The sequence below is a fragment of the Streptomyces sp. NPDC006798 genome (assembly GCF_040635975.1).
In the GTDB taxonomy this organism is placed as follows: domain Bacteria; phylum Actinomycetota; class Actinomycetes; order Streptomycetales; family Streptomycetaceae; genus Streptomyces.
The window spans coordinates 1-114549 of record NZ_JBEYIS010000020.1; the positions used below are offsets into that span (position 1 = coordinate 1).

The following is a 114549-nucleotide window of genomic DNA, read 5'->3' on the forward strand; positions in this document are numbered from 1 at the left end:
CTGCCGGGCGCGTCGGGACGGCACCAACCCCTCTTCCTCACCCTGGAGGCGGTGGCCCGGATCCGGGCCACCCCCGGGGCGACCTTCCGGCGGGACGTCTGGCCGCTGCTGGAGGCCGAGGTCGCCACCGTCTACCACCGGGCCCTGGTCGCCCAGTGGGCGGACGAGCCGACGGCGGCCCGGTTCCTCGCCGAGTATCTGGCCGCCCCCGCCGGCGGCCGGACGGCGGTACTGCGCCGGTTCGGCGTCAGGGCCCAGGACGAGTGGAAGTGGTCCCGGGTCGAACGCCCCTGGGGCCGACGCGAGTTCGACGAACCCGGCCGGTTCGCCCGCTGGCTGGTCGAACATCTCCACGAGGACGTCCGGCACGCCCGCGGCGGCAATGTCGGCGACCCCCTCAAGGCCGCCCTCGACGTACTGCGCGATCTGCGCAACGAGGTCCGGCTCGCGGTCGACCACTCCGGGGTCACCGGCTCGTCCTACCGCGACGAGATCGTCCGGTGGTTCACCCCGCTCAACGCCTTCCTCTCGATCGGCCCGCCACCGTCCCGGGTGGAGGAGATGGCGGCCCTGGTCGACTGCGGACTGCTGACCGTGGTCGGCCCCCGGGCCCGGGTCCGGGAGGCCCCGGGCGGTACCGGCTTCCTCTTCGGCTCCGACGCGGTCCCCGGATCGGAGGTCCGGGTCGACACCCTGATCGAGGCCCGGATACCCGAGCCCGATCTGCGCCGCAGTACCAATCCGCTGATCGCCCGGCTGCTCGCGGACGGGCAGTGCCGCCCCTACCGGATCGCCGACCCCGGCCCCGAAGGGGCGTACGAGAGCGGCGGAATGGAGGTCACCCCCCGGCCCTACCGGCTGGTGGACGCGGCGGGGGTGCCGCATCCGCGCCGGTTCGCCTTCGGGGTGCCGACGGAGAACGTCCACTGGGCGACGGCCGCCGGGATCCGGCCCGGGGTCGGCTCGGTGATCCTGGAGGACGCCGACGCGGTGGCCCGGGCGGTGCTCGGCCTGTGACCGGGCGGACGAGCGGGGCCGAGCGCGCGCGGGCCCGGAGCCGGGCACCTGGCCCGGGCGCAGGTGGCGGCCCCGGACGGCGCGTGCCACCGGAGCGGCCGGGTCGGCCGGGAACCGGAGTTTTATCGGTCAGCCGGATGCCGGGCCGGGCGGATCCGCAGGGCCCGGCTCACCGCCGGGCCTCCGAAGCCGTACCACCGGCCGGACCGGACGAAGCAGCCGGGAACCGGAGTTCCTCTCGGCCCGCCGGCCTCGCCGGACCGACCGGATCCGCAGGGCCCGGCGGGGCCCGCAGCACCGGCCGGGCGTCCGGCGGATCCCGCGGGCTCTCCCGAGCCGCACCACCGGCCGGACCGGCCGGGTCCGCAGGACCGCCGGGCCCCGGGGCCGCGGAACCATCGGGCCCGTTCGACCCGCCGGGCCGAACGGAACGGACGGGAACCCGAGTTCCACCAGGCCACCAGGCCGGTCCGACCAAACGGATCCACCGGATCCGCAGGGTCCGCCGGGCCCCCGGGGCCGTAGCACCGGCCGGTCCGGCGGGCCGGTTGATCGCAGTACCGCATCCGCGTCCCGGGGCGTAACGGCCCCGTCTCGTCCTTCTTCCGTCATCGAACCGGCCCGCCCGGCCCCTGTCGTACGGAGTTCCGCAGTGGAGACCATCACCAGCTTCGACCCCGAATTCCTCCAGCTCCCCTTCTTCGACGACGGACACCGGCGGTTCGCCGGGGAGATCGGCGTCTGGTGCGACAGCTACCGGGCGCTCTGGGAGACCGTCCGCCGGACGGACCCCGACGAGGCGGGGCGGCGGCTGGTCGGTGTGCTCGGCGAGGACGGCTGGCTCGCCGGGCTCGACCCGGACTCGGGGCCGCCGGATCTCCCGGCCGACTTCCGGACCCTCTGCCTGGCCCGGGAGGCCCTCGCCTACGCGGAGGACCTGGCGGACTTCGCGTACTCCATCCAGTCCCTGGCGGCCACCCCGATCATCCGGTACGGCACCCCCGAGCAGCGGAAGCGGTTTCTGCCCGCGATGGCCGACGGGTCGCTGATCGGCGCGTTCGCGGTCTCCGAGCGGGAGGCCGGTTCCGAGGTGGCGGCCGTCGGGCTGACCGCCCGGCGCACCGGCGGCGGCGACTGGGTGCTCGACGGGCACAAGGCGTGGATCGCGCACGCCACCATCGCCGGGCTCTACGTGGTGATAGCCAGGACCGGCGAGGGGCCGGGGCCGCTCGGCCTCAGCGCTTTCCTGGTACCCGCCGACACCCCCGGGGTCCGGGTCGCCGAACGGCTGGACCCCCTCGCCCCCCGCTCCTTCGGCCATCTGGTCTTCGAACACTGCCGCCTTCCGGCCGACGCGGTACTCGGCCGCCCCGGCCGGGGGTTCGTGATCGCCGTCGACCTGCTGGAGCGGTTCCGGATCACCGTCGGCGCCGCCGCCAACGGCTTCGCCCGGCGGGCCGCCGACGCCGCCCTGGCCCATACCCGGAGCCGGTCGGCCTACGGCGGCGTCCTCCACGACCTCCAGCTCGTCAAGGCGAAGCTGGCCGATATGGAGATCGGGCTCAACGCCTCGGCGCTGCTGGTCGCCAGGGCGGCCTGGGAGTGCGACCGGGGCGCCCGGGGCTTCGGCAAGCACGCCAACATCGCCAAGGTCCATGCCACCGAGACCGCCCAGCGGACCGTGGACGACGCGGTCCAGCTCTTCGGCGCGGCCGGAGTCGTCCGGGACGGCGTACCCGAGCGCCTCTACCGGCAGATCCGCTCGTTGCGCATCTACGAGGGCGCCACCGACGTGCTGCGGCTGGCCGTCGCCGACGCCCTCGGCACCCGCCGGGCCGCCCTCGCCGGATGACCCGGGCCCGTACCGGCGGGCGTACCGGTCACCGGCCCCCGGCGGCCGGGCCGCCACCGGATCCCAACCACCTTGAAGGAGTCCAGTTGTCCACCGCGATCGAGGCGCCGCAGCCCGGCGATGAACACCTCTGATGTCGGCGCTGCCCCGGCTGTGGCTGCGCCACGAGACCCGTACCACCGAATGCCGGACGCCGCTGGTGCCCGCCGACGCGGCCCGGCTGGTGGGCCGGGGCGTCCGGGTCACCGTCGAGGAGTCGGACCGGCGGACCGTGCCGCTGGAGGAGTACGTCCGGGCGGGCTGTGCCACGGCCCCCGCGGGGAGCTGGCCCGACGCCCCCGACGACACCTACGTCCTGGGGCTGAAGGAACTCCCCGAGGAGCCGGGGGCCCTGCGGCACCGGCATATCTACTTCGGCCACGCCTACAAGGGGCAGCCGGGCGCCCGGGCGCTGCTCGGCCGGTTCGAGGCGGGCGGCGGGGCCCTGCTCGACCTGGAGTATCTGACCGACGACGAAGGCCGCCGGGTGGCCGCCTTCGGCTACTGGGCGGGGTATGTGGGCGCGGCGCTGGCGGTGCTGCATCTGCGCGGGGCGCTGAAGGCGCCGCTGCGGACCATGGATCTGGTGGAGCTGGACGGGCTGCTGCGCGGCGGCGGCCCGGCGGCCGGTGACGGGCCGTCCGGCGGCGCCGGGCCGGGCGGCTCCGGTGGTTCCGGCGGTACGGGCCCCGGGGCGCTGGTGATCGGGGCCCTGGGGCGGAGCGGCCGGGGCGCGTGCGACGCGCTGGAGACGGCCGGGTTCTGGCCGGTGCGCTGGGACGTGGCGGAGACCCGGCGGCTGGACCGGGCGGCGCTGCTGAACCACGGGATCGTGGTGAACACGGTGCTGGTGAACCGGCCGGTGGAGCCGTTCCTGACCCCGGATTCGCTGGACTCGCCCGCCCGGCGGACGACCGTCCTGTCGGATGTGACCTGTGACGTCGGTTCGGCCTGCAACGTGCTGCCGGTATACGACGAGGTGACCTCGTGGGAGCGGCCGGTGCGGCGGCTCGTGGCCGGGGATCCGCCGCTCGATCTGATCGCCATCGACAATCTGCCGTCGCTGCTGCCGGCCGAGGCCAGCCGGGCCTTCTCGGCCGAGCTGTGGCCCCAGTTGCTGAATCTGCCGGGACCCGGCGGCCGGAGCGGGGGGCCCGACTGCCCGGCCTGGTCGCGGACCCGGCGCCGGTTCGCCGACGCCGTGCGTACGGCCCGTTCGGAGGAGAACTCGTGAGCCCTGACAGCCTGCCGCCCGCGGCCCCCGCCAGTGGGACCGTCCACTGGGTGGGTACCGGGCTCTCCACCGGCCGGAGCGGCCTCGCCCTGCTGGCCGGGCGGGTCCGGCGGCCGGTGCTGTGGGACCGTACCGCCGAGCGGGCCGCCGACCGGCTCGCGGCGCTCGGCCTCACCGGCCTCGCGGAGGTACGAGGGCTCGCGCCGGGCGCCCTGGCGGCCGAGGTGGGCCCCGGTGACGTGGTGGTGTCGATGCTGCCCGCCGCGGAGCATCCGGCGCTGCTGGCGCTGGCCGCCGAACGCGGCGCGCACTTCGCCTGTACCAGCTATACGTCGCCGGAGCTGGCGTCGGCCGCCGAGGCCGGGGCCGGCCGGGGCCTGGTGGTCCTCACCGAGGCCGGGCTCGATCCGGGGATCGACCATCTGCTGGCCCATGTGCTGGTGGAGCGGGCCCGGGAGGCGGTCGGCGACCGGGCGGACTCGGTCGCCTTCACCTCGTACTGCGGCGGTCTCCCGGCCGTGCCCAACGACTTCCGGTACCGGTTCAGCTGGGCGCCCTACGGGGTGCTGTCGGCGCTGCGCTCCCCCGCCACTTTCATCGAGGAGGGGGAGGCGCGGACCGCGCCCGAGCCGTGGCTGGCGACCCGGGCGCTGACCCTGGCCGGGGAGGAGTTCGAGGTCTATCCGAACCGGGACAGCCTGCCGTTCGTGCCGCAGTACGGCTTCCCCGGCGGCTGGCGGGTCGCCGGCTTCGTCCGGGGCACCCTGCGCAACGCGGGCTGGCGTACGGCCTGGTCGGAGGTTTTCGCCACGGTCCGGACCGGGGACGAGGCCCGGCTGCGGTCGCTGGCGAAGGAGCTGGCCGACCGCTATCCGACGACGGACGCCGACCGGGACCGGGTGGTGCTGTCGGTGGCGCTGACCGTCGCCGACGCCGACGGGACGGTCCGCTGGTCCGGCTCCGAACTGCTCGATCTGACGGGGGACGAGACCGAGAGCGCGATGGCCCGCTGTGTGTCGCTGCCGCTGGCGCACGGGGTGTCGCGGATCGTGGACGGCGCCCTGCCCGGCGGGCTGAACCGGGCCGCCGAGTCCCCCGCCGAGGCGGCCCGCTGGCTGACGGCGCTGGCCGCGCACGGGGTGCGGGCCGTCACCGGTCCGGGCGGCGGGCCCGGTGACGTACCCGGCGGGGCTCCCACCGATGGTTCGCCCAGCGCCGGTTCATCCCTCGGCGGTCCGTCCGCCGCCGGTCCTTCCACCGCCGACGAGTCCCGTCCGCCCCGCACCGAGCGCGGCGCCCCGCCCGAAGGAGAGGTCTCCCATGGCGAGTGAATCCATCCGCTCCGGCCCGGCCCACTACCGCTGCCTCGGTGTGGGCGTGGGACCGGCGAATCTGAGCCTGGCCTCCATGCTGCACAGCCGGAAGGAGGTGAGCCACCTCTTCCTCGACCGCAAGGGGAACTTCAGCTGGCACGACGGACAGCAGATGCCCGGCAACACACTCCAGGTCTCCTTGTTCAAGGACCTGGTGACGCTCGCCGACCCGCAGAACCCGTACTCGTTCCTGGCCTATCTGCACGAGCAGGGCAGGCTCTACCACTTCCTCAACGCCCAGTTCGACGCGGTGCCCCGGGTCGAGTTCCGCAACTATCTGGCCTGGGCGAGCCGGACCAATCCGCATATCGCCTTCGGCGAGGCCGTCGAGGAGGTCTCCTTCGACGGCGTGTTCACGGTCCGCACCGACCGGCGGACCGTCACCGCGGACAATGTCGTCGTCGGGGTCGGCAGCCGGGCGTGGGTGCCGCCGAAGGCCCGTGAACTGCTGGGCCCCACCCAGTTCCACGTCAGCGACTACGCCGGACTCGCCCGGGACCTGGGCGGCAAACGGGTCGTGGTGATCGGCGGCGGCCAGTCGGGCGCCGAGGCCTTCCTCGACCTGGTGTCGCAGCCCGCGCGGGAGCTGCCGCGCCGGGTGTCGTGGATATCGCGCCGGGACAACTACTTCCCGATCGACGACTCGCCCTTCACCAACGACTACTACATGCCGTCCTACGCCGAGTACTTCTACGGCCTGGACCGGGAGACCCGGCACGCCTTCAACGAGCGGCACGTCCTCACCAGCGACGGGATATCCGAGAGCACGCTGCGGGACATCTACCAGAAGATCTATCTCCACCGGTTCGTGGAGGGCAATGTCGATCTGGTGGCGCTGCATCCCAACCGGGAGGTCCGGGACGTCCAGCCGGGGGTCTACGGCGGCTGGCAGGTCTCCGCCCGGCACAACGACCACCGGGAGTCGGTGGAGCTGTTCGAGGCCGATGTGGTGATCTGGGCGACCGGTTTCCGGCCGACGCCGATGGACTTCCTGGGGCCGGTCGCCGACCGGCTGGAGCGGGACGGCGAGGAGCTGCGGATCGACGAGGACTACGCCGTGTACTGGGACGGCCCCGACGACCGGCGGATCTTCGTCCAGAACGCCTCCCGCGGCCAGCGGGGCCTGGCCGACCCCAATCTCAGCCTCAACGCCTGGCGCAGCCGCCGGATCGCCGACCGGCTGACCGTGGTCGCGGGGAACGAGCAGCTGCCGTCGTTCATCGAGTGGGCGTCGAAGCCGGGGCCCCAGGCCGGGAGCGGGGCGTGAGCGGCGGCGCCCCCGGAGCCGTACCGGACGCAGCCGGAGCCGTACCGGACTCCCCCGGGTTCGCACCGGGCGCAGCCGGGGCCTCGGCGGCGGACGGGGAGATATCGGACAGTACGGGTGTCGCGGTGGTCGGCGCCGGGGTGATCGGCACCCTGATCGCCCGGGAGCTGGTCGCCGCCGACCCGGGGGCGGCGGTGACCGTACTCGACCGCGAACTGGTCGCCGGGGGCGCCACCCGGCGCTCCGCCGGACTGCACTTCCCGCGCGGCGCGTCGGCCGCGGTCCGGGCGATGGCGGCCGAGAGCCAGCGCTACTGGGCGGGGCTCGCCGCCGCCCGGCCCGGACTGCCGCTGCGGTCGCTGCCGATGACGGTGATCGCCGACCGGGCGTCCGAACCCGGACTCCGGGAGGCGTATCTGCCGGAGGCCGGGCTGCGGGAGACACCGCTGCCGGACGGCGGGCTCCCGCCGGGTCCGGTGACCGTGCCGACGGGCGCGGCGGCCTGGACCGGGGACGGCTGCCAGTACGCGGACGTGGCCGCCGTCACCCAGACGCTCGCGGCCGAACTGCGGCCCCGGGTCCGGTTCCTGGAGGGCGTGGCGGTGACCGGGGTGACGACGGGCCCGGACGGGGTGCGGCTGGCCCTGGGTACCGGCGGCACCCTGCGCGCGGCCCGCGCGGTCCTGGCCCCCGGTCCGTGGATCGCCCAGCCGGCCTGGCGGGAGCTGCTGGCGCCGCTGGGGATCCGGGTGAAGAAGATCGTCGCCCTGCATATCGAGTCGCCGCCGGAGGAGGACGACGGCGCGGTCGTCTTCCACGACGAGGACGCCTTTCTGCTGCCGTACCGGGACCGGGGCCACTGGCTCTTCTCGTACACCTGCCAGGAGTGGGACGTCGACCCGGACACCGTGGAGCCCGGTCCGACCGCCGCCCATCTGGCCCAGGCCGCCGCCGTTCTGCGGCGGTACGCCCCCGGCCTGGCCGACCGCACCGGGTCGGGCCGGGTCTTCTGCGACGCGTACAACCCGGCGGGCGGGCCACTGGTCCGGCCGCTCACCGACGACGGACGGCTGGTCTTCGCGGGCGCCGCCGGGGGGTCCGGCTACCGGCTGGCCCCGGCGATCGCCGGAGAGACCGTACGGCTGCTCGCCAAAGACGACCCCGGTCTCCGCGACCCGTCCTTACGGAGGGACCCCACATGATCATCAATCACTACGACGACAAGGAACTCCACGCCGCGTTCGGCATCGGGATGAGCGATGTCGAGGGCCTGGGCGTCGGGGCGGGCTGGGGCCGGGTGGAGCCGGGCGGCGCGTCCACCGCCCACCAGCACGACGAGACCGAGTTCTTCGTGATCGTCGCGGGCCGGGGCGAGTTCGTGGTCGACGGCCGCCGCTATCCGGCGGAGCCGGGCGTACTCGCCCTCTTCGAACCGTTCGAGACGCATGTCCTGGAGAACACCGGCGACACCGATCTGGTCTTCCTCACCCAGTACTGGCGCGACCCCGGCCGGGCCCTGACGTCCGCCGGGAACCAGGACCGGCTGGCCTTCGGCGACCGGCCGGTCTTCGTCTTCTCCACCCCGCCGACGCCCAACGGCGATCTCCATCTGGGTCATCTGTCGGGCCCCTATCTGGGCGCCGACGCCTATGTCCGGTTCCAGCGCCTCAACGGCGCCCGGGCCTGGCATCTGACCGGCAGCGACGACTATCAGAGCTATGTGGTGGGCGCCGCCAGGGCCGAGGGCCGTACGCCCGCCGAGACCGCCGCCCACTACAGCGACGAGATCCGCCGCACGCTGGCCCTGATGGACATCGTGCCCGACCAGTACACGGTCACCGACACCGAGCCGGAGTACCGGGACGGGCTGCGGGACTTCTTCTCCCGGCTGGTGGCCTCCGGCCGGATCTCCGTCGCCGAACGGGACGCCCTCTTCGACGCCGAGACCGGCGACTATCTGTACGAGGTCGACGTCAGCGGCGGCTGCCCCGGCTGCGGCTCCGGCGCAGGCGGCAATATCTGCGAGGAGTGCGGCGAGCCCAATACGGTCGCCGATCTCACCGACCCGGTCTCCCGGCTCTCCGACGGCGCCCCGGTCGTCGCCCCGCAGGCCCGCTGGACCCTGCCGCTGGGCGACTTCGGGACCGAGGTCGCCGAACACCACCGGGCGGGCCGGGTCCCGGCCCGGCTGCGGGAGCTGGCGGCCCGGCTGTTCGCCCGGCCGTCGCTGGACATCCCCGTCTCCCACCCGGCGGCCTGGGGCGTGCCCCCGGCGGAGTCCGGTGCGGGCGGCACCGACGGGCAGGTGATCTGGGTCTGGCCGGAGATGAGCTACGGCTTCCTCCACGGCGTCCAGGCGCTCGGCGGGCGGCTGGGCGAGAAGTGGCGGGCCGACGACCCCGGACCGGAGTGGAAGATCGTCCACTTCTTCGGCTACGACAACAGCTTCTACCACTCGGTGCTCTACCCGGTGCTGTACCGGCTGGCGCACCCCGGCTGGCGGCCCGATATCGACTACCACGTCAACGAGTTCTATCTGCTGGAGGGCGCCAAGTTCTCCACCAGCAGGCGGCACGCCGTCTGGGGGAAGGAGATCCTCGGCCCCGACTCCGTCGACGCCGTCCGGTACTTCCTGTGCCGTACCCGGCCCGAGGAGGAGCGGACCGACTTCCGCCGCGCCGCCTACGCCCGGACCGTCCAGGACACCCTGATCGGCACCTGGCAGCGGTGGCTGACCGGGCTGGGCGAGCGGATCAACGGGCGGTACGACGGCACCGCGCCCGACGCGGGCACCTGGACGCCCGAGCACTCCGCGTTCCTGGCCCGGCTCGGCGACCGGCTCGCGGCCGTCACCGGCGCCCTGCGCGCCGACGGCTTCTCCCTCAACCGGGCCGCCGCCGAACTCGACGGGCTGGTCGAGGACGTGCTGCGGTTCTCCCGGCTGGAGTCGCGGACCGCCCAGGACCCGGGCTGGGGCTCCGAGACCCGTACGGCGATCGCGCTGGAACTGGCCGCCGCCCGGCTGCTGGCACAGACGGCAGCGCCGCTGATGCCGAGGTTCGCCGCCCGGCTCGCGGCGGCGCTCGGGCTGCCCGAGCCCGCCGAGTGGCCCACGATCGTGGAACTCGTACCGCCTGGCTCGGCGATCGGCCTCGCGGACGCGGTCTTCTTCCACCCGGACGACTCCGGCGCGGCGGACACGGGCTCCCGCGCGGCAGCCCGTACGGCCGCTACCGGCTCCGGGGAGGAACGGTGACCGAACGGACCCTGGGCCGGATCGTCGCGGGCCCGCCGTCCGGCGGCGGCCGGATCGCCTTCGCCAGCCTGCTCGGTACGGAGACGATCCCGCTGACCGAGTTGTACCGGCGCTCCGGCCTGGTCGCCCGGTGGCTCCGGGACGAGCACGGCATCCGGCCCGGGGACCGGATCGGCGTACTGGCCGCCAACGGCCCGGCCTGGATCCTGCTCGATCTCGCGGCGCTCCGGCTCGGGGCGCAGACCGCCGGATTCGAGCCGGGGAAGTTCCCGCCCGGCGCCGGACTGGTCGGCAAGTACGACCTCACCCTGCTCGCCACCGACCGGCCGGAGGCCGCCGGGCTCCCCGGCGTCCTGACCACCGCCGAGGTCATCGCCGCCGCCGACGGCCCCGGCGAGGAACCCGGCTCCGGTTCCGGCGGGGCGGGGCTGCCGCCGGTGGTCTGGGACCCGAAGGACATCACCACGGTCAAGTTCACCTCCGGCAGCACCGGTGAACCCAAGGGCCTCGGGGCCACCGCGGGCAGCGTCGACGGCTCGCTGCGGGCCGTCCAGCAGATCTTCGCCCACGGCCCGGGCGACGACCTCTTCGTCTTCCTGCCGCTCTCGCTGCTCCAGCAGCGCTACTGGGTCTACTCGGCGCTGCTCCACGGCCACGACGTCACCATCAGCACCTACGAGGCGGCCTTCGCGGCCCTGCGCCGGGTCCGGCCGACGGTGGTGATGGGCGTACCGGCGTTCTTCGAGACCGCGAAGCGGCAGATCGAGTCCCGGCTGCGGCGGGACCGGGACACCCCCGACCCGGGGGCGGCGGCCCGGGCCGTCTTCGGCGACCGGATCCGCTATCTGTGGACCGGTTCGGCGCCCGCCTCCCCCGACATGGTCGGCTTCCTCACCGAGGCGGGGCTGCCGGTGTACGAGGGCTACGGGCTCAACGAGACCTGCATCGTCACCAAGAACCACCCCGGGGCGAACCGGCCGGGCAGCGTCGGCCGGGCCCTGCCCGGCAAGGAGATCCTGATCGGCGACGACGGGGTGGTCAGTGTCCGCAGCGACCATCCCGTCAACGACCACTACGCCTACGCGGCGCCCGGCGACTCGGAGAAGATGTTCCGCCCCGGCGGCATCGTCCGCACCGGCGACCTGGGGCGGCTCGACGAGGACGGCTATCTGTACATCCTGGGCCGGGCCGACGACGTGATCGTGCTCGACAACGGGAAGAAGATCGTCGTCCGGCCGGTGGAGGAGGCCCTGCGGGCCGATCCCTCGATCGCCGAGTGCGTGGTGTTCTGCCCCGGGCAGACCGATCTGGTGGCCGTGGTCTCACCCGCGGCCGTACCCGCCGACTCCGAGGCGATCGCCGCCCATGTGAAGCGGACCAACGAGCGGCTGGCCGCCGACGAGCGGATCAGCCGGGTCGTCGTCGCCGACGAGCCGTTCTCCATCGAGAACGGCCTGCTGACCTCCCAGTTCAAACCGAAACGGGCGCGGATCCTGGAACTCCACCACGCCGCGGTCCACGACCCCACGGAGGGAATCCATGCCAGCTGACCTCGTCTCCATCGAAACGGCGGCGCGGGAGCAGTTCTCCGCCGTACTGCCGCACGAGATCGCGCCGACGGCGCTCGACCTGGACGCCGACATGGCCGGCTCGTACGCCCTGACGTCCCTCAACAAGGTCCTCTTCCTGACCGAGTTGTGCGAGGCTACCGGCGTCGACCTCGGGCACTTCACCGAGGACGACCTGGAGCGGATGCACACCCTGCGGCACGTCACGGAAGCACTGGCCCGACACTCCACCGAGGGGACCTGATCCATGAGCTGGGCAGAACAGGCGCCGGCCGTTCTGGAGAACGAGCACGTACGGCTCCACCCCGTCACCGAGGCCGACCGCGAGGGCGTCCGGGCGGTGGCGATGGACCCCGACATCTGGAAGTACTTCGTGGCCGCCGTCTCGGACGAGCGGGACTTCAAGCTCTTCTTCGACGCGGCCCTGGACGACACCGCCGCCGGGCGCCGGATCGTCTTCGTCGTCACCGACAAGGCGTCCGGCCGGATCGCGGGCAGCATGTGCTACGGCAATCTGGCGGAGGCCGACGCCCGTCTTGAGATCGGCTGGTCGTGGCTGGGCCGCGACTTCCGCGGCAAGGGCGTCAACCGGTGGGTGAAGTATCTGCTGCTGGAGCACGCCTTCGAGCGGCTGGGCGCGGAGCGCGTCGAGTTCAAGACCGATGTCCTCAACGAGCAGGCCCGGCGCGGACTGCGGAACATCGGGGCGACCGAGGAGGGCGTACTGCGCTCCTTCAACTACATGCCGGGCGGGCGGCGCCGTGACGCCGTGTACTACAGCGTGCTGCGGGCCGAGTGGCCCGGGGTGAAGGAGAGACTCGGCGCCGTCGACTGACCGACTCACGAGGGGGTACCACGATCGTGCTCGACTCCCTGTTCCTGAAGAAGTTCAACGAGATCCGGGTCCGCCATCTGGGCTACCGCTCCCCGTACGAGGGCTGGGAGGCGTTCGTCGACTCCTCGTTCCACGAGGACCGGAGGTTCACCGACGACCGGGAACTGGCCAGGACCGTACGGGCGTCGTACGTCGACTTCATGGGCGGCCCCCGGACGGTCCGGCTGCTGGGGCGGTTCGCCCGCCGGTTCCCCCGGACGGCGACCCGGCTCCTGACCCTGCTGACCCCCGGGCTCTTCCGCTGGCTGGTGGGTCCGATGGAGCGGACCGGGAAGCACGAACTGCGGATCACCGGCTGCACGTTCCTCGGCAGTACGACACCGGCGATCTGCCACCGGATCTGCAAGGTGCCGACGGAGGAGTACTTCACCGACACGCTCTCGGTCCCGCTGACGCTCACCCCGGACCCGCGGACCACGGAGTGCCGGGTGGAGTTCACCCCGTACGCGCCGCCGAAGCCGGGGCCGGGCGCCTGACCGACCGGACTGCCGGGCCGCCGTCGTCTGACGACGCCGGCCCGGCCGGTCCCGGTCCCGTCCCCGACCGGCGCCGAAAACGGCTTGCGCCCTCGGCACCGGTCTTTGTTAGGGTCGTGCGCATGTCCTCCGTCATTCACTCGTGGCACTTCGTCCGCCTCCGGCCGGCGCACTGACCCCGGTTCCGGCCACCGCCGTCACCGGGGAACGCGACGACCGTTCACCTCTGGATGACGAGGATCCTCACCATGCGCGCAGACTCGCGCCCCGTTTTCGTTTTCGTACCCGGCGGTTCCAGCAATGCGCGGGCCTGGGGCCCGCTGCAGAACGAACTCGCCCTGATGGGATACCGCTCGCACGCCGTTGACCTGCCCGGTCACGGCGATCTGGCCGCCGTCCCGGCCGCCTACTACCGGCAGCCCCAGGACCTGGCGGCACTGGCCGCCGCCCCCTCCCCGATGCGCGGCGTGACCCTCGCCGACCATGTGCGCCATGTCGTGGCCACACTGCGGCGGCTCGCCGGGGACGGCCCGGTCGTCCTGGTCGGCAACAGTCTCGGCGGGCTGACCATCAGCGCCGTCGCCAACGCGGCCCCCGAACTGCTCGACCGGGTCGTCCACCTCTCCGCGTTCTGCCTGAGTGATCCCGCCATGCTCACCGAGGCGTGGGACGTGGCGGACGAGAACCTGCTGGACGCGGCGGTGGAGCGGATCGCCGTACCCGGGGTGGCCGACCCGGGCGTGGTCCGGCTGAACTGGCGGGCCGCGCACGCCGACCCGGCGGTGTTCGCCGCCCTGAAGGCCGCGATCATGGCGGACTCCACCGATCACCAGTTCCGGGTGCTGCTGGACTCCCTGGATCCGGACGAGAACCACTCGGTACTGGAGCCGGGCGCGCTGGTCCGGGCCGACGGCTGGGGGCGGGTACCGCATACCTTCGTCCGGCTCTCCGAGGACTTCAGCATCACCCCGGCCGTCCAGGACTACATGATCCGCAAGGCGGACGAGCTGACCCCGGAGAACCCCTTCACAGTGCGTACCCTGGCCGCGTCGCACGTCGGTTACTTCAGCCGCCCCCGGCTCTTCGCCGAGCTGCTGGCCGACCTCGGCTGAGTCCGTTTCCCGTCCCACCGGTCGCCCCCGCCGCCGTGCGCGGCGGGGGCGACCGTGGCGGTCACTCCCCCCACACCACAGAAACGAGCGTGTCAGCATGCCCCGCCGTGCCCATATCGCGATGGTCGGCATCCCCGCCGTCAGCCATGTCCTGCCGAGCCTGGAGATCATCCGCGAGCTGGTGGCCCGGGGCCATCGGGTGACGTACGCCAACGACCCGGCGGTGGCCCGTCTGATCGAGCCCACCGGCGCGGAGCTGGTCCCCTTCTCCTCCGGACTGCCGGTCGGCGACAACGAATGGCCCGAGGACCCGATCGCGGCGATGACCCTCTTCCTGGAGGACGCGATCCGCGCCCTCCCGGAGCTGCGCGCCGTCTACGACCGCGATCCGGCGGACCTCTATCTGTACGACATCGGGTCCTACGCGGCCCGGGTCATCGCCGAGTCGCAGGGACGGCCCCTGGTCCAGCTCTCCCCGACCTTCGTCGGCTGGGACGGCTACGCGGAGGAGGTCGGGGCCCATATCTGGGCGCTGCCGGGCGCCGACGCGTACCGGGCGAAGTTCCTGGAGTGGCTGGCCGGTTCGGGTGCGACCACCTCGGACATGGACGCCTTCTGCGGCCATCCGTCCCGTGCCCTCGCCCTGATCAGCCGGGCGATGCAGCCGAACGCCGACCGGGTCGACGAGAAGGCGGTGACCTTCGTCGGCCCCTGCTTCGCCCTCACCGGCCAGGCGACGGACCAGGCGGCCGTCTGGTCCCGCCCGGCGGACGCCGAGAACGTCCTGCTGATCTCCCTGGGCTCGGCCGACACCCGGCACCCCGGCTTCTACCGCGCCTGTCTGACCGCCTACGGCGACCTCCCCGGCTGGCAAGTGATCCTCCAGATCGGCAAGTACACGGACCCGGCGGAGCTGGGCGAGATCCCGTCGAACGTCGAGGTCCACGACTGGGTTCCGCAGCGGGCGATCCTCGGTCAGGCGGACGCGTTCGTCACCCACGCCGGTATGGGCGGCTGCGGCGAGGGCCTGCTCGCGGGCGTCCCGATGATCGCGGTCCCCCGCACCACGGAACAGGAGATGAACGCGGACCGCCTGGTCGCCCTGGGCGTGGCCCGCCGCCTGGACCCCCCGTCGGCCACCCCCGAAGCCCTCCGCACGGCCCTGCTCGACCTGACCTCGTCCCCGGCCACCGCCGCCCGCTCGGCGGAGCTCCGCACCTCGGCGAAGTCGGAGGGCGGCACCCCCCGCGCGGCGGACCTGATCGAGTCGGCCCTCGGCGAGCCGGTCCGTTAGCCCGCTTTCGGCACCGGGGAGCGGGCGATCAGGACGTCGGCCTCGTGGTGCCAGCCGAGGGAGGCGTAGAGGCGCTGTCCCTCCTCGCTCGCGATGAGGAGGCCGGTACGGGCGCCCTGGGAGACGGCTGTCTCCGCGAGGGTGCTCATCACCACGCGGCCCAGGCCTCGGCGGCGGTGGGCGGGTTCCGTTTCGATCCGGTCGGCGACGGCGTCGGGGCCGACGACGGCGATCGTGCCGCGGGCGGCGACCGTGCCGTCGGCGGCGCGGAGGGAGACCACCGTGACCGGGCCTTCCGTCCGCACCTCGGGGGCGTACGGGGCCGTTGGCCGATGGCTCGGGTGGCCGGTGAGGTCCGTCGCCATCAGCCACTCGGAGCGGTGGAGTACGTCGAGTCCGGCGGCCCGTACGGCGGATTCGACGGTGTCGGGGCGGCGGGTGGGGACCGTGAGCCAGGTCGGCCGCGACGCCCCGGCGACGGCCGCCGCCAGGCGGGTCAGGGAGTCGGGGGCGCCGTCCGCGCGGAGGGCGAACACCTCGACCTCGCGGCCGGGCTGGTGGCATTCGGAGCGCAGGCCGTCACCGTCCGGCCCGGCGGGTTCGGCCGCGGGAAGGGCTCGGGCCGTGGTCCAGCCGTGCAGCCATCGTCGTATCAGCTCTGGGGAGATCTCGGGCATCGGGCGATTAGAGCACGCGCGGCCGGATCCGGAGCGGCTTTTTCCGGGCCGGGCGAGCAAGCCGAAGCCGAGTGGCCGTCGGGGCGCACCCCGGACAACCTGCGGACCTCCGCAAGTGGCGTGCCCCGGACCGCCTCGCCTTGCCCTGGCGCCGGAAAGGCGAACCGAGCCACAAAAAATTCAGGGCGCCGCGAGTTCGGCCCAGACGGTTTTGCCGGGGGCTCCGGGGGTGCGGGTGACTCCCCAGTCGAGGCAGAGGCGTTGGACGATGAACATGCCGTGGCCGCCGGGGCGGCCCGCGCGGTGGGGGGTGCGGGGGGCGGGTTGGCCCGTGCCGCCGTCGGTGACTTCGAGGCGGAGGACTTTGCCTTCGCGGGTGACGCGGAGTTCGTCGGGGCCGTCGGCGTGCAGGCAGGCGTTGGTGACCAGTTCGGAGACGACGAGGAGGACGTCTTCGGCGGCGGCCCGGCGGTCGGCTCCGGCCGCGGGGAGCCAGCCCCAGTCGTAGAGGGCTTGTCGGGTGAAATCGCGGGCGAGGGGGACGATGCCGCTGGCGTCGGCCAGGGCGAGTCGGCGCACCTGACGTGTGGTGCGGCCGGCCGCACGCGGCACGATCGTGTCGTACCGCCTGCTGGGGGCCTCGCCCCCGGCGTCGCTCGGTTCGGGACCGAGATCGCCCGCCTGTGGCCGGGTGGTGCTCATCAGCGCTTCACCTCACCGATTCACCGGATCGCCTGCTTACTGGAGTTCAGGGTGCCCGGCGGCGGATGTTCCGCCGGGCCCTGTGGAGTCTCTCCTGCCCCGCTGATCGGTGACGACACTCACCCTCGCCAGGAGCGGAAAAGTCCGCGTTCTCACGCGGAAGGTGCTGCTCAGCCGTCCAAGGCGGCCTCAACCGTCTCGTGGACGGTGAAGACCGCGCCCGCTCCGGTGATCTCCAGCACCCGGGCCACGACGGGCTGCATCGCGGCGAGGTGGACGCCGCCGCCGGCGGCTTCGGCTTTGAGCCGGGCCGTGAGCAGGACGTTCAGTCCGGTGGAGTCGCAGAAGTCGAGCCGGGAGCAGTCGACGACGAGTCGTGACCTGCCGTCGGCGAGGGCTTGGTCGAGGGGGAGGCTGAGCAGTTCGGCCGTGTGGTGATCCAGCTCACCCGCCGGGGCGAGGACGGCGCTGCGGCCCTCGGTCCTCACGTCGACCCGGAGGCGGTCCTGACTGACGCCGCCCATGGCGGTAGCGCGGTCCATGTACGCCCCTTCACGCATGTGATGAGGTTCGAACTTTACGCCTTCTGAGCACCCGGAAGCCATGCGGCACCCCCCGAACAACCCAATAAAGCGGACATTAGGCGCAATTAACATTTGCATCGAGTGGGCAGAACCGGGTAGGGCTTGTAAACACACCGCAACGGGACCGTCCCATGACCGGCATTGGAGGCGCCGCTCACCGCAGCTCGTAATGGGCTTCGGCAGCCTTATGCCGAGAACGATGGAGGAGACTCATGTCACCCCGGCTCGACGCACCGGTAACCCCCGCCACCGCGCCGACGGCACAGGAAGCATCAGCCACCGCAGTAGCAGTACCCGAAGCACCGCACACCACGGCCGCGCCCGGGGCGCCGGACCCGCTCGCGGACCTCGGTCTCCCCGATGTCCCCTTCGACGAGATCGGTCCGGTCGACGCCCGCGCTCTGTCGAAGACGCTCTTCGCCCGCCTCCACGAGCTGGAGGAGGGGACGCACGAGCACGCGTACGTCCGTAACACCCTCGTCGAACTGAACCTCGCGCTGGTCAAGTTCGCCGCCTCTCGGTTCCGCTCCCGCAGCGAGCCGATGGAGGACATCATCCAGGTCGGCACGATCGGCCTGATCAAGGCGATCGACCGGTTCGAGCTGGCCCGCGGGGTGGAGTTCCCCACCTTCGCGATGCCGACGATCATCGGCGAGATCAAGCGCTTCTTCCGGGACACCAGCTGGTCCGTCCGGGTGCCGCGCAGATTGCAGGAGCTCCGGCTCGATCTGGCGAAGGCCGGGGACGAGCTGGCCCAGCGGCTGGACCGCTCCCCCACGGTCGCCGAACTCTCCGAGCATCTGGGCCTCTCCCGCGAAGAGGTCGTCGAGGGCATGGCCGCCAGCAACGCCTATACGGCCAGTTCCCTCGACGCCCAGCACGAGGAGGACGACACCGAGGGCGCGCTGACGGACCGGATCGGTTACGAGGACCACGGACTGGAGGGGATCGAGTACATCGAGTCCCTGAAGCCCCTGATCGCGGGGCTCCAGCCCAGGGACCGTAAAATCCTGTCCCTGCGCTTCGTCGCGAATATGACGCAGTCGGAGATCGGTGAGGAGCTGGGCATCTCCCAGATGCATGTCTCCCGGCTGCTCTCCCGGACTCTGGTCAGGCTGCGCAGGGGGCTCACCCTCGAGGAGTGATCCCCCGGTCGACCATGGTGTGACGACGGCGCGGAGCCGAAGCCTCCGCCGATGACGGAAGCAGGGCCCCTCCCCCGGGAGCGGGCCCTGCTTCCGTCATTGACGCGGCCGACCGGCGTGGTCCACATTGGCGACGGGTTCTTGGGGGGACGAAATGGCTCAAGGGGAGGGTCGGCCGCCGTCCGTATCGTCCTCGTCGCCTTTCGCGGCGATCGAGGAGATGATGCGGGCCCGGCTGGGCCGCGACTGTCTGTACGTACCGTCGTGCCGGCTCGGCATGTATCTGGCGCTCCGGCACTGGGTGAAACCGGGCGGCCGGGTACTGATGGCGCCCGTCAACGACGACGTCATCTTCTTCGTGGTGCTCGCGGCCGGGCTGAAGCCCGTGATGGCACCGGTCCACCACCAGGACGGCTCCATCGACGTGGCCGCCATCCCGGACGCCACCTGGGAGGGCCTCTCCGCCGTCCTCACGGTCAATATCTACGGCAACCCGGACCCGATGGAAGCCCTCCGTTCCCGCTGCCATCTGATGGGCATCCCGCTGATCGAGGACTGCGCCCATGCCATCGGCACCACCGTCGGCGGGCGGCTCGTCGGCACCTTCGGCGAGGCGTCCACCTTCAGCCTCGGCAAGCATCTGGGCGCCCGGACGGGTGGCATCCTCGCGGTCGCCGACCCCCGTACCCGCCCGGCGCTCGAAGCGGCCAGGGACGAACTGCTCGCCCCGTCGAGCACGGTCTCCGAGCTGGCGTACGGCATCCGCCCCTATCTGGAGTCCGCCGTCCGCGGGCTCCGGCTGACATCGCTGGCCTGGGCCGTGGTCCGGATGCTGGGGATGGAGGAGCGGGGGCCGGAGATCCGGATGCCGCTGCGGGCCGCCCAGCTGGTGGAGGCCCTGAACCACGCCCCGTCGCTGCTTCCCTTCAACGACTGGGTCAAGGTCGATATGCACGACTACCGGATGCGGCCGGGTCCGCTGCGGCTGCGCCGGACGGAACGGATGCTCGCCGGTCTCGACACCCTGCTGGAGGAGTACCGCTCGGGTACCGCGAAGCTGCTGGCGTCCCGGTGGGCGATCCGGCGGCCCGGCCCCGTACAGCCCCTGTTCCAGGTGCCGCTGCTGGTCGAGGACCGGGAGGGGACCCGGAATCTGCTGCACCGCAACCGGATCCACACCGGCTATCTCTACGATCCGCCGCTGGACGTCTACGCCGCCGCCTTCACCGAGCACTCGCGGACGCCGGAGGCCGCCGAGTGGTTCGGCAAGCACGCCATGCCCGCCGATCCGCTGAAGGCCGACAAGATCCTCAAGGTTCTCGACAAGGCCGGGGTGGCGCCCGCGCCGCCGTTCACACCGCGTCAGCGCGGCGGGCATCCGCTCTCCACCGGCCGGAAGGTGCGGCGGCCCTCGTCGCGGACCCTGACGACCGAGGCGTTCAGCCCGTATCCGGAGCCCCGGGACGCGGCCGAGCCCGTACCGGCGCAGACCTCGATATCCAGCCCATCCGGTTCATCGAATTCATCCGTTTCACCTGTTTCACCTGGTTCGCCTGGTTCATCCGGATTTGACGAGCAGTCGACGATGCAACTCCGTGCCGCGGATCTGGTCCTGGAGGACCACACCGTCCAGATCCGGACCCCGGCCACCCCGGGTCCCTTCCCGGGCGAGCCGCGTGTCTGACACCGATACAACCCGGCTGCGTACGCTGCCGGACCCGTCCGACACCATGATGCTCCGCAGGGTCCCCTGGTCGGCCGCGGTCGCCGCCCCGCACCGCCCGCCCGCCACCGGCGGCGACCAGGACGGCGGGGACGGCGCCGACGGCGGGAAGACCGACGAGGGCGGCGACTCGCTCTTCCGCAACGCCTACGCCCTGATGCTCTCCACGGCCGTATCGGCCGCGCTCGGTCTCGGCTTCTGGCTGGTGGCCGCCCGCTACTACTCCCAGGAGGCCGTCGGCGAGGGCTCGGCCGCCATCGCCGCGATGCGGCTGCTGGCCTCGGTCACCGCGACCACGATGATCGGCGCCGTGGTGCGCTACGTCCCCCGGGCCGGGCGCCGCACCGGCCCCCTGGTGTGGCGGATGTACCTGGTCAGCTCGATCGTGGTGACCGTCGTCTCCACCGTCTTCCTGCTGACCCTGCCGCTCTGGGGCGAGTCGTACGAGCCACTCGGCGGGCTCTGGCCCGGGGTGGCCTTCGTCCTGTCCTGTGTCGGCTGGGCGCTGCTCACCCTCCAGGACGGCGTACTCACCGGGCTCCGCCAGGCGTTCTGGGTGCCCATCGGCAACGCCGTCTTCTCCATCGGCAAGCTGCTGCTGCTCGCCGCGTTCGCCACCGCCCTGCCGGTCCTGGGGATCTTCGTCTCCTGGGGCGCGGCGATCGCCTTCTCCACCGCTCCGCTGGCCTGGCTGATCTTCCGCAGGCTGATCCCCCGGCAGGCCGCCGCCGACCGGGACCGCGAACCGCCCCGGCTCAGGGAGATCGCCCGGTTCCTCGCGGGCGACTCCGTCGGCGCCATGTTCTCCCTGGCGATGATCAATCTGCTGCCGGTGATGGTGGCGGTCCGCTTCGACGCCACCCACAACGGCTACTTCTACATCGCGTACACCGTCGGCGGGACGATGGAGTTCATGGCCATCAACATGGCCTCGTCCCTCACCGCCCACGCCTCGCACAGCCCCGAGACCCTCGCCGCCGGGGTGCGCGGGGCGCTCCGCCGGATGGCGCTGCTGCTGGTCCCGGTGGTCGGGGTGCTGGTGCTCTTCGCCCCGCTGATCCTGGCCCCGTTCGGCGCGTCGTACGCCGAGAACGGGACGACCGTGCTGCGGCTGCTGGCCGCCGCCGCGCTGCCCCGGGTCGCCGTCGAGCTGTATATCGGCGTCCTGCGGGTCCAGGGCAGGACCGGCATGCTCGCCGTCGTCCAGGGCCTGATGTGCGCCCTGGTGCTGGGCAGCGCCGCGGTGATGCTGGGCCCGGCGGGGATCGCCGGGGCGGGCTGGGCGATGCTGCTCTCCATGCTGGTGATGGCCGTGGTGGTCGCGCCGGGGCTGCGCGGCGCGCTGGCGGGCCGGGAGCCCGCGCCGTCGAAGCTGTGGGCGTGGCTGATGGCCCGGGGGCCCGCGAAGAAGGCCGAGTACGGCACGGACTGGGCGCGGAAGGCCGCCGAGCGGCGGGACCGGGTGGCCCGGGACGAGGAGGAGTACGGCGCCGCCTATGTGTGGAGCGGCCACGACACCGCGACGCCCGCGTTCGGTATCCCCGTCTTCGTGCCGCCGGAGCCGAAGGAGACCGTCCCGGTCGAGCAGCCGTCGGGTCCGGCGGAGTCCCGGGTCGCGCTGGCGCTCTGGCTGCTGCTGGGCCTGTCGGCGGCCCTGTTCTGGGGTCCGCTGCTCGCCGCGCCCGATCTGCCGCCGTCGGCCGTGCTCTCCGGCAAGGAGCTGTTGAAGGCGCTGCCGCCGGTGACGGTCACGGCGGTGGTGCTGCTGATCGTGGTGCAGAGCGCGGCGCTGTCGCTGCTGCGGCCCAGGACCGGGCTGCTGTCGGCGGCCGCGGTGGTGACCTTCGCCGCCCTGCACACCGCGCCCGCCGTGCTGGGCTGGGAACCGGAACCCGCCGACGGCGCGTGGTACGAGACCCTCGCCCGGTTCCTGGGGGCGGCGGCGGGCTGGTCCGACCCGGAGGGCGCGCTGCGCTGGCTGCCGACGGTGAGCCAGTTCTTCCTGCTGGTGGCCCTGATGGCGCTGGCCAGGACGCTGCGGGTGCCCGAGGAGGTGCAGTGGGGCGCGCTGTGGGTGCTGGTGGTCTGCGGCTGGGCGCTGCAACGCGTGCTGGCCCCGGTGGCGCTGCCGCTGCAACTGCTGCTGACCGTCGCGGTCCTGGCCCTGATCGTGACCCGGGCGGTCCGGCCGTCCCGTACATCCTCCGAAGGGCCCCGGCGGTCGAACGACGGGGACGGGCGGCGGGCCGGATGACCGGACGGACCGGATGAGCGGCCGGAGCCCGGCCCGTACGTACGACCCCCTCGGGACCGCCGCCCGAGCCCCCAGAACTCCATGAGCAGTCGAGCCGAACGTGCGAGACCGAGAACCATCCGAGGTGAAGCGTGCAACGACCAACCGCCGATTCCGGCAGACCGGGGCCGGGGCCGGACTCCGGGCGCACCGCCCCCTCCGGGCGGCGCCGCCGGGGCGACGGCACGCCGGGGCCCGTGGTGGACCAGCCCACCATGGGGCTCTCCGTGGCCCGGCTGCGCGCCTCGGTGAGCGGTGGCGGTACGGGTACGGACGGCTCGGGCCCGGCCCCGGGCGGGTCCGGCGGATCCCCGGCCGGGTCCCGGCGCGGTGGTCGGAGTGAGCGGCGGGCCGCCGCCCCGCCCGACCGCAGGACCCTGATCACGCCGGCCGCCCCGCTCGCCGCCGCCCTGCTGCTGTGGGCGATCGCGGTGGCCGTCGTCGATGTCTCGGACCTCTCCGACTTCGGTCTCTTCCGGGAGCTGCCGATCGTCTTCTGGCTCGGGCTCGCCGTGCTGACCGGCGGCTTCTGGTACGTCGTCCGCGATCCCCGGCGGAGCCAGTGGTGGCCGCTGGCGTACACCGCTGGTCTGCTGGTCTTCGAACGCGCCACCCAGGCCGTGGTCTATCCGACGCCGCTGTACGCCTGGTCGTGGAAGCACGACGCGATCATCGAGCATCTGCTGGACGCCGGAAAGCTCCAGCGGGGCGCCGAGCTGCGCGAGATGGCGGTCTACGACCAGTGGCCCGGCTTCTTCACCGCTCAGGCGGCGCTGGTCGATCTGACCGGCGCCGAGAACGCGCTGGCCTTCATGTCCTGGTGGCCGCTGCTCTCCAGTCTGATGCTGCTGCTGCCGCTGCTGCTGGTCTACCGCACCTTCACCCAGGACCGGCGGCTGATCTGGACCGCCGTCTGGATCTTCTACGCGGCCAACTGGGTCGGCCAGGACTACTTCTCGCCGCAGTCGCTGGCCTTCGCGCTCTATCTGGGAGTGATCGCGGTCGCGCTGCGCCGGGCGGAGGCCCCGGCACCGGGCCGCCGGGCCCGGCAGATGGTGTGGACGGCGCTGCTGATCCCGCTGATCGCGGCGATCGTGGTGGCCCATCAGCTGACCCCGGTGATGCTGGTGGTCAGTCTGGCGGCGCTCTGTGTGATGGGGCGCTACCGGGACTGGACGCTGGTGATCGTGCTGGTCCTGGTCTTCGCGGCGTGGAATCTGACCGCGTCGCTGCCGTTCCTCAGGGAAGCCGTCCCGGACATGATCAAGTCGTTCGGGGACGTCGGGAGCAATCTGGAGCGGGGGTACGGCTCCGTGCCCACCGGTTCCGGGGCGCTGTTCGCCTCCTGGTCGGCCCGGCTGCTGTCGGCCGCCGTCGTGCTGTTGGCGGCGGTCGGGGTGTTCCGGGGCGGGAAGCCGCTGCGTACCCGGGCCAGGCCGCTGCTGCTGCTGGCCGCCGTACCGCCGCTGCTGGCGGTCGCCAACGGCTACGGCAGCGAGATGATCTTCCGGGTCCTGATGTTCATGCTGCCCTATCTGGCCTTCTTCGCCGCCGTGGCGCTGCTGCCGGTGACCAGGGAGGCCAGGGCGTCGGCGGAGCGGCCCCGGCTGGAGACCGGGATCCGCTATGGACTCGTCCCGGCGGTGGCGCTGGTGGTCCTCACGGCCCTCTACGTGCCCAGCTATATGGGCAAGGACCGGCTGAGCTACTTCCCGCCCGCCGAGGTGAAGCTGGTGAAGGATCTGCTGCGGACCGCCCCCAAGGGGTCCCTGGTGGTGGCGGCGCACCGGAACTATCCGGCCGCGTACGACCGCTACTGGGACGTGGACCACTACTGGTTCCTGGACGACGCCAAGTTCCATGTCGACGACATCGTGAAGGCCCCGGCCAAAACGCTGGCGAGCGATATGTCGGGTGTCCGGCCGCCGGGTGAGGCGTACTTCCTGTACACCCGCGCCCAGGTGGCGAACTCGGAGATGAACGGGCTGCTCACCGCCGAGCAGATGGCCGCCATCGAGAAGGACGTGGCGGCGTCGCCGCTGTTCGAGAAGGTCGCGGGCAATGACGCCGGGGTCGTGTACCGGCTGAAGCGCGCGTCGGGGAGGGCGTCATGAGACCCGGAGACGGTACGGGACACGGTCCCGGGCAGGGCGGCCAGGGCCGCCAGGGGCCCGGCGAGGGGTCGTACGGCGGCGGGTACGAGCCGCAGAAGCCGTACGGGACGCCCGGGCGGAGCCCGGAGCCGTACGGCGGCGCGAACCCGCCGGGCGGCCGTCGGCGTCGCCGGGAGCCGGGCCCCGTACCGGCGTTCCCGCCCCCGGCGCCCTCGGAGCAGCAGGCGGGGCCGCCGCCCGCGCCCGGGTCTCCGCCGGGACCGCCGCCGCAGGCCCGGCCCGGGCCCGGCACCGGCCCGGCCGCGGGGCAGGCGCCCGGACGGGGCCGGGCCGGGTCGGCGGCAGCACGCGGCCTCGGCGGCATCGCGGACATCGATCTCGCCGACCGGGAGGCGCTGGCCGTCCGGTTCGGCCCGGTCGCCGCCGGACTCGTCGCCCTGCTCGCCACCGTCCTCCCCGACGGCAATCCGCTGCGCTGGCTGCCGATCTCCGTCTTCCTGCTGGCCGGGCCCGGGGTCGCGGTCCTGCGGGTCTGCGCGCCCCGGCTCCGCCGCGACCGGGCCGTCGGCCCGGAGGACGACTGGGAGACCGGCTTCGACCACGGTTCGGACCGGCTGGAGCTGGCGATGCTCGCCCTCTTCCTCAGCATGGGACTGACCGTGCTGACCGCCACGGGCCTGATCGCGGTGGAGTCCTTCAGCGGAACGGGCGTGCTGCTGCTGCTCCTCGGCCTGACGGCGATCGCCGCCGCATGCCCGCAGCTCCCGGAGGGCAGACATCGTTACGAGGACCCGGCGCCCCCCACCAGGGGGAAGTGACCGGCGAGCACCGGAAAGGCACGACCGCACGTGAAGAACCACAGGCTGTGGATCACGCTGTCCACGGCCCTCGTGGGGGCGCTGCTCCTGGGCGCCGTCGCCCTGGCGGGCACCACCTCGCGCGAGGACGCCCGCCCCTCGCCAGGCTCCCCCGAGTGCCGGGCGACCGAGCTGCTGGTGCCGCCGTGCGGCGCGTGGTTCGGCGCGTACGTCCGGCACGAGAAGCCGGAGCTGGTGGCGAAGGTCCGGGAGTACGAGGAGCGGATCGGGCGGAAGCTCGACATCGTCTACGCGTACCACGACATGTCCACGGACGACCTCGAAGGGCAGCTCGTCACCGAGCAGGAGCGCGAGGTCGGGCGGGAGCGGATGCTGCTGCTGTCGTGGGAGAGCAAGTGGTGGGGCGGTACGGACGCCCAGCAGCCGCGCTGGACACAGATCTCGTCGGGGGCGCTCGACGAGAGCGTGATCGACGTCCAGGCGCGGCGGGTCAAGGCGTACGGGAAGCCCCTCTTCCTCTCCTTCGACCTGGAGATGGACACCCGGATCCCGGCGGCGGGCACCCCGGCCGAGTTCGTCGCCGCCTGGCGGCACATCCACGACCGGTTCGCCGAACTGGGCGTCACCAATGTGGTGTGGACCTGGACGATCACCGGCTATCCGGGGAACAACGAACTCTTCCCCCGGCTCTATCCGGGGGACGAGTACGTCGACTGGATCGCGTACAACCGCTACAACTACTACCGCTGCCACGACACCGACTGGGTCTCCTTCGGGGAGACCCAGCGCGATGTGCACCGCTGGATCCGGCAGCACATCTCGGCCGACAAGCCGCTGATGCTCTCCGAGTTCGGCTCGGCCGACGATCCGGAGCGGCCCGGCCGGCAGGCCGAGTGGTACGAGGAGGTGCCGTCGGTGGTGAAGGAGCTGGACGGGGTGCACGCCGCCCTCCAGTGGAACTGGCGCGACCCCGGCCCGCACTGCGATCTGTCGCTGGCCCGGGGTTCCTCCTGGAAGAGCCTGGCCGCCGCGGCGGCGGATCCGTACTTCCGGCAGAACCGCCCCTGGTGACCGGGGTCCGCTGACCGGTCGGCAGGTCAGCCGGTCGGCAGGTCAGCCCGCGAAGACCGGTCCCCGGACCGCCGCCCTGGCCCGCCGGTACCAGCGCCACCCCAGGGTCTTGACGCTCTCGGGGAACGGCGCCACCGGCACCCCGCCGCCCGCGAGCCAGCCCTCGACATCGGCGGTGGTGTGGGTCCGGCGCACGATCAGCCGGGCGATCCGGTAGGCGTCGTCGGTCTCCGAGCTGAGCGCGTGCCGGACCGCGACGGCCGAGGTGTAGCCCGCGCGCAGCGCCGCCCGCCGGACGCCCCGGCTGCTGTAGCCGTGCGGATAGGCGAGATGGGTCACCTCGTGGCCGAGCAGGTCCTCCAGCACCTCGCGGGGCTCTCGCAACTCCCGTTCCAGGGCGCCCCGGCGGAGGGTGTCGAGCTGGGGGTGGGTGACGGTGTGCGTACCGATCTCCATCCCGTACTGCTCCAGCAGCGGCACCTGGGAGAGCGTCATCATCGGCGCGGGCGGCAGCAGGCTCCGGCCGCCGGGGGTGATCGCCCCGGTGGTCAGATAGACCGTCGACGGCAGGGACCGCTCGGCCAGCGCCTCCGCCGTCGGCCCGGGCAGATCGGCGAAGCCGTCGTCGATGGTGATGATCACCGGCCGGTCCGGCAGCGGGGCGCCGCCCGCGAGCCGCTCGACCAGCGCGCCGACGGTCACCGGCGTCCGCCCACTGGCGACCACCGCGTCGAGCTGGTCGGTGAACTGGCGCGGGGTGACGGTGAACTCGGCGATCCACTCCGGCGGGTCCTCCATGACCGCGTGGTACAGGAGAACGGGGATGTACGGACCGTTCGCGCGGTCGTTCATGGCTGCTCCTCGCCCCGTGGCTCCCACGGCGGCCGTACGCCCCGCACCTTGCGGCGCGCCTTGGCGTAGCCCAGGGGTCCGGCGAGCATGCCCCGCCGCTCCAGCCGGGACAGTTGCCGTGGCCACGGATAGTCGTGCGTGCCGTGTGCCCCGGGTACGGCTGCGCCGCCGGAGTCACGGTGTGCGGTGATCGTACGGGCGCGGGCCAGGCCGCGGGGAAGTTTCCGCAGCAGCGACGGGAGCAGTGCGGGGCGGCGGACCAGGACGGCGGTGAGATAGGCGGTGAGCCCGGCGCCGTAGCCGTACGCCTGGTTGGTGAGGTCGCCCCAGGTCTCCCGGTGGTGGTGCCAGACCAGCGCCTCGGGGCTGTAGCGGAGCCGGTGTCCGGCGGTGAGGACGGCGACGAAGGCGTAGAGGTCGTCGCCGCCGCGGGCCGGGGTGCCGGTGCCGGTGGCCGGGTCGAAGCCCCCGGCGGCCCGCAGGGCGGCGGCCCGGAAGGCCATATTGGCGCCGGAGCCGAAGCTGCCCGCGGTGAACGGGAAGAGGGGCTCGTCGGCGGGCGGCAGCGCCGGGTCGTAGGTCCTGGCCGCGAAGCCCTTGGCGAAGCCGCCGTGGCTCTCCAGCAGGATCTGGGCGGGGGTGCCGAGCCGGGCGGGGAGGATGAGGCCGGTGGTGCAGCCGAGTCCGGGGTCGTCGGCGAAGGGCCGGGTGAGTTCGGTGAGCCAGCGGGGGTCGGCGATCACATCGTCGTCGGTGAAGGCGACGATCTCGCCGTCGGCGGCGGCGACACCCCGGTTGTGGGCGATCGCCAGGCCGGGCACGGGCTCGGTGACATAGCGGACGGGGACGGCCCGGTCCGCGTACTCCCCGGTGACGAGTTCCTCGGTGGCGGTGGTGACGGGCGCGTTGTCCACCACGACGATCTCGAAGTCGGGGTGGTCCTGGGCGAGCAGGGAGTCCAGGGCGTGGGCGAGCCGGTCGGCGCGCTCCCGGGTGGCGACGACGACGCTGGTACGCGGCGGGGTGCCGGTGGCCGGGGAGGGGACGGGGACCCCGGTCCTGGCGAGTTCGGCGCGGGCGTGGGCGGCGACGGCGTCGGCCGGGTTCTTGCCCGCGGGGACCGTACAGACGACGGTGGCGACGGGCCGGCCCCCGACCCGGACCAGGGCGTAGACGTCGTCGCCGCTGTCGATCGCGGCGGCGGGCGGGAGCGCGGGCCCGAAGGAGAGGACCTCGCCGTCGGGACCGGCCAGATCGAGCTGGGCGACCCGGATCGGGGTGGGCGGGGCCGGCGGGGGCTGCGGCGCCGGTGGGCGCGCCGTGGGCGGCTGGGATGTCACGGGTACGGGGTTCTTTCCTCGGGGCTCGGAAGCGTACGGGCGGTACGGGTCCCGCCGGGGCCGGGGCCGGGGCCCGGGAGCGGGCGGGGAACCGGGAGCGGGCCGGGCGGGCGGCCGGTCACGGGGTTTCGCGGCGGGCTTCCCGGCGGCCTTCGCGGCGGTCGCGGAGTTTCGCGAGGCCCACCAGGGTCCGCTGGGCGCGGGCCGCGAGCCGGGGCCGGTCGCGGACGAAGCCCTGGGCGCGGCGCGTGGGTTCACGGAGCAGCCAGTGCAGGGCGGCGCCGGGACCGGGGCGGACGGCCGCGCCCTCGTGGACCCGGAGCAGCCGGGTGTGCAGGGACTCCTTGTACTCGGCGTCGCCCCGGCCCAGGTCGAGGACGTCGATCCCGGCCGCCGCGGCGCCCTCGGCCATCCGCAGATGGAGCACGAGCCCCGGCGAGTACTTGGCGAAGGCCGGGTCGTAGGCGGGGAACCAGCAGGCCAGGAGGGTTTCGGAGCGGAGTCCGAAGTGCGCGGCGACCGGGGTGTCTCCGGCGTACAGCACCGACAGCACGCCGGAGCAGCCGGGGTCGTCCGCGCCGTGCAGCCGCCGGACGAGTTCGGCGATCCACTCCCTGGCGAACCGGTCGCCCCGGCCGGTCCGCCGGTACTGGGCGGACTTCCAGGCCATCAGAGTGGCCAGCGCCGCCGGGTCGCGCTCGTCGAAGACGAACCGGACGGCGCCCGCCTGCCGGGACAGCCGCCGCTCCTTGGCGAGGGTGGTCTTCAGGAACTTCGGGGCGCGGAGGCGCAGCTCGTCCTCGTAGGCCCGGTAGCCGTTCGAGACGTCGATCGCCGGGGAGCGGAACGACTCGGCGGCCCCGTCGGCGAGGACCTCCTGGCCGTCCTCCAGATTGTCGAACTCCCAGACGGAGAGACCGCAGGCGGTGAGGAGTTCCCGGGTGGTGACGGCGAGACCGGGGCGGAGGACCGCGCCCTGGCAGTCGGAGACGCCGAAGCCGATCGCCCGGCCCCGGCCGAGCGCGCCGCGTTCGAAGGGCAGGAATCCGGCGGGCTCGCCGTTCCTCCACAGAATCGCCACCCGGGCCGCCGGGCGGACCCGGCCGATGGCGAGGGTGAACCCGGGCTCCATGAAGGGGCTGGCCGGGGCGCCGCCCGCGATCCGCTCCCGGCGGATCGCCCGCCAGCTCTCGATCTCGCGTTCGCCCAGCTCGGCGGGTGCGACGAGCTGGATCCGCAGCCCCCGGACGGTGGCGCCGCCGCGGCGCGCTTCCGGTATGTCGACGAGGCTCATTGACCCCCGGCCTCCCCTGAGAATTCCCGGACAGGACGGTACCGGGCCATAACCGACAGGATAGACAGCCCTCCGGAAGGTGTGCCGGAGGTGTGAAGACGTGGAGGACGACGTTACCCGCGGGAATGCCGGTTCCGTCCCCCGGGTCGCTTACGACCCTGTCCCGGCTTGCCCAACTGATATTCGAACGCGGTCGGTTGATCGTAGGATTCACCCCGCTCCCGTCCCCCTGCGGGAGCCGATGTGTCCGGGAAGGACTCTGTCTTCCGTGACCTCTTCAGCGACTGTCGCCCGCATTCGCCCGTATTCCTCCATCCCTGCACCGCTCCGTCCGGCCGGTCGGCGTTCCGCCGCCGCTCCGGATGCCTTCACGACCGTCCCGGAACCGGGATCCGGAACCCGAACCGGAACCGGAACCCGAACCGAAGTCGTATCCGCGCCCAGGACCGCAGCCAGGTCCGGGTCCGGGACCTGGACCCCCGGGCCCGCCACCGCCCCCGGCCGCAGATGGTGAGCCGGGCCGCCAGGGCCGCGGCGAAACCGGTCCGTACCCCCGTCTGGTGGCCGCTGTCCACCCTCGCGGCCGTCGCCGCCGGGGCCGTACTCGCCGCCCAGCACACCCCCGTCGACCGGCAGCGGATCGTCACCGGCGCCGCCGTCGGCGCCGGGCTGCTGCTGCTCTCCTGGACGCTGTTACTGGCCCGGCTGCTGCGCGGCCGGCGCGGCCGGTGGGCCGCCGACCGGCGGACCGCCGAGGCGCGCGCCGCCGAGGTGGCGCGGCTGGCGGCCGTACGCGCCCCCGCGATCGCCGAACGCCGCCGCGAGGGCCTCGGGATCGGCCCCGACGACGTACCCGGCCCTCTCTCACCGGCCGCCGACACCGGTGAGGAGTTCGCGGCGGACATCGAGTCGATCGTCGCGGCGCTCGGCTCGGACGAGGCCGTACGCCGGGAACGGGCGCTCCGCGACGCCGTCCAGGCGGCCTTCGAGTCCGTGGCCCGCCATATGCACGCCATGGCCACGGTGCAGCAGCAGGTCCTGGACGAGGTGGAGCAGAGCATCGAGGACCCCGGGCTGATGGCCGGGGTGATGCGGGCGGACCACGCCGCCGCGCAGATGACCCGGAAGGCGCAGACCCTGCTGGTGATGTGCGGGGTGTGGCCCGCGCGGCGGGAGAGCGGCCCGGTGTCGCTGTACGACTGCGTACGCGGCGCCCAGTCCCGGATCGTGGAGTTCGGCCGGGTCGAGGTGCACGGCGCCCGGAACCTGTACGTCGTACCGCCCGCCGTCGAGGGCGTCATGCACACCATCGCCGAACTGCTGGAGAACGCGACGGTCTTCTCGCCGTCCAGGACCCGGGTCGTGGTCACCGTCCGCGAGGTGGGTTCGGGCGCGGTGGTGGAGATCGACGACGCGGGCGTCGGCATGCCGCCGGACGTGCTGGAGCGGGCCGCCGCCCGGATCCGGGACGAACTGGATCTGGCGGAGCTGGGCGCGGTACCCCGGCTGGGTCTGGCCTGCGTCGGCCGGTGGACCCGCGAACTCGGGTTCGGCGTCGAGCTTTCGGGGGCGTCGGCGTACGGCGGGACCCGGGCGGTGGCGTTCCTGCCGTATCCGCTGCTGACCGAGCCGCTGTCGCACTTCTCCCGGGGCCAGGAGACCCTGGACGGTTACCCGGACGCCGATACCGATACCGACTTCTACGGCGGGGCGGGGCGTCCGGAGCCGTACGGACCCGGCGGCCGGGGGTACGCGCGCGGGACCGCGCCCGGTGTCCCGGCGGACCGGGATCCGGGCCGCCGCGGCGAAGGCCGGTACGGTGCCGGGCCGTACGGTTCCGAAGGCCGCGGGGGCGTACGCGGCCGGAGCCGGGACCGCCGTCCCGAACCGCTGCCCCCGGCCCGGCCCGAACCGCTGCCGGGACCGCCGCGGGACCGGGTGTCCGAGCGGCGCCCCGGTCCCGGCCCCGCTCCCGGTCCGGAGCCGTACGCCCCTGACGCCACGGACTTCCCGGGGTCGGGATCCGGGACGTACCCCGACGGCGTGTCCGGGGCGGGCCCCCGGGCCTTCCCTGGTTCGGGTTCGGGAGCCCGTTCCGATTCCGGTGCCGGTTCGGGTGCCGGGACCCACGCCGGGGTACCCGGGCCGGAGTCCGGGGCGTACGCCGGACCGTACTCCGGGGCCTACGACGCGGCGGACTCCGCGCCGCCGTACGGCAGCCGCCCGCAGCAGGCCCGTTCCTGGCACGCCCCCGCTCCCGGCGGCGGGAGCGGTCCCGGTCCCGGCGGCGAGACGCGGGCGGCCCTGCCGCGCCGCCGCAGCCGCCGGGGCGCGGCCGTCGAGGCGGCGGCCAGGCAGGCGCTCGGCCCCCGGACGGAGCCGATGCTCCAGCCCTCGCCCCAGCCGCCGATCCCGCCCGCGCCCGTCATGCCCGAACGGACCGGGGTCTGGACGCCGGACGACGCCCGGGCGTCCGTGACGAGCGTGCTGGCGGGGACCCGTAAGGGCCGGGCGGCCGTCGCCGGGGAACGGGCGGACGCGGCGGCCAGGGACCGGGAGCTGGCCCGGGACCGGGCCGTCCGGAACCGGGCCCGCGAACCGGAGCCGGGGCAGGCCCGCGAACTGGAACGGGAGCGGGAACAGGCCCGGCGCCGGGCCCGCGCGCGGGCCTGGGCCGACGAACCCCCGGATCCCGGCGGCGAGTTCGGCGCGCCCGGCGAATCGGGGGACCCCGGCGGGCGGCCCCCGGCCCGTACCGCCCAGGCTCCGGCGGCGTACCGCACGTACTCCGTCTACGACCCCCTCAACGGAGCCGACGGCGGCCCCGGCGAAGCCGAACCGCCCGCCGACACCGACGAACCCGATATCCACCATGGAGGCAGACCGTGACCGGTCACCTTTCGATCCTCCCCGACGTGGGCTGGATGCTCCGGCCGCTGATCGAGATCCCGGGCGTACGGCACGCCGTCGTCGTCTCCGAGGACGGGCTGCGGCTCGGCCACGCGTCGGCGCAGCGGCTGACCGGCCCCGTCGGGGAGTTGAGCACGGCCCAGGCCGAATCCCTCTCGGCGGCCTGCGCGGCGATGAACATGACGGGCAGATCGACCACATCGCTGCTGTTCGGCGCGGGTGCCGGGATGCGGCAGCTGATGCTGGAGTCCGAACACGGCTTCGTCCTCTTCTCGCAGGCCGGGGCGGGTGCCCATCTGGCCGTGGCGACCGGCACGGACGCGGATATCGGTCTGGTCGCCCAGCAGATGCAGCTCCTGGTGGCCCGGATCGGGGCCCACTTGGGCAGCAGGCCGAGGGACCCCGTGGCCGACCCCTCATGACCGGCCGCCCGCGGGAGCGGACCACCCCGGCGGTACGCCCGTATGTGATCACCCGGGGGCGGGCGGGCACCGGCGGGGCGCCGCTGCCGTGGGAGACCCTGGTGACGGCGGCGGACGTGCCGTTGCCGGACTCCCTCCTCCCGGAGCATCTGCTGATCCTCCGGGAGTGCCGGGGGCTGCTGTCGGTGGCCGAGATCGCCGCGTACCTCGGCCAGCCGCCCCCGGTGACGCAGATCCTGCTGGCCGACCTCGTCCACTGGGGTCTGGTCGTGCTCCGTCCGCCCGTACCACCGGCCGACCGCACCGATGCGACCATGCTGAGAAAGGTCCTCCATGGCCTCGAACGCCGTCTCTGACCCCTGGGGCCGGGACACCCCCGGCGCCCTGGGTCCGGGGCACCACGCGCCGCCCGCCGCCCGCCCCGGGACGTCCGGCGAATCCGGCTACTCCGGCGACTCCGGCAAGTACGTCTCCGCGAGCGTCAGGGGCGCGGCGAAGATCCTGGTCGTCGGACCGCTGGGCGTCGGGAAGACGACACTCATCGGCACCGTCTCCGAGATCAAGCCGCTCTGCACGGAGGCGGTGATGACCGAGGCGGGCGCCGGGGTCGACACCCTGATCCGGGCCGGGAAGACCACCACCACCGTCGCCCTGGACTTCGGCCGGATGACGATCGACGGCGCCGTGGTGCTCTATCTCTTCGGCACCCCCGGCCAGCAGCGGTTCCTGCCCGCCTGGCGCGAACTGGCCCGGGGCTCGCTCGGCGCGCTCGTCATGGTCGACACCCGCGACCCGGCCGCGGCCTTCGACGCGCTCGGCAATCTGGAGGACCTCGGACTGCCGTTCGCGGTCGCCGTCAACGACTTCCCGGGCAGCCCCCGCTACCCGGAGGCCGAACTGCGCGGCGCCCTCGATCTGCTGCCCGGCACCCCGCTGGTCCACTGCGACGCCCGCGACCGGCGCTCCGCCGTGGGCGCGCTGATCGCCCTGCTGCGGCATCTGATCGACGAGGGCCCGGAACGGGCCGGGGACCGGGCGGGCCCCGGGAACGGGCCGTCGTGAGCTATCCGCCGCAGCACGCCCACCCGGCGTCCCGGTCGCCCGGCGGCCGGTGCCCCACCGCCCCCGCGCTCTACGGGCCGGAGCCGGACGGCGACGGGCTGCCCGCCTTCTACGCGGAGCTGCGCCGCGAGTACGGGCCGGTGGCGCCGGTGACCCTGGCGCCCGGGGTCTCCGCCTGGCTGGTGATCGGACACCGCGAGGTGCTGCACGTGGCCCGGGAGGAGCAGGACTTCTCGCACGATCCGCGCCGCTGGTCGCTGCCCCGGGAGGGGCGGGTGCTGCCGGAGTCCCCGGTGATGCCGGTACTCGGCTGGCGACCCGCGCTGCTCTACGCCGACGGGCAGCAGCACCGCCGGATGCGGACCGCGGTGTCGGAGACGATCGCCGGACTCGACGGCCACGAACTGCGCCGGAGCGTACGGGCGGCGGCCGAGGAGCTGATCGCGGCCTTCGCGCCGAGGGGCGAGGCGGACCTGGTGGCGCACTACGCGCAGAAACTGCCGTCCCGGACCGTCGTCCGGCTGCTCGGCCTCGACGAACGGACCGGCCAGCAGCTGATCTGGGCGATCACGGGCACGGTCGCGGCCAACGCCGACTCCGCCAACGCGGGCCGCCGGATGAGCGCCATCCTCGCCGGACTGGTCGCGGACCGGCGCCGCGACCCCGGCCCCGACCTGGCCTCCGCCCTGCTGGGCCATCCGGCGGGCCTCTCCGACGACGAGGTACTGCACAACCTGGCGGTGATGTTCCTGGCGGGCCATCACACCACCGTCAACTGGATCTCCGCGACACTGCGGGTCCTGCTCTGCGACCCGGCGTTCCGGTCGTCCCTGACCGGCGGCCATCTGACCGTGGACGACGCCCTCGACCTCGTACTGTGGCGGCATCCGCCGACCCAGCACCTGCCCGCCCGCTACGCCACCCGGGACCTGGAACTCGCCGGGCGCGCGGTCCGCGCGGGCGATCTGCTCCTGCTCGGCCTCGCGGGCGCCAACCAGGACCCGGACGTACTGCCCCCGAACGGCGTCCCCGTCGTCGGCAACCGCTCCCATCTCTCCTTCGGCGCCGGTCCCCACACCTGCCCGGCCCAGGACCCGGCCCGGCTGATCACCCGGACCGCCGTCGACACCCTCCATCACCGGATTCCCGACCTCCGGATCTCCGTTCCGGAACCGGACCTGCCGTGGCTGCGCTCTCCCTGGAGCAAGGGCCTGGCGGCCCTCCCGGTCCGGTTCGCACCGCGCCCGCCGACGCCGTAGGCCCGGTGGCCCGCTTGCCCGGTGCCGGGGCGTACCGGCTGCCGTACAGGTAGCCGTACCGACCGGCCGTACGCGAGATTTCCGGGACCGGCGTACAACCCTTTCCCGGGGAAGGGTGTCAAACACGTGTCAGGGCAGCCCGGTTGGGCCGTCCGACCGCCGGAGGCAGTCGCTCGACGACCGGGCCGGGGCGAGGTACGCGGCCGAGTCCGGGACCGTGCCACGACGACCGTGATCCGGCGGCTATCACGGGGGGATAACGGGGGATTCTCCGCGATCGGCTGCGTTCCGATCGCGGGAACGCGGTGACCACCCGCCACAGGTGTCCGGCAACCGGCTTTGACCAGCACCGATGCCCCGACTTTCCCAACCACCCAATGAAATAAGTTGATTGGGACGAGGAAGAGCGCGAATACTCTAAACATGATGAACAGCGCCTGAAAGGGCCGGTTCATCCCCATTCGCATACGGGGTGAAGTACATGACCACCAGCAACTCCCTCCGCACGGGGCTCCTCTCCCGCGCGACGGTCGCCGCTCTCACGGCGGCCCTCGTCGCCACCGGCACGAGCGCCGTGGCGGCCGGCCGGCCGGACTCCGCCGACCGCGGCGCCGGACAGCTCGCGTCCGAACTGGCGAAGCGCGGCGCCCAGGCGGCCCGGGCCGACGGCCGGAGCGCGGCGCCCGGCGCCGCCGAACAGCGCGCTCTCTACGCCTTCGACGGCGGAATCATCTACGGCTACGCCCCCGACGGCGCCGGCGGCTACCAGGCCCGCCAGCGGCTCGGTTCGGGCTGGGAGTTCATCAAGCACGGCGCCCAGGCCGACAACGACGGCGACGGCTTCGGCGACGACGTCTGGCTCTGGGACCGCGAGGGCTATCTGCACTACTCGGCCGGTGAAGCCACCGAGGGCGTAGTCATCGGCGGCGGCTGGAACATCTACAACCACACCTTCTCGCCGGGCGATCTGAACGGCGCACCCGGCGCCGAAATCCTCGCCCGCGACAGCGCCGGAGTCCTCTGGATCCACGTCGGCCACGGCGACGGCCGGGTCGCCCCGCGCGTCCGGGTCGGCGGCGGCTGGAACGTCTACGACCGGATCGCCGGGCTCGGCGATCCGACCGGCGACGGCAAGGCGGACGTCGTCGCCGTCGACAAGGCCGGCGACCTCTGGCTCTACGAGGGCACCGGCGACCACCGGACCCCGTTCAAGCCCCGTACCAGGACCGGCTGGGGCTGGGACGTCTACAACGCCGTGGTCGGCGTCGGGGACCTCGACCTCGACGGCCGGAGCGATCTGATCGCCCGTGACCGGGCGGGCGCCCTGTGGCGGTACTCCGGTGCCGGCGACGCCGCCACGCCCTACAAGCCCCGCGTGAAGATCGGCACCTCGGGCTGGAACGCCTACCGCTCGCTCTTCTGACCCGTACCGGGAGGCCGGTGCCCGGCGACGGACACCGGCCTCCCGGCCCACACAGACCACACGGTCCGCCCCTATGGGCCGTGGGACCCACCGGGGAGGCCGCGCCTCCACCCGGAGACGCGGCCACCTCACGCCGCGGCCCCTCCCCGGGAGACGGCCGCTTTTTCACAGATTATTTGGAGCAATATTTCATGGTAAAGACCGTTACCAATCGTACGGGCGCACTCTCCCGCGTCACCGTCGCCGCCCTCACCGCGGCCCTCGTCGCCACCGGCACGAGCGCCGTCGCGGCCGACAAGCCGGGTACGACTCCGTCGCAGGCGGGCAAGGCCGCCGCGGCCCTCACCGAGGCCGGGAAGGCGAAGGCGCCGACGAAGTCCGGCAAGTCGGCCGCGGCCAATGTCCCCGGCGAGTTCCGTGTGCTGTTCGCCCTCGACGGTTCCAGCCTCTACGAATACGTGCCCAACTACACCGGGGGCTACCAGCCGCGCCAGTTCGCCACCGATTCATGGGGCTATGTGAAGAATGCCGCCTGGGTCGACAGCGACGGCAACGGCGAGGCCGACAACTTCTGGGTCTGGGACACCAATGGCTACATGGACTACTCGGGTTCCCTCGGCGACGTGGGCCACGGCTGGAACATCTACAACAAGATCGTCTCCCCCGGGAACCTCGGCGGTGCCGTCGGCGGCGACCTGATCGCCCGGGACGCGGCGGGAGACCTCTGGCTCTACCTCGGCTACGCGGACGGCCGGGTCAGCGTCCGGCAGAAGATCGGCAGCGGCTGGAACATCTACAAGAACATCGCCGGGAACGGCGACTACACCGGCGACGGCAAGGCCGACATCGTCGCGGCCGACACCGACGGGATCCTCTGGCTCCACCCCGGTACCGGCGACTACACCAAGCCCTTCAAGCCGCGGGTCCGCGTCGGCGGCGGCTGGAACACCTTCAACAACCTGGTCGGCATCGGCGACCTCGACGCCGACGGCACCAACGACATGATCGCCCGGGGCAACGACGGCACCCTGTGGCGCTACTCGGGCACCGGGAACGCCACCGCGCCCTTCAAGCCCCGCGCACAGATCGGCACCGGCGGATGGAACAGTTACCGCCTGATGTTCTGACCGACGACCCCACCTGGGACTGACCGGGCACACGGGGGACCACGACGGGAGGCCGCGCCGCACGGGGGGCGCGGCCTCCTCCCCGTACCGGATGTCAGCGGAACAGCGGCAGAGAGCGAAACGGCCCCGGCGCCCACTTGCGCGGCGCCGGAAAAAAATCTTCCACGGGCGTACAACCCTCCCGCACCCTCGCGGGTCGTACCTGTGTCGGCCCGATTTTCCCGGGCCGGCCACCCGGCCGATGGGCGGCTCGAAGCCGCAGGACCGGCGGGTGGCAACGGGGGATTCGACCGGGGGTACTTCTTCGTGAACGGGCACCGCCCCGCACCTCGGTCCGGGAGTATCACCGGCCTGACGGAATATTCCGCGCTTATCACCGGAACCAACGTCTTAAGGTAGAACGTCGTCATCAGTACGACACGGCCGGATCCGTTCGACCGTACGCCTCCATGCGCGTCGGGAAACGGGACCTCGGCCTCCGCGTCGCAACCGACCGTCGAGGCCGTCCAAGCCCCGCTTCTCGACCCAGGTCAATTGGGGTTGACCGTTGCGAAACGCATGGAAAGATAGCCAAACGTAGTGAACCTTCCAGGGGGGAAGTTCACTCCCTAACTCTTTCGGAGTGGCATTTAATGGCAAAGACTGCCTTCAACCGCACGGGCGCGCTGTCCCGTGTCACCGTCGCCGCCCTCACCGCCGCCCTCGTCGCCACCGGCACGAGCGCCGTCGCGGCCGACAACCCGGGCAACACCGCCCCGACGAAGGCCGCCGCCGCGGCGGCCGAGCTGGTCGCGAAGAAGAAGCAGCAGGCACCCGTCAGCGGCCGCAGCGTCGCGAAGGCCAATGTCGCGGCCGAGTACCGCTGGCTGGGCGCGATCTCCGGCTCGACCCTGTACGACTACGCGCCCAACGGCAGCGGCGGGTACGACGCCCGCAGCTGGGTCACCGACCAGTGGACCTACATCAAGAACGCCCAGCAGGCCGACAACGACGGCGACGGCGTCGCCGACGACTTCTGGGTCTGGGACACCGCAGGCTACATGGCCTACGCGTCCAACGAGGCCGACGTGGTCAACGTCGGCGGCGGCTGGAACACCTTCAACAAGGTGATCTCGCCCGGCAACCTCGGCGGCGCCGCCAGCGCCGACCTGCTCGCCCGGGACGGCTCCGGCAACCTCTACCTGTACCTGGGCTACGCCAACGGCAAGGTCGCCCCGCGCGCCAAGATCGGCACCGGCTGGAACATCTACAGCCAGATCGCGGGCGTCGGCGACCTGACCGACGACGGCAAGGCCGACATCGTCACCGCCGACAAGTCCGGCGTGCTGTGGATCCACCCGGGCACCGGCGACTACAAGAAGCCGTTCAGCGCCCGCGTCAAGATCGGCGGCGGCTGGAACACCTTCAACAACCTGGTCGGCGTCGGCGACCTGGACTTCGACGGTCGCAGCGACATCATCGCCCGCGACAAGGCGGGCGCCCTGTTCCGCTACTCGGGCACCGGTATCACCAACGCCCCCTTCAAGCCGATGGCCAAGATCGGCACCGGCGGCTGGAACACCTACCGCGTGATCTTCTAAATCGGCTCCACCCCGGCCCGTCAGGGCCCGGACGGCTGACCCTAGGGAGCCGCACCCCCGCCAGGGGTGCGGCTCCTCGCGTCATATCCCTCTTCACTCACGGAAGTGGCCTCCATGGCAGCATCGATCAACCGCGGGGGCGCGCTCTCCCGTGTCACCGTCGCCGCCCTCACCGCCGCCCTCGTCGCCACCGGCACGAGCGCCGTCGCGGCCGGCGACTCCGGAGCCCCGTCCGCCCCGGCGGGCGACGTCATGTCCGCCGAGCGGGCCCAGCTCGCGAAGCAGCAGCGGGTGGGCGCCCGCAGTACCGCGAAGACGGCCGCGACGGCCGAGTACCGCTGGCTGCGCGGCATATCCGGCGGAAACCTCTATCTGTACGAGCCCGACGGCCGCGGCGGCTACGGCCCCCGGTTCCACCTCGCCACCGGCGCCGAGACCGTCACCAACGCCGCCCAGGCCGACAACGACGGCGACGGCGAAGCCGAGGCTCTCTGGCTCTGGCTCGACGACGGCACCCTCAGCTACGGCACCGCGACCACCTCCCTCACGGTCGGCGGCGGCTGGCAGATCTACGACAAGGCCATCTCCCCCGGCAACCTCGGCGGCGCGGCGTCCGCCGATCTGCTCGCCCGGGACAAGTCGGGCAACCTGTGGCTGTATCTGGGCTACGCCAACGGCAAGGTCGCCCCGCGCGCCAAGATCGGCACCGGCTGGAACATCTACAGCCAGATCGCGGGCGTCGGCGACCTCACGGGCGACGGCAGGGCCGACATCGTCACCGCCGACAAGTCCGGCGTGCTGTGGATCCACCCCGGCAGCGGCGACTACAAGAAGCCCTTCAAGCCCCGGGTCAGGATCGGCGGCGGCTGGAACACCTTCAACGCCCTCGTCGGCGTCGGCGACCTCGACCGGGACGGCAAGAGCGACATCATCGCCCGCGACAAGGCGGGCGCGCTCTTCCGCTACTCCGGTACGGGCGTCACCAACGCCCCCTTCAAGCCGATGGCCAAGATCGGCACCGGCTGGAACACGTACCGCCTGATGTACTGACGCGCGCGGATTCGTCCCGGACGTCGTACGAGAAGCCGCTTTCCCCGCCGGGAGGGCGGCTTCCGGCATTTCCGGGGCCGTCTCGCCGCTCGGGCGGCAAAGGAAATGATCTTTCCGGCCGCCATATGAATGATCACGCGATAAGCACAACTGTAGGGCGGGGGTGAGGGTCCAACCCAGTACTCGCCCGCAGCGGCCGGTCACACCGGAATGATCCGCCGAAGCTCGGGCAGTCGACCCCCGTCGGTGGCCGGTTCACCGTCGGGGCAAGGGGTTCCCGTGTCCGGACGCGGGGCCCGGATTCCTTGTTGACCGAGTCCCTGCGTACCCGCGGAGAAGTACGAGTGCGACTAATGCCTACATTTACTGAATCGCCACATCGTGTACCCCATGAACCTCTTCCTTCACCGTCCGGTGGGGCGGATGGTCATCCGGGTCGTCCGACGGCGCACCCGGACCCGGCGTCTCCGGCGGGCGGGAAGCGGCGGGGCGAGCGGCTGTACGTCCTCGACGGGCTGCGGATCGGGGCCGCGCTCATGGTCGTGCTGTATCACTACACCGCGCGCGGCGGCAGTTGGCAGCAGCCGGTGAAGGACGTCTTCCCGGAGCTCTACCGGTTCACCGCCTACGGCTATCTCGGGGTCCAGATCTTCTTTGTGATCAGCGGCTTCGTGATCTGTATGAGCGCGTGGGGGCGTCCGGTGAAGAGCTTCTTCGTCTCCCGGGTGGTCCGGCTCTATCCCGCCTACTGGTTCGCGGTGATCGCGACCACGGTCACCCTGATGGTGATCCCGGGCGGGCGGCGGCGGCTGCCGGGGAACGACGTACTGGTGAATCTGACCATGCTCCAGCAGCCGCTGCACGTCCGCCATGTCGACACCGTCTACTGGACCCTCTTCACCGAGCTGCGGTTCTATCTGCTCTTTCTGATCGTCGCCTGGTTCGGGCTGACCTACCGGCGGGTGATCCTCTTCTGCTGTGTCTGGGGCGCGGCGACCCTGCTGGTGGCCGAGGCCCCGCACGGGCCGCTGCGACTGCTGCTGATCCCCGAGTACAGCTGGTTCTTCATCGCGGGTATGGCGTTCTATCTGATGTACAGATTCCAGCCGAATCTGCTGCTCTTCGGCATCGTGGGGGTGTCGTTCCTGGCGTCGCTCGGGCCCACCGTCGACGAGTTCCAGCGGCTGTCGTTCCTCGCGGTGAAGTCGGTCTGGCCGGTGACGGCCGTCATGGGCGTCTCCTTCGGTCTGATGGCGCTGGTCGCCACCCGGAAACTCTCCTGGATCAAGTGGCGCTGGCTGCCGGTCGCGGGCGCGCTCACCTATCCGCTGTATCTGCTGCACCAGGTGATCGGCTGGGAGCTGATCCACTTCTTCGGGCGGCGGGGCGTGGACCCCTGGCTGCTGGTGGGGTCGATCACGGCCGCGATGCTGGTGGTCTCGTATCTGGTGTTCCGGTTCGTGGAGACCCCGGTCAGCCGGGCACTGAAGCGACGGCTGGCGTAGCCGGGTCGGGCCGGAAAGCGGACCGCCGTACCGTCCCGGGCGGGGACGGTACGGCGGCCGGAGCGGGGCGGGGGCGTCAGACGCGGACGTCCGCCTTGGTCCAGTTGGACGAGCCCGTGGCCACCCGGCCGAGGTTCGTCCACTGGTTGTTGAGGTCGTTGCGGTACGCGTCCACCGAGCCGTTCGTCCCCAGGACGAGGTAGTCGGCGCGGCCGTCACCGTCGTAGTCGGCGAACCGGACGTCACCCTTCATCCAGTTCGGCGAACCGTTGGCGATCTGCCCGAGATTCGTCCACTGGTTGTTCAGGTCGTTCCGGTACGCCGTCACCGCGCCGTTCGTCCCCAGGACCAGGTAGTCCGCCCGGCCGTCACCGGTGACATCGGCGAACCGGACGTCGCCCTTGGTCCAGTTCACCGAGCCGTTGGCGACCTGGCCCAGGTTGGTCCACTGGTTGTTGAGGTCGTTCCGGTACACGGTCGTCGCGCCGGTCGGGCCGAGGACGAGGTAGTCGGCGTCGCCGTCACCGTCGTGGTCGGCGAACCGGATATCGCTCTTCGTCCAGTTGGCGGAGCCGTTGGCGATCTGCCCGAGGTTCGTCCACTGGTTGTTCAGGTCGTTCCGGTACGCCGTCACCGCGCCGTTCGCGCCCAGGACCAGGTAGTCGACCCGGCCGTCACCGGTGACATCGGCGAACCGGACGTCGTCCTTCGTCCAGTTCGGCGAACCGTTGGCGACCTGGCCCAGGTTGGTCCAGCCGCCGGCCGGGTTGTTGCGGTGGACGGTCAGGGCCCCGTTGGGGCCGAGGACCAGGTAGTCGGTCCGGCCGTCGCCGTCGTAGTCGACGTCGTAGTCGCCCTGCGCGTCGCCGCCCAGCGGCGGGCCGGGGGTGACCGTCACATGCGGCGTGAGCCAGTCCTTGGCGACCGTGGCGGCCAGGGACTTCGCGAAGGCGTCGGCCATCTTCTGGTAGCCGGAGTCCTTGGGGTGGAGCCCGTCGTCGAGGTCGGCCGCCGTGATGGCGCTGAAGTCGACCTGCTCCACCTTGCGGGCGTTGGCGCGCTCGGCGGCGACGATCCCCGGGATGGCCGCGTTGTACGCGTCGACCAGGGGCTGCTTGCCGGGGCGGCTGTTGGGCACGATCGGGGCGAGCAGGACGATGGTCTCCGGGGAGACGGTGGTGATCCGGTTGACCAGCCGGGCCAGCCGGGCCGGGGCGTCCTGGACGGCGGCCTCACGGTTGATGTCGTTGCTGCCGATGTGCAGGGTGATCACATTGGGCTTGGCCGCCACCAGCCAGTTGTCGATGTTCTCCAGGATGCCGTCGATCATCCAGCCGGAGTGGCCCTCGTGCTGTGAGTCGGCGTGGTTTCCGTTCTGCTGGGAGCCGACGAAGTCCAGCTCCGTGGCGTGGGGCGCGAGCTGGTCGCGGAGGATCTTGCGGTAGCCCTCGCACTTCTCGCGTCCCGCCGCGCAGGTGCTCGCGCCGACGCCGAGGGTGATCGAGTCCCCGAGCGGCATCACGGCGAGCCGGGGCGCCTTCCAGGTCGGGGTGCCTCCGTTGCCGGGCGTGTCGCCGTGGTAGGTGAAGTCCTGGAACTCGTTGACGGCGGCCATGGGGTTGCCGTCCCGGTACTGGTCGACGGCGAAGAAGTTGGGCTTCTTACGGGCCGCGGGCATACAGAAGCGGCCCGCCCGGTTCGCCAGCTTGGCGTTGTCGTTGGCGGCGGTCGGCGCGCTGGGGTACTTCCGGAAGTGGTTCATCACGAACAGCCGCCGGAACTTCTCCTCCTCCTGGACCAGCGGAATGTTGCCCCACCGGGTGTAGCAGGACCAGTCGGCGTCGAAGCCGGGCAGGCCCATCTCCCAGTAGTTCTCCACCGTCCACGACGACTGGAGGGCGACACCGTAGTCCTGGCGGCTGTCGGCCTTGCTGGAGAAGATCACCAGCCGCTTGCCGGCGTTCGCCATGGCGCCGACCGTCGGCCAGCCGTTCTGCCGGACGCCCTGGGCCGCCGGGTCGAAGATCAGGTTGTTCAGGCCCGGGACGGCGTCGAGGTCCTTCTTCAGGTTCGCGGGCGAGGACTCGTCCTGGAGGAAGATGGTGACGATCTCCCGCGAGTTCCGCGGCTCGTTCATCCATTCGACGATGTCGCGGAGGATCGGCTCGGTCACCCGGTTGGTGTCCAGACAGCTGCCGTGGCAGAGCCGGGTGTTGCCGTGGATGTTGTTGTCGTAGACGTCGAGCATCAGGCCCCGGACGTCCTGGTTCAGCTGCGTCCGGATCGAGTGGGGCTGGGCCGGGATCCCCGGTGCCGACAGGTCCTCGTCGTTCCAGAACGAGTTGTGCGTGGTCAGATAGGTCATCTGGTCGTACGTCCGGGCCTCGTTCGGCACGTGCCTGATGTCCTGGCGCGTCGGGTCGATCGGGGTGACGTACCAGGCGTACTCGTCGTTCGGAGTGGCCGGGACCGGCATCAGGTTCGCCCGGCCGCCCACCGCGGAGGAGTGGAGCATCCGCTCCCGGTTCTCGTGCTGATCCCAGTTCAGCAGCCGGAACCGCTCACCGCCGAGGCTCTGGAAGGTGAACTCCGTGAGGTCACCGCAGGCCCGCATCTCCGTCATGGCCATATCGATATAGGGCGCCTTGGCGAAGCACTGTCCGCCCCGGGTGATCCAGTACTTGCCGCTGGGCCGCTTCTCCAGCCGGACCTGCTGGTGGTCCTCGTTGCCCTTGGGGTTGGTCACCATGCCCGGGGAGCCGTTGGCCTTGACCATCCCCCCGTTGGCCACATTGGTCAGATAGACCTCGGTGGCCGTATGCGGTTCCGCGGGCGCGGCCTGCGCGCTCGGCGCGGCGGCCAGGAGCCCGCCCGCCGTGAGCAGTCCGGCCGCCATCACTCCGGCCAGGGCCTGGGCGAGTACCCGGTGGAACGTCCGGCGCGGCCCTGCGGCCGGCCGCAGGCCCGTACTCCGCGAGAGTCCCGGTCTCATAGATCACCTCTTAATGGGACATGACAATGCGTCAACCGGCCATGCCGGTCCGCAACTTGGCGCGGAGATAGAGGGGCGGACAGACGGTTGCGTTCCACTTGTGGGGAAAATGTCGGAACCCGGGACACCCGAAAGGTGGGCGGGGGCGGGTCAGCCGTCCGCCGCGAGACAGATCTCCGCGCCCGTGGCGTCCACCCCGGGGGCGGCCGCGACCAGCGCGTCCAGCGCCGTACGGGCCGCCAGCAGATCCGCCATCGCCCGGTCGATCCGTTCCCGTTCGCGTTCGAGTCCGGGCACCAGCCCGGAGCAGGCGGGTATCAGGCTCTCCCCGTCGGCGACGGTGCACGGCAGGAGTTCGGCGATGGTCCGGGTGTTGAGCCCGGCCGCCAGCAGCATCCTGATCCGGCGCACCGTGTCCGTGTCGTCCTCGGCGTACTCCCGGTATCCGCCGGTGCCGCGATGGGGCCACAACAGGCCCTGCTGTTCGTAGTAGCGCAGCATCCGCTGGCTCGTCCCGGTCCGCCGGGCGAACTCCCCGATCCGTATCCCCATGTGTCCGGTCACCGTCCGCGATCGCGTTTGACTCTCACACCGGTGTCAGACTTTAGCCTCCGGGCATGACAACGAACCGGCCGACCGGCCCCACCACCCCCACGCCCGCATCCGCCCTCGCACCCGCCCCCGTCGCCGTCGTCGGGCTCGGCCCGATGGGTGTCGTACTCGCCGAGACATATCTGCGCGCCGGGCATCCCCTGACCGTCTGGAACCGGACCGCCGCCCGCGCCGACGACCTGGTCGCCCGGGGCGCCCGCCGGGCCGGTTCGGTGTCCGACGCGGTCGCCGCCGCCGAGGTGGTCGTCGTCTGTACCAAGGACTACGAGTCGCTGTACGAGGCCTTCGGCGACATCGAGGTCCCCGAAGTCCCCGGCCGGGCCCGCCCGCTGGTCGTCAATCTCAACTCCGGCACCCCCGAGGAGGCGCGTACCGCCGCTTCCTGGGCCGCCGACCGGGAGTTCGGCTATCTCGACGGCGCGATCATGGTGCCGCCGCCGATGGTCGGCTCCCCCGGCGCGGTCTTCCTCTACAGCGGCCCCCGCGAGCACTTCGACTCCGCCCGGCCGGTACTGGAGCCCCTGGGCGACCCCCGCTATCTCGGCCCGGACACCGGGCTCGCCGTCCTCTACAACACCGCCCTGCTGGAAATGATGTACGCCAACATGAACGGCTGGCTGCACGCCGCCGCGCTGGTCGGCTCGGCGGGCGTACCGGCGGCCGACTTCGCGGAGCTGGCCCTCGGCTGGTTCGCCCCGGCCGTCCTGGCACCCGAGGGCCTGCGGGCCGGCGCGGGCGATCTGGACCGCGCGGAGTACCCCGGCGAGCTGGGCACCCTGCGAATGAACCTCAACGCGCTCGACCACATCGTCCGGACCAGCCGCGAGGTGGGTGTCCCCGACGACCAGCCCCGGCTGATGCGGGAGATCGCCGAACGGGCCGTCGCGGCCGGGTACGGGGACCTGAACTATCTGGCGGTCTTCGAAACCTTCCGGACGGCGGCCGGGAGCGGCGCGGCCCGCTGAGCCGGGGCGCCCGCCGGAACGGCCGGGGTCCCCCGGACGGCGGAACAGGACGCCGGACCGCGGGCCCCGGACTGCGGGCGCGCGGCCGGTCGCGGACACTGGGCGGGTACGCGTACACATGCCGTACGAGGCCCCGCCGGAAGGATCCGTGCCATGAATACCGTCATCGCCGTCACGGGCGCCTCCGGACAGCTCGGCGGGCGGGTCGCCCGGCGGCTCGCCGGGCGGGGCACCGGCGTCCGGCTGCTGGGACGGGACCCGGAACGGCTGCCCGAACTGGCCGGGGGCGCGAAGGCCCGGATCGCGTCGTACGGCGACGAGGACGGCATGCGCCGGGCGTGCGCCGGGGCCCGGACGCTCTTCCTGGTCTCCGGACACGAGGACCCGGGCCGGGTCCGGGAACACCAGATCGCGATCGACTCGGCGGTGGCGGCCGGGGTGGACCGGGTCGTCTACGTGTCGTTCCTGGGCGCGGGGCCCGAGTCGACGTTCACCTTCGCCCGCGACCACTGGTACACCGAGGAGTACATCCGGGCGTCGCCACTGCGGTACACCTTTCTGCGCGACAGCTTCTACCAGTCGGCGATCGCCGGGATGGCGGGCGCCGACGGGGTGATCCGGGGCCCGGCCGGGGCGGGCCGGGTCTCCGCCGTCGCCCATGACGACGTGGCGGACGCGGCGGTCGCCGTCCTGCTCGGCGAGGGCCACGACAGCGCCGTCTACGACCTGACGGGCCCGTCGGCGATCACCCTCGCCGAAGCCGCCGAAGAGCTGTCCCGGTTCGCGGGCCGGACCGTCGCCTACGTCCCCGAGAGCCGGGCGGAGGCGTACGAGTCCCGCGCCTCGTTCGGGGCGCCGGAGTGGGCGGTGACGGGCTGGGTGACGTCGTACGAGGCGATCGCGGCGGGTGAACTGGCGCCGGTCTCGGACGCGGTGCCGCGCCTGACGGGCCGCCCGGCGCGCTCCTTCCCGGACTTCCTCCGTGAGCACCCGGAGGCGTACGCGCACCTCCGCGCCTGAGCCGCGCGGCCCGCCAGGGTCCCGAGCCCGGGAGGCCCCGAGCCCTCCGGGGCCATCGCCCCGACTACCCGGGCCGCGCCCTGCGCCCAAGCGCTGTCGGCGGTCCGCGGACCGCCTGTGGCCGTTCGCGCAGTTCCCCGCGCCCCTAAATGCTCTCCCCAGCACCGGCCCTGAAAAGGACCCCGCCCCCGGTATGAGGAGCAGCCTCTTACCAAGGGCGGCGAGAAGGGCAACCAGGGGCGCGGAGAACTGCGCGACAAGCCACCCACCGGCGCGCGGGTGAAACACCTCCGGAGGGGGCACTACCCCCGCCCGGAGGGCGTCAGGCGGGGTCACCCCGCCTGGGTGCCGGCGCGCCAGACCTGGTGGACGAGGGGGACTCCCGGGCGGTACGCCAGGTGGACCGGGCTCGGGGCGTCCAGGAGGGCCACGTCCGCGCGCGCGCCGGGCGCGAGGCGGCCGATGTCGGTGCGCCGGAGGGCCGCCGCGCCGCCCGCCGTCGCCGACCAGACCGCCTCGTCGGGGGTCATTCCCATGTCGCGGACCGCCAGGGCGATACAGAACGGCATGGACGAGGTGAACGACGACCCCGGGTTGCAGTCGGTGGAGAGGGCGACCGTGGCGCCCGCGTCGAGCAGTCGCCGGGCGTCGGGCCACCGGGCCCGGGTGGAGAACTCGGCTCCCGGGAGGAGGGTGGCGACGGTCGTGGCCCGGGCGTCGGCGAGGGCGGCGACGTCGGCGTCGGAGAGGTGGGTGCAGTGGTCGGCGCTGGCGGCGCCCAGTTCGACGGCGAGCCGGACGCCGGGTCCGGGACCGAGTTGGTTGGCGTGGACGCGCGGTACCAGGCCGCGGGCCGCCCCCGCGGTGAGGACGGCCCGCGCCTGGTCGCCGTCGAAGGCGCCCCGTTCGCAGAAGACGTCGACCCAGCGGGCGTGCGGCGCGCAGGCGTCGAGCATGGGGCCGGTGACCAGGTCGACGTAGCCGGCCGGGTCGTCGGCGTATTCGGGGGCGACGACATGGGCGCCGAGGTAGGTGACCTCGTCGGTGTGCCGGGCGGCGATCCGCAGGGCGCGGGCCTCGTCCTCGACGGTGAGTCCGTAGCCGGACTTGGTTTCGAAGGTGGTGGTGCCCTGGCGGAGGGCTTCGGCGAGATAGCGGGTGACGTTGGCGTCGAGTTCGTCGTCGGTCGCGGCCCGGGTGGCGGCGACGGTGGTGCGGATGCCGCCCGCCTCGTAGCGGCGGCCGGACATCCGGGCGTTGAACTCGGCGGTCCGGTCGCCCGCGAAGACGAGATGGGAGTGGGAGTCGACGAAGCCGGGGATCGCGGCGCGGCCTCCGGCGTCGTACCGCCGGTCGGCGTCGGGCGCGTCGGCCGCCGGGCCCGCCCAGACGATCCGGCCGTCGGCCGCGTCGACGACGAGGGCGGCGTCGTGGAGCAGCCCGAGGGGGGTGGAGTCGTCGCCGAGGCCGGGGGTGTTGGTGACGAGGACGCCGATATCGGTGATGAGGGTGGTGGTCATGCCAGGGGCTCCTTGCCGGTGGGGCGGCGTACGGGGCTGCGTACGGGGGTCACGACCGCACCGCCGCGATCGCCCGGACCAGTTCCGCCGCCGGGTCCGGTACGGAGCGGTGGACTCCGCCCGCGACGACGGTCCGGCCGCCGACGATCACGTCCCGGACGTCGGCCGCCGTCCCGGCGAAGACCACGGCCTCCGCCGCGAGCCGGGGTACCGGGCCCGCGGTGCGGACGGTGTCGAGGGCGACGGTGGTGAGGTCGGCGGGCGCGCCGGGTTCGATCCGGCCCGCGTCGGGGCGGCCGAGGGCGGCGTGGCCGTCCTCGGTGGCGGCGCGCAGCAGGGCGGCGGCGGTCCAGTGGCCCCGGGTCCTGGTCCTGAGCCGTTCGTTCAGCTCCATCGCGCGGGCCTCTTCGAGGATGTCGATCACGGCGTGGCTGTCGGTGCCGAGGCTGAGGGGACTGCCCGCGCGGCCCAGGTCGGCGGCGCGGCCGATGCCGTCGGCGAGGTCGCGTTCGGTGGTGGGGCACATGCAGACCCCGGCTCCGGCCGAGCCGAGGATCCGGATGTCGTCGTCGGTGAGGTGGGTGGCGTGGACGGCGGTGGTGGTGGGTTTCCAGAAGCCGTGCCGGTCGAGGAGGCGGGTGGGGGTGACGCCGTGGAGGGCGAGGCACGCCTCGTTCTCGGCGGGCTGTTCGGAGAGGTGGACATGGACGGGGACGCCGTCGGTGCGCCGTACGAAGTCCGCGTATCCGTCGGCTTCGGCGAAGGCGCGGACGGAGTGCACGGCGGCCCCGATCCGCACCCCGGCGTGGTCGTCGTCCCGTTCCCGCAGCCGGGTCCACCGCTCGTACCAGGCGTCGGCGGTGCCGTCGCCGAACCGGATCTGGGGGCCCGTCAGCGGGGTGTGGCCCCCGGCGGTGAGGCCGCCGTGCAGATAGACGGTGTCGAGGAGGGTGATCCGTACGCCCGCGTCCCGCGCGGCCTCGATCAGGGCGAGGCCCATGGCGTTGGGGTCGGCGTAGGGGCGGCCGTCGGGCGCGTGGTGGAGGTAGTGGAACTCGCCGACGGCGGTGATGCCCGCGAGCGCCATCTCGGCGTAGACCGCGCGGGCGAGGGTGTAGTACGTCTCCGGGGTGAGCCGGGCGGCGATTCCGTACATCACCTCGCGCCAGGTCCAGAAGGTGCCGGAGCCGACCTGGACGGTGCCGCGCAGGGCCCGGTGGAAGGCGTGGGAGTGGGTGTCGGCGAGGCCGGGGACGGTGAGTCCGCGCAGTTCGCGGGCGCCGGGGGGCGGGACGGGGACGCCGGTGCGGACGGTGGAGATCCGGCCGTCGGCGGTGACGCCGAGGGCGACGCCCGGTTCCGTCCGGTCGCCCAGCCAGGCGTGTTCGGCCCAGAGGACCCGCTCGTCCGGGGCCGGGCCCGTACGGCTGCCGCCCGCAGCGCCGTTGGTCACCGGGTCGCGCATGCCAGCCCCTCCACGATGTCCGCCAGGGCCAGGACGCCCGCGACGCAGTCGTCCTCGGCCGCCGATTCGGCCGGGGAGTGGGAGACCCCGGTCGGGTTGCGGACGAAGAGCATCGCGGTCGGTACGGCCCCGGAGAGGATGCCCGCGTCATGGCCCGCCCCGGTGCCGAGTACGGGTACGGAGCCGCCGAGCAGCCGGTCGAGTTCGTCGCGCAGGGCGTGCCCGAACTCGACGACGGGGGTGAACGACTCCCGTACCACCGTGACGCCGACCCCGTCGCGGGCCGCCCGTTCCCGGGCCGCCGTCTCGATCGCGGCGACCACCGCGTCCAGGGTCTCGGGGTCGGCGGCGCGGGAGTCGAGCCAGCCCCGGACCAGGGACGGGATGGCGTTGACGCCGTTGGGTTCGACGGCGACCTTGCCGAAGGTGGCGACGGCGCCCGCGGCCTCGGCGGCCCGGCGGGCGGCGAGCACGGTCTCCGCGTAGCCCAGCATCGGGTCGCGGCGGTCGGCGATCCTGGTGGTGCCCGCGTGGTTGGCCTCGCCGGTGAAGTCGAACCGCCAGCGGCCGTGCGGCCAGATCGCGGAGGCGAGGCCGACCCGGTCGCCGCTGAGGTCGAGGGCCCGGCCCTGCTCGATGTGGAGTTCGACGTACGCGCCGATCCGGGCGAGCCGCCCGGGGTCGGGCCCGATGGCGGCCGGGTCGTGTCCGGCCCGTTCCATGGCCTCGGGGAGGGTGATGCCGTCGGCGTCGGTGAGGGCGTACGCGGCCTCCCGGGTGAGCTGTCCGGCGGCGAGCCGGGAGCCGACGCAGGCGAGCCCGAACCGGGCGCCCTCCTCGTCGCCGAAGTTGACGACGGCGAAGGGCCGGGTGAACTCGGCGCCCCGGCGGCGGATCTCGTCGAGCGCCGCGAAGGCGGAGACGACACCGAGGGGGCCGTCGTAGGCGCCGCCGTCGGGGACGGAGTCGAGATGGGAGCCGGTGACGACGGCGTCCCCGGCGGCCGGGTCGCCGAGCCAGGCCCACTGGTTGCCGTTGCGGTCGGTCTCGTAGGCGAGGCCGCGCGTCTCGGCCTGGGCCCGGAACCAGGCGCGGCAGTCGGTGTCGGCGCCGGTCCAGGCGTGGCGCCGGTAGCCGCCGCCGGCCGGGTCGCGGCCGATGGGGGCCAGCTCCCGCCACATGGTGTGGAAGGAGGGGGCGGTGGCGTTCACGCTTCGGCCTCCCCCGAGCCGGAACCGGATTCGTGTGTGGGGACGGGGCCGGGCTCCTCGCGCATCGGGATCCGTACCCCCTGCGCCTCGGCGACCGCCTCCGCGCTCTCGTATCCGGCGTCGACATGGCGGATGACGCCCATGCCCGGGTCGTTGGTGAGCACCCGGCGGACCTTCTCGCCCGCGAGCGGGGTGCCGTCCGCGACGGTGACCTGTCCGGCGTGGATGGAGCGGCCCATGCCGACGCCGCCGCCGTGGTGGAGGGAGACCCAGGAGGCGCCGGAGGCCACATTGACCATGGCGTTGAGCAGCGGCCAGTCGGCGATGGCGTCGGAGCCGTCGAGCATGGCCTCGGTCTCGCGGTACGGGGAGGCCACCGAGCCGCAGTCGAGGTGGTCGCGGCCGATGGCGAGCGGCGCGGCCAGTTCCCCGCTCGCGACCATGTCGTTGAAGCGCTCTCCGGCGCGGTCCCGTTCGCCGTAGCCGAGCCAGCAGATCCGGGCGGGCAGGCCCTGGAAGTGGACGCGTTCGCCCGCGAGCCGGATCCAGCGGGCCAGGGACTCGTTCTCGGGGAAGAGTTCCAGCATCGCCCGGTCGGTTCTGGCGATGTCGGCGGGGTCGCCGGAGAGGGCGGCCCAGCGGAAGGGGCCCTTGCCCTCGCAGAACAGGGGCCGGATGTAGGCGGGTACGAAGCCGGGGAAGGCGAAGGCCCGCTCGTAGCCCGCGAGTTTCGCCTCGCCCCGGATGGAGTTGCCGTAGTCGAAGACCTCGGCGCCCGCGTCCATGAAGCCGACCATGGCCTCCACGTGCCGGGCCATGGACTCCCGGGCCCGGGTGGTGAACCCGGCCGGGTCCTTGGCGGCGGCGGTGGCCATATCGGCGAAGTCGACACCGGTGGGGAGATAGGCGAGCGGGTCGTGGGCGGAGGTCTGGTCGGTGACGATGTCGATCGGCGCGCCCTCGGCGAGCAGCCTCGGCAGTATCTCGGCGGCGTTGCCGAGCAGTCCGATGGAGAGGGGGCGGCGGGCGTCCCGGGCCTCGACGGCGAGCCGCAGGGCGTGTTCGACGGAGTCGGCCCGGACGTCGAGATAGCGGTGCTCGATCCGGCGTTCCACGGCCCGGGGGTCGCAGTCGACACAGATCGCGACGCCGTCGTTCATGGTGACGGCGAGCGGCTGGGCGCCGCCCATGCCGCCGAGTCCGGCGGTCAGGGTGATGGTTCCGGCGAGGCTGCCGCCGAACCGTTTGGCGGCGACGGCGGCGAAGGTCTCGTAGGTGCCCTGGAGGATGCCCTGGGTGCCGATGTAGATCCAGGATCCGGCGGTCATCTGGCCGTACATGGTGAGTCCGAGGGCTTCGAGCCTGCGGAACTCCTCCCAGGTGGCCCAGTCGCCGACCAGATTGGAGTTGGCGATCAGGACCCGCGGCGCCCATTCGTGGGTCTGCATCACGCCGACCGGGCGGCCGGACTGGACCAGCATGGTCTCGTCGGCCTTGAGGGTGGTCAGGGTGCGGACCATGGCGTCGAAGGAGCGCCAGTCGCGGGCGGCCTTGCCGGTGCCGCCGTAGACGACGAGCCGGTCGGGGTGTTCGGCGACCTCGGGGTCGAGGTTGTTCTGGAGCATCCGCAGGGCGGCCTCCTGCTGCCAGCCGAGGGCGGTCAGCTCCGTACCGCGCGGGGCGCGCACGGGGCGGGGCCCGGCTCCGGGTGCGGCTCCTGGCATGGTGTGCCCTCCTCGTTACGGCGTTCTCGGCGTTCTCGGCGTTCTCAGCGTCCTCGGCGGCCGTCCGAGCGCAGGCGCGCGACCACCCGCCGACTCGAACTATTCACATCCTGATCTCATGAATAGGACTAGTCAACACTCGCGCCGGGACGGCACCGGATGGTTGGCTGGGCCATATGACTCTCGAAGGACGGGACGGGCAGCCGGGTCACGACGGACGTGACGGACGGGACGTACGGGATGTGCGAGACGGGTCCGGCGGCCCGCATACGCCGGACGGGCCCGGGGCGACCGGGCCGGAGGTGACCGGGCCCGGTTCGGACACCACCGCTTCGCCCGCCACGTCACCCGCCGTGTCGCCCGCCGCGCTCGACCGGGCCCGCCGCCGGGACGCCGCCGTCCGTGCCGCCGTCGAACAAGGGCTGCTCACCGAGGAGGAGCCGGTCGTCGCCCTGCTCGACACGGCCGGGATCCGGGCCTCGGCCGCCGCCCTCCACACCGCCTTCGCGGCCGTCACCGACGCGCCCGTACTGCACGCCTTCGCCGTGAAGGCCGCGCCGCTCGTCCCCGTACTGGCCCTGCTGAACGCCGCCGGTGTGGGCGCCGAGGTGGCCAGCCCCGGCGAGCTGGCCCTGGCCCGGGCCGCCGGAATACCGGCCGGCCGGATCGTGCTGGACTCCCCCGCGAAGACCCCCGGCGAACTGCGCGAGGCGCTGAGACTGGGGATCGCGGTCAATGCCGACAACCCGGCCGAAGTGGCCAGGCTGGACGCCCTGCTGGCGGCCGGACCCACCGCCTCCCCGCTCGGCCTGAGGGTGAACGCGCAGGTCGGCGGAGGCGCGATCAGCGCGCTCTCGACGGCGACCGCCACCTCCAAATTCGGCTTCGCGCTCCGCGACGAGGGCGCGCGGGCGGCACTGGTCCGGCTCTGTCTGGACCGGCCGTGGCTGACCCGGCTGCACACCCACTCGGGTTCGCAGGGCGTACCGCCCGAGCGGATGGCCGAGGGTGTACGGGAGGTCTGGGAACTGGCCGAGGAGATCAACGCGGCGGCCGGACGGCGGCAGATCGACACCGTCGACATCGGCGGCGGACTGCCGGTGAACTTCGGCTCGGACGAGGAGACGCCGACGTACGAGGAGTACGCGCGACTGCTGAAGGAGCGGGTCCCCGGGCTGCTGGACGGACGGTACGGCCTGGTCACCGAGTTCGGCCGGTCCCTGCTGGCCAAGCACGGCCTGATCCTCACCCGGGTCGAGTACGCGAAGGTGTCCGGCGGCCGGCCGATCGCCCTCACCCACGCCGGGGTCCAGGTGGCGACCAGGACTGTGTACGACCCGGAGTCCTGGCCGCTGCGGATCGCGGCGTACGACGCGGCGGGGCGGCCGAAGCGGGGCGCCCCGGTGGTCCAGGACGTGGCGGGACCCGCGTGTTTCGCGGGCGATCTGCTGGCGCGGGCACGGCCGTTGCCGCCGCTGGCCGAGGGCGATGTGGTCGCGGCGCTGGACACGGGCGCGTACTACTTCTCCAACCACTTCGGCTACAACAGCCTGCCCAGGCCCGCGATCCACGGCTTCCGGACGGCACCGGCCGGCACCGGATCCGGCGACGGGCCGGAGGTGTCGTTCTCCACCGTCCGGGCAGCACAGACGGTGGCGGAGATCGTCGCGGAGTCCGGCGGCGACCGGGCGGACGCGCTGCTGGAGCCGTGATCCGCCGCCGCCCGGCTCCCCGGGGGCGCGCACTGTACCGGGCCGGTGGCATGTTCCGCCGGAAAATGCCAGTAACTCCTTCCGCATGCCGCCACGTTGCGTAGCCTGCTCGTCACCGCCGTACGACCGGGCCGTGACGCGCGGACCCGCGCGCGGGGAGGAGGCAAGTGGTGGCGGCCGAGGAGAACGTACTCGCCGAACTCAAGCGCCTGAGAATGCGGATGCCGCAGCTGACCGGCGTCCTCGCGGCAGGCACCAACGGACTGGTGCTCGGCGCCGACGCCGGCAACCCGGAGGGCGTGGCGGCACTGACCGCCGTCGCCCTCGGGGTCTGCGTCCGGCTCTCGGAGGCGGGCGGCCAGGGCCGCTTCCAGGAGTTGCTCGTCCGGGGCGAACGGGGGTACGTCGCCGCCTACGCGGCGGGCTCCCAGGCCGTACTGACCCTGCTCGCGGGCCCCCGGGTCAATATCGACCGGCTCCACCTGGAGGCCCGCCGCTCGGGCGCCCGGATCGGCGACCTCGTCGACGGCCCCGCCGCCCGCCTCCGCCCGCACCCCGGCGCCGGGGCCTGAACGCCCGCACCACCGAGTACCACCCCCGAGGAGAGCCTCCGCGATGACGACCGGTGAAGACCTCAACGGCCACTCGGCCGACTGGGTCGACCCCCGCTACGCCGAACTGGCGGCCCATGTCGACCGGGAGGTCGTACTCGCCTTCCGCTGCCGAACCCGGATGCCGTGCGCCCAGTGCGGCGCGCTGGGAGTCCGCATCCTCCTCCCGGAGGGCGCCGCGTCCCCCCTCTCGATCCCCTGCCTCGCCTGCTGACCCCCGGGCGGGGCCTTCCTGATTCCGGAGGCCCCGCACGCTTCCGTATCCGCCGCCCGCAGCACCGTCGTGGCTTGTCGCGCAGTTCCGCCCCCTATGCCTTCGGCAATGGGGGGACCCCCAGCACCTTGGCCCTCCAGGTGAGGCCCACGCCGTCCGCCCAGCCGGGCAACGGTTGTCGGGCGACCGCACGCCGACGTGGGCCGTTCGCGCAGTTCCCCGCGCCCCTAAATGCTCTCCCCAGCACCAGCCATGAAAAGGACCCCGCCCTCGGTAAAAGGGGCAGCCTCTTTCCCACCCGCCCCTCCGCAAGGGCGGTGCCCGGGAGGGCATTTAGGGGCTCGGGGAACTGCGAGACAAGCCACAGGCGGGCCACAGGCCGCCGACGACATCAGGGCGCAGGGAGCGGGCCGGCTCAAAAGCGGGGCGGCCGGTCATGGGAGACGCGGCGGGCCCGGACCGGAGGTCAGCGGCGGCGGGCGCCGCCCGGAGCCGCGTCGCCCGCCGCGATGCCCGTCGTACGGAATCCCTTGACGGGCTTGCCGACGGCACCCGCACCGACCCAGTCCATACGGAGCCACAGCAGTTGCTCCGTATCGCGCTCCCGGCGGCCGATCCAGAGCGCCTTCGCCCAGAGCCCGGCTCCCACCCCTGCCAGCGCCAGACCTATCGCGCCGGGCAGCGCGAAGGAGCTGACGACAGCCGCGACGAAGGCGCCGCCCAGCCACCAGCGCAGGGCCTTGCGGCGCAGCCGCAGCGTCACGGCCCGGTCCTGGAGCACATCGCCGCGCCCGGCCCGGGTCGCGGCGTCCGCGAAGTGGGTGTAGCGGCGGCGGCGTACGACGGAGGTGACGGCGAGCGCCACGATGAACAGGGCCGCTCCGGTGAGCAGTCCGATCCGGCGGCCGGTCAGCCCCGGCACCATGGCGCCCACGGCGGCGCCCAGGAGTCCGAGCCACCACAGGGGGGCCGCGCCCGCCCGTACCACCACCGCCACTCTCGCCAGCGAATGCGCCCCGCGCCCCACGCCCCGCTCCTTCCGCACCACAGTCACCGATATCGTCCCCGTCCCGGGCAGGTTAGCGGCGTTTTCTGAGCGGCGTCTGAGAACGGCACCACCTGTGGACAACGGCCGTCGGGCCACCGCTACTCGGCGAACAGCCCCCGGGCCGCCGCCCTGGCGTCGAACTCCTCCAGCCGGGACTGCGCGTCCGGCAGTTCGTCGCACATCGCCTCCAGCAGGACCCGGCCCAGCAGCATCGGCGCGCACGCGGTGTCGAAGGAGAGCCCGGTGCCCACTGCGGCCGGGATCAGCAGGTCGCTGGCGGCGGCGACGGGCGCGAAGGCCGAGTCGGCGACGGTGATCACGGTCAGTCCGGCCTCCCTGGCCCAGCCGAGGGCCTCGATCACCTCGCGGGGGTGCCGGGGCAGGGCGAAGCAGAGCAGGGCGGTGGCGCCGGAGTGCCGGGCGTCGTCGATCCGGTCGGCGAGCAGGGTGCCGCCCTCGTCGAGGAGGCGGACATCGGGGTGGACCTTGCCCGCGAAGTAGGCGAAGCCGCGTGCCTGCGCGGCGGCGGCCCGCAGCCCGAGCACGGGCAGCGGCCGGGAGGCGGCGAGCAGCCGGGCCGCGCGGATCAGCGGCGCGGGGTCGGCGAGAAGTTCGCCGAGCCGCCGCAGATTCTCGATCTCGGCCCCGACGGCCTGCTGGTACTCGTTGAGGTCGTCCCCGGGGGGTACGTCACCGGGCGGTACGACTTCCCGCAGATGGCGGCGGAGCGCCGGATAGCCGTCGAAGCCGAGGGCGACGGCGAACCGGGTGACGGAGGGCTGGCTGACCCCGGCGACCTGGGCCAGCTCGACACTCGACAGAAACGGCACATCGGCGGCGCGGCGCACCATGCTGTGCGCGATCCGCCGCTGGGTGGGGGTGAGCCGGTGCCCCTCGAAGAGCTGTTGCAGCCGCGCGGCGGGGCTGTCCGTCATGCCTGGTCCTCCTGCTGCCGCTCGGGCGCCACCCCCGGGCGCGAGCGGTCGGCGCCGGGACTCCACCAGCTTATTCAGCCGCCCGGGACTCTGCATGACTATATGCAGACTGTCCCGTTCCGGCCGGGCGCCGGGGCGACCCCGGGGGTTCCCGTAGGGGAAGTCCGGGGGGTATCCCCACTGACGCGGCGTGTTCCGGCCCGTAGCGTTGTCGGTATGGAAGCCCGCGACCCTGAGCTGAGAAAAGAACTCGACGCGACCCTGCACGCGCGCCGCGAACTGGGTGAGGAGTACGAGTCCGCACTCGTCGACTCCTTCCTGGAGAAGGTCGAGCAGCGCGTGGACGGCACGGTCGACCGTCGGGTCCGCCGTCAGCTGGCCGAGCAGCAGATGGTGGTCGCCCGGGGGGCCCGACCCGCTCAGCCGGAGGACTCGAACTTCGGCGAGCGGTTCGGGTTCGGGATCCTCTCGATGATCCTGGCCGTGCCGCTGACCGCGATCGGCGTGGTCAACGCCGGTTTCAAGGGCCTGGTGGTGACCTGGCTCGGCATCGTCGGGGTGAATTTCGTGCATTCGGTCCGGGGCCAGGGCTTCTTCGCCCGCGTCCGGAGCCGTAAGCCGGAGCAGGGCTCCGACTGGGAGGCGTGAGGGCCCGGTCCGGGCCGGGTGAAAGCCGGGGCCGGGCCGGGTGAGCGCCGGTCCGGCCCCGCGTCCGGCCGGCCCCGCCCCTTCCTGGCCGTCCGGGACATTCGGGATGTTCGGGGTGTCCGGGACATTCGATGCTTCCGGGCCGCGCGTTGGTGAGCCGCGCGGCCCGGAACCCCGTTGCGCAGAGGCCCGGTGGGCCGGTGGGCCGTACGGGCTCCTGCCGCAGGGCAGCCGGGGAAGACGCGGGGACCGCCACCTCCGGACCGCCGGTCCGGAGACGGGACGTCGGCGGTCCCCGCGTGGGACGCGTACGGCCCGGTCCGTCACCGGCCGTTCACCGCCGCGTCCTGGCGCCTTCGGGTCCGGGAGCCGCTCCGGAGGATCCAAGACGCCGGCTGGGTGTCGGCGGGACCGTGCCCCTGGCCGGGGCCCCGCCGACACCTCTACTCTCCCCGCACCGTGTTAAGCCGGTGCTGCGGCTGTGTGAAACCCGCGTTCCGTCGCTGTGAACCACTCCGGGGTACGTGTCGCGGGCGCGGGCGACCGGTCACCGGGCGCGACCTCCCCAGCGCCCCGCCCCGCCCGCGCGGGGCTACTTCGCGCCCGACGCCAGGAACGACAGCAGGTCCTGGCGGCTGACGACGCCCGTGGGCTTCCCCTCCACCAGGACGATCGCCGCGTCCGCCGCGCGCGCGGTGTCGCCGAGTACCGCCATCAGATCGGCGACCGGCTCGCCCGAGCCGACCTGCGGCAGGGGTGCGCTCATGTGCTTGTCCAGCGGGTCGCCGAGGGTGGCGCGCCCGGTGTAGAGCGCGCCGAGCAGCTCCCGCTCGACCACGGAGCCGATGACTTCGGCGGCCATCACATCGGGGTGGCCCGCGCCCGGCTTGACGATCGGCATCTGGGAGACGCCGTACTCCCGGAGGACCTCGATCGCCTCGCCGACGGTCTCCTCCGGGTGCATATGGACCAGGCCGGGGATCTTCCCGCCTTCCTTGTGCCGGAGTACGTCGCCGACGGAGGCGGCGGGCCCCGCCTCCTCCAGGAAGCCGTAGTCGGCCATCCACTCGTCGTTGAAGATCTTGGAAAGGTAGCCGCGTCCGCTGTCCGGCAGCAGGACGACCACGACGTCGTCGGGGCCGAGTCCTTCGGCGACCCGCAGCGCCGCCACGACGGCCATCCCGCAGGAGCCGCCGACCAGCAGCCCCTCCTCCTTGGCGAGGCGGCGGGTCATCTGGAAGGAGTCCTTGTCCGAGACGGCGACGATCTCGTCCGTCACGGAGGCGTCGTACGCGGTCGGCCAGAAGTCCTCGCCGACGCCCTCGACCAGGTAGGGACGGCCGGAGCCGCCGCTGTAGACGGAGCCCTCGGGGTCGGCGCCGACGATCCGCACCCCGCCGTCGCTGATCTCCTTGAGGTAGCGGCCGGTACCGGAGATCGTGCCGCCGGTGCCCACACCCGCCACGAAATGGGTGATCTTCCCGTCGGTCTGCTCCCACAGTTCGGGACCGGTGGTCTCGTAGTGCGAACGGGGGTTGTTCGGGTTGGAGTACTGGTCGGGCTTCCAGGCGCCCGGGGTCTCCCGGACCAGCCGGTCGGAGACGTTGTAGTACGAGTCCGGGTGCTCGGGGTCGACGGCCGTGGGGCAGACGACGACCTCGGCACCGTAGGCCCGCAGCACGTTGATCTTGTCGGTCGACACCTTGTCCGGGCAGACGAAGATGCACTTGTAGCCCTTGCGCTGGGCCACGATCGCCAGTCCGACCCCGGTATTGCCGCTGGTCGGCTCCACGATCGTGCCCCCGGGGAGCAGCGCGCCGCTCTCCTCCGCCGCCTCGATCATGCGCACGGCGATCCGGTCCTTCACCGAGCCGCCGGGGTTGAAGTACTCGACCTTGGCCAGGACGGTGGCCTGGATCCCCTCGGTCACATTGTTCAGCTTCACCAATGGGGTATTGCCGACCAGGCTGATCATCGAGTCATAAAAGCGCACAATTGTTCTCCGGGATCTCCGTCTGAAAGGTGCCGGTTCCGATGGTCTCGGTCCTGCTGCTGCGGTGGTGAGGCGGGGCCTCGATGGTTGCGAGGGTCGCACGGAAGGTGCGAGAGGTATGAGAGGTGCGAAAGATGCGAGAGGTACGGGAGGGGGCCGGGCGGTGCCGGAGGGTGCGGTAAAGCGTATGCGCACCGACCTGTGATTGGGCGATACCGGTTACCGGGCAGTTAGGTCTTGACGACAGGAGGTGGGCGGTGTCGGGAGCGAGAGTGGCACGGCGCATCGCCGCGGGCGCGGCCTACGGCGGTGGCGGCATCGGCCTGGCCGGGGTGGCCGCCCTGGGACTGGTGCTGGCGGAGGTCCAGCTGGCGAAGCGGTCCGTCGGTGGCGGGATCGCGCCCCTGCCGCCGCGCGGCGACGGACTGTACGGGCTGGCGTTCGGCCGGTCGGGGCCGCTGTTCCTGGGTGTCCTCGGGGACTCCACGGCCGCCGGCCAGGGGGTGCGCCGGGCCGGGCAGACCCCGGCCGCGCTGCTCGCCTCCGGCCTCGCGGCGGTCGCCGAGCGCCCGGTGGACGTGGTCAATGTCGCCCTTTCGGGTGCGCGCTCCGACGATCTGGACCGCCAGGTGACCCTGCTGCTGTCGGACACCTCCCGGCTGCCCGACGTCTGCGTGATCATGATCGGGGCGAATGACGTCACCCACCGGATGCCGCCCACCGAGTCCGTCCGCCAGCTGGCGGCGGCGGTCCGCCGACTGCGTACGGCCGGGGCGGAGGTCGTCGTCGGCACCTGCCCCGACCTGGGCACGATCGAGCCGGTCTACCAGCCGCTGCGCTGGCTGGCCCGCCGGGTCTCGCGCCAGCTCGCGGCGGCGCAGACGATCGTCACGGTCGAGCAGGGCGGCCGGACGGTCTCCCTAGGCGATCTGCTGGGCCCGGAGTTCGCCGCGAACCCCCGCGAGATGTTCTCGGTCGACAACTACCACCCGTCGGCGGAGGGGTACGCGACCGCCGCGATGGCCATGCTCCCCACGGTCTGCGCGGCGCTCGGCCTCTGGCCGGAGCCGGACCGGCCGGACGCGGCCCGGGACGAGACCGTACTCCCGGTCGCCCAGGCGGCGGCCACCGCGGCGCGCGAGGCGGGTACCGAGGTCACCCCGTCCCGGGCCCCCTGGGCACTGCTCAAACACCGGCGGCGGCGCCGGCTCCCGGAGGACTCGGATCCGGTGGAGGAAGGGGAGGAACGGGAGTCCGGTGCGGCCGACGATCCCGGGCGGCACAAGGGCGGGGGCGCCTCCGACGGCCGGGAGCGGGAGCGGCCGCACCGGATCCGGTTCCGGGCGAGCCGGGGCTGATCGGGACCGCGAACCGTAGGGACCCTACGGGGGGTACGGGCTCCCGCGCCCGTACGGGGCCGCGTACGGGCGCCCCGCCGGATCCCCGCCGGATCCCCGCCGCATCGGATGAGCGACCGCTTAGAATTGAGGTGACCATCACACTCCGGCACCCGTGACCCCGCCCCTACCTGGCGGTAGCTTCCATCCAGTCGACCCCCTCCACCAGGAGCCGTGATGCCCGAAGCCGTCATCGTTTCCGCCGCCCGCAGCCCGATCGGCCGGGCCTTCAAGGGCTCCCTGAAGGATCTGAGGGCCGACGACCTGACCGCGACGATCATCCAGGCGGCCCTGGACAAGGTCCCCGGTCTCGACCCCGCCGAGATCGACGATCTGATGCTGGGCTGCGGCCTGCCCGGGGGCGAGCAGGGCTACAACCTGGCCCGGATCGTCGCCGTACGGATGGGCCTCGACCGGCTCCCCGGCTGTACGGTCACCCGCTACTGCTCCTCGTCCCTCCAGACCTCGCGGATGGCCCTGCACGCGATCAAGGCCGGTGAGGGCGACATCTTCGTCTCGGCGGGCGTCGAGATGGTGTCGCGGTTCGCCAAGGGGTCGTCCGACGGCCTCCCGGAGACCAGGAACCCGGTCTTCGCCGAGGCCGAGGCCCGGACCGCGAAGGTCGCAGAGGGCGGCGCCGACGCGTGGCACGACCCGCGCGAGGACGGACTGCTCCCCGACCCGTACATCGCGATGGGCCAGACCGCGGAGAACCTGGCGCGGCTGAAGGGCGTCACCCGGCGCGAGATGGACGAGTTCGGCGTACGGTCCCAGAACCTCGCCGAGGCGGCCGTCGCGGCGGGCTTCTGGGAGCGCGAGATCACCCCGGTGACCACCCCCGACGGCACGGTCGTCAGCCGCGACGACGGCCCCCGCGCCGGGGTCACCCTGGAGGGCGTGGCGGGCCTGAAGCCGGTATTCCGGCCGGACGGCCTGATCACCGCGGGAAACTGCTGCCCGCTGAACGACGGCGCCGCGGCCCTGGTGATCATGAGCGACACCAAGGCGCGCGAGCTGGGGCTGACCCCGCTGGCCCGGATCGTCTCCACCGGCGTCTCGGCGCTCTCCCCCGAGATCATGGGCTACGGCCCGGTCGAGGCGTCGAAGCAGGCCCTCTCACGGGCCGGGCTGACCATCGGCGACATCGACCTGGTGGAGATCAACGAGGCGTTCGCGGCCCAGGTGATCCCCTCCTACCGGGATCTGGGCGTCGACCTGGAGAAGCTGAACGTCAACGGCGGCGCGATCGCGGTGGGCCACCCGTACGGCATGACGGGCGCACGCATCACGGCCACGCTGATCAACAGCCTCCAGTTCCACGACAAGCAGTTCGCCCTGGAGACGATGTGCGTCGGGGGCGGACAAGGGATGGCCATGGTCCTGGAGCGGCTGAGCTAGGAACGAGGACGGCACCTGCCCGCAACGAACGCGAACCCGAACGCGGCCGACAAGACCAGCGGTTGAGCTGACACACACAACGGACGGGCCCCTCGTTCCAGCCCTCGCCCGGGGGTTGGGACAAGCGGCCTCACCAGCGGTTTGTCCCGTCTCACCGAAGGCTGGTCAGTCTCCCCGAACCTTGACCACTCGGCTGTTTGTCTCATCGAACTCTGACCGCCGCAGGTCAAGGGCAGACGGCCCCCGGGCCTGGCAGGCACTGCGTGGCCGGACGACGCACTGCTGTCTGCGGTTTCCACCTCGAGAAGGTACGGCTCGCTCCGGCCTTACGCACTTCTCCGCAGGACCCTACCTTTGCGTCATGGAAACTCGGCGTCCCGCCTCGCTTGCGGAAGTTGTGTTACCCGCGACAGCCGGATGGCGGCTGATGTTCGTGCGCAGCAGGGGCCACGAGCTGGCTACCACGCTCGTCGGGAGCATCATGGTCCCGCCGACGGTCGCGGCCCCGCTTCTGCTGGCCTCTCTGGTGCCCGCCGTGGTCTGGGGGAACGCAATCATCTGGGGCATTTTCTGGGTCCTACTGGCGCTCACGGTCGTGGCGGTGGTCGTGCTCGCCGCGGCCATGCTGTTCACCACGGTCTCCCTGACCGTGCGGTGGGTCGAGCTCCGCCCCCTGGGAACTCCGGCCCAGTTCGTGATCGCCCGCTTTCTGCGTTCGTCGACCACGGCGATGGCCGATCTGCGGCGAGTCGTCGTCATTGAGCGACTCAGGCTGGGGCAGCGACGGTCGATCAAGGTGGTGTTCCACACCCGCAGCGAGACGCTGGAGTGCGAACCGGAACAGTTCGCACCGCTCTTCCGGGTCGACGCACAGGAGCTGACCGGCTGGTTGACCGAGCAACTCAGCCAGGCACAGGTGCCGGTGGAGCGTCAGTCGGAGATCCAGCGAGACTTCCTGCGTCCGGACGAGTGGTGGACCCGGTCCCACACCGCTCAGCTGTGGCGGGTACCCGTCGGCGAGGTCGACGGCATAGCTGCCCAGCGCGGCGTCGAAATCTATCGGTACACGCCCCGGACGAGCGCGATGTACAGCCCTGGCACTTCGGTCAGCGTCTACGACCCCGGCCGGGCTTACGACGTCGCCGAAGAACTCCGCGCTGAACGAGCCGCCGGCCAGGCCGCCGACAGCACGGTGGCCCCCGGCCCTGCCGAGGACGACGCAACGGATTCCCGCTGACTCGGTCGGGCTGGTCCTGACCTGGCTCGGAGACTGAACTTCATGAGCGGGCGTATGGCATCGCCTGCGTGGTGATGAATCCCGCCGGAGTCGAACCTTGACCTCCGAGCTCGCCGCCCAGCTGCGTATGGCCAGCCTCGCCGCCGTCAGCACCTGCCCGGCCCGGGGGCCATCTGCCCTTGACCTGCGGCGGTCAAAGTTAGATGAGACAAACGGCCGAGCGGTCAAGGTTCGGTGAGACTGCCCGACCTTCGGTGGGACGGGACACGGTTCCGTACGTCGTTCTCCAGTCGTGATGGAAACTCCCCCAGGATGTGACCTACCCCCCTTCATACTCACATTTCCGCAGGTCAGAGGCATCGACACGTTAAACCGCAGGCCGAAAGTCCTGTCCATTTCGTGACGTATTGCACTGACAGGGGCGGACACCCCGTCGCAAGCTGATGTAGGAAGTCGGGGGTGTCGATGAAATCGGGAGTACGTCAGTGAGCGCCTTGTCTCTTGCTCTGCTGCTGACCACGGCCGCTGCCACGGCCGTGGGCGCCGCTGCCCTGCACGCCGCCTACGGGCTGCGCCGCCAGGTCACGGCTCTTCGCACCGAACTGTCCGCCGTCTCGGACGCCGCCAAGGCCACCGCCGAGGCCGCGTCCGCCGCCGCCACCGCGGTAGCGGGGGCCGCCGCCGTGCCCCAGGCCCGGCAGACGCCCGCGGCGGAGATACGCGCGGCCGTCGCCGAGGCGCTGGCGGAGGAGCGTGAGCGGGAGCTGGCCGAGGCCCGCGCCTTCTGGGCCGCGCAGGAGGCCCGGGACGCCGCCGACGCGCCCGCGCCGCTGGTCGGCGGGGTGTCCGCGCCGGGTTCGGCCGGTGCTCCCGGTGAGGAGCTGCCGTTCTACGTCCCCCGGCAGGCCGATCTCGTGGGTCTGGAGGCCCTGGAGGCCGTGGACCACGACGTCGCCGAGGCGCTGGACGAGCTGACGGAGCTGACCGAACTCGCGGGCCTGCCGGGTCTGCCGGGCCTGGCCGATCTCGGCGACGACGAGGTGGTGGAGTACGCGGAGGACTCGCCCGAGCTGGCAGCCGCCCGCCGCAGGCACCCCTCGCACCCCGATTTCGTCCCGGTGCAGTCCCCCGTGACCACGGACCACGAGCGCACGGTTTCCCGGCTGGAGGAGCTGGCCGAGGCCCGGACGGAACTGGCCGACGTACGGCCGGGCCCGCTCGGCACGCTCGACGTCTATGTCTTCGTGGACGGAACGACGCTCTGCATGACCCCCGGCCACCGCGAGACCGCCGAACGGCTGGCGCGGGCGCTGCGGAACGGCGAGACGCCGCTGCTGCTGGGCGGTTCCAGCGTCGCGGGGGCGTACGCGCTCACCTTCGTCTGCGGTGACGAGACGGTGTACGTCCTGGCGGACCGGGTCATCGCGTCCCTCTGAGCGCCTCCCCCGCCGCCCCCGCTCCCGCCTCCCTCCTCACAGCCCCGCCCCCTTCTCGCCCTCGCGCGGATCGCGCGAGGGCGGCCGTGTTCCGCTCCCCGGCCGCCACCCGGTGATTGGCGTGATCGCTCCCCTGCGGATCGACATGTCGCGGACAATGCCCGGACGGTCGCCGTACCGGCGTTCCGACTCGTCCGAAGGGCTATGACCGTGACCTCCTTACGCCGACCGAACCACTCCAGCCCCATCACCCACATCACCCACACGCGCCGTACGCGCCGGGCCGCCGCCGGCGCCCTGGCCCTGACCGCCCTCACCACCGGCCTCTCCGGTCTCACCGCGGCCGGGCCCGCGAGCGCCGCCTCGGTCACGGCCCGGGTGGCCGCCGCGGACGCCGAGTACCGGCGGATGGTCGCGGAAGCGGAGCACCAACGGATCGCCGCCGTACCCGCGCGTGGCAGCGGACGGCTGCTGAAGGCGACGGACCTGCCCGCCGAGGCCCGTCCGCACGGCGGCCCGGGACAGCTGATCGAGTACACGTCGACCGGGGCCAAGGGCGGCCGGGTGACCGTGTCCGGGCTGCTGTTCGCCCCCGCGGGTCCGGCCCCGGACGACGGCCGGCCGGTGGTCTCGGTGGCCCATGCGACCGTGGGCCTGGCCGACGCCTGCGCCCGGAGCCGTACGACCGCGGGCCGGTTCGCGCACGATCCGCGGATCCGGGCCTGGCTGGACGCCGGGGTCGCGGTCGTCGCCTCCGACTACGAGGGCCTGGGCACCCCGGGCCCCCATCCCTATCTCCACGCCCGCAGCGCCGCCTACAGCCTCACCGACGCCGTGCACGCGGCCCGGCAGGCGGGCTTCGGCATCGGAAAGACCTGGGTCGCGACCGGCCACTCGCAGGGCGGCCACGCGGCGGTCAGCGCGGCCGTGTACGCGGAGCGGTACGCGCCCCGGCTGGACTTCCGGGGCGCGGCGGCCACCGCGCCGCCGACCGAGATGACCCGCCTGGTCTCCGACCGCTCCACCTCGCCCACCCAGGAGCGGGCCCTGCGGACGGCGCTCTATCCGCTGGTCGTCGAGGGCATCCGGGCGTACCGGGGGCAGCGCGACTTCAGCGGCCTGCTGAGCGACGGGGGCCGGGCGCTGCTGCCGACGGCGGTGGAGAAGTGCTTCCCGGACGTGGTGCGGCAGGTCGTGGGCGCCGGACTGAACGACGACACGGTGTGGAAGACCCGGCCGGAGGGTTCGGCGGCGCTGATGCGGGAGCTGCGGACCCGGGTGGACACCCCGGTGGTCCGGCTCGGCGAGCCGCTCTTCATCGGCCAGGGCGGCCGGGACGAGGTGGTGCAGGCGGAGGTCACGGCGTCGTACGCGGCGCGGCTGGCGGCCGCCGGGTCCGAGGTGACGTACCGGGAGTATCCGGCGGCGGGCCATACGACGGTACCGGCGGCGGCGGACGCGGAGAGCACGGCATGGCTGAAGGAGCGTCTCGGCCTGCGCTGAGGCCCCGGGCCCGCGACGAGAGGGTCGGGGGGCGGCGGCCCGCCGCCCCCCCGCCGTCTCCGACGGGGTCATCCGTGCCGGGTGAAGACCTCGCGGATCTCGGCGAGGTCCGTCTCCCGCTGCTTCTCGTCGGCGGCCCCGGCCCGGTCGTATCGCCCGTCCTCGGCCCGGGCCGCCACCACTGCCTCCGGGGTGAACTCCTGTCCGAAGAGGTAGACGTCGAGGCAGTAGTCGAAGCCGGACTCGCCGAAGAGGTCGATACCCTCGCGGCGGCAGTACTCCGTCAGGCCGTCGGCGATGTGCCAGCGCGTGCCGTCGTACCAGAAGACGCCGCCCGCGTAGTGAATGGTCCGGCCCGTGACGGGGTCCTTGAGGTTCAGCGACTCGTAGTTCTCGGGGCGGTCGCGGACCAGCTCGACGAGGGCGTCGGGGACGCCCCCGTACAGGGACTCCTGGAGGGCGTAGTCGCCCTCGGCGTACAGGTTCAGCTCGGACTCGTGGTCGAAGGTCAGCAGCAGTACCCGGCCGTCCTCCGCGAAGTACCAGACCGCGGACTGGCCGCCGCCGTCGTTCCAGGCCAGCCGGTGCGCGCCGGGTACCGTCACCGGCTCGATCGCGGTGAGGGCGTCCACGACGGCCGCGCGGCGCCGCACTTCGGGGAGGGGGGTCGCCGTCAGGGCGTCCCAGGTCGCGTTGCTCATCCCCGCAGGCTATCGACCGCCTACGGCAACGGCGTCGTCCACCACGCGGCGGCCCCGCCCGCCCGGGGCGGAGTCCCGGGCCCCGGGGTTCAGGGGAAGGCCCGCCGCTTCGCGTTGCGTACCGCTTCTACGGCCGCGTCCACCCCGGCCGCCCGCTCCTCGACCGGTCCCGAACCGGTCCTCAGGGCCTCGGCGAGGTCGGTGGCGGCCACGAGGACCTGGTCGGCGACGGCGAACAGCCCCGCGTCGGGCATGGTCAGCGGCTCCCGCCCCGGCCGCTCCAGCAGTTGGGCACGGCGTGCCAACTCCCTGGCCAGCGCCAGCCCCTCGGCCGCGGCGCCGCGCGCGAGGCGGCTCTGCGGGGCGCCGCGGAGGGTGTCGGAGAATCGTTCGGCGGCGTCGAGGAGGGGGGTCGTATCGAGCACACGGCAGCCTAGGCACACCTCGGGGACTGTTGCCAATACGCGAACCCTCGGGCACGGTGTCGGGAAGGAGCACACGCGCGACGCGTCCGGAGGCGCCGATGTCCCCAGCCCCGATCTTCTCCGAAGAGACCCACCGCAATCTGCTCTCCCGTATTCCGCATTGCACCGGCCGGGAGATCTCGGAATGGCTGCACACCGTCGAAGAAGGCCCTTCCCTCGTACGGCTCGAGGAAAAGGTGAGCTGGCTCCGGAGTGAGTACGCGCTCTCGTACGGCCATGCCAAGGCGATCATCCACGAGTACGACCTGCGGCGGGCCGCGCGCAAACTCCTCTAGCCGGGGACGCGCGCGACACATTTTCAACGGGGCGGAACGGCGGAAGGGCCCGCGGGCGATATGCCCGCGGGCCCTTCCTTCATGTTCCCGTGTCCCCCTCGGGGACGGGAACCACCGCTACCGGGATCAGTCGTCGCCGGAGAGGATCGAGAGCACCCGGAGCATCTCCAGGTAGATCCAGACCAGGGTCATGGTGAGACCGAAGGCCGCGAACCACGCCTCCTTGCGCGGGGCACCGTAGGTGATGCCGTCCTCGACCTGCTTGAAGTCGAGGGCGAGGAAGCAGGCGCCGAGGATGATGCCGATGACACCGAAGAGGATGCCGAGGCCACCGCTGCGCAGACCCAGACCGTCGCCGCCGCCGATCACGGCGACGAGCAGGTTGACGGCCATCAGCAGCATGAAGCCGATGGCGGCGCCGATCACGAAGCCGTAGAACCGGCGGTTGACCCGGATCCAGCGCATCTTGTACGCGACCAGCACACCGGCGAAGACCGCCATGGTGCCCAGCACGGCCTGGGCGACCACACCCGGGCTGATGTAGGTGCTGACGGCGCTGGAGATCACGCCGAGGAAGACGCCCTCGAAGGCCGCGTAGGCCAGGATCAGCGCCGGGACCGGCTTGGACTTGAAGGACTGGACCATCGCCAGAACGAAGGCGACGAGCGCGGCGCCGATGGCGATGCCGTACGACTTGCCGAGGCTGTCCTGGTCGACGGGCAGCATGATCCACGCCAGGGCGGCGGTGACGACGACGGTACCGAGCGTCATCGCGGTACGCGAGACGACGTCGTCGATGGTCATCGCGTCCGGGCGGGTCTGCTGACCGACCTGGGCGTCCGTGGGCGCGTACGGGTTCGTGGCGTACGGGTTGCCCGTGGTGGGGGCCTGCGCGTACGGGTTGGTTCCTACGGCGGCGCTCCCGGCCTGCGGCTGCGCGTTGAAGCCCGCCGTGCCGTTGTCGCGGCTGAACCCCCGTCGCGAGAAGACCGGGTTACTGCTCCTCATCTCACTCCTCCATGGCCGCCGAGCGCGGCCTTAGCGACAAGAGTAATGCGAGGGCAAAGATCCAGCCCTCGTGCCGGCGGAGGATCTTTCCAGATCGTGACCCTTTTCTCAGATCGTTTCCGTCGGCTTCGGTGGCTCGTTCCCGGCGCCGCGGAGCCGTACACCTCGGCGCCGTATCCCGGCCGCCGGGCGGGTCGCGCGCGCCCGGCGGCGGGCCCGCCGCGGGGGCGGCGCGGGGGCGGCGCGGGGAATCGCCGGGCGGCACCCCGTTACCCCCGCGCGAACGGGGTACCCGTCAGTCCGGAGCGCGCCGGGCGGACGGCGGGTCCGAGGCGGGGCCGGACGCGGAAAGCGGCCGGGATCGGAAAGGGGGCGGAGCCGCTCGGCGGAGAAGCCGAGAAGCCGAGAAGCGGAGAAACAGAGGAGCGGCGCCGGCGGAAGGGGGCCGGAGACGGAGACGCCACCCGGTGCCCCCATGGCGTTTCAGTGTTCAACGAACCTCGGGGTTCCGGGTGGCTCCGGTGCCCGGAGCCGGACTCGAACCGGCACGCCCTGCAACGGGCAGCGAGGTTTAAGCTCGCCGTGTCTACGTTCCACCATCCGGGCCAGAATGTGGGCGCCGTTACAGGGCAGGAGCCTATCGGCGGCCCGGGTGGCGACCTTCGCCCGATGGCCCGATCTTGTCTGATTTTATTGGCGCCTGATCGAGCGTCAGCGCAGGTGAGAGCCGCGTGCGTACAACTGTCCCGACAGTTGGTCACCCTCACGACTTCATGCGATTGACGGAAACTCGACGCCCGCGCGAGTCCACCGGCGCATACCCGGAGGGGGGTGCCGTACGGATGCGCCCGGCGCCCGGTGTCCCCCGATCGGGCGAATGGCGTCGGGGGCGGGGTCATACCAAAGGAGGAGGGGCGGACCCCGGGGTGCGACCCAAGGGTGCCCCGGGAACGGGTACCGGGACTGACGTACCGGTACCGGACGTGAGGCGAGGATAAAGACATCCCGATCGACACCGACAGGAGCCTTCCCTCGTGACCACCATGAACCTCACCCACCGCGCCGCCGCTGTGGCCGCCCGCGCCACGGACCTGTCCAAGGTGTACGGACAGGGCGAGACCCAGGTGGTCGCCCTCGACCGGGTCAGCGTCGACTTCAAGCAGGCCGAGTTCACCGCGATCATGGGCCCCTCGGGCTCCGGCAAGTCCACCCTGATGCACTGCGTCGCGGGGCTCGACACCTTCAGCTCCGGTTCGGTCCGGATCGGGGACACCGAGCTGGGCTCCCTCAAGGACAAGCAGCTCACCCAGCTCCGCCGGGACAAGATCGGCTTTATCTTCCAGGCGTTCAACCTGCTGCCGACGCTGACGGCGCTGGAGAACATCACGCTCCCGATGGACATCGCGGGACGTAAGCCCGACAAGCAGTGGCTGGACAATGTGATCGACATGGTGGGGCTCTCCGGGCGGCTCAGCCACCGGCCCACCCAGCTCTCCGGCGGCCAGCAGCAGCGGGTGGCGGTCGCCCGCGCCCTGGCCTCCCAGCCGGAGATCATCTTCGGTGACGAGCCGACCGGAAACCTCGACTCGCGCTCCGGCGCCGAGGTCCTCGGCTTCCTCCGCAACTCCGTCCGCGAGCTGGGCCAGACCGTCGTCATGGTCACCCACGACCCGGTCGCCGCCTCGTACGCGGACCGGGTGATCTTCCTGGCCGACGGCCGGGTGGTCGACGAGATGATCAACCCGTCCGCGGACGGCGTCCTCGACCGGATGAAGGCTTTCGACGCCAAGGGCCGGACCAGCTGACCCCGGCTGCCCACACCGCCCGGCTCTCACCCCAGGACTGAATCACAATGTTCCGTACCGCTTTGCGCAACGTACTCGCGCACAAGGCCCGGCTGCTGATGACCGTGCTCGCCGTGATGCTCGGCGTGGCCTTCGTCGCCGGCACCCTGGTCTTCACCGACACCCTCGGCAACGCCTTCCGCAAGCAGTCCGCCAAGGGCTACGAGAAGATCGCCGTCGAGATCACCGCCCACACCGGCCGGGGCGACACCGAGGGTCTGCCCGACTCCGTGGTGCAGCGGATCGAGGCGCTGGACCAGGTCGACCGGGCCGTCGGCCGGGTCGACGGCTTCGCCGGGGTCGCCGACCGCAAGGGCAAGCTGATCGGCAACGGCTGGGCCAACAGCGGCGGCAACTTCGCCCCCGGCAAGGACGGCAAGGACCCGTCGTACGAGTTCACCCAGGGCGAGGGGCCGACCAGCCCCGGTCAGATCGCCCTCGACAAGGACACCGCGAACAAGGGCGAGTACAAGATCGGTGACACGGTCCGGGTCGCCACCAGCGGGCCGGTCAAGGAGTACACCCTCGCCGGTGTCTTCACCACCGACCTCGGCGCCGTGAACGCGGGCGGCAGCCTGGTCCTCTTCGAGACCTCGGTGGCCCAGCGGCAGTACCTGTCGCCCGGCCAGTTCAGCACCGTCACCGTCACGCCTCAGGGCAACGCGTCCGACGACGCGGTGCTGGCCGCCGTGAAGCCGCTGCTGCCGAAGGACACCGACGCGGAGACCGGCACCCAGCTGGCCGACGACGAGGCCGACATGATCAAGCGCGAGATGAGCGGCATGAGCAGCATGCTGCTCGCCTTCGCCGGTATCGCGCTCTTCGTGGGCATCTTCCTGATCGCCAACACCTTCACCATGCTGGTCGCCCAGCGCACCCGTGAGCTGGCCCTGATGCGCGCCGTCGGCGCCTCCCGCCGCCAGGTCAAGCGCTCGGTGATCCTGGAGGCCGGTCTGGTCGGCGTCCTCGCCTCGGCCGTCGGCTTCGCCCTCGGTCTCGGTATCGCGGTCGGACTGCGCTCCCTCGTCGGCTCCTTCGGCGCCAAGATCCCCAACGGTCCGCTGATCATCTCGCCGACCGCGGTGCTCTCCGCCCTGATCGTCGGTGTGGTCGTCACCGTGCTGGCCGCCTGGCTGCCCGCCCGGCGGGCCGCGAAGATCCCGCCGGTGGCCGCGATGAGCAGCGTCCACTCGGTGGCCTCGGCCAAGTCCCTGCTGATCCGCAACATCATCGGCAGTGTGCTGACCGCCGCCGGGCTCGCCGCGATCGTGGCGGGCGCCGGGGCCAGCGACGGCACCAGCGGCCGGTACATGATCGCCGGTGGCGCGTTCTCCGCGCTGATCGGTGTGATCGTGCTGATCCCGCAGCTCTCCCGGCCGATGATCGCCGCGGTCCGCCCGCTGCTGGTACGCGCCTTCGGCGTCTCCGGCAAGCTCGCCTCGCAGAACGCGGTCCGCAATCCGCGCCGTACCGGCGCCACCGCCTCCGCGCTGGCGATCGGGCTGACCCTGGTCACCGGTCTGACGGTGATCGGTGTCACCGTCGGCCAGGCCATCGACAAGGCGACCACGGACAACATCCGGGCCGACTACCTGGTCACCATGAGCAGCGGTACGTCCCTCGACACCTCCGCGGTCACGGCGCTGGCCGGGGCGAAGGGTGTGGAGGCGTACTCCCGCGGCCAGCGGGCCCACTTCGAGATCAAGGGCTCGCACGAGAACGTCTCCGGCGTCGACGGCAAGGGCTTCGAAGGGGTCTTCAACGTCGACACGATCTCCGGCTCGCTGAAGACGCTGCCCGAGGGTCAGCTGGTGATCCAGGAGTCCGTCGCGAAGGAGAAGGGCTGGAAGGCCGGGGACCGGCTCCCCGTCGTCTTCGAGCGGAACGACAAGGAGACCACGAAGACCCTGACGGTCGGCGCGGTCGTCGAGGACAACGAGATGTTCTCCTCCTACGTCGTCGACCAGAAGGTGCTCGCGCCCTTCGAGGAGAAGCCCGACATCACCGAGGTCTGGGTGAAGATGGCGGGCGGTGAGACCGACGCCAACGAGCAGGCCCTGGTCGATTCCCTCGGCAACAACCCGGCCATGACCGTGATGGACAAGCAGGACATCCGCAACATGTTCGGCGGCATCATCAACACGATGCTGAACATCATGTACGGCCTGCTGGCGATGGCCCTGATCATCGCGGTCCTCGGGGTGGTCAACACCCTGGCGATGTCGGTCTTCGAGCGTCAGCAGGAGATCGGGATGCTGCGGGCGATCGGGCTGGACAAGCGCCGGGTGAAGCGGATGATCCGGCTGGAGGCCGTGGTCATCTCCGTCTTCGGCGCGGTGATCGGGGTCGCTCTCGGCTCCTTCCTCGGCTGGGCGATCGGCGAGACGTTCCGGGACTCCATCCCGGGCTACGCGCTGGTCATCCCGTGGGGCCGGATCGGGATCTTCCTGCTGCTGGCCGGTGTGGTCGGCGTACTGGCCTCCCTGTGGCCCGCCCGCAGCGCCGCCAAGCTGAACATGCTGACGGCGATCAAGACCGAGTAGCCGGTACGGCGATACGCAGAGGGCCCCGGGATCCGTCGAGGATCCCGGGGCCCTCCCGCGTACCCGCGTGGTGTCCGGCGGGCGATCAGTTCCAGGTACGGCTCCGCAGCGGCAGCCCGGATACGCCGTCGCCGCCGGTGCGGACCGCCAGGATCTGGTTCACCCCGATCCGGTTGCGTTCGAACGAGAGCGCCGACGCGGCCATGTAGAGCCGCCAGATCCGGGCCCGGGCCGGGGAGGCGAGCCGGGCGGCCCGCCGTTCGTCGGCGGCGAGGTTCGCCACCCAGCGGCGGAGCGTCAGCGCGTAGTGCTCGCGGATCGACTCCACGTCCCGGACCTCGAACCCGGCGGACTCCAGGGCGCCCACCGTCGTCCCCAGCGGGGACAGCTCGCCGTCCGGGAAGACGTACCGGTCGATGAACTCGTCCACGTGGTAGGCGGCTTCGTCGGGCTCGGGGCGGCGGGCGATCTGATGGTTCAGCAGCCGCCCGCCGGGGCCGAGGAGTCCGTACAGCCGGGCGGCGTACTCGTGGTACCCGGCCGAGCCGACGTGTTCGGCCATCCCGATGGACGCGACGGCGTCGTAGGGACCGTCGGTGACGTCCCGGTAGTCCTGGACCCGGATGTCGATCCGGTCCGTCAGACCGGCCTCCGCGACCCTCTTGCGGGCGTACGCGGCCTGCTCGCGGGAGAGCGTGACGCCGGTGACCCGGGCCCCGTACTCCCGGGCCGCGTGGATCGCCAGCGAGCCCCAGCCGGAGCCGACGTCCAGCAGCCGGTCTCCCTCGGAGAGGCCGAGTTTGCGGGCGACCAGGTCGAGCTTGGCGGTCTGGGCGTCCTCCAGGGGCGTGACCCCGTCGCCCCAGTAGGCGCAGGAGTAGACCATGGACGGGCCGAGGACGAGTTCGTAGAAGTCGTTGCCCACGTCGTAGTGGTGGCTGATGGCGCGGGCGTCGCGGCGCCGGGTGTGCGAGGCGCCGCCGCGCCCCCGGACCTCCTCCGGTGGCGGCGGTGGCGGCGGCAGGGGTCCGGCGAGCCGCAGCAGCCGTCCGGCGGCGGCCCGGAACCGGGGGTCCGCGAGCCGCCGCGGCCCGCTCTCCCGGGCGTCGGCCCCGGCGGGCGCCACTCCCCACACCACCCCGGCGAGCCGGTCCAGCGCCCGGTACAGATCGCCGTCGACATCCAGCTCACCGGCGACATAGCCGCGGGCCAGGCCCAGCTCGCCCGGCCGCCACAGCAGCCGCCGCAGGGCGCGGCGGTGCCGGACGACGAGCACGGGTTCGCCCGGCGGTCCCGACTCGGAACCGTCCCAGGCCCGGATCCGCAGCGGGAACGGCTTCCCGAGCAGTTCTTCGGCGAGGGCGGTCAGCCGCGGGGCGACTTCGGTCATGGCGCACACCTCCGTGGGATCCGGCGTCCGGTGTCTGCGGATGCTGTGTTGCTCTCCGCCACAACAACCCGCCTACGGTGCGTGCTTCCCCGGAGATCCGCGTGATGACCGGTTTTACGCCCCCGGCCACTCCCGGACCGGCCCCGAAGCGCCCGCATGGCGGCGTCCTCGGGCCCACGGGCGGGTGCGGCGCTACGGGCCCCGGCGCCACCGAGCCCCCCGGCCGCCGAGGCACCCGGATCCGGGTACGGGTCCGGGTCCGGGTACGGCAAAGGGGCCGCTCGCACCACGGAGGCGAGCGGCCCCTTGTTCGGGGTGCCTAAGAGGAGGCCGGGGTCAGGAAGCCTTGGCCTTCTCGGGGGCGGCGGCCGCCGCCGGGGCGGGCGCGGGCTTGGCCGCCTCGTAGAACTCCTCGCGCGGGGACTCGATCGCGCCGAGCGACACGACCTCCCGCTTGAGGAACATCTGGAGGGTCCAGTCAGCGAAGACCCGGATCTTGCGGTTCCAGGTCGGCATCGCCATGCCGTGGTAGCCACGGTGCATGTACCAGGCGAGACGGCCGCGGAGCTTGATCTTCATCTTGCCCATGACGATCATCGCCACGCCCTTGTGGAGGCCGAGACCGGCCACCGCGCCCTTGTTGGCGTGGCTGTACTCCTGCTGCGGGAAGCCCCGCATGCCGGAGATCACGTTGTCGCCGAGGACCTTCGACTGACGGAGCGCGTGCTGGGCGTTCGGCGGGCACCAGGCGTTCTCGACCCCGGCCTTGCGGGCCGCGACATCGGGGATCTGGGCGTTGTCGCCGGCGGCCCAGATGTAGTCGGTGCCCTGGACCTGGAGGTTCGTGTTCGTGTCGACGTGGCCGCGGGGGCCGAGCGGCAGACCGAACCGGGCGAGCGCCGGGTTCGGCTTCACGCCGGCGGTCCACACGATGGTGTCGGAGTCGACCTCCAGGCCGTTCTTCAGCACCACGTGGCCGTCGACGCAGGAGTCCATGGAGGTCTGGAGGTAGATCTCCACACCCCGCCCCTCCAGGTGCTCCTTGCCGTACTGGCCGAGCTTGGGCCCGACCTCGGGAAGGATCTTGTCGGCGGCGTCGACGAGGATGAACCGCATGTCCTCGCGCTTGACGTTGTTGTAGTACTTGGCCGCGTCCCGGGCCAGGTCCTCCACCTCGCCGATGGTCTCGGCACCGGCGAACCCACCGCCGACGAAGACGAAGGTCAGCGCCTTGCGGCGGACCTCCTCGTCAGTGGTCGAGTCGGCCTTGTCGAGCTGCTCCAGGACGTGGTTGCGGAGCCCGATGGCCTCTTCGATGCCCTTCATGCCGATGCCCTGCTCGGCGAGTCCGGGGATCGGGAAGGTCCGGGAGACCGCGCCGAGCGCGATGACCAGGTAGTCGAACGGCAGCTCGTAGGCGTCGCCGACGAGCGGGGCGATCGTGGCGACCTTGCGGTCCTGATCGATCGTGGTGACCCGACCGGTGAGCACCTCGGCCTTCGGCAGCACGCGTCGCAGCGGTACGACGACGTGCCGGGGCGAGATGCTGCCGGCGGCGGCTTCGGGGAGGAAGGGCTGGTACGTCATGTACGAACGCGGGTCGACGACCGTGACGGTCGCCTCCCCGTAGCGCATCTTCTTCAGAATGCGCCGCGCCGCGTACAAGCCAACGTACCCACCGCCTACAACGAGGATCCTGGGACGCTCCGTGGTGCTCATGCCATCGAGTATCCACCCCCCTCCGAGGGGGTGCTCGTGAGGCCCTTCACAAGAACGCCTACCACCTCTGCTACACTGCGCCGCCCTCGTGATCCATCTGACATCACGAACGGGGAACCCGGTCGGTGGTTCAGTCGTTGGACACCCCTCGTGAGCTGCTCCATTACCCCGGAACCGACCGCTCACACCCCCTCTGGTCCACCCGCCCGAAACACCCCTAAGTCCCCTCCCCCGCCCCCTCGGAGGGCCTTCCGGCCCCCGAAAAGGGGCCTTTGGGCCCACCACCGCGCCCATCAGGCGCTTTTTCCTTGTGAAGAACTTCACGAAGTTCCTCATCGGGCTCTCATGGACCGGTACACCCATCCGATTTATACGGCCCTTATGTCGGATTTACTCCGCCGGACCATCGCAAGAAGGGGGCACTTCCTTCCGCGAGGGATCACGCGCGCATGCCACTCGGAACAGCTTCGTGTACACGAAATTGCGTACACCGACGGCATGGCTGAGAACACCGTCACCGTGCGGGAGGCCCGCGCGCACCTCGCCGACCACATCAACCGGGCCGAGGAAGGCGTCCCGACCGTCATCACGCGCAATGGTGCCCCGGTGGCGGCCGTGGTCCCGATCCCGGACTTCGAGGCGCTGGAGGAAGCGGCGGACCTGCTGCTGGCCCGTGAGGCCGAAGCGGTGCTGGCCGAGGGCGGCCCCACCGTGACCATGGCCGAACTGCTGGCGGACCTGTTCACCGAGCGGGACGGCGAGGCGGCGTGGCGTACGCCTTCCGGTTCACCACCGCGGCACAACGGCAGCTCCGGGCCATCGCCCGGCCCGATGCCATGCGCGTCCTGACCGCGCTGACCGCACTCGGCGACGACCCGCACCGCCAGGACGCCGACATCACGAAGCTCACCGGCCCCTCGGACCTCTACCGGCTCAGGGTCGGCAGCTACCGGGTCGCCTACCGGATCAACGACGGCGAACTCGTCGTCCTGTCGTCGAGGTAGGCGACCGGCCGGACGTCTCTGGCGCCCTGTGACGCCCCGGCGGTTCTCCGCCGGAGCGCCGGGGCTGCCCCGAGGCCGTCAGACCAGCGACCACGCGATGCCGTCGAGGATGTCGTGCTCGCTCACCACGACCTCCCGCGCGCCGGTGCGGTCCATGATCGCGAGGAGGACGAGGGCGCCCGCGACGATCACGTCGACCCGGCCGGGGTGCATCACCGGGATCGCGGCGCGTTCGTCGTGGGTGGCCTTCGCCAGGCGGTGGGTGATCGATTCGACCGTGGCGTACGGGATCCGGGCGTGGTGGATCGCCGACCAGTCGTACCGGTCCAGGCCGAGGGCGATCGCCGCGACCGTGGTCACCGAGCCCGCCAGGCCCACCAGGGTCTCGGCCCGGCGCAGCGGGACGGTCTCCTCGGCGAGGTCGAGGGCCGATTCGATATCGGCGCGGACGGCGGCCAGTTCGGTCTCGGTGGCCGGGTCGGTGCGGATATGGCGCTCGGTGAGCCGTACGCAGCCGATGTCGACGGAGCGGGCGGCCTCCACGTGCTCGCGGCCGACCACGAACTCGGTGGAGCCGCCGCCGATGTCGACGACCAGCCGCTCCTCGTGGCCCGGCAGTTCGCGGGTGGCGCCGGTGAAGGAGAACTCGGCCTCCTGGTCGCCGGTGACGACCTCGGGTTCGACCCCGAGGACGGCGAGGACGCCCGCGGTGAAGTCGGCCCGGTTCTCGGCGTCGCGGGAGGCGGAGGTGGCGACGAAGCGGACCCGTTCCGCGCCGTGCTCCGCGATCACGGCGGCGTACTCGCGGCAGGCCGCGAAGGTGCGCTCCAGCGCCTCGGGGGCGAGCCTGCCGGTCCGGTCCACGCCCTGGCCGAGCCGGACGATCGTCATCCGCCGGTCCAGCTCGGTCATCGCGCCGGTCGCCGGGTCCAGGTCGGCGACGAGGAGGCGGATGGAGTTCGTACCGCAGTCGACGGCGGCGACCCGGGTCATGCCCCGGCCTCCGCGGGCTCGGCGGCGCCGCACGGCGTCACGCACGGGCCCTTGCGCCACCACTCGGGCAGCATCGCGATCGTCTCGTCGCCCAGCGGGTTGACCCCGGGCCCGGCGGCCAGCGAGTGGCCGACCAGGACGTGCAGGCACTTCACCCGGTCCGGCATGCCACCGGCGCTGGGGAAGTTCTTCAGCTCCTCGATCGCGTCCCGGCGGGCGATGTAGTCCTCGTGCGCGGCCCGGTAGGCGGCGGCCAGCTCGGGGTCGGCCGCCAGCCGCTCCGACATCTCCTTCATCACGCCGTTCGCCTCCAGCGTGCCGATCGCGGAGGCGGCGCGCGGGCAGGTCAGGTAGTAGAGCGTGGGGAAGGGGGTGCCGTCGGGCAGCCGGGGCGCGGTCTCGACCACGTCCGGCAGTCCGCAGGGACAGCGGTGGGCGATCGCGCGCAGCCCGCGCGGCGGCCGTCCGAGCTGCTCCTCGAAGGCCGCGATGTCCGCGTCCGTGGGGGCGGTGTGCTCGGTGGTGGGAGGAGGGGTTTCCATGCCTGCCTTGGGTCCGGATGGTGCGTACGGGTACTGCGCGGGGAGGGGTCGTACGGGACGCGTCACTCGCGGTCCGCGGTGTCGACGCCCTCCCAGACGTTGGAGTACCAGGGCCGGTCGCCCGAGCCCTGGTCGGTGCGGCGCCGCTCGGCCGCCTCGGGGTCGATCATGGTGTAGCCGGTCTCGCCGGGCTCCACGTAGTGCAGATGCTCCCGGGCCAGCCTGCGGATGTACATATCGTCCCGCAGCCGGGCCTTCTCGTCGCGCAGCCGCTCGACCTGCCGTTCGGCCTCGGCGCGCCGGTCCCGCTGCTCGGCGACCTCGCCGCGTTGGGAGACGTACTGCCGCATCGGGTAGGCGAGGGCGACCACGAGGGAGCAGACGATCAGGGCGAGGAAGGCGGCCCGGCCGGTGAGCCGGGAGCGGCGGGCCTGCCGCTTGGTCTGGGAGCGGTAGACCCGGGCGGCGGTCTGCTCCCCGATCAGCCGCAGCCTGGTCGCGGTGGAGAACCGGTCACCACCGGTCCGGGCGGTCCTGCGGGCCATTCCGTCCGCCTCCCCTGCTCGGTGCCGACACGCGTACGTCCCCGGACACGGTACGGGACCGCGGCCGGGGACGTGACGTACGACGGGCTGCCGGGGTGCCGGTCAGCCGTCGGGGGGCATCGGCTCCTGCCGCTGCCCCCGGGTGTCAGCCCTTGAAGCGGGGGAACGCGCTGCGGCCCGCGTAGACGGCCGCGTCGTCCAGGATCTCCTCGATCCGGAGGAGCTGGTTGTACTTGGCGACGCGCTCGGAGCGGGCCGGGGCGCCGGTCTTGATCTGGCCGCAGTTGGTGGCGACGGCCAGGTCGGCGATGGTGACGTCCTCGGTCTCGCCGGAGCGGTGCGACATCATGCACTTGAAGCCGTTGCGCTGGGCCAGCTCGACCGCGTCGAGGGTCTCGGTGAGGGACCCGATCTGGTTGACCTTGACCAGCAGGGCGTTGGCCGAGTTCTCCTCGATGCCGCGGGCCAGCCGCTCGGGGTTGGTGACGAACAGGTCGTCGCCGACGAGCTGCACCTTGGTGCCGAGCTTCGCGGTGATGGTGTTCCAGCCGTCCCAGTCGTCCTCGAACAGCGGGTCCTCGATGGAGACCAGCGGGTACGCCTCGACCAGCTCGGCGTAGTACTCGGTCATCTCGGCGGCGGTCCGGGACTTGCCCTCGAACTCGTAGACGCCGTCCTTGTAGAACTCGGAGGCGGCGACGTCGAGCGCCAGCGCGATGTCGCGGCCGGGGGTGTAACCGGCCTCCTTGATCGCTTCGAGGATGAGGTCGAGCGCCTCGCGGTTGGAGCCGAGGTTCGGCGCGAAGCCGCCCTCGTCGCCGAGGCCGGTGGAGAGGCCGCGGCCCTTCAGCACCTTCTTGAGGGTGTGGTAGACCTCGGTGCCCCAGCGCAGGGCCTCGGAGAAGGACTCGGCGCCGATCGGCGCGATCATGAACTCCTGGATGTCGACATTGGAGTCCGCGTGGGATCCGCCGTTGAGGATGTTCATCATCGGGACGGGCAGCAGGTGCGCGTTCGGGCCGCCGAGGTAGCGGAAGAGCGGCAGGTCGGACGCCTCGGAGGCGGCGTGCGCCACGGCGAGGGAGACGCCGAGGATGGCGTTGGCGCCGAGGGAGCCCTTGTTGTCGGTGGCGTCCAGGTCGAACATGGCCTGGTCGATCAGGCGCTGCTCGGTGGCGTCGTAGCCGACCAGCTCCGGGCCGATCTGCTCGATGACGGCCAGGACGGCCTTCTCGACACCCTTGCCCAGGTAGCGGTTGGGGTCCCCGTCGCGGAGCTCAATGGCCTCGAAGGCACCGGTGGAGGCACCGGAGGGCACGGCAGCACGGCCGGTGCTGCCGTCGTCGAGGCCCACCTCGACCTCGACCGTGGGGTTGCCCCGGGAGTCGAGGATTTCCCGGGCTACGACGACGTCGATGGACGGCACGAGCATCTCCTTCTGGGATGTGACGCGTGGGATGCGGGTTTGTTTCGGCCCTTGTGGTCACGAGCCTAACCGGACGGGGGGCGCCGTCCCGCCGATGCCCGCCCCCTGGGACGAAAAAGAGTACGAAGAATCGCGGTGACCGGCGAAGGCCGTGCCGCTACCCGCCGGTAGCGGCTCTCACCTGCGCTCTCGTCCGCTCAGACGGGTGTACGGAAGGGCCGGCGGGGCCGCCGTCCGGGGCCGTGGGGCGGGGCCGGCGCGGGGGCGGTCCGGGGGTGATACGGGAAACCCCGGACCGGCGCGTACGGGGGAGTCGCGCCGGCCCGGGGTGGTGGCCGTCTCCGTGCCGGGGCCCGTGAGGGGATTCCGCGCGAGGACGGCCGGGGGGACGGACCTGTGGGGGGAGGGCCGCCGCGGGGACGGCGGCGGCCCGGGGCCCGTCCGGGGTCAGCTCAGGTGGAGCAGCTGGCCCGGGAAGATCACGTCGGCGTCGTCGACGATGTCCTCGTTCAGCTCGAAGAGCTGCTGCCAGCCACCCTTGACCTGCTCGGCCTCGGCGATCTTGCTCAGCGTGTCGCCGGCCTTGACCTCGTACGTGCCGTCGCCCTTCAGGAAGCCCTTGGCGGGACCCTGGGACTTCTTCGGCGCCTGCTTCTGGGCCGGGGCCTCGGCGCGCTCGGAGCGGGTGGTCGGGGCCTCGGCCCGCTTCTGCTCCTTCGGCGCGGCCTTGGGCGCGGCCTGCTTCTTGGGCTGCTCCTGCTTCGGCTGGGCGGGGGCCTGCTCGGCCGCGCCGCCGCCGTACGGGGTGTTGGAGAGGCCGACGCCGCAGGACGGCCAGGCGCCCTTGCCCTGGCCCGCGAGGACCTTCTCGGCTATCTCGATCTGCTGGGCCTTGGAGGCCAGGTGCGCGTTGGACGCGTACTTGGTGCCACCGAAGGCGGCCCACGTCGACGGGGAGAACTGGAGTCCGCCGTAGTAGCCGTTGCCGGTGTTGATGGACCAGTTGCCGCCGGACTCGCACTGGGCGACCTTGTCCCACTCGGCGGCGGTGGCGGCGGAGGCGGAGGTGGCGCCCATCAGCGGGGCGGCGATGGCGGCACCGGTGATCCCGGCGAAGGCGGCGAACTTGGCGGCCTTGGACGGACGGCGGTGCTTGCCCTTGGTGGCGAACAGCATGGCGGATCTCCTCACCGACGCCTACGAGGTGAGCTGTCGGGTTCGGGCGCAGTGAGTTGCCCGGCCGGACGACCCTCGGGTCGTACGGCTTCACCCCTAGCCGGGTCCCGCCGTCCTCACGGACGGTGGGCGGACCGGCACGAACCTGGGTCCCCCGCTCCTGCCTTCGGCGCTGTCGCGACGACTGTTCCCCCCGACCGACGGCAGGATTTCGGCGTGACGGTCAGTGGTGCCCGCTTTGGCGAGCGGTCCAGACCGTAGCCACAGCCGTCCCGGTTCTTCAAAGACGGAACATCGTGGTCAAATCGCCCATCCCGCCCCTCCGGTAACTTGCGTTTCCGCAGGTGGCGCGCGGAATAGGCAATTCCGGAAGGGCCGGGGCGGCGGTCCGGGCAAAGAGACTCATGTCTCACTTACGCGAAACCGGACATTTACCGACGAATCACTACGTCAGTTTCGCCGGTACGCAGGCTACTTCGGCTGAAGATCAAGGCTCTGGCCAGGCAGGATGAGGTCGGGATCAGCTCCGACCACCTTCTGGTTGGCCTCGTAGAGCGCCGGCCAGCCGCCGGGGACGTCCTTCGCCTCCGCGATGGCCCAGAGATTGTCGCCGGTGCGCACCGTGTAGCTACCGGACGCCGGGGCGGTTTCGCCCGCGGTGTCCTTACTGTCCGTCGCGGTGGTCCCGTTCGCGGGGGCCTTCGCACCGGATCCGCCCGCACCGCCCGGGTCGCCCTGGTTCCGGGCGTCGGCCCGGCCCGGGGTGTCACCGCGGGACGTCCGGTCGGGGCCGGACATCCGGGACGGGTCGATGGCGTCCACGGCGGAGGTGTCCGGGGCCGCCGCGTCGGTACGGGCTCCCGCGCCGGCGTCCGCACCCGCGTCGGCACCGGCCTTCGGAGCGCCGCCGCCCGCCGTGCCAGGCTCCGTCGCGGGCGTACCGCGGTGCTTGCCGGTCCCGGGGGCCTCGGCGGACTTGCCGGGCGCCTCCTTCTTCTGTGCCGCGTCCGCCTTGGGCGCCGCCGCACCGGCGTCCCTGCCGCCCGCGCCACGCGGCTCGGCCGGAGCGGTCTCCTTGGCCGCGTCCGCGGCGCGCTTCGCGGCCGGGCCGCTCGGCACCGGGTCGGCGCCCGGGTCGATCCCGGTCGAGGCGCCCGCCCCGAGCCCGGCGTTGGCACCGCAGGACGGCCACGCCTTGGCGCCCTGGGCCGCGAGCACCTTCTCGGCCACGGCTATCTGCTGGGAGCGGCTCGCCAGATCGGGCCGGTCGGCGTACTGCGAACCACCGAAGGATTCCCAGGTCTCCTGGGAGAACTGGAGACCGCCGTAGTAGCCGTTGCCCGTGTTGGCGCTCCACTGCCCGGCGCTCTCGCACTCGGCGACCCGGTCCCAGACCGCGGAGTCCGCGGCGGACGCCGAGGTCGCGCCGAGGAGCGGGATCGCGATCGCGGACCCGGTCACCCCCGCTGCGACGACCAGGGCCGGGGCCTGTCGAGGACGGCGATGTCGACCATTCCCGGAGAGCATGCGCTGAGCCTTTCCGCTGAGGGCTGGAACGGGGGTGAAGGTAGCCGCACTCGAACGTCTGTCACAAGTCGATGCAGCGGAGATCACGCGAACATCACATTCTTGACGCCCTGTCAGTTCCGGCCGGAGTGAACTCCACCGGAAGGGTGCGCAGTCCACGCATGATCAGGCCCCCGCGCCACCGCAAATCGCCATGATCCACCGCCAGTCGCAGGTCGGGAAGGCGCGTCAGCAGCGTCGCGATCGCGGTCCTGCCCTCCAGCCGGGCGAGCGGCGCGCCGAGACAGTAATGGATGCCGTGCCCGTATCCGAGGTGCTGATTGTCACGCCGCGCCAGGTCCAGAATGTCCGGCCCGTCGAACCGCTCCGGGTCCCGGTCCGCCGCCGCGAGCACCACCAGAACCGGGTCGCCCTCGGCCACCCGTACGCCCCCGATCGTCAGCTCCTCGGTCGCGTACCGCCAGGTCGCCATCTCCACCGGGCCGTCGTACCGCAGCAGCTCCTCGATCCCCGTCTCCAGCAGCGCCGTCTCCCCCGCCGCCAGCGACTCCTGGAGCCGGGCGCGCTGCTCCGGATGGCACATCAGGGCATAGAGCCCGTTACCCACCAGATTGATGGTCGTCTCAAAACCAGCGAACAGGAGTACGAAACACATCGCGACGACCTCGTTCTCGGTGAGGTGCTCACCGTGGTCGCTGGCCCGGATCAGCCCCGAGATCAGATCGTCCGCGTCCTCCGCGCCGAGGTTCTCCCGCTTGCGGTGGATCAGCTCCGCCAGATAGCCCCGGATCCGCTTCACCGCCCGCGCCACCCCGCCGCGCGGCCCGCCGCCGTGACGGATCATCATCCCCGCCCAGTCCCGCAGATCGTCCTGATCCTCGGCGGGCACCCCCAGCAGATCGCAGATCGCGTAAATAGGGAGCGGAAAGGCGAACTCGTGGATCAGATCGGCGCTCCCCCGCTCCGCGAACCCGTCGATCAGCCGGTCGGTCAGCTCCCGCACCCGGGGCTCGAAGGCGGCCACCCGGCGCGGCGTGAACGCCTTCGCCACCAGCCGGCGCAGCCGGGTGTGGTCCGGCGGATCGATATTCAGCAGATGCGTCATCAGACCGGCGCTGCGCTCCCCCGGGATCCCGGTCTTCCCCCGGGCGTGGGCGGGCTCGTCGTGATGCGCCGGATTCTTCGACAGCCGCGGATCGGCGAGCGCCAGCCGGGCGTCCGCGTACCGGGTCACGAGCCATGCCTCGACCCCGCTGGGCAGGGTCGTCCGCCGTACGGGCGCGTGCTCCCGGAGCCAGGCGTAGGCGGGGTACGGATCGGTGGCGAACTCCCAGCTGAACAACTCGGGCGGTTCCGGCGGGTCGGAGGGCTTGCGCATACCGGGACGGTATCCCCCGCGCGGCCCGCCTCCCGCCGGGGGCTTCGGGGTGCGCCGCAGGAGCCGCGGCTTTGTCTTGTGGGGCGACCGCGCGCCGCCGGTGGGTTGCTCGCGCGGTTCCGCCCCTATGCCTTCGGCCATGGGGGACCCCCAGCGCCTCCGCCCTCCGGGTGAGCGCCACGAACCGGGCCCCGCCGGCGGCCTGATGTTGTTCGCGGCCCGCGGACCGTGGCTGGCTTGTCGCGCGGTTCCGCCCCCTATGCCTTCGGCAATGGGGGGGACCCCCAGCGCCACCTGGATTGCCCTCCTGGCCGCCCTCGGAAAGAGATCGACCCCTCCTGACCGGGAGCGGGGCCTTTCCAGGGCCGGTGCCGGGGAGAGCGTTGAGGGGCTCGGGGAACTGCGAGACAGGCCACAGGCGGGCCGCGGACCGCCGACAACATCAGGTCGCCGGGCGCGGCCCGGGCAGTCGGGGCGGCGCCCCGGGGCGAAGGGCCCCCAGGGGCACAGGGAGCCCGGGTCAGGACTCCGACGCGCGGATCGTGTCGTAGTAGGCCCGCGCCGCGGACCGCAGCGCCGCCTCCGGGTCGATTCCCTCCGCCTCCGCCGCGACCGCGAGCGCCAGCAGCTCGTACCCCACGCCCCGGCCCGTCGGCAGCGCCACGTCGAGCCCGCCGCTGCGGACCCGGGACGCCAGCTTGGCCGCGAGCGCGAGGCCCGGCTGCCCGAGCGGTACGCCGTCGGTCACCGAACCGCGCCGCTTCTCCTCCGCCTTGGTCCGGAGCCAGATCCTCCGTACGTCCTCCGGAGTCTCGGCCCGCTCGTCCCCGAAGACATGCGGATGCCGGTGGATCAGCTTCTCCACGATGGTCGCGGCGACGTCGTCGACGGAGAACGGCTCCTCCGGGTCCTCCTCGGCGATCCTGGCGTGGAAGACGACCTGGAGGAGTACGTCGCCCAGCTCCTCCCGCAGCTCCTCGCGGTCACCCCGCTCGATCGCCTCGACCAGTTCGTACGCCTCCTCGATGGCGTACCGGGCGAGGTCCTTGTGCGTCGGCACCGACGACCAGGGGCACTCCTCGCGGATCCGGTCCATGACCTGGACGAGATCGAGCATCCGGGCGCCGGGCAGGTCGTACGAGCCGGGCAGCAGCTCCAGGTCCGGTACGGAGGTCCGGCCGGACCCGGCGAGCCGGGCGAGCCCGTCGGTCAGCGCCCGGTCGCCCTCGCCGCCGACCAGCACGGCGACGGTCACGCCCGCCGCGCCCTCGGCGCAGGCGGCCACGAGGGCGTGCGCGTCGGGCACCCCGATCTCCACCTCGATCCCGGCCTCGCGCAGATACGGCAGCTGGGGGTGCGCGGGATCGCCGCACCACACCCGGTCGGCGCCCCGGAGGAGACTCCAGGCACTCCAGGAGAGCAGCCCGGGAGCGACGCGGTGGCTGGTGGTGACGAGCACGATACGACTGTTGTCCACCACGGAGACGCTACCCGCTGGGGGTGCGGGGGCGCGCGTCCGCGTCCCGCGACCCGATGTTGTTCGCCGCCTGCGGACCGTGCTGGGTTGCTCGCGCGGTTTTGCCCCTATGCCCTCGGCGATGGGGGGACCCCCAGCGCCTGGCCCTCCGGGGCGCCGCCCCAAACCCCGGGCCGCGCCCAGCCACTGAATCTTGATCGCAGTCCGCGGACCGCGGCTGGCTTGTCGCGCAGTTCCCCGCGCCCCTCAACGCTCTCCCCGGCACCGGCCCTGGAAGGATTCCCGGCCTTGGAGAGACCCGTCTCCTGGAAGGGGCGAGCAGGAGGGCAACCCAGGTGGCGCTGGGGGTCCCCCCATTGCCGAAGGCATAGGGGGCGGAACTGCGCGATCAACCACCCACCGGGCCGCGGTCGCCCGACAACAGCCGGCTGCTGCTCCTCCCGCGCGAAAAACCCCTACGCGCCCTGTTCCTCGGCGGAAGGCGACTTCGTCAGCTGGGAGATCCACGGCGCCCGGTACTCCCCGAGTTCCAGTTTCTGGTTGTTCCAGGTTCCGTATCGCGGGTTGACGTCGATGTCGAGGGACTTCGCCGCCGCGGTGAAGGTCTTGTTGAGGCGCTGCTGGCCGTCGGGGGTGTTGGCCGCGCCGATGGATTCCGCGAGCTTGCCGATGAGGATCTCGCGTTCGACGACGGAGTCGAGGCCGTCGGGCGCGACGCCCCGCTGCTGGAGGAAGGTCGCGGCGAGGGCCTGTTCGCCGCCCGCCTGTTCGACGTAGGCGGCGCGGCGCTCCTGGAGTTCCTTGCGGGTGACGGTGACGCCCGCGTCGTCCGCGGCCTTCTCGACCACCTTGTCGACGATCATGTCGAAGAGCTTGGCCCGGCCGAGCTGGCCGGTCTCCTTGATCATCTGTTCGCCCTGTGGCGCCTTCGCCTGCGCGTCGCGGACGTTCGCGACCTCGGCCTGGAGTGTGGACACCTCGATCCGTTCGCCGCCGACGACGGCGGCGGCGCCGGGGTGGGCGTCGTTGCCGCAGGCGGTGAGCAGCGGTGCGGCGGCGAGAGCGGCGGAGACGAGGATCGCGGTGCGACGGCGGCGGTGCAAAGGAGCCTCCAGACGAGGTTTGTGCGACGAGTCACAAAGTCCTGCGGTGACTGATGGTAGGCAGTCGACGGGGCGGGGGCCACCACTTCACCGCGACTGTTTTGGACCAACGAGGCGCCCGGTGCCGTAGATACGAATGAGACGTACGGGAAGTCCGGGAGAACGGCGGTCACCGCCTCAGCGGCGAACCGGCTCCCGGGCCGCCGCGTCCCGCCCCCGGCCCTCGCCCCGGCCCGTACCCTTCGCGCCGCCGCCCCGCTCCCCCGGCTCGGGCCTGAGCATGATCGTCCGGGAGACCACGAACGTCACCGGGATCGCCGCGCCCGCCGAGATCAGCGGCGCGTACCGGTCGTCCACCCCGGCCACTCCGACCAGCAGGTATACCCCGGCCGTGGTGATCACGAAGTTGGCGGCGTTGGTCAGCGGGAAGAGCAGGAACTTCCGCCAGGTGGGCCGGGTGCGGTAGGTGAAGTAGGAGGTGAGGAAGAAGGAGCCGATCATGCTCAGAACGAAGGCCAGTACATGCGCGGCGACGTACGGCAGCCGGTTCAGCAGCAGGAGATAGAGGGCGTAGTAGGTGCCGGTGTTGACCGCGCCCACGAGGACGAATCGGATGAGCTGGCCGCGGATGCTCATGGTCTCGCCGGTCCTCAGGTCCTCGGTTGCTCAGCCGCGCGGTCGCGCGGTCGCTCGATCACTCGTCGGGGGTCCGCCACCCGCCGCCGGTGGCCCGAAAGGCGCCGTTCCGTCCGGAAGCGTACGGCATGCCGTGCCCACGCCCCGGCGGAACCCGGCGCCGTTACTCCCGTCAGGGGTGGAACCGGCGCTGCCGTTCGAGCGCGCGCCGCAGGTCGGCGGGGAGCTGGTGGTACGGCCCGTAGGCGCGCTCCGCGTCGTAGAGCAGGGCTTCGAGCTGGTGCCGGGCGCCGGTGTGGTCGCCGACCGCCAGCATCAGGTTCCCGATCCGGTGGCGGACGTCGAAGGCGCGGCCGGTGTCCCCGGCGCGCTCGTAGTAGGGCAGTACGGCGCGGTATCCGGCGATCGCGGCGGCCGCCTCGCCGAGCTGTTCGAGGCAGTACGCGGCGTCGTGCCGGAACTGGAGTGTCCCGGGGTCGGCGGGCCCGGCCTCGGCCGTCCGGTCGTCGGCGAGTCTGCGCAGCTCGGGGAGGGCGCGGCGGTACTGGCCGTCGTCCATGAGGGTGGCGGCGTACTGCTTGCGGAGGATCCGGACGACCGGTGAGCGCTCGCCGTGCTCGGCCGCCGCTGCCGGGAGGATGCCGCCGAGTATGTCCACGGCCTGGGTGATGCTGCCCTCGCCGAGGAGTCGTTTCACCTCGTCGACGGCGGCGGCCACATCGGGCTCGGGCGGGGTGGGGACGACGGCGGCCGGGGGCGGCGGCGCGGCGGCGCCGTTCCGGTCGGGCCAGGGGGCGTGCGGGCGCAGGAAGGGGCGCGTGGGGTCGAGGGGTCCGCCGGGGCTGCCGTGCCGGGGCAGGAGCGGGGCCAGGGTCTCGTAGACCTCCTGCGCTCCGTCGGGCCGGTGCTGCGGGTCCTTGGCGAGCAGCCGCAGGACGAGGGCCTCCAGCGGTTCGGGGACGTCGGGGCGGATCCGGCGGACGGGGACCGGGGCCTCATAAAGATGGCGGTGCAGTACGCCGAGGGCGGTGGAGCCCGCGAAGGGGACGTTGCCGCTGAGGAGTTCATGGGTCAGCACGCCGAGCGCGTACAGATCGGTGTACGGGCCGACCGCGCCGCCCATGGCCTGTTCGGGCGCCATATAGGCGGGGCTTCCGATGGGCGATCCGGTGTGGGTGAGACGGGTGGTGTCGGTATCGATGACCGAGGCGACGCCGAGGTCGAGGACGGTGACCGTGCCGTCCGGTTTGACCATGACGTTCCGGGGCTTGAGGTCGCGGTGGACGATCGGTACGGCGTGTACGGCGGCGAGTACGGCGCAGAGCTGGGCGGCGACGGAGACCGTCCACTGCCAGGGGTAGGGCTCGTGTTCGGCGAAGTGGTCGGCGAGGTCGGCGCCCTCGACGTACTGCATCACCAGATACAGATCGTCGCCGTCGCTGCCGGCGTCGTGGACGGTGACGAGTCCGGGGTGGGTGACCTGGGCGGTGACCCGGCACTCGCGGACGAAGCGGCGGCGCATCTCCTCGGCGTCGCCGCCGTGGGTCATGTGGTCGGGGCGGAGGAGCTTGACCGCGACCCGGCGGTCGAGCCGCCCGTCGTAGGCGGTCCAGACCTGGCCCATGCCGCCCTGGCCGATGAGGGTCGACAGCTCGTACCGGTCCGCGATGACGCGTCCGTTCACCGGCCCTGCTCCCCGCGGTCACCGGGCTCGCGGCGATCGCCTCGATCGTCGCGGTCGCGGCGGAGGTAGTCGCTCAGCTCGTCCAGCTCGGCGCGTACCTGGTCGATCCGGGGCGCGGGCGTACCGGGCCGGGCCGGGGGCTGCGGGTGCTGCGGGTGAACCGGACCGGGACCGGGAGCCGGAGCGGGAGGAGGCGTCGGCGCGGGCGGCGGGGGCGGTACGGGCGCGGCCCGGTGGGCGTTTCCGGCGGGATAGCCGTAGCCGGGTGCGGCCGTTCGCGGCGGCGGATACCCGTATCCGGGCACGGTCGGTCCGGACGGCCCGGCGGGTCCGGTCCCCGGTCCCGGTCCGGACGGTGCGCCCGGCGGCGGCCCGAAGCCCCCCACCGGAGGCGTCGCGGACCCGGCGGGCGGGCCGGACGGTCCGGACGGGACGAAGAAGGACCCGGCCCGCTGCTGTTCCAGCCGCAACTGGTCCATCCGGCGCAGGTCGGCGACGAGGAAGTGCACGGCGACCGCGACCGCCATCCCGAAGAGCCCGAGGAAGACGAACGCGTCGACGTTGTTGCCCTCCTCGGCGTCCGCGTCGGAGCCCCAGACGGCGATGGCGAAGATCAGGAGCGCGGTGACGACCACGGTCACCGCGAAGAGCAGCCAGTCCAGGGCCCGCTTCCGCAGGACGGCGAGCCGGAACATGGTGACCCAGGCCAGCAGCCCGCAGGAGAGCAGCGCGAGGGCCAGGAACAGCGCGCGCAGCGCGACGACCCCCGCACTCGACGGCGGACCTTCGCGCGGTGGGGCAAAGCCGGGGCCGTGCATCGCTGCTCCTGGTGACGAGGGCCTTGGACAGGAGACGAGGGTATACACCGACGGCCCGCACGTCCCCGGGGATCCGGCGTCCGGCGGGGCGGAGGACGGGGCGCCGGACCGGGGCGCCGGCGCGGCCGGTCCCGTACGTCCGGATCCGGCCGCTCGCGTACCGCGGGATCCGGCCGGCCGCTTCGCCCGGCCCGGCCGCTCAGCCGCGCCGGGTCCGGCCGGGCCCGGTGGCCGCCGAGGTCACCGTTCCGGTTCGACGGTGCCGTCCGTGAGGCCGTCGTAGAGGCCCTGTACGAGCTGTTCGCCGAGGCGTCCGGCCAGCCGCAGCGCGTCCTCGAAGGCGGCGAGCGCGCGGAAGCGCTCCCCGTACCTGCGCTGCTCGTCGAGGGGGACGCGGGGCAGTTGCAGCCGCCGGACGTCGAGCCTGCTGGCGGTGGAGGCGTAGCTGCTGGCCTGCCGGGTGTTGGCGGTGCCGCGCAGGAATCCGGCGAGGAACCAGGGGTCGAGCGCCTCGGGCAGGGGGCGCAGCAGTTGGAGGTTGCGGCCGAGTACGGCGCCCGCGGTGGCGTCGTCCACGACCCGGACGACGGAGCCGCCGCCGAGTACGGGGACGATCACGTCCCCGGTCAGGACGCGGACGGGTTCGTCGTCGGGGGTGTCGGGGAGCACTCCGGTCGGCCGGGTGCCGTGCAGGACGTCGTGGTCGGTGAGTACGGCGCCCCGGGTGGCGCGGGAGCCGGGGGCGAGTCCGGGGTGGGCGGGTCCTGGGACGGCGGAGGTGGCTCCGGCCCGGATGGTGAGGGCGCCCGCGCGGGCGAGTTCGCCGACGGTGGTGGAGGGCCAGGGCGCGGGCCTTCCGGGCGCGGCCGGGGTGGGGGTGAGTTCGCCGGTGAGTCGGAGGGTGTCGGTGAGCCGGGCCCTGACCCGTTCCAGGTCCTCGGCGTCGCCGCCGGTGGCGGCGGGCGGTACGTGCCGGGCGGGGGCCAGGTCGACGTCGTCGTCGAGGAGTTCGATGACGGGGACCGCCCGGCTCGTGCCGGGCCGGTCGACGGTCGTACGGATCCCCTCGCCGGACCCGCCGGACGCGCCCGTCTCAGGGGCCCCGGCCGTACCGGCCGCGCCTTGGAAGGACCGCCAGACGCCGAGGACGGTGGTGTGGACGGTCTGCCAGTCGATCCGGTCTCGGCCGCCGCCGGAACCGGGGCCGCCGCCCAGGTCGGTGGTGTCCACCAGCAGCAGTTCGGAGGCGGGCGGGCGGCCGGGCTCGGGCCGGCGCAGCACCCAGAGGTGGAGGGGGATGCCGTACGGGGGCGCGGCCCCGGCGGGCAGGGCGACGACGGCCCGCAGGGCGCCCCGGCGCAGCAGTCCGGCCCTGATCCGGCGGCCGGACCGGCGGGACGCGGCGGCGGGCGGCATCAGGAGGACGGCGGTGCCGCCGGGGCGCAGCCGGGCGATGGCGTGCTGGACCCAGGCCAGTTCGGACTCGGTACGGGCCGGGAAGCCGTACTCCCACCGGGGGTCGTAGGCGAGTTCGTCGTGGCCCCAGTTGCGTTCGTTGAACGGCGGGTGGCAGAGCACGGCGTCGGCCCGGACGTCGGGGTAGGCGTCGGCGCGCAGGGCGTCGCCGGTACGGGCGGAGACGGAGACGGCCGGGTCGTGGCGGAGGGCGAGCCGGAGGGCGGTGAGGACGGTGAGTCCGGGGTCGGAGTCCTGGGCGCGCAGGGCGGCGGGGTCTTCGACGGCGGTCAGCAGTCCGCCGGTCCCGGCGGCCGGGTCGAGGACGGTGGCGTTCCGGGCGGTCTCCGGGGGCAGGGCGAGCGCGGCCATCAGGGCGGCCGGGCCCGGCGGGGTGGCCGTGTGGTGGCGGACGCTGGTGTCGAGGTAGCGGCCGAGCAGGAACTCGTAGGCGTCGCGGGGGCCGAGTTCGGCGGCGAGTTCGCCGACGGAGCGCAGGAAGGGCAGGGCGTCGGGGCCGAGGGCCCGGCCCGCGCGCAGGGCCGGGACGAAGGGTTCGAGCCGGTCGTCGGCAAAGCGCCGGCCCAGGACCTGCTCGACGGCGGTCGGCAGGAGTTCGGCCGCCCGTTCGTCGTCCCGGAAGGCCAGCTCCCGCCAGGTGACGGGGCTGTCGTGGACGACGAGGAGGACGAGTCCGGCGCCGACGAGGGTGTCGGCGGCGGTCGCGGGCCGGTCGGCGATCCGCTGCCAGACGCGTTCCCGGAGCGGGACCTCGGCCAGCTTGCCCTGGGCGCGCAGCCATCGCTCGACGTCGGCGAGGGCGAAGGAGGGGCTGGTCTCGGTGCCGCCGACCGGTTTGGGGAAGTCGGCGTGGCGGCGGCGCCAGTTGCTGACGGCGGCCCGTCCCACACCCGCGAGCCGGGCGATCCCGGCCGCGGTGACTTCGCTCGCGCTCTCCGGCACCTGGCGCCTCCGTGATCCGTCGCCGACTGTCCTCGGACTTCTCTTATGTGTCGCCGATCATAGCCGCCCCGACCCGAGAGCCCACTTCACAGCCCAGAAAGACCCGTACACAAGATTTCGTGTTGACTCGGTTCACAAGCTCTGTTCTTATTGACCTGCCACCACACGGACCAGTCAGACCGGTCCGGTAACGGCGTGAACCGTCCTGTCCGCTGTCCGGCTTCGACCCGGGGCTGACGGTTCGCACCACGGCCACTCGCCGTGGTCCTTCTGCCACCGTCCTGTCCGGGAGGGCACGACCATGTCCCACTCCATGCAGCAGCCGCCGTACGGCGGAGGTACGGGCGACACACCCCACGGCCGGTCTCCGGACGGGCCGGGGGGATACGGATACGGAACCCCCGCGCAGGGGAGCCCCGCCCAGGGGAACCCCGCGCACTCCGGTCCCGACTGGGAACCGGGCAACACGCGGCCGACCGGCGGGTACGGGGGTCCCGCCGACCACGGCCACGGAAGCGGCTACGGCGGCGGCCACGGGAGCGGTCACGGCGACGGCTTCGGTACGGGCCACGGGGGCGGCGGCGCGACCGGCGGCTCCGGCACCGAGGGGCCCGGCGGCGCGGGAGGCCCGGCCGGGCCGGGCGGCGGGCGCGGCCCGCTCCGTAACGGTCTGGGTACGGCCGCCCTCGTCCTGGGCCTGATCGGCGCGGCCGTCGCCTGGATCCCCTTCGTCTTCTTCGTGGGCGGGGCCCTCGGCCTGACCGCCTTGATCATGGGGCTCAAGGGCCGCGGCCGGGCCCGCCGGGGCGAGGCGTCCAACGGCCGGGCCGCCGCCGCGGGGGCGGCGATCGGCGCGGGCGCGATGGTCCTGGCGACCGTCGGCACCTATCTGACCGTCCAGATCACGAGCGACGCCGTCGACGAGGTGACGAAGGACATCGCCGCTTCGGGCGCCCCGAGCACGGACCAGGGCGACGGGGGCGACGGCTCCGGCCTCGGCGGCGACAAGAAGAGCAAGGACAAGAAGGGCAAGAAGGGCAAGGGGAAGGGCCTCGGCGGGGGCGGCGACACGGGCGGCCGGGAAGGCCCGCTCGCGGCCGGCGGCAGCGCCACCTACCCCGACGGGATCAAGGTCACCGTCACCAAGGCCCCTCAGAGCTTCCGGCCCGGTGATTACGCGGCGGGCCACGAGGCAGGTAATAAGGCATATAAAGTGACCGTGGTTATCGAGAACACGGGAGACAAGGGCTTCGACTCCACGCTCACGACGACGGAGGCCCGGGCCGGGACCGAAGGCGTGACAGCGGAGCAGATCTTCGACGACACCGTCGACACCGGCTTTGAAGGAACGATTCTTCCGGGCCGGAAGGCCACCACCGTCTACGGCTTCTCGACCCCGGCCACCGCCAAGGAACTCACCCTGGAGATCAGTCCCGGAATGAGCCACGACCCGGCCCAGTGGGAACTGGCCCTCTGACGTCCCCACCGGACCCGCCCGCTCCCGCTGCCCCCTCCGCCGGTCATCATCACCAGCACCACCAGCACCACGACTCGGAGAACAAGATGTCTCGTACCACCCGTCCCCGCCGTAACGCCGTCGCGGCGGCCGCCCTCGTGTCGGTCCTCGCCCTCACGGCGACCGCCTGCGGCGACGAAGGCAAGGACGACACCGGCAAGGGCAAGGACGACAAGGGTTCGACGGTCACCACGCCGGAGAAGCCGAAGGACCCGTTCGCGGGCAAGACCGACGCCCAGATCATGGAGTCGGCCCTGGCCGCCACCAAGGCCGCCAAGTCTCTGACGATCAAGGGCGAAGGCCCGATGGACGCGGAGCCGGGCAAGCCCAAGCAGCGCGCCGACATCAACCTCTCCATCCACAACGACGGCCGGTGCGTGGGCACCATGGGCGTCAAGGGCGAGGGCAAGGTGGAGATCGCCAACGTCGGCTCCGCCGCCTACATCCGCCCCGACGACACCTTCATGCGCACCCAGATCAACGACCCCAGCATGTCCGCGGGTGAGCAGGAGCAGGTGATCAAGATGATGTCGGGCAAGTGGCTGACCGGCGACAAGAACAGCGACTTCGCCGGGTTCGCCGAGATCTGCGACCTCAAGAAGATCATGGACGAGGACGGCGAGAACAGCACGGAGGACAACGTCAAGCCCGCCGACGCCCGCCGGGCCGGCGAGGCCACGGTGAACGGCCAGAAGGCCCTCAAGCTCACCGGCAAGAACGGCACCGAGGCGTACGTCGCCACCGAGGGCGAGCCGGTCCTCCTCAAGCTGGTCGGCAAGGACTCGGGTGAGCAGTTCACCCTCCACCTGTCCGAGTACAACAAGGCGCCGCTGCCGAAGATCCCGAACCAGGCCGACGTCCTGGACATGAGCCAGATGGGCTGAGTGCCCGGCATCACCACGTGATGCGAGGGGGAGGGACCGCACCCGGCGGTCCCTCCCCTCGGCGTTTCCCCCGCCGCCCGTCATCAGCGCGCCCCGGGGCCGCCCCTTGGCACAGCCTTCGGATACCGGGACAACCTGGCGCGAATACGCCTTCAACGCCAAGGGTGAAGTGCCCCAGAATCGGCCGAGGATCCGCATTGGTACACGGGCGGGCCGCCGACGCGGGTGACGATGAGTCAGGGGCACGCGGATGCTGCGCTTCCACCTCACCACCGAAGACCTTCTGCGGGTCCGCCTGACCGGCGGACCGAACCCTCTGTGGGAGATCGCGTACAGCCTGCGCCTGCTCCGGACGCAGGAAGCGGTCCTGCTGTTCGACCCCTGGCGCCGGGAGGTCCGCCGCGCCCTCGCCGACGCGGGCCTGTCCCGGGCCGTCGAGGAACTCGGCCTGCTGTACCCGCCGGAAGGGTTCTGGCCGGACTTCCTCACCCCCGTGGGCGACGTCGCGGATCTGGAGACCGGTCTGGACCGGGTGCTGGCGACACCCCGCTCCGAACTCAAGCGCGAGCTGACCTTGATGGTCCAGCTGCGCTTCGCCCTGCCCGGCTGGGCGTCCGCCGTGGCGGACGGTGACCGCACCACCATGGGCCGCGTCGGCGACCTGCTCCGCCGCTACTACCGGATCGCCGTCGCTCCCTACGCCCAGCACCTACAGAGCGCCTTCGCGGCGGAGCGCGCGCGCCGGGCCGACACCGTACTGGAGCAGGGCGCCCGGGGCCTGCTCCCCAGCTACTCCTCCGCCCTGATGAGGTGGCGCGACGACGCTCTGGATATCTCCTGCTCGGTGGACGAGGAGTTCCGGGGCGAGGGCCGCGGCGTGACACTGCTGCCGTCGTTCTTCTCCGTGAACCAGCCGGCGGCGCAGCCCGGTGACGAGCATCCGACCGTCGTCGTCTATCCCCTCGAACACACCCTGGGCTGGCTCCCCCCGCCGGCCGCCCGGGAGGAAGCCCCGGCGGAAGCCCGGGGGTGCGGCGCCCGTCACACCCTGGCGCGGCTGCTCGGCCCCGCCCGGGCGGCAGCGCTGGAAGCCCTCGACCAGGCCATGACCACCTCCCGACTGGCCGTGTCGCTGGGGCTGTCGGTCCCGACCGCCAGCCGGCACGCGGCCCTCCTCCGCGAAGCCGGCCTGGTCGAATCCGAGCGCCGCGGCCAGTCGGTCCTGCACACCCGCACCCCGCTGGGCACAGCCCTCCTGGAAGGCCGTCCCGCCCCCACTCCGGTACGGCCCAAGGGCCGGACCGCGCCCGCGTGGGCCACCCCGTAGGCGTACGTCCGCGGACTCCGCCGCCCGCGGCACCCGGTCGGCGCGAGTGGACACGGGTTCGAGCGACCGAACGGACCACCGGACCTTTGCGCCCGGCCGCAAAGGCTTTCCGCGATCCGAGCCGCCCGCCATGGTTCGGTGCGTCCCAGCAGCACGGGACGCCCCGTCCGCACCCGGAACGGGGCAGTGACCACGCGGTTCAGCGCGCCCGCACGGGGGATCCGCCGGTCGGCGGTGTCATCGAGGGCGGGCGGAACCAGAAGGGTGTCACCCCATGCGACGTCACAGTCGTCTACGAATCTTGTTCCTGGCCCTGGTCGCCACCTGCGCCACGGCCCTGGCCGCGCCCGCCCCGGCACAGGCCGCGCCCGGCGGGCCCGGCGCGACCACCACTCCCGCCGCGGCCACCGAGAACGTCGGCCCCGTCCAGCTCCGGTTCACGGGTGCCGGCAGCGGGCCGCTCAACATCGCCCGGCGGGCGGCGATGGAGGAGGCGCTGTCCAAAGCGGCCGCGACCGGCTTCAACGCCTCCCAGTGCCGGGTCACCAACGGCGTGGACCATGAACAGGCCGCGGGCTACTGGTTCTCGACCCGGCAGCTCACCTGTGTCGGAGAACCGGTCGTGACCGCGACCTATCTGCATCTCAACCGCTACTTCAAGCCCTACAAGGACCATGTCAGCAGTGTCTGGCACGTCCCCGACGGCTACAACCTCGAAGGCAGCCTGGGACTTCTCCACACCTCCCCGGCCCCGGGCACCGGTCCTCTGTACCTCTGCGTCGTGCGCGGGGACAACTTCGTCTCACGCCATGTGAACTGCGAGGGCCAGGAGTACGTGACCCGGCTCGGCTGGATCTACGACTCCCCGCCCCCGGGCGTGGCGAATGTGCCGGTCTACCGCTGCCTGGGCAACGGCACCAGGGAGCTGTTCGAGTCCAACGACCCGAACTGCGAAGGCCATATCGTCGGCGGCCCGCACGGCTACTCGCTGATCGGCTGAGACCGCCGGATTCCGTCCGAACCGGCCGGCCGCCGCCACGCTCTCCGTCGGGCCTCGCCATCGCGCGGCCCCGGGGGAGGCGTGGCGGCTCCCGGCTTTCACGGGTGGGTCACACGGTCCGGAGGCGCCGGCGCCGCCCCTCGCGGCCCGGTCCGGTCAGCCCGCGCACTGCCTCAGCATCGCCGTCTTGTCCGCCGCCGTCACCGGAAGTTCGTACTTCTCGGCGACCTGCGCGAACCGCACCGCGTACGAGCAGCGGACCTTCTTGTTCGGCGGCAGCCAGGACGCGGGGCCCGAGTCCCGCTTCGCGGAGTTGGCGCGCCCTTCGACCGGGAGCAGGTTGAGCGCGTCGTTCGCCAGCCGCTCGCGCTTCTCGGCGCTCCACCGGGAGGCGCCCATCTGCCAGCTGTACGACAACGGGACCACATGGTCGATCTGGACCTCGGCCGCCTTCGCCTTCTTCCAGGCGATGTCCTTGCCGGTATAGGGGTCGTACAGGTCCATCGCGAGCACCACACAGTCGGAACCGGGCCGGAACTCGATGTTGCGGCCGTGGAGGACCAGCAGGTCGTTCCGGGTGTCGCAGCCGTTTCTCGCCAGCGGTACGCCGTCCGCCGTGTCCGTCCACGCGGTGCCGAACCGTTTCCGGTCGTAGCCCGTCCTCGGCCCCCGGCCCTTCGTGGCGAGCCCGGCGACGAGTTCGCGCGCGGCGGCCCGGTCCGCCTGTGCCGTCAGGGCGGCGAGCCCCGGTTTCGTGCCGCCGGGGTTGGCCAGCGGGCTGACCGCGCCCGCCGCCGCGCCGGGTGCGGGGCCGGAGCCGTCCGGGGAGGCGCCGCTCTCGCAGCCGGTGAGCAGCAGGGCCGTACCGGCCAGGGCGATCACACACGATATGGGGTCCTTGTGACTGTTCTTCACGTCCGCAGACTACTGACCGGATCGGCCGGAGTGCGCCCCTGGCGGGGGCGTTGTCGGTGGGCCGTGTCACGATCGTCGGAGAGCAGACATCAGGGTGGGCGGGGCGGGCGCGACAGGCGACCGCCCCTGTGGGAGGGACAGCACGATGGGCGCCTGGGACATTGGACCTTTCGACAACGACACGGCGGCGGACTTCTCCGGCCATCTGGACGACGCGGAGCCGGAGGCCCGTGAGGCGTTGATCCGCCGTACGCTCGCGGAGGCGGCGGACACCCCCGGTGACGCCTTCCTCGACAGTTACGAGGGGTATCGCGCGGTGGCCGCCGCCGCGCTGGTGGCGGCGCAGTGCCCGGACGGCGAGACGGTCAATCCGAACTACGGCCCGAAGAAGCCGGTGCCGGTGCTCGCCCCGGACCTCCGCCCCCTGGCGATCGCCGCCATCGACCGCATCACGGCCCCCGAATCGGAGGCGGCCGAACTGTGGGAGGGCGAGGACGCGGTGGAGTGGCGGAAGCTGGCCGCCGGGATACGGGGCGTGCTCGCGGCGAACGTGGTCGCGCCGTAAGCGGGACCGGGTCATGAGCCGGATCGAGTCGTAGCGGACGGCGGACGGGCGTACGTCACCGGTGCTCCCGGCCTCCCGTACTCCCGGCCTCCCACAGCCGGGGGCTTGCCCGCCGGGGCTTCCGCCGGTGGTCCCTATCGTCGGGGGTTCGCCTCGGAGTGCGCCGCCGTGCCCCGGTACGCCCCTTTCGGTGGGGTCGGATCCGGGCAGATTCCCAGTCCTGACATGAGTACGGCCGCCTTCGGGTCCGGACCCCGGGGGACGGGGCCCGGCCCCGGAGGCGGATGTCACGGACCGGAGATCCGTATCCGCGATGGAGGACCAGGTGTTCCAGCACTCCGATCGGCTCCCGACCAGTTCGCCGTTACCCCGGGGGCATCTCACCCCCGTCCCGTGGGGTGTCCGGCGGATGGCCCCCTACCCGGCGATGGCCCCCGGCTACGACCGGGCCGAAATCGACCCGGCCACACAGACCACCCGCTATTACGGCGCCGACGGCCGGATCGTCGCGATGCCGGGCCACGGCACCAGTACCGGGACGAACCCCGCGACCAATACCGGTAATCCGTCCGACGGCAACGCCCCCGGCGGCAGCGGCGGCGGTGACCAGGACACGGGGAACGACAGCGACCAATGACCCACCCCGGGCCGGTGCTGATCGTCACCATGATCGACGATCCGACCGCCGATCTGGTGATCGACGAGCTGTACGACCGGGGCGTCCCGGTCGTACGGCTCGACTCCGGGGACTTCCCCGCCGCCCTCTCCTTCGCGGCGACCATCGGGGAGCGGGGTGTCGGCGGGTCCCTGACCACCCCCACCCGTTCGGCTGATCTTTCCCGCGTCCGGTCCCTCTACTACCGGCGGCCCAGCGGTTTCGCCTTCCCCCATCTGTCCGAGGAGGACGCCCGGTTCGCCACCACCCAGGCCCGGTACGGCCTCGGCGGCGTACTGGCGTCGCTGCCCGGCTGTCTCTACGTCAACCATCCGCACCGGATCGGGGACGCCGAGTTCAAGCCGTCCGGGCTGGCCGTCGCGGCGGGGTGCGGGCTGCGGATCCCGGAGACGCTGATCACCTCCGACCTCGGCGCGGCCAGGCGGTTCGTCCGGCGGTACGCGCCGGTGATCTACAAGCCGCTCTCCACCCCGCTGTACCGGGTGGACGGGGTGTCCTGCACCGTCGAGATCGCCGAGGTGACGGCGGGCCAACTGGACGAGAGCGTCTCCGGTACCGCGCATCTCTTCCAACGGCTCGTGGAGAAGGTCGCGGACGTCCGGGTGACGGTGATCGGGCGCCGCGTCTTTCCCGTCCGGATCGATTCGGATCTGCTGGACTGGCGGACGGACTACGAGAAGCTGTCGTACGGCGTCGTCCCCCTGCCCGAGGGCGTCGGGGCGGCGCTCCACCGCTACCTCGACCATTTCGGGCTGGTCTTCGGCGCGTTCGACTTCGCCGTGGACCGCGACGGCACCTGGTGGTTCCTCGAATGCAACCCGTCCGGACAGTGGGCGTGGCTGGAGCCGCCGACCGGACTGCCCCTGGTCGGGTCCATGGCCGACCTTCTGGAGCGTTCCCCCCGATGACCGAGACCACCGGATCGACCGAGCCGACCGGACCCGCCGAACCGACCGGCGACAGACGCGACGACGGATGCGGCGACAGACGCGAGGAGTTGGCCGCCGCCATCACGGCCAGTGGTGATCTGCGCTCCCCGGAGTGGCGGCGCGCGGTGCTGGACACCCCCCGGCACGAGTTTCTGCGCGGCGGGTTCTTCCGGCGCGTGGACGACGGGACGCGCACCGGCTGGGAGCCCGTACGCCCCGGGGACGAGGACTGGCTCCCGGCCTGCTACCGGGACGAGTCCCTGGTGACGCAGATCGCCGGGACGATCGTGCCGGCCGATCTCGACGGCCGGATCCACCGGCTGCCGACGAGTTCCAGCACGCTCCCCGGCCTGGTGGTCAGGATGCTGGAGGAGCTGGCCGTCGAGAACGGTTCGCGGGTGCTGGAGATCGGTACCGGCTCCGGCTACTCGACGGCGCTGCTCTGCCAGCGCCTGGGGGCCGCCCTGGTGACCTCGGTCGAGGTCGACCCGGATGTGGCCGGCCGGGCCCGGGTCGCCCTCGGCGCGGTCGGCCACCATCCCGAACTCGTGGTCGGCGACGGTCTGGCGGGCCATGCCGCGAACGCGCCGTACGACCGGCTGATCGCCACCTGCGGGGTGCTGGACGTCCCCGCCGCCTGGCTGGCGCAGGTCCGGCCCGGCGGGCGGATCGTGGCGACCGTCTGCGGCTGGCTCTACTCCTCCGAGCTGGCCTGCCTCACCGTGCGCGAGGACGGTACGGCGGCCGGACGGCTCCTCGGCGGCCAGGTCTCCTTCATGCTGGCCCGCCCGCAGACACCCCCGCCGCTGGGGATACTGCCGGATCTCGGGGACGGCCCCGAGCGGGAGAGCACGGTCGAGTGGGAGGCGCTGGACGACTGGACGGCCCGGTTCGTCGCCCAGCTCGCGGCCCCGGCCGCCCAGCGCTTCGGGCTGGCCCTCCCGGACGGCGAGCTGAAGGTGCTGCTGGACGTGGAGGCCGGCTCCTGGGCCGCGCTGCGCCGGGACGGCGACCGCTGGATCGTCCGGGAGGGCGGCCCGGAGCCGCTGTGGCGCCGGGTCGAGGACCGGATCACCGCCTGGCGGCGGGCGGGCTCGCCCGGTCTCGACCGCTTTCTGATCACCGTGGGCCCCGAGGGCCGGACGATCACCTGGGACGCCTGAGCGACTGCGACCGTACGACAGCGGTACGGGCGCGCGCGGGGCGCGGGGGCGCGGGCACGCGGGCCGCCGAGGCACGGGCGCACGACCGTCGCAGTAGCGCCCCCCTTCGGCCACCGAATGGCCGATTTCCCCCCTGCTTGCCCGACCAGGTATCTTGCATCGCATGGAACCAGGTGATTCGACCAAGCAGGCTCGGGCAGCCGCCCAACTGCGCAAGGGCGTCCTGGAGTACTGCGTACTCGCCCTGATGCGGGACCGCCCCCGCTACGGCGTGGAACTCCTGCACGCCCTGGAGGAGTCCGGTGCCCTGGCCACCAGCCAGGGCACGGTCTATCCGCTGCTCTCCCGGCTCCGCCGGGACGACCTCGTCACCACCACCTGGCAGGAGTCCGCCGCCGGACCTCCCCGCCGCTACTACGCCCTCACGGACAGCGGCCGGGCGGCGCTCGACGAGTTCACCCGGGTCTGGCCCGGTTTCCGCGACGCCGTCGACACCTTCCTGACCACCCCCCACATCACCACCGGAGACCTCGCGTGAAGACCTCTGCCGACCCCGTTCACGACTACCTGGCCGCCGTCGAGCGGGAGGGCTCCGCGCTCCCCGCCGACCGCCGCCAGGAGCTGGTCGCCGATCTCGCCGAGCACATCGAGATCGCCCGGGCCGAGCGCCCGGACACCCCGGTCGGCGAGATCCTCGCGGAGCTGGGCGACCCGAGGACGATCGCGGCGACGGCCCTGGCCGAGGCGGGGCACGGCACCACGGCCGGGCCCGGGGCCAACGGCACCCCGGCCTGGAGCACCCCGGAGGCCCCGGCCAGGCGCGGCAAGGTGCACCCCCTGGTTCCGCTGGTGATGCTGACCCTCTCGGTGCCCTTCATCATGATCTTCCCCGAGCAGCCGGGCCCGATATTCGGTGTGCTGTCCCGGGTCGTCGGCGCGGTGCTGCTGTGCACGTCGGCGCACTGGACCGCCGTCCGGAAGACGACCGGCGTCCTGCTGCTGGCCGTCCTGCCGACCGCGATCATCACCAGCTGGAACCTGGGCGGCGGCCCGATCAGCGACGCGGCGGCCTTCCTCGCCAACCTGGTGACGTTCGTCCTGCTGACCGGTGTGGCCACCTGGCTGTGGCGGTCCCGCCGCGACGCCGCCTGACCGGCCGCGGCCCGGCTCCGGGCGCCGTGTGGCCCCGGGCGCGGAGCGCCGAGGCGCCGTCGGACGACGGCCGGAGAGCCCGGCGGCTGCTGGTCCGGCTGCCGCCGGCCACCCCGCCGGAAGGTGACCCCGGGCGAGGCGCCCCGGCCCCGACGACCGCCTCCGGCCGGGGGGCTACCGCCGCCGGGCCCAGTCGGCCCGGCGGAGTTCGTACTCGACCTCACCGTGCTCGGAGCCCTCGATCGCCTCGGGCCAGTCCCCGGTGAAGTTCCGCAGGAACGAGAGCCCCGCCTTCTCCATGACCCGCCGGGACCGGGTGTTCACCGCCATCGTGTCGGCGACGACCCGTTCGACGCCGAGTTCGGTGAACCCCTTGTCGATCAGGGCCCGGGAGCCCTCGGTGGCGTACCCCCGGCCCCACGCGGTCTTGTTCAGCCGGTAGCCCAGCTCGACCACGGCGGTGTCGTCGTCGGCCACGGGCCGGAATTCGAACCAGCCCAGGAAGACACCGCTCGCCTTCTCCTCCGCCGCCCAGTAGCTGCGGATGCCGAGGACCGGATGGTCGGCCAGCAGCCGGGGCAGTACGGACGTCCGGACCGTCTCGCGGCTGACGGGCTTGCCGCCGTTGATGAACCGCGTCACGTCGGGGTCGTTGTCGAGGGCGACGAGATCGGCCAGGTCGGCGTCGGCGAAGGGGCGCAGTACGAGCCGCTCGGACTCCAGGAAAACGGACATCCCGCGATCCTCACCGCGCCCCTCGGGCTCCGCCACCGGATTTCCCGGCGGGCAGCAGGGCCGGGCGGCCCGGCTCCGCTTGACCTTGGCACTGTGACAGGGTCTTTCCTGGCGGTATGCCGAACAAGGACATCCCGAACAAGGGCCTGCCGAACGAGGACATCTCCACGTCACCGGTGCTGCGGGCGCTGGGGCACATCGACACATCGATCCGGCTGCGGGCCGCGCTCGCGATCGGTACGGCCCCGGACCCCGGGTACGTCGAGGCGCTGGTCGCCCGGTGCGGCGTCGAGCCGGAGTTCTCCGTACGGGAGAATCTGACCTGGGCCCTGACCCGGCACTCCGCCCGGCAGACGGTCCCCCTCCTCGTCGCCGAACTCGGCTCGGATCGGGCGCGGGCCCGCAGTCAGGCCCTGCACACCCTCTCCAAGATCGGCGACCGGGCGGCCTGGCCCGCGATCACCCGGGCGCTGCTGACCGACGCGGACGACGAGGTCGCGATGTGCGCCTGGCGGGCGGCGGTCGTCCTCGTACCCGAGGATGGGGAGCGGGAGCTGGCCGAGGTCCTGGCGACCCAGTTCGGCCGGGGGGACCGGCGGATGCGGCTGGGCCTCAGCCGGGCCGTGATCGCGCTCGGCGAGGCCGCCGTACCGTCCCTGCGGGCGGCGACGGCCGCCGCCGACCCGGACGTACGGGAGCACGCGCTCGCCACCGAGCGGCTGGCGCGCGACCCGGACGCCGGTTTCGGCTACGCGGTGGAGGAGGCGAAGCGCGTCGTGGCCCTCGGCCCGGACGCCCGGGAGGAGTGACGGGCATGCTGATCGGCGAGGTGGCGCGGCGGTCGGGGGTGAGCGCCCGGATGCTCAGGCACTACGACCGGGTGGGCCTGGTCCGTCCCACGGGCCGGACCGGTAGCGGGTACCGGGAGTACGCGCCCGACGACGTCCGGCGCCTCTTCCACGTCGAGTCCCTGCGATCCCTCGGCCTCTCCCTCCGGGAGGTCGGACGCGTCCTCGGCGATCCCGCCTTCCGCTCGCCCGATCTGGTGGACGATCTGATCCGCGAGACCCGGGAGCGGATCGTCCGGGAGACCGAACTCCTCACCCGGCTGCGGCTGATCAGCGCCGCCGGGCCCGCCGACTGGGACGACGTCTTCCAGATCGTCTCCCTGCTCCAGGGCCTGCGTTCGGAGAGCCCCGGCCTGCGGCAGCGCGCGGCCCTGGCGTCCGGCTCCGCCGACGGGGACCCCCTGCCGGTACGGGCGCTGGCCGAGGCCGCCCTCACCGAGGGGGACCCGAATGTCGCCGGGGCGATCCGCTGGGCCCTGGCGCACTCCGGTGACGGCGGTGCCGGTACGGCGGCCCTGCTGGCGGACGGCCTCGAATCCCCCGACCCCGCCGTCCGCGAACGCGCCGTCCGCACCCTCGCCGAACTGCCCGGCGACGCGGCGGCCTCCGCGCTGCGGACGGCCCTCGCCCATCCCGACGAGACGGTACGGGGGTACGCGGCCCTGGCACTCGGGGAACGCGGCACGGCCGACGCGATCCCGGTACTGGTCGACCTGATCGTCTCCGGCCGCAACGACACGCAGGCCGCAGACGCGCTGGCGGGCCTGGCGGCGGACCCGGCCTCGAACCAGGCGGCGGCCCGGATCACGACGGCCCTCACCGACCGCCTCCCCCACACCGGTCTCCCCGCCCGCCGCCGCATCGCCCAAGCCCTCGCGGACATCCCGGGCCCGGCGTCCACCGACGCCCTGCGCGCCCTGGCGGCCGACGACGACCGGGCGGTGGCGCTGACGGCGGCGTACGCGCTGCGGATGCGGGGCGCTTAGCGCCGTCAGGCGCGCTTCTCGGTGGCGGTCCGGAACCGCAGGGTGAGTTCGGCGGCATCGGCGAGGCTCTTCCCCTCCGGCAGCACGACACTGCCGAGTGTGCCACGATCGGTCCATGCGCAGATGACCCCGCGCGCGCCGTCGTTCACCACATAGCCGCAGCTCAACCGGCCGCCCCAGGGGCCCGCGTCGAAGGCGGTGACGCCGGTCGCCTTCGCCCCGGCGAAGAAGTTCAGCATCTCGTTCGCCATCGTGCGGGAGCGCTTCTCGGCGGCCAGTCCCTTGTCCCATTCGGCGGTGTTGATATGGAGGGCGGCTTCCATGGGCTCCTCGCCGGGCCCGTCGTAGAACCACAGCTTGCCGGACATCTTCGGCGCCGCTTCCTCGTACAGGGCGGCTTCCTCGCCGGTGAGCAGCCGGTACGCGCCGACGCGCGGGGCCGCCTCGATCACCCGCTCCGGGATCCCGGCTCCCGCGTCGGCGCTGGCGGGCTCCCCCTTCTCGATACCGAGGACCCGGATCAGACCTCCGACGGCGACGATAAGCAGTACGCCGCAGATGATGTTGCGCCGCCGCCGGGCCACGGCACCGGCCCGCTCGGCGCCGTCAGCTCCGTCGACACCGACCGGCACCGGCCCTCGCCGCCAGGACCGGGTGGCGTACCAGATGGCGCCCATGACGGCGGCGGTGACGAGAAGGACCCCGATCACCTGACCGGCGGCGTAGCTCTGCGATTCGGTATCGATGGACAACGTGTACATGCCGAGATCGTAAGGATGATCATCCAGTCGGCCCACGCCGTTTCCGGCACCCGTCGGCGCTCCCGGCCCGATACGGAACCGCCCGACTCCCCAACTCCCCGCGACGGAGCCGTGCGACGATGCCGCGCATGGAGATCCATCCAGCACCGGCCCAAGTGGCCGACTTCCATCAGGTTCTCGCCGACCACCCCCGCTACTGGGGCGACCGGGACCTCAGATCGCTGCATCTGCTGGCCATGGTCCAGGAGTTCGGCCCCACTTGCCTGGTCGCCAGGGCCGAGGACGGGATCCGGGGCTATGTCTTCGGCTTCGTCACCCCGGACGGCACCGGCTACGTCCATCTCATCGCGACGCGGGACGACTACCGGGGCACGGGTCTGGGGCGCCGGTTGTACGCGGCCTTCGCCGAGGCGGCGGCGGGCCAGGGGGCGCGTCGGCTGAAGGCGATCACGGCCATCACCAACACCCGCTCCATCGAATTCCATCGCGGCCTGGGCTTCGACGCGGAGTTCGTCGACGACTACGACGGTCCGGGCCGGACGATGACCGTCTTCCGCCGGGATCTTCCGCTGTAGGAGCCGGGCACCCCGCCTGACGGCAACCGGGGGCGCCGGTGGCCGTCAGGCGGGGACCGCGTCGCCCCCACCGGTCGGGATGTCTACCGAGCAGAGGCCGGGGTATCCACACCCGGGAGCTCCGTGTGGCGCGTGATGGTGGGCCGGGTGGCTCTGGTTCACGGGCCGGTCGGGTGACCGCTCCGCCGGTCGCACGGCGGCCGGGCCGCTCCGGTGGGGATCCTGGCCGGGTTCTCGTCGCCGGGGGACGGCGGAGTCGTCGTGGAGGTTTCCGGGCCGTGACCCCCGGTGAGCACGGTCTCCGTCCACCTCATGGGCCGGTCCCGGCCAGTGCGGGAGGCCGCGCGGGATCCCCGGCCCGGTTAGCCGTACCTCACCGGCGGGATGCCGTACACCGGCGCGCACACCGCGGGCCGACCAGCGGCGGCCCCGACGGACAGGCCCGAACCACCCGGACCACCACCACCCGCCTTCCCGGACGGAGCCCCGTATGGAACCCCTGATCACCTTGATCGTCGGCTTCGGCGCCGCCCGGCTGGCCGGACTCGCCGGTGTGGACGCGCTCGACAACTGGCAGGCGTCGCTGCGCGTCGGGCTCGCCCTGATGTTTCTGCTGACCGCGTTCGCCCACTTCCAGCCCCGGCTCCGCGCCGACCTCATCGGGATGGTGCCACCGAGCCTGCCCCGGCCCGACCTCCTGGTCACCGTCACCGGCCTGCTGGAGTTCGCGGGCGCGATCGGCCTGCTGATCCCGGCGACCGCCCCCTGGGCCGCGCTCTGCCTGGCCCTGCTGATGATCGCCATGTTCCCGGCCAACGTGTCCGCCGCCCGACGACAGGTGGCACAGGGCGACCCCATCGGGCCCCGCACGGCACTTCAGATCCTCTTCATCGCGGCTGCGATCCTCGCCGCCGTCAGGACGTGACGTCTTCGTCGGGGTGGGTCCGGCGGTGTGACGGAGTACGCAGCGGGGACAGGCGTACAGCACGACGGGCGGCCCGCTCGTCCGCTCTATCACCCCGACTTCGACGGGTGCGCAGGTTCGTTGGCCGCATTGGACGCAGGTGGCGTCGACGGGCTCGGGGGCCTGGGCGAGCAGGGCGTCGCGGGTCATGGCGGGGTTCTCCACGGTTCCCCCGGCGGGCGGTCGGCGGGTCCGCCGGGGGAAGTCCTTCGTGCGGGGTGGATCAGTCCTCGGCCGTCGTCCGGGGGCGGTGGTGTTCGGCGTCCCGGTGGCGCTGGAGCAGTACGCGGCAGTCGACGGCCAGGGACTGATCCCCCGCGGCCTTCGCCGCGCGTTCCTGCTCGACCAGCTCACGGCAGAGCGTGCACCTGGGGGCGGTGGGCTGGTCGGTCATCCGAGGTCCCCCTTGCTGGACCGCTCATTGGCCTCAGCGACAGCCTCGGCAAGCAGCTCGGCCGTGGTAACCGGGCGGAGATCGGCGGCGGGCACGTCCCACTCGATCCCGCCACCGATGGGCCGGAGCCAGTAACGGCCGTACGTACGGTCCATCACCCGGCCGACCTTGTCGCGGGTCGCATCGCGGGCGTTGCCGCCGATCTGCGGGGTCCAGTCAGGGGTGTTGTTGTCAGTGCGCATGGGTCCGCCCCCTCCGCAGCCGGGCCGTCTCGTTCTGCACGAGCCGCCGGAGGGCGGCGAGGACCGTGATGAGGGTGTCCCGGTCACGGGCGTATCCGGTACGCGGTACCCAGTCCGGCGCGAGCCCCCAATAACCACCGGCCGCGATCAGAGCATCCAACTGGGGTTCCCGGGCCGGACTGTGGACAACAGGCATGGCCAACTCCTTTCTGTAGCGTTCCGACTACGTGGAGCATCAGGGTTGCCTAGAGTTGAAGTCTCTTCAACGCACTCATCCGTGGAGGGCACATTGGTGAACCGTAAGGAGCTGAACCCCGAAGGAAGCCCGCAGGAAGCGTTCGGAGCACGTTTACGCAGGGCTCGCGAGGGGCGCGGCTGGACACAAGACGAGCTGGCCGAACGAATGGGCTATTCGGGCCGCCATATCTCGGCCGTCGAAACCGGCCGCAAACCGCCGACCCGCCGCTTTTCGGCTGGTGCTGACACCATGTTCGGCCTCGAAGGATCCGTAGACACGTTCGAACGCCAGTGGCGTGAGATCAGGCACGGCGCATTGCTGGAGGGCTTCCCCGAGTACGTCGGTTACGAGGGACGGGCGGCCGAGATCCGCCTGTTCGACGTAGGAGTCATTCCGGGCCCGCTTCAGACCCGCGAGTACGCGACGGCCATTGAAGCCGGGCACGTCAAGCGGGGCACCCTCACTCAGGATCAGGCCAACGAGCGGGTCGACTTCCTGATAGAGCGCCAAGCAGCGCTAGCTCGGCGCCCCCTGGCACCACTGCTGATCGCCGTACTGGACGAGAGCTGTATCCGGCGCCAGATCGGTGGACCTGATGTCATGAACGCCCAGTTGGAACATCTGGTCCAGTTCGCCGAGCAGCCGAGCACATCGCTCCAGATCACACCGTTCAGCATGGGCGAGCGACGACCGTTGAATCGATTGCTGCACTTGCTGACCCTGGTGGATCGATCCGTACTCGCCTATGTCGAATCCCAGACCCAGGGCTACTTGGAACGGGAGATCACCGCCGTTCTGCCGCTGGTGAGGGCCTACCATCAGCTACAGACAGACGCCCCCTCGCAAGCGGAATCTGTGGCCATGATCAATCAGGTACGAAAGGGCACCTCGTGACGATCGACTCCCTGAGCTGGATCAAGTCTTCCTACAGCGGCAGCGGCGGCTCCTGCGTCGAGTGGGCCCCCAAGCACACCGCGATAACCGGCATCGTCCCGGTCCGCGACTCCAAGAACCCCACCGGACCGGCCCTCGCCCTCCCCGCGCAGGCGTTCTCAGCCTTCCTGACGGGCGTCAAGTCCGGCGACTTCAAGGCCGTCTGACCCCGCCGTACGCTGGCCAGGTAGCTCCAACAGCGGCTGTGAAAGGGATCATCGTGACCGAGCCTGAGTTCTTCACGTCCTCCTACAGTTCCAACGGCGGCAACTGCGTCGAGATCGCCGCCAACCTGGCCGACACGTACGGCATCGTGCCCGTCCGGGACACCAAACTCCCGGACGGGCCCACCCTCACCATCCCCACCCCCGCCTTCGCCGCCTTCCTCACGGGCATCAAGGCCCACAGTCTCCACCGCGCCTAACCGCTGCGGGATACAACCATTCAGCCGCCCCGGTGGTCGGAAGGGTGAACCATCAGGCACTCGTCCAGAAATCCGGGGAACTAGTGACACGTACATCTCCACCCGCACGCAGACGTACCCGTACGGCCCTCGTGCTGGCGACGGCCCTGCTCGCCGGGATCGCCCCCGTGGCGCTGGGCGGCTCGGCGGCCGTCGCCGCGCCGCCCCTGACCGCCGAACCGGCGGCACAGGCCGGAACGGTCGTACAGCAGGGCGGCACCCTGATGGTGCCGTCCGGTACGGAGGGCCCGGTGACGACCCGGGTCACCGTCACGCAGGAAACGGCGACGACGGGACAGCTCAAGGCACGGCTGATCGTGCCGTGGTTCGAGTGGAACCTGCCCAGTGAGAGCCGGTTCGACCTGCACGTCACCCCGTCCTGCGCGGTCGACGGCGGCGACTTCCAAAGCTGCTCCTGGGACACCGTCGGCGGTGCGCGGCTCCCCGTCACGGCCGCCGCGAAGACGGTCACGTACGACATCCGTATCGACGCGGGCTACTACGCGTCCCACCTCAGCGAATTCCCGGTCACCCTCGAAGTCACCGCCGAGGACGGAACCGTCGTCGCGAGCGGACCGGTGACCTTCAACTTCTTCCCCGGAACCCCGGAACCCGAGGTACGCACCACGATCCTCGCCCGGGACAAGACCGGAAACCTCTGGCAGTACGAGAACACCGGGCGGGCGGACAAGCCGCTCAGCGCCCGCAAGCGCGTCGGCTGGGGCTGGGACGTCTACACCTCCATCACCGGCCTGAACTACCGGACGGCGACCGGCCGGGGCGACGTCGTGGCCCGGGACAAGCAGGGAGTGCTCTGGATCCACCGGGGCTCCGGGAACCCCGAGTCCCCGTTCAAGCCACGCGAACGGGTCGGCGGCGGGTGGAACCAGTACGACGCGATCTTCGCCGGGGCCGGCCATCTCAACGCCCGGGACAAGGACGGAAACCTCTGGCGCTACGACGCCACCTACCCCGACCGGGAAACCGGCACCGTCCCCACCAAGCCCTTCCACGACCGGCGCAAGATCGGCTTCAGCTGGCACATCTACAACCTGATCGCGGGCGAGAGCACCGGTTACAGCGCCGTGGCGCGGGACAAGGCCGGGGCCCTCTGGTCGTACCGCCACGAATCGCACGGCTACGGCCCGCGCGTCCGGATGGCGGGCAACGGGAACGGCTACGACGCCATGCTCTGGACCCGGGACTTCCACGGCGCCGACCGGAGCAACCTCGTCGTCCGGGACAAGCAGGGCCGCCTCTGGAACAAGCACGCCGCCGACGGTTCCCAGCAGCTCGGCTGGGGCTGGGACATCTACAACGCCATCTTCTGACCTCACCCGGTCCCGGTCACGGCTCCGGTCCCGGCCACGGCATCGACTGCCGCGCCCGGGACCGGGACCGCCCGGTACGGTCGTACCCGCCGGATCTCCACAAGCCCTCAGGAGCAGTGTGTTCGTCGACCGGGTCTCCGTACCGCACGGGCTCCTGCCCGATCGCGCCGAGCGAGGCCGGTGGCCCTTCGACGTACCGGCGGTCGCCCAGCTCCTGGACGAGGGGCTGACGTTCACCCGGCCGGTGACCTTCCTGGTCGGGGACAACGGCTCGGGCAAGTCGACGCTGGTCGAAGCCGTCGCGGAGAGCTTCAAGCTGGACGCGTACGGCGGCCGTCTGGCCCGGGTGCACGGTCGCCCCGATCCGACGAAGACACCGCTGGGCGAGGTCCTACGTGCGGACACGACCCGAGTCGGGGCACGGATGCTCGCCGGGCCCCGCAAGAACAAGAAGGGTTTCTTCCTCCGGGCCGAGACCGCCTTCGACATGACCGAGAACCTCGGCGGCGTACACGGCTACTGGGCCGAGGACACCAGCGCCATGAGCCACGGCGAAGGGTTCCTCACCGTCTTCCGGGCCATGTTCGACGCACCCGGCTTCTACGTCATGGACGAGCCCGAGGCTGCGCTGTCGTTCACCTCGTGCCTCCAGCTCGTCGGCTTGCTGCACCAGCTCGGCGAAAGCGGGGCGCAGGTTGTATGCGCCACTCACTCCCCCGTCCTGGCGAGCACACCCGGCGCCGACATCATCGAGATCGACGAGCACGGCTTCCACCGGACCCAGTGGCAGGACCTGACCCTCGTCGACCACTGGCGTCGCTACCTCAGCGACCCCAACGCCTACCTCCGGCACATCGTCCCGTGACCGGGTGCATGCTCCAGCCGACCGACGGAAGCGGCCCCGCCCGCTCCTGACTGAATCACCGAGGGCGGGCAGGGCAGCGTCGCACCCTGTCAGCTGAAGGCGGGCGCCACTTCCTTGACGGAGTCCACAAATCCCAGCATCTCGGTATGGAGCGCCGCCTTCGCCGGATCGGGGAAGCGCACGTTGTGCCGGTAGTAGCGGTGGAACGCGATGATCAGCGCCGCGTGCTCGATCTCGACGGCCAGCGCGACCGTGGTGGTGTCCGCCTCCGGAACCACCTCCCGATAGCCGGAGACCAGGGCGTTGAACCGATCGGGCGCCAGCAGGCCGTCCACCTTGGCCAGTCCGATGGCCGCCATCCCCAGGTCCAGGAGGGGATCGTCCAGCGAGACGGTCTCCCAGTCGAGGACTGCCAGCCCG

Annotated in this window: 100 protein-coding genes, 1 tRNA gene, 4 pseudogenes and 1 riboswitch (1 of these 106 only partly in view); of the genes and pseudogenes, 64 read left to right on the forward strand and 41 right to left on the reverse strand. The window is 72.4% G+C overall.

Annotated features, from left to right (window positions below; all coding sequences use genetic code 11):
• The 13 genes and pseudogenes from ABZ714_RS15795 to ABZ714_RS15855 all read left to right on the forward strand — a co-directional run.
• Positions 1-1017 (forward strand): annotated as a pseudogene (locus tag ABZ714_RS15795) (FAD-binding protein); the annotation flags it as partial.
• A gap of 652 nt (positions 1018-1669) precedes the next feature.
• A complete protein-coding gene (locus tag ABZ714_RS15800; protein WP_358825783.1) occupies positions 1670-2869 on the forward strand; it encodes an acyl-CoA dehydrogenase family protein in 1200 nt (399 codons plus the stop codon).
• Between the two features lie 133 nt (positions 2870-3002).
• Positions 3003-4142, forward strand: a complete 1140-nt coding sequence (locus ABZ714_RS15805; RefSeq protein WP_358825784.1) for a saccharopine dehydrogenase — start codon at positions 3003-3005, stop codon at positions 4140-4142.
• Positions 4139-5473: a saccharopine dehydrogenase C-terminal domain-containing protein gene (locus tag ABZ714_RS15810; protein ID WP_358825785.1), complete on the forward strand. Its 1335-nt coding sequence runs from the start codon at positions 4139-4141 to the stop codon at positions 5471-5473. Before ABZ714_RS15805 ends, ABZ714_RS15810 begins: the two co-directional genes overlap by 4 nt.
• A complete protein-coding gene (locus ABZ714_RS15815) occupies positions 5463-6782 on the forward strand; it encodes a SidA/IucD/PvdA family monooxygenase (protein WP_358825786.1) in 1320 nt (439 codons plus the stop codon). The genes ABZ714_RS15810 and ABZ714_RS15815 overlap by 11 nt, the downstream gene beginning before the upstream one ends.
• A gap of 101 nt (positions 6783-6883) precedes the next feature.
• Positions 6884-7984, forward strand: coding sequence for an FAD-dependent oxidoreductase (locus ABZ714_RS15820; RefSeq protein ID WP_358825888.1), 1101 nt, complete (start codon positions 6884-6886; stop codon positions 7982-7984).
• Positions 7981-10038, forward strand: coding sequence for a class I tRNA ligase family protein (locus ABZ714_RS15825; protein ID WP_358825787.1), 2058 nt, complete (start codon positions 7981-7983; stop codon positions 10036-10038). The genes ABZ714_RS15820 and ABZ714_RS15825 overlap by 4 nt, the downstream gene beginning before the upstream one ends.
• A complete protein-coding gene (locus ABZ714_RS15830; RefSeq protein ID WP_358825788.1) occupies positions 10035-11588 on the forward strand; it encodes an AMP-binding protein in 1554 nt (517 codons plus the stop codon). The genes ABZ714_RS15825 and ABZ714_RS15830 overlap by 4 nt, the downstream gene beginning before the upstream one ends.
• Positions 11578-11850 carry an acyl carrier protein gene (locus ABZ714_RS15835; protein WP_358825789.1) on the forward strand — a complete coding sequence of 91 codons (273 nt, stop codon included), beginning with the start codon at positions 11578-11580 and terminating at the stop codon, positions 11848-11850. Before ABZ714_RS15830 ends, ABZ714_RS15835 begins: the two co-directional genes overlap by 11 nt.
• Before the next feature lie 3 nt (positions 11851-11853).
• On the forward strand, positions 11854-12441 hold the full coding sequence (locus tag ABZ714_RS15840; RefSeq protein ID WP_358825790.1) for a GNAT family N-acetyltransferase: 588 nt from the start codon (positions 11854-11856) through the stop codon (positions 12439-12441).
• Between the two features lie 26 nt (positions 12442-12467).
• Entirely contained in the window at positions 12468-12977 is a 510-nt protein-coding gene (locus tag ABZ714_RS15845) for a beta-carotene isomerase domain-containing protein (RefSeq protein WP_358825791.1), read from the forward strand.
• A gap of 248 nt (positions 12978-13225) precedes the next feature.
• On the forward strand, positions 13226-14089 hold the full coding sequence (locus ABZ714_RS15850; RefSeq protein WP_358825792.1) for an alpha/beta fold hydrolase: 864 nt from the start codon (positions 13226-13228) through the stop codon (positions 14087-14089).
• A 97-nt stretch (positions 14090-14186) separates the two neighbouring features.
• Positions 14187-15383 (forward strand): macrolide family glycosyltransferase, encoded by a 1197-nt coding sequence (locus tag ABZ714_RS15855; RefSeq protein WP_358825793.1) that lies wholly within the window; start codon positions 14187-14189, stop codon positions 15381-15383.
• Here the strand turns inward: ABZ714_RS15855 and ABZ714_RS15860 are convergent.
• The 3 genes from ABZ714_RS15860 to ABZ714_RS15870 form a co-directional block, all read right to left on the reverse strand.
• The gene (locus ABZ714_RS15860) at positions 15380-16060 is read right to left on the reverse strand and encodes a GNAT family N-acetyltransferase (RefSeq protein ID WP_358825794.1); all 681 of its coding nucleotides are present in this window, start codon (positions 16058-16060) and stop codon (positions 15380-15382) included. The genes ABZ714_RS15855 and ABZ714_RS15860 overlap by 4 nt on opposite strands.
• 180 nt (positions 16061-16240) lie before the next feature.
• Positions 16241-16762 (reverse strand): ATP-binding protein, encoded by a 522-nt coding sequence (locus ABZ714_RS15865; protein WP_358825795.1) that lies wholly within the window; start codon positions 16760-16762, stop codon positions 16241-16243.
• A gap of 170 nt (positions 16763-16932) precedes the next feature.
• Positions 16933-17304: an STAS domain-containing protein gene (locus ABZ714_RS15870; protein WP_358825796.1), complete on the reverse strand. Its 372-nt coding sequence runs from the start codon at positions 17302-17304 to the stop codon at positions 16933-16935.
• A 254-nt stretch (positions 17305-17558) separates the two neighbouring features.
• Between ABZ714_RS15870 and ABZ714_RS15875 the strand changes: the two genes are divergently transcribed.
• The 6 genes from ABZ714_RS15875 (at position 17559) to ABZ714_RS15900 (ending at position 26510) form a co-directional block, all read left to right on the forward strand.
• On the forward strand, positions 17559-18491 hold the full coding sequence (locus ABZ714_RS15875; RefSeq protein ID WP_358825797.1) for a SigB/SigF/SigG family RNA polymerase sigma factor: 933 nt from the start codon (positions 17559-17561) through the stop codon (positions 18489-18491).
• Between the two features lie 154 nt (positions 18492-18645).
• On the forward strand, positions 18646-20175 hold the full coding sequence (locus tag ABZ714_RS15880) for a DegT/DnrJ/EryC1/StrS family aminotransferase (protein ID WP_358825798.1): 1530 nt from the start codon (positions 18646-18648) through the stop codon (positions 20173-20175).
• Complete coding sequence (locus ABZ714_RS15885) at positions 20168-22468, forward strand: lipopolysaccharide biosynthesis protein (RefSeq protein WP_358825799.1); 2301 nt, start codon at positions 20168-20170, stop codon at positions 22466-22468. Before ABZ714_RS15880 ends, ABZ714_RS15885 begins: the two co-directional genes overlap by 8 nt.
• Before the next feature lie 131 nt (positions 22469-22599).
• Positions 22600-24621 carry a glycosyltransferase gene (locus ABZ714_RS15890; protein ID WP_358825800.1) on the forward strand — a complete coding sequence of 674 codons (2022 nt, stop codon included), beginning with the start codon at positions 22600-22602 and terminating at the stop codon, positions 24619-24621.
• On the forward strand, positions 24618-25439 hold the full coding sequence (locus tag ABZ714_RS15895) for a hypothetical protein (protein ID WP_358825801.1): 822 nt from the start codon (positions 24618-24620) through the stop codon (positions 25437-25439). Before ABZ714_RS15890 ends, ABZ714_RS15895 begins: the two co-directional genes overlap by 4 nt.
• Positions 25440-25469: 30 nt before the next feature.
• The gene (locus ABZ714_RS15900; RefSeq protein WP_358825802.1) at positions 25470-26510 is read left to right on the forward strand and encodes a glycosyl hydrolase; all 1041 of its coding nucleotides are present in this window, start codon (positions 25470-25472) and stop codon (positions 26508-26510) included.
• A 42-nt stretch (positions 26511-26552) separates the two neighbouring features.
• On the opposite strand, the gene ABZ714_RS15905 is transcribed toward ABZ714_RS15900, so the two are convergent.
• The 3 genes from ABZ714_RS15905 to ABZ714_RS15915 form a co-directional block, all read right to left on the reverse strand.
• Complete coding sequence (locus tag ABZ714_RS15905; protein ID WP_358825803.1) at positions 26553-27362, reverse strand: polysaccharide deacetylase family protein; 810 nt, start codon at positions 27360-27362, stop codon at positions 26553-26555.
• Positions 27359-28636, reverse strand: a complete 1278-nt coding sequence (locus ABZ714_RS15910; protein ID WP_358825889.1) for a glycosyltransferase — start codon at positions 28634-28636, stop codon at positions 27359-27361. The genes ABZ714_RS15905 and ABZ714_RS15910 overlap by 4 nt, the downstream gene beginning before the upstream one ends.
• 184 nt (positions 28637-28820) lie before the next feature.
• Positions 28821-29996 carry a GNAT family N-acetyltransferase gene (locus tag ABZ714_RS15915; RefSeq protein ID WP_358825804.1) on the reverse strand — a complete coding sequence of 392 codons (1176 nt, stop codon included), beginning with the start codon at positions 29994-29996 and terminating at the stop codon, positions 28821-28823.
• A 507-nt stretch (positions 29997-30503) separates the two neighbouring features.
• Between ABZ714_RS15915 and ABZ714_RS15920 the strand changes: the two are divergent.
• From ABZ714_RS15920 to ABZ714_RS15965, 10 genes and pseudogenes are all read left to right on the forward strand, one after another.
• Positions 30504-31631 (forward strand): annotated as a pseudogene (locus ABZ714_RS15920) (ATP-binding protein); the annotation flags it as partial.
• A gap of 1250 nt (positions 31632-32881) precedes the next feature.
• A complete protein-coding gene (locus ABZ714_RS15925; protein WP_358825805.1) occupies positions 32882-33328 on the forward strand; it encodes a roadblock/LC7 domain-containing protein in 447 nt (148 codons plus the stop codon).
• Positions 33325-33684, forward strand: a complete 360-nt coding sequence (locus tag ABZ714_RS15930; RefSeq protein WP_358825806.1) for a DUF742 domain-containing protein — start codon at positions 33325-33327, stop codon at positions 33682-33684. Before ABZ714_RS15925 ends, ABZ714_RS15930 begins: the two co-directional genes overlap by 4 nt.
• A complete protein-coding gene (locus tag ABZ714_RS15935) occupies positions 33662-34390 on the forward strand; it encodes an ATP/GTP-binding protein (RefSeq protein WP_358825807.1) in 729 nt (242 codons plus the stop codon). Before ABZ714_RS15930 ends, ABZ714_RS15935 begins: the two co-directional genes overlap by 23 nt.
• Positions 34387-35649 carry a cytochrome P450 gene (locus ABZ714_RS15940; RefSeq protein ID WP_358825808.1) on the forward strand — a complete coding sequence of 421 codons (1263 nt, stop codon included), beginning with the start codon at positions 34387-34389 and terminating at the stop codon, positions 35647-35649. The genes ABZ714_RS15935 and ABZ714_RS15940 overlap by 4 nt, the downstream gene beginning before the upstream one ends.
• Positions 35650-36130: 481 nt before the next feature.
• A complete protein-coding gene (locus ABZ714_RS15945) occupies positions 36131-37072 on the forward strand; it encodes a VCBS repeat-containing protein (RefSeq protein WP_358825809.1) in 942 nt (313 codons plus the stop codon).
• Between the two features lie 191 nt (positions 37073-37263).
• A complete protein-coding gene (locus tag ABZ714_RS15950) occupies positions 37264-38199 on the forward strand; it encodes a VCBS repeat-containing protein (RefSeq protein ID WP_358825810.1) in 936 nt (311 codons plus the stop codon).
• A 632-nt stretch (positions 38200-38831) separates the two neighbouring features.
• Positions 38832-39779, forward strand: coding sequence for a VCBS repeat-containing protein (locus ABZ714_RS15955; RefSeq protein ID WP_358825811.1), 948 nt, complete (start codon positions 38832-38834; stop codon positions 39777-39779).
• A 114-nt stretch (positions 39780-39893) separates the two neighbouring features.
• The gene (locus tag ABZ714_RS15960; RefSeq protein WP_358825812.1) at positions 39894-40829 is read left to right on the forward strand and encodes a VCBS repeat-containing protein; all 936 of its coding nucleotides are present in this window, start codon (positions 39894-39896) and stop codon (positions 40827-40829) included.
• 353 nt (positions 40830-41182) lie between these two features.
• A complete protein-coding gene (locus ABZ714_RS15965) occupies positions 41183-42334 on the forward strand; it encodes an acyltransferase (protein ID WP_358825813.1) in 1152 nt (383 codons plus the stop codon).
• 76 nt (positions 42335-42410) lie between these two features.
• Here ABZ714_RS15965 and ABZ714_RS15970 read toward each other — a convergent pair whose 3' ends face one another.
• Both ABZ714_RS15970 and ABZ714_RS15975 read right to left on the reverse strand, forming a co-directional pair.
• Positions 42411-45326 (reverse strand): FG-GAP-like repeat-containing protein, encoded by a 2916-nt coding sequence (locus ABZ714_RS15970; protein WP_358825814.1) that lies wholly within the window; start codon positions 45324-45326, stop codon positions 42411-42413.
• 150 nt (positions 45327-45476) lie between these two features.
• On the reverse strand, positions 45477-45872 hold the full coding sequence (locus tag ABZ714_RS15975) for a MerR family transcriptional regulator (protein ID WP_358825890.1): 396 nt from the start codon (positions 45870-45872) through the stop codon (positions 45477-45479).
• 71 nt (positions 45873-45943) lie between these two features.
• On the opposite strand from ABZ714_RS15975, the gene ABZ714_RS15980 reads away from it, so the two are divergent.
• On the forward strand, positions 45944-46903 hold the full coding sequence (locus ABZ714_RS15980; RefSeq protein ID WP_358825815.1) for an NAD(P)-binding domain-containing protein: 960 nt from the start codon (positions 45944-45946) through the stop codon (positions 46901-46903).
• A gap of 153 nt (positions 46904-47056) precedes the next feature.
• A complete protein-coding gene (locus ABZ714_RS15985; protein WP_358825816.1) occupies positions 47057-47923 on the forward strand; it encodes an SDR family oxidoreductase in 867 nt (288 codons plus the stop codon).
• A gap of 332 nt (positions 47924-48255) precedes the next feature.
• On the opposite strand, the gene hutI is transcribed toward ABZ714_RS15985, so the two are convergent.
• The 4 genes from hutI to hutU are packed head-to-tail and all read right to left on the reverse strand — an operon-like array spanning position 48256 to position 53843.
• Positions 48256-49443: an imidazolonepropionase gene (gene hutI / locus ABZ714_RS15990; protein WP_358825817.1), complete on the reverse strand. Its 1188-nt coding sequence runs from the start codon at positions 49441-49443 to the stop codon at positions 48256-48258.
• Positions 49444-49492: 49 nt separating this feature from the next.
• On the reverse strand, positions 49493-50908 hold the full coding sequence (locus ABZ714_RS15995) for a formimidoylglutamate deiminase (RefSeq protein ID WP_358825818.1): 1416 nt from the start codon (positions 50906-50908) through the stop codon (positions 49493-49495).
• The gene (locus tag ABZ714_RS16000) at positions 50893-52089 is read right to left on the reverse strand and encodes an allantoate amidohydrolase (protein WP_358825891.1); all 1197 of its coding nucleotides are present in this window, start codon (positions 52087-52089) and stop codon (positions 50893-50895) included. The genes ABZ714_RS15995 and ABZ714_RS16000 overlap by 16 nt, the downstream gene beginning before the upstream one ends.
• Before the next feature lie 26 nt (positions 52090-52115).
• Positions 52116-53843: a urocanate hydratase gene (hutU, locus tag ABZ714_RS16005; RefSeq protein ID WP_358825819.1), complete on the reverse strand. Its 1728-nt coding sequence runs from the start codon at positions 53841-53843 to the stop codon at positions 52116-52118.
• Between the two features lie 176 nt (positions 53844-54019).
• Between hutU and ABZ714_RS16010 the strand changes: the two genes are divergently transcribed.
• The 3 genes from ABZ714_RS16010 (at position 54020) to ABZ714_RS16020 (ending at position 56380) form a co-directional block, all read left to right on the forward strand.
• The gene (locus tag ABZ714_RS16010) at positions 54020-55555 is read left to right on the forward strand and encodes a diaminopimelate decarboxylase (RefSeq protein ID WP_358825820.1); all 1536 of its coding nucleotides are present in this window, start codon (positions 54020-54022) and stop codon (positions 55553-55555) included.
• 170 nt (positions 55556-55725) lie between these two features.
• The gene (locus tag ABZ714_RS16015) at positions 55726-56127 is read left to right on the forward strand and encodes a roadblock/LC7 domain-containing protein (RefSeq protein ID WP_358825821.1); all 402 of its coding nucleotides are present in this window, start codon (positions 55726-55728) and stop codon (positions 56125-56127) included.
• A gap of 43 nt (positions 56128-56170) precedes the next feature.
• On the forward strand, positions 56171-56380 hold the full coding sequence (locus ABZ714_RS16020; protein ID WP_358825822.1) for a hypothetical protein: 210 nt from the start codon (positions 56171-56173) through the stop codon (positions 56378-56380).
• Between the two features lie 466 nt (positions 56381-56846).
• Here ABZ714_RS16020 and ABZ714_RS16025 read toward each other — a convergent pair whose 3' ends face one another.
• Positions 56847-57407, reverse strand: a complete 561-nt coding sequence (locus tag ABZ714_RS16025; RefSeq protein WP_358825892.1) for a hypothetical protein — start codon at positions 57405-57407, stop codon at positions 56847-56849.
• 119 nt (positions 57408-57526) lie between these two features.
• Positions 57527-58363, reverse strand: a complete 837-nt coding sequence (locus tag ABZ714_RS16030; protein WP_358825823.1) for a MurR/RpiR family transcriptional regulator — start codon at positions 58361-58363, stop codon at positions 57527-57529.
• Positions 58364-58579: 216 nt separating this feature from the next.
• Here ABZ714_RS16030 and ABZ714_RS16035 point away from each other — a divergent pair, with 216 nt between their 5' ends.
• On the forward strand, positions 58580-59011 hold the full coding sequence (locus ABZ714_RS16035; protein ID WP_358825824.1) for a hypothetical protein: 432 nt from the start codon (positions 58580-58582) through the stop codon (positions 59009-59011).
• A 592-nt stretch (positions 59012-59603) separates the two neighbouring features.
• Here ABZ714_RS16035 and ABZ714_RS16040 read toward each other — a convergent pair.
• Entirely contained in the window at positions 59604-61004 is a 1401-nt protein-coding gene (locus tag ABZ714_RS16040; protein WP_358825825.1) for a cystathionine beta-synthase, read from the reverse strand.
• A gap of 272 nt (positions 61005-61276) precedes the next feature.
• Here ABZ714_RS16040 and ABZ714_RS16045 point away from each other — a divergent pair, with 272 nt between their 5' ends.
• The 5 genes from ABZ714_RS16045 (at position 61277) to ABZ714_RS16065 (ending at position 67975) form a co-directional block, all read left to right on the forward strand.
• The gene (locus ABZ714_RS16045) at positions 61277-62362 is read left to right on the forward strand and encodes an SGNH/GDSL hydrolase family protein (protein WP_358825826.1); all 1086 of its coding nucleotides are present in this window, start codon (positions 61277-61279) and stop codon (positions 62360-62362) included.
• Between the two features lie 216 nt (positions 62363-62578).
• Entirely contained in the window at positions 62579-63799 is a 1221-nt protein-coding gene (locus ABZ714_RS16050; protein ID WP_358825827.1) for an acetyl-CoA C-acetyltransferase, read from the forward strand.
• A 427-nt stretch (positions 63800-64226) separates the two neighbouring features.
• Entirely contained in the window at positions 64227-65036 is an 810-nt protein-coding gene (locus ABZ714_RS16055; protein WP_358825828.1) for a hypothetical protein, read from the forward strand.
• 485 nt (positions 65037-65521) lie between these two features.
• On the forward strand, positions 65522-66472 hold the full coding sequence (locus ABZ714_RS16060) for a hypothetical protein (protein ID WP_358825829.1): 951 nt from the start codon (positions 65522-65524) through the stop codon (positions 66470-66472).
• A gap of 204 nt (positions 66473-66676) precedes the next feature.
• Positions 66677-67975 (forward strand): lipase family protein, encoded by a 1299-nt coding sequence (locus tag ABZ714_RS16065; RefSeq protein ID WP_358825830.1) that lies wholly within the window; start codon positions 66677-66679, stop codon positions 67973-67975.
• A 68-nt stretch (positions 67976-68043) separates the two neighbouring features.
• Here ABZ714_RS16065 and ABZ714_RS16070 read toward each other — a convergent pair whose 3' ends face one another.
• Together ABZ714_RS16070 and ABZ714_RS16075 are read right to left on the reverse strand one after the other, a co-directional pair.
• Complete coding sequence (locus ABZ714_RS16070; RefSeq protein WP_358825831.1) at positions 68044-68676, reverse strand: hypothetical protein; 633 nt, start codon at positions 68674-68676, stop codon at positions 68044-68046.
• 89 nt (positions 68677-68765) lie between these two features.
• Positions 68766-69101 (reverse strand): hypothetical protein, encoded by a 336-nt coding sequence (locus ABZ714_RS16075; protein WP_358825832.1) that lies wholly within the window; start codon positions 69099-69101, stop codon positions 68766-68768.
• Positions 69102-69199: 98 nt separating this feature from the next.
• Between ABZ714_RS16075 and ABZ714_RS16080 the strand changes: the two genes are divergently transcribed.
• Entirely contained in the window at positions 69200-69436 is a 237-nt protein-coding gene (locus tag ABZ714_RS16080; RefSeq protein WP_358825833.1) for a DUF4287 domain-containing protein, read from the forward strand.
• Positions 69437-69562: 126 nt separating this feature from the next.
• On the opposite strand, the gene ABZ714_RS16085 is transcribed toward ABZ714_RS16080, so the two are convergent.
• Positions 69563-70444, reverse strand: coding sequence for a Bax inhibitor-1/YccA family protein (locus ABZ714_RS16085; protein ID WP_358825834.1), 882 nt, complete (start codon positions 70442-70444; stop codon positions 69563-69565).
• A gap of 522 nt (positions 70445-70966) precedes the next feature.
• Positions 70967-71050: transfer RNA gene (locus ABZ714_RS16090), tRNA-Leu, on the reverse strand.
• A gap of 437 nt (positions 71051-71487) precedes the next feature.
• On the opposite strand from ABZ714_RS16090, the gene ABZ714_RS16095 reads away from it, so the two are divergent.
• Positions 71488-72249, forward strand: coding sequence for an ABC transporter ATP-binding protein (locus ABZ714_RS16095; RefSeq protein WP_358825893.1), 762 nt, complete (start codon positions 71488-71490; stop codon positions 72247-72249).
• A gap of 47 nt (positions 72250-72296) precedes the next feature.
• Positions 72297-74831, forward strand: a complete 2535-nt coding sequence (locus ABZ714_RS16100; protein ID WP_358825835.1) for an FtsX-like permease family protein — start codon at positions 72297-72299, stop codon at positions 74829-74831.
• A gap of 85 nt (positions 74832-74916) precedes the next feature.
• On the opposite strand, the gene ABZ714_RS16105 is transcribed toward ABZ714_RS16100, so the two are convergent.
• Together ABZ714_RS16105 and ABZ714_RS16110 are read right to left on the reverse strand one after the other, a co-directional pair.
• Complete coding sequence (locus ABZ714_RS16105) at positions 74917-76221, reverse strand: cyclopropane-fatty-acyl-phospholipid synthase family protein (protein WP_358825836.1); 1305 nt, start codon at positions 76219-76221, stop codon at positions 74917-74919.
• Between the two features lie 336 nt (positions 76222-76557).
• The gene (locus tag ABZ714_RS16110; protein WP_358825837.1) at positions 76558-77940 is read right to left on the reverse strand and encodes an NAD(P)/FAD-dependent oxidoreductase; all 1383 of its coding nucleotides are present in this window, start codon (positions 77938-77940) and stop codon (positions 76558-76560) included.
• A gap of 498 nt (positions 77941-78438) precedes the next feature.
• Between ABZ714_RS16110 and ABZ714_RS16115 the strand changes: the two are divergent.
• Both ABZ714_RS16115 and ABZ714_RS16120 read left to right on the forward strand, forming a co-directional pair.
• A pseudogene (locus ABZ714_RS16115) lies at positions 78439-78708 on the forward strand (type II toxin-antitoxin system Phd/YefM family antitoxin); the annotation flags it as partial.
• Positions 78708-78976, forward strand: a pseudogene (locus ABZ714_RS16120) (type II toxin-antitoxin system RelE/ParE family toxin). The pseudogenes ABZ714_RS16115 and ABZ714_RS16120, both read left to right, overlap by 1 nt.
• A 46-nt stretch (positions 78977-79022) precedes the next feature.
• On the opposite strand, the gene ABZ714_RS16125 reads toward ABZ714_RS16120, so the two are convergent.
• From ABZ714_RS16125 to ABZ714_RS16185, 13 genes are all read right to left on the reverse strand, one after another.
• Complete coding sequence (locus tag ABZ714_RS16125) at positions 79023-79937, reverse strand: Ppx/GppA phosphatase family protein (RefSeq protein WP_358825838.1); 915 nt, start codon at positions 79935-79937, stop codon at positions 79023-79025.
• On the reverse strand, positions 79934-80479 hold the full coding sequence (locus ABZ714_RS16130) for a DUF501 domain-containing protein (RefSeq protein WP_358825839.1): 546 nt from the start codon (positions 80477-80479) through the stop codon (positions 79934-79936). The genes ABZ714_RS16125 and ABZ714_RS16130 overlap by 4 nt, the downstream gene beginning before the upstream one ends.
• Before the next feature lie 62 nt (positions 80480-80541).
• Positions 80542-81024, reverse strand: a complete 483-nt coding sequence (locus ABZ714_RS16135) for a septum formation initiator family protein (RefSeq protein ID WP_358825840.1) — start codon at positions 81022-81024, stop codon at positions 80542-80544.
• 145 nt (positions 81025-81169) lie between these two features.
• Complete coding sequence (eno, locus tag ABZ714_RS16140; RefSeq protein ID WP_358825841.1) at positions 81170-82450, reverse strand: phosphopyruvate hydratase; 1281 nt, start codon at positions 82448-82450, stop codon at positions 81170-81172.
• Positions 82451-82897: 447 nt separating this feature from the next.
• A complete protein-coding gene (locus ABZ714_RS16145) occupies positions 82898-83626 on the reverse strand; it encodes a transglycosylase family protein (protein WP_358825842.1) in 729 nt (242 codons plus the stop codon).
• Positions 83627-83629: 3 nt separating this feature from the next.
• A riboswitch (cyclic di-AMP (ydaO/yuaA leader) is annotated at positions 83630-83808 on the reverse strand.
• Between the two features lie 289 nt (positions 83809-84097).
• Positions 84098-85087: a transglycosylase family protein gene (locus ABZ714_RS16150; RefSeq protein ID WP_358825843.1), complete on the reverse strand. Its 990-nt coding sequence runs from the start codon at positions 85085-85087 to the stop codon at positions 84098-84100.
• A 160-nt stretch (positions 85088-85247) separates the two neighbouring features.
• Entirely contained in the window at positions 85248-86531 is a 1284-nt protein-coding gene (locus ABZ714_RS16155) for a cytochrome P450 (protein ID WP_358825844.1), read from the reverse strand.
• A 520-nt stretch (positions 86532-87051) separates the two neighbouring features.
• Positions 87052-88008 (reverse strand): nucleoside triphosphate pyrophosphohydrolase, encoded by a 957-nt coding sequence (locus ABZ714_RS16160; RefSeq protein ID WP_358825845.1) that lies wholly within the window; start codon positions 88006-88008, stop codon positions 87052-87054.
• Between the two features lie 455 nt (positions 88009-88463).
• Complete coding sequence (locus ABZ714_RS16165; RefSeq protein ID WP_358825846.1) at positions 88464-89111, reverse strand: SurA N-terminal domain-containing protein; 648 nt, start codon at positions 89109-89111, stop codon at positions 88464-88466.
• A gap of 177 nt (positions 89112-89288) precedes the next feature.
• Positions 89289-89747, reverse strand: coding sequence for a GtrA family protein (locus tag ABZ714_RS16170; RefSeq protein WP_358825847.1), 459 nt, complete (start codon positions 89745-89747; stop codon positions 89289-89291).
• Positions 89748-89919: 172 nt separating this feature from the next.
• The gene (locus ABZ714_RS16175) at positions 89920-91431 is read right to left on the reverse strand and encodes a serine/threonine-protein kinase (protein WP_358825848.1); all 1512 of its coding nucleotides are present in this window, start codon (positions 91429-91431) and stop codon (positions 89920-89922) included.
• Entirely contained in the window at positions 91428-92249 is an 822-nt protein-coding gene (locus ABZ714_RS16180; RefSeq protein ID WP_358825849.1) for a hypothetical protein, read from the reverse strand. The genes ABZ714_RS16175 and ABZ714_RS16180 overlap by 4 nt, the downstream gene beginning before the upstream one ends.
• 240 nt (positions 92250-92489) lie before the next feature.
• Positions 92490-94667 carry an N-6 DNA methylase gene (locus ABZ714_RS16185; RefSeq protein WP_358825850.1) on the reverse strand — a complete coding sequence of 726 codons (2178 nt, stop codon included), beginning with the start codon at positions 94665-94667 and terminating at the stop codon, positions 92490-92492.
• Positions 94668-94968: 301 nt separating this feature from the next.
• Here ABZ714_RS16185 and ABZ714_RS16190 point away from each other — a divergent pair, with 301 nt between their 5' ends.
• The 4 genes from ABZ714_RS16190 to ABZ714_RS16205 all read left to right on the forward strand — a co-directional run bounded on the left by ABZ714_RS16190 (position 94969) and on the right by ABZ714_RS16205 (position 99394).
• Entirely contained in the window at positions 94969-96144 is a 1176-nt protein-coding gene (locus ABZ714_RS16190) for a DUF4352 domain-containing protein (RefSeq protein ID WP_358825851.1), read from the forward strand.
• An 86-nt stretch (positions 96145-96230) separates the two neighbouring features.
• Positions 96231-97067 carry a hypothetical protein gene (locus ABZ714_RS16195; RefSeq protein WP_358825852.1) on the forward strand — a complete coding sequence of 279 codons (837 nt, stop codon included), beginning with the start codon at positions 96231-96233 and terminating at the stop codon, positions 97065-97067.
• A gap of 250 nt (positions 97068-97317) precedes the next feature.
• On the forward strand, positions 97318-98394 hold the full coding sequence (locus ABZ714_RS16200; RefSeq protein ID WP_358825853.1) for a winged helix-turn-helix domain-containing protein: 1077 nt from the start codon (positions 97318-97320) through the stop codon (positions 98392-98394).
• A gap of 274 nt (positions 98395-98668) precedes the next feature.
• Positions 98669-99394, forward strand: coding sequence for a hypothetical protein (locus ABZ714_RS16205; protein WP_358825854.1), 726 nt, complete (start codon positions 98669-98671; stop codon positions 99392-99394).
• 156 nt (positions 99395-99550) lie between these two features.
• Here the strand turns inward: ABZ714_RS16205 and ABZ714_RS16210 are convergent, their stop codons facing one another.
• Complete coding sequence (locus ABZ714_RS16210) at positions 99551-100309, reverse strand: HNH endonuclease family protein (RefSeq protein ID WP_358825855.1); 759 nt, start codon at positions 100307-100309, stop codon at positions 99551-99553.
• A gap of 145 nt (positions 100310-100454) precedes the next feature.
• Between ABZ714_RS16210 and ABZ714_RS16215 the strand changes: the two genes are divergently transcribed.
• The 6 genes from ABZ714_RS16215 (at position 100455) to ABZ714_RS16240 (ending at position 104794) form a co-directional block, all read left to right on the forward strand.
• Positions 100455-100874 (forward strand): DUF4259 domain-containing protein, encoded by a 420-nt coding sequence (locus ABZ714_RS16215; protein ID WP_358825856.1) that lies wholly within the window; start codon positions 100455-100457, stop codon positions 100872-100874.
• A gap of 325 nt (positions 100875-101199) precedes the next feature.
• On the forward strand, positions 101200-101511 hold the full coding sequence (gene tgmA, locus ABZ714_RS16220) for a putative ATP-grasp-modified RiPP (protein WP_358825857.1): 312 nt from the start codon (positions 101200-101202) through the stop codon (positions 101509-101511).
• Positions 101508-102458: an ATP-grasp ribosomal peptide maturase gene (gene tgmB / locus ABZ714_RS16225; RefSeq protein WP_358825858.1), complete on the forward strand. Its 951-nt coding sequence runs from the start codon at positions 101508-101510 to the stop codon at positions 102456-102458. The genes tgmA and tgmB overlap by 4 nt, the downstream gene beginning before the upstream one ends.
• Positions 102455-103642, forward strand: coding sequence for an ATP-grasp peptide maturase system methyltransferase (tgmC, locus tag ABZ714_RS16230; RefSeq protein WP_358825859.1), 1188 nt, complete (start codon positions 102455-102457; stop codon positions 103640-103642). Before tgmB ends, tgmC begins: the two co-directional genes overlap by 4 nt.
• 163 nt (positions 103643-103805) lie before the next feature.
• Positions 103806-104180, forward strand: coding sequence for a PadR family transcriptional regulator (locus ABZ714_RS16235; RefSeq protein WP_358825860.1), 375 nt, complete (start codon positions 103806-103808; stop codon positions 104178-104180).
• Positions 104177-104794: a hypothetical protein gene (locus tag ABZ714_RS16240; protein ID WP_358825861.1), complete on the forward strand. Its 618-nt coding sequence runs from the start codon at positions 104177-104179 to the stop codon at positions 104792-104794. The genes ABZ714_RS16235 and ABZ714_RS16240 overlap by 4 nt, the downstream gene beginning before the upstream one ends.
• 174 nt (positions 104795-104968) lie before the next feature.
• On the opposite strand, the gene ABZ714_RS16245 is transcribed toward ABZ714_RS16240, so the two are convergent.
• Positions 104969-105529: a GNAT family N-acetyltransferase gene (locus ABZ714_RS16245; protein ID WP_358825862.1), complete on the reverse strand. Its 561-nt coding sequence runs from the start codon at positions 105527-105529 to the stop codon at positions 104969-104971.
• Positions 105530-105645: 116 nt separating this feature from the next.
• Here ABZ714_RS16245 and ABZ714_RS16250 point away from each other — a divergent pair, with 116 nt between their 5' ends.
• Together ABZ714_RS16250 and ABZ714_RS16255 are read left to right on the forward strand one after the other, a co-directional pair.
• A complete protein-coding gene (locus tag ABZ714_RS16250) occupies positions 105646-106338 on the forward strand; it encodes a HEAT repeat domain-containing protein (RefSeq protein WP_358825863.1) in 693 nt (230 codons plus the stop codon).
• Between the two features lie 5 nt (positions 106339-106343).
• On the forward strand, positions 106344-107363 hold the full coding sequence (locus ABZ714_RS16255) for a HEAT repeat domain-containing protein (protein ID WP_358825864.1): 1020 nt from the start codon (positions 106344-106346) through the stop codon (positions 107361-107363).
• 5 nt (positions 107364-107368) lie between these two features.
• On the opposite strand, the gene ABZ714_RS16260 is transcribed toward ABZ714_RS16255, so the two are convergent.
• Positions 107369-108124, reverse strand: a complete 756-nt coding sequence (locus ABZ714_RS16260; protein WP_358825865.1) for a hypothetical protein — start codon at positions 108122-108124, stop codon at positions 107369-107371.
• A gap of 128 nt (positions 108125-108252) precedes the next feature.
• Here ABZ714_RS16260 and ABZ714_RS16265 point away from each other — a divergent pair, with 128 nt between their 5' ends.
• Both ABZ714_RS16265 and ABZ714_RS16270 read left to right on the forward strand, forming a co-directional pair.
• Positions 108253-108699, forward strand: coding sequence for a GNAT family N-acetyltransferase (locus tag ABZ714_RS16265; RefSeq protein WP_358825866.1), 447 nt, complete (start codon positions 108253-108255; stop codon positions 108697-108699).
• A gap of 490 nt (positions 108700-109189) precedes the next feature.
• A complete protein-coding gene (locus ABZ714_RS16270) occupies positions 109190-109624 on the forward strand; it encodes a DoxX family protein (protein ID WP_358825867.1) in 435 nt (144 codons plus the stop codon).
• 262 nt (positions 109625-109886) lie between these two features.
• On the opposite strand, the gene ABZ714_RS16275 is transcribed toward ABZ714_RS16270, so the two are convergent.
• From ABZ714_RS16275 to ABZ714_RS16285, 3 genes are read right to left on the reverse strand one after another with little or no spacing between them, the layout of a single operon-like run.
• Positions 109887-110057, reverse strand: a complete 171-nt coding sequence (locus ABZ714_RS16275) for a hypothetical protein (RefSeq protein WP_358825868.1) — start codon at positions 110055-110057, stop codon at positions 109887-109889.
• Entirely contained in the window at positions 110054-110299 is a 246-nt protein-coding gene (locus tag ABZ714_RS16280) for a hypothetical protein (protein ID WP_358824540.1), read from the reverse strand. Before ABZ714_RS16280 ends, ABZ714_RS16275 begins: the two co-directional genes overlap by 4 nt.
• The gene (locus tag ABZ714_RS16285; protein ID WP_358825869.1) at positions 110289-110495 is read right to left on the reverse strand and encodes a hypothetical protein; all 207 of its coding nucleotides are present in this window, start codon (positions 110493-110495) and stop codon (positions 110289-110291) included. Before ABZ714_RS16285 ends, ABZ714_RS16280 begins: the two co-directional genes overlap by 11 nt.
• Before the next feature lie 93 nt (positions 110496-110588).
• On the opposite strand from ABZ714_RS16285, the gene ABZ714_RS16290 reads away from it, so the two are divergent.
• The 5 genes from ABZ714_RS16290 to ABZ714_RS16310 all read left to right on the forward strand — a co-directional run bounded on the left by ABZ714_RS16290 (position 110589) and on the right by ABZ714_RS16310 (position 114129).
• Positions 110589-111431 carry a helix-turn-helix transcriptional regulator gene (locus ABZ714_RS16290; protein WP_358825870.1) on the forward strand — a complete coding sequence of 281 codons (843 nt, stop codon included), beginning with the start codon at positions 110589-110591 and terminating at the stop codon, positions 111429-111431.
• Positions 111428-111637 carry a DUF397 domain-containing protein gene (locus ABZ714_RS16295; RefSeq protein ID WP_358825871.1) on the forward strand — a complete coding sequence of 70 codons (210 nt, stop codon included), beginning with the start codon at positions 111428-111430 and terminating at the stop codon, positions 111635-111637. The genes ABZ714_RS16290 and ABZ714_RS16295 overlap by 4 nt, the downstream gene beginning before the upstream one ends.
• A gap of 50 nt (positions 111638-111687) precedes the next feature.
• Positions 111688-111894, forward strand: coding sequence for a DUF397 domain-containing protein (locus ABZ714_RS16300; protein WP_358825894.1), 207 nt, complete (start codon positions 111688-111690; stop codon positions 111892-111894).
• Between the two features lie 83 nt (positions 111895-111977).
• Positions 111978-113264 (forward strand): hypothetical protein, encoded by a 1287-nt coding sequence (locus tag ABZ714_RS16305; RefSeq protein WP_358825872.1) that lies wholly within the window; start codon positions 111978-111980, stop codon positions 113262-113264.
• Between the two features lie 118 nt (positions 113265-113382).
• Positions 113383-114129, forward strand: coding sequence for an ABC transporter (locus tag ABZ714_RS16310; protein WP_358825873.1), 747 nt, complete (start codon positions 113383-113385; stop codon positions 114127-114129).
• Between the two features lie 89 nt (positions 114130-114218).
• Here the strand turns inward: ABZ714_RS16310 and ABZ714_RS16315 are convergent, their stop codons facing one another.
• On the reverse strand, positions 114219-114549 hold the 3' portion of the coding sequence (locus tag ABZ714_RS16315) for a phosphotransferase (protein WP_358825874.1). Its footprint extends 605 nt past the window's final position; the window shows 331 of its 936 coding nt (coding positions 606-936); its start codon lies off the right edge, out of view; it ends in the stop codon at positions 114219-114221.

Bases quoted from the DNA above. Each gene is read 5' to 3' on its own strand.
- ABZ714_RS15805 (WP_358825784.1), top strand. From the start codon at position 3,003: ATGTCGGCGCTGCCCCGGCTGTGGCTGCGCCACGAGACCCGTACCACC.
- ABZ714_RS15815 (WP_358825786.1), top strand. From the start codon at position 5,463: ATGGCGAGTGAATCCATCCGCTCCGGCCCGGCCCACTACCGCTGCCTC.
- ABZ714_RS15825 (WP_358825787.1), top strand. From the start codon at position 7,981: ATGATCATCAATCACTACGACGACAAGGAACTCCACGCCGCGTTCGGC.
- ABZ714_RS15835 (WP_358825789.1), top strand. From the start codon at position 11,578: ATGCCAGCTGACCTCGTCTCCATCGAAACGGCGGCGCGGGAGCAGTTC.
- ABZ714_RS15840 (WP_358825790.1), top strand. From the start codon at position 11,854: ATGAGCTGGGCAGAACAGGCGCCGGCCGTTCTGGAGAACGAGCACGTA.
- ABZ714_RS15850 (WP_358825792.1), top strand. From the start codon at position 13,226: ATGCGCGCAGACTCGCGCCCCGTTTTCGTTTTCGTACCCGGCGGTTCC.
- ABZ714_RS15855 (WP_358825793.1), top strand. From the start codon at position 14,187: ATGCCCCGCCGTGCCCATATCGCGATGGTCGGCATCCCCGCCGTCAGC.
- ABZ714_RS15860 (WP_358825794.1), bottom strand. From the start codon at position 16,060: ATGCCCGAGATCTCCCCAGAGCTGATACGACGATGGCTGCACGGCTGG.
- ABZ714_RS15865 (WP_358825795.1), bottom strand. From the start codon at position 16,762: ATGAGCACCACCCGGCCACAGGCGGGCGATCTCGGTCCCGAACCGAGC.
- ABZ714_RS15870 (WP_358825796.1), bottom strand. From the start codon at position 17,304: ATGGACCGCGCTACCGCCATGGGCGGCGTCAGTCAGGACCGCCTCCGG.
- ABZ714_RS15875 (WP_358825797.1), top strand. From the start codon at position 17,559: ATGTCACCCCGGCTCGACGCACCGGTAACCCCCGCCACCGCGCCGACG.
- ABZ714_RS15880 (WP_358825798.1), top strand. From the start codon at position 18,646: ATGGCTCAAGGGGAGGGTCGGCCGCCGTCCGTATCGTCCTCGTCGCCT.
- ABZ714_RS15895 (WP_358825801.1), top strand. From the start codon at position 24,618: ATGAGACCCGGAGACGGTACGGGACACGGTCCCGGGCAGGGCGGCCAG.
- ABZ714_RS15905 (WP_358825803.1), bottom strand. From the start codon at position 27,362: ATGAACGACCGCGCGAACGGTCCGTACATCCCCGTTCTCCTGTACCAC.
- ABZ714_RS15915 (WP_358825804.1), bottom strand. From the start codon at position 29,996: ATGAGCCTCGTCGACATACCGGAAGCGCGCCGCGGCGGCGCCACCGTC.
- ABZ714_RS15930 (WP_358825806.1), top strand. From the start codon at position 33,325: ATGACCGGCCGCCCGCGGGAGCGGACCACCCCGGCGGTACGCCCGTAT.
- ABZ714_RS15935 (WP_358825807.1), top strand. From the start codon at position 33,662: ATGGCCTCGAACGCCGTCTCTGACCCCTGGGGCCGGGACACCCCCGGC.
- ABZ714_RS15945 (WP_358825809.1), top strand. From the start codon at position 36,131: ATGACCACCAGCAACTCCCTCCGCACGGGGCTCCTCTCCCGCGCGACG.
- ABZ714_RS15950 (WP_358825810.1), top strand. From the start codon at position 37,264: ATGGTAAAGACCGTTACCAATCGTACGGGCGCACTCTCCCGCGTCACC.
- ABZ714_RS15955 (WP_358825811.1), top strand. From the start codon at position 38,832: ATGGCAAAGACTGCCTTCAACCGCACGGGCGCGCTGTCCCGTGTCACC.
- ABZ714_RS15960 (WP_358825812.1), top strand. From the start codon at position 39,894: ATGGCAGCATCGATCAACCGCGGGGGCGCGCTCTCCCGTGTCACCGTC.
- ABZ714_RS15965 (WP_358825813.1), top strand. From the start codon at position 41,183: ATGCCTACATTTACTGAATCGCCACATCGTGTACCCCATGAACCTCTT.
- ABZ714_RS15970 (WP_358825814.1), bottom strand. From the start codon at position 45,326: ATGAGACCGGGACTCTCGCGGAGTACGGGCCTGCGGCCGGCCGCAGGG.
- ABZ714_RS15980 (WP_358825815.1), top strand. From the start codon at position 45,944: ATGACAACGAACCGGCCGACCGGCCCCACCACCCCCACGCCCGCATCC.
- ABZ714_RS15985 (WP_358825816.1), top strand. From the start codon at position 47,057: ATGAATACCGTCATCGCCGTCACGGGCGCCTCCGGACAGCTCGGCGGG.
- hutI (WP_358825817.1), bottom strand. From the start codon at position 49,443: ATGACCACCACCCTCATCACCGATATCGGCGTCCTCGTCACCAACACC.
- ABZ714_RS15995 (WP_358825818.1), bottom strand. From the start codon at position 50,908: ATGCGCGACCCGGTGACCAACGGCGCTGCGGGCGGCAGCCGTACGGGC.
- ABZ714_RS16000 (WP_358825891.1), bottom strand. From the start codon at position 52,089: ATGTGGCGGGAGCTGGCCCCCATCGGCCGCGACCCGGCCGGCGGCGGC.
- hutU (WP_358825819.1), bottom strand. From the start codon at position 53,843: ATGCCAGGAGCCGCACCCGGAGCCGGGCCCCGCCCCGTGCGCGCCCCG.
- ABZ714_RS16010 (WP_358825820.1), top strand. From the start codon at position 54,020: ATGACTCTCGAAGGACGGGACGGGCAGCCGGGTCACGACGGACGTGAC.
- ABZ714_RS16020 (WP_358825822.1), top strand. From the start codon at position 56,171: ATGACGACCGGTGAAGACCTCAACGGCCACTCGGCCGACTGGGTCGAC.
- ABZ714_RS16030 (WP_358825823.1), bottom strand. From the start codon at position 58,363: ATGACGGACAGCCCCGCCGCGCGGCTGCAACAGCTCTTCGAGGGGCAC.
- ABZ714_RS16035 (WP_358825824.1), top strand. From the start codon at position 58,580: ATGGAAGCCCGCGACCCTGAGCTGAGAAAAGAACTCGACGCGACCCTG.
- ABZ714_RS16050 (WP_358825827.1), top strand. From the start codon at position 62,579: ATGCCCGAAGCCGTCATCGTTTCCGCCGCCCGCAGCCCGATCGGCCGG.
- ABZ714_RS16055 (WP_358825828.1), top strand. From the start codon at position 64,227: ATGTTCGTGCGCAGCAGGGGCCACGAGCTGGCTACCACGCTCGTCGGG.
- ABZ714_RS16065 (WP_358825830.1), top strand. From the start codon at position 66,677: ATGACCGTGACCTCCTTACGCCGACCGAACCACTCCAGCCCCATCACC.
- ABZ714_RS16070 (WP_358825831.1), bottom strand. From the start codon at position 68,676: ATGAGCAACGCGACCTGGGACGCCCTGACGGCGACCCCCCTCCCCGAA.
- ABZ714_RS16080 (WP_358825833.1), top strand. From the start codon at position 69,200: ATGTCCCCAGCCCCGATCTTCTCCGAAGAGACCCACCGCAATCTGCTC.
- ABZ714_RS16085 (WP_358825834.1), bottom strand. From the start codon at position 70,444: ATGAGGAGCAGTAACCCGGTCTTCTCGCGACGGGGGTTCAGCCGCGAC.
- ABZ714_RS16095 (WP_358825893.1), top strand. From the start codon at position 71,488: ATGAACCTCACCCACCGCGCCGCCGCTGTGGCCGCCCGCGCCACGGAC.
- ABZ714_RS16100 (WP_358825835.1), top strand. From the start codon at position 72,297: ATGTTCCGTACCGCTTTGCGCAACGTACTCGCGCACAAGGCCCGGCTG.
- ABZ714_RS16105 (WP_358825836.1), bottom strand. From the start codon at position 76,221: ATGACCGAAGTCGCCCCGCGGCTGACCGCCCTCGCCGAAGAACTGCTC.
- ABZ714_RS16110 (WP_358825837.1), bottom strand. From the start codon at position 77,940: ATGAGCACCACGGAGCGTCCCAGGATCCTCGTTGTAGGCGGTGGGTAC.
- ABZ714_RS16125 (WP_358825838.1), bottom strand. From the start codon at position 79,937: ATGACCCGGGTCGCCGCCGTCGACTGCGGTACGAACTCCATCCGCCTC.
- ABZ714_RS16130 (WP_358825839.1), bottom strand. From the start codon at position 80,479: ATGGAAACCCCTCCTCCCACCACCGAGCACACCGCCCCCACGGACGCG.
- ABZ714_RS16135 (WP_358825840.1), bottom strand. From the start codon at position 81,024: ATGGCCCGCAGGACCGCCCGGACCGGTGGTGACCGGTTCTCCACCGCG.
- ABZ714_RS16145 (WP_358825842.1), bottom strand. From the start codon at position 83,626: ATGCTGTTCGCCACCAAGGGCAAGCACCGCCGTCCGTCCAAGGCCGCC.
- ABZ714_RS16155 (WP_358825844.1), bottom strand. From the start codon at position 86,531: ATGCGCAAGCCCTCCGACCCGCCGGAACCGCCCGAGTTGTTCAGCTGG.
- ABZ714_RS16170 (WP_358825847.1), bottom strand. From the start codon at position 89,747: ATGAGCATCCGCGGCCAGCTCATCCGATTCGTCCTCGTGGGCGCGGTC.
- ABZ714_RS16180 (WP_358825849.1), bottom strand. From the start codon at position 92,249: ATGCACGGCCCCGGCTTTGCCCCACCGCGCGAAGGTCCGCCGTCGAGT.
- ABZ714_RS16190 (WP_358825851.1), top strand. From the start codon at position 94,969: ATGTCCCACTCCATGCAGCAGCCGCCGTACGGCGGAGGTACGGGCGAC.
- ABZ714_RS16195 (WP_358825852.1), top strand. From the start codon at position 96,231: ATGTCTCGTACCACCCGTCCCCGCCGTAACGCCGTCGCGGCGGCCGCC.
- ABZ714_RS16200 (WP_358825853.1), top strand. From the start codon at position 97,318: ATGCTGCGCTTCCACCTCACCACCGAAGACCTTCTGCGGGTCCGCCTG.
- ABZ714_RS16205 (WP_358825854.1), top strand. From the start codon at position 98,669: ATGCGACGTCACAGTCGTCTACGAATCTTGTTCCTGGCCCTGGTCGCC.
- ABZ714_RS16215 (WP_358825856.1), top strand. From the start codon at position 100,455: ATGGGCGCCTGGGACATTGGACCTTTCGACAACGACACGGCGGCGGAC.
- tgmB (WP_358825858.1), top strand. From the start codon at position 101,508: ATGACCCACCCCGGGCCGGTGCTGATCGTCACCATGATCGACGATCCG.
- tgmC (WP_358825859.1), top strand. From the start codon at position 102,455: ATGACCGAGACCACCGGATCGACCGAGCCGACCGGACCCGCCGAACCG.
- ABZ714_RS16235 (WP_358825860.1), top strand. From the start codon at position 103,806: ATGGAACCAGGTGATTCGACCAAGCAGGCTCGGGCAGCCGCCCAACTG.
- ABZ714_RS16245 (WP_358825862.1), bottom strand. From the start codon at position 105,529: ATGTCCGTTTTCCTGGAGTCCGAGCGGCTCGTACTGCGCCCCTTCGCC.
- ABZ714_RS16250 (WP_358825863.1), top strand. From the start codon at position 105,646: ATGCCGAACAAGGACATCCCGAACAAGGGCCTGCCGAACGAGGACATC.
- ABZ714_RS16255 (WP_358825864.1), top strand. From the start codon at position 106,344: ATGCTGATCGGCGAGGTGGCGCGGCGGTCGGGGGTGAGCGCCCGGATG.
- ABZ714_RS16260 (WP_358825865.1), bottom strand. From the start codon at position 108,124: ATGTACACGTTGTCCATCGATACCGAATCGCAGAGCTACGCCGCCGGT.
- ABZ714_RS16265 (WP_358825866.1), top strand. From the start codon at position 108,253: ATGGAGATCCATCCAGCACCGGCCCAAGTGGCCGACTTCCATCAGGTT.
- ABZ714_RS16270 (WP_358825867.1), top strand. From the start codon at position 109,190: ATGGAACCCCTGATCACCTTGATCGTCGGCTTCGGCGCCGCCCGGCTG.
- ABZ714_RS16275 (WP_358825868.1), bottom strand. From the start codon at position 110,057: ATGACCGACCAGCCCACCGCCCCCAGGTGCACGCTCTGCCGTGAGCTG.
- ABZ714_RS16280 (WP_358824540.1), bottom strand. From the start codon at position 110,299: ATGCGCACTGACAACAACACCCCTGACTGGACCCCGCAGATCGGCGGC.
- ABZ714_RS16285 (WP_358825869.1), bottom strand. From the start codon at position 110,495: ATGCCTGTTGTCCACAGTCCGGCCCGGGAACCCCAGTTGGATGCTCTG.